At 38.8% G+C, this 115,343-nt stretch carries 104 protein-coding genes and 7 pseudogenes; 31 read left to right on the plus strand and 80 right to left on the minus strand.

Annotated elements, in window-relative coordinates:
* Positions 1-185: 185 nt before the first annotated feature.
* Both J7E77_RS16260 and J7E77_RS16265 read right to left on the minus strand, forming a co-directional pair.
* Positions 186-758: a TetR/AcrR family transcriptional regulator gene (locus tag J7E77_RS16260; RefSeq protein ID WP_214715725.1), complete on the minus strand. Its 573-nt coding sequence runs from the start codon at positions 756-758 to the stop codon at positions 186-188.
* Between the two features lie 12 nt (positions 759-770).
* Positions 771-1,478, minus strand: coding sequence for an MBL fold metallo-hydrolase (locus J7E77_RS16265; protein WP_214715726.1), 708 nt, complete (start codon positions 1,476-1,478; stop codon positions 771-773).
* 192 nt (positions 1,479-1,670) lie between these two features.
* Between J7E77_RS16265 and J7E77_RS16270 the strand changes: the two genes are divergently transcribed.
* The 4 genes from J7E77_RS16270 to J7E77_RS16285 all read left to right on the plus strand — a co-directional run bounded on the left by J7E77_RS16270 (position 1,671) and on the right by J7E77_RS16285 (position 3,614).
* Positions 1,671-1,994 carry an ArsR/SmtB family transcription factor gene (locus J7E77_RS16270; RefSeq protein WP_210427106.1) on the plus strand — a complete coding sequence of 108 codons (324 nt, stop codon included), beginning with the start codon at positions 1,671-1,673 and terminating at the stop codon, positions 1,992-1,994.
* Positions 1,978-2,433, plus strand: a complete 456-nt coding sequence (locus J7E77_RS16275) for an SRPBCC family protein (protein WP_214715727.1) — start codon at positions 1,978-1,980, stop codon at positions 2,431-2,433. Before J7E77_RS16270 ends, J7E77_RS16275 begins: the two co-directional genes overlap by 17 nt.
* A 56-nt stretch (positions 2,434-2,489) precedes the next feature.
* Positions 2,490-2,879 (plus strand): SRPBCC family protein, encoded by a 390-nt coding sequence (locus J7E77_RS16280; RefSeq protein ID WP_168242051.1) that lies wholly within the window; start codon positions 2,490-2,492, stop codon positions 2,877-2,879.
* A gap of 225 nt (positions 2,880-3,104) precedes the next feature.
* Positions 3,105-3,614 carry a DoxX family membrane protein gene (locus tag J7E77_RS16285; RefSeq protein ID WP_214715728.1) on the plus strand — a complete coding sequence of 170 codons (510 nt, stop codon included), beginning with the start codon at positions 3,105-3,107 and terminating at the stop codon, positions 3,612-3,614.
* Between the two features lie 60 nt (positions 3,615-3,674).
* Here the strand turns inward: J7E77_RS16285 and J7E77_RS16290 are convergent, their stop codons facing one another.
* From J7E77_RS16290 to J7E77_RS16315, 6 genes are all read right to left on the minus strand, one after another.
* On the minus strand, positions 3,675-3,896 hold the full coding sequence (locus J7E77_RS16290) for a hypothetical protein (RefSeq protein ID WP_214715729.1): 222 nt from the start codon (positions 3,894-3,896) through the stop codon (positions 3,675-3,677).
* A gap of 178 nt (positions 3,897-4,074) precedes the next feature.
* A complete protein-coding gene (locus tag J7E77_RS16295) occupies positions 4,075-5,271 on the minus strand; it encodes a class I SAM-dependent rRNA methyltransferase (RefSeq protein ID WP_214715730.1) in 1,197 nt (398 codons plus the stop codon).
* 560 nt (positions 5,272-5,831) lie between these two features.
* On the minus strand, positions 5,832-7,463 hold the full coding sequence (locus J7E77_RS16300; protein WP_214715731.1) for a M4 family metallopeptidase: 1,632 nt from the start codon (positions 7,461-7,463) through the stop codon (positions 5,832-5,834).
* 362 nt (positions 7,464-7,825) lie between these two features.
* Positions 7,826-8,830, minus strand: coding sequence for a DUF3231 family protein (locus tag J7E77_RS16305; RefSeq protein ID WP_214715732.1), 1,005 nt, complete (start codon positions 8,828-8,830; stop codon positions 7,826-7,828).
* A gap of 433 nt (positions 8,831-9,263) precedes the next feature.
* A complete protein-coding gene (locus tag J7E77_RS16310) occupies positions 9,264-10,508 on the minus strand; it encodes an MFS transporter (RefSeq protein ID WP_214715734.1) in 1,245 nt (414 codons plus the stop codon).
* Positions 10,509-10,792: 284 nt separating this feature from the next.
* A complete protein-coding gene (locus J7E77_RS16315; RefSeq protein ID WP_214715735.1) occupies positions 10,793-11,470 on the minus strand; it encodes an AlkZ-related protein in 678 nt (225 codons plus the stop codon).
* Between the two features lie 155 nt (positions 11,471-11,625).
* On the opposite strand from J7E77_RS16315, the gene J7E77_RS16320 reads away from it, so the two are divergent.
* Positions 11,626-12,975 (plus strand): FAD-dependent oxidoreductase, encoded by a 1,350-nt coding sequence (locus tag J7E77_RS16320; RefSeq protein WP_214715736.1) that lies wholly within the window; start codon positions 11,626-11,628, stop codon positions 12,973-12,975.
* A gap of 78 nt (positions 12,976-13,053) precedes the next feature.
* Here J7E77_RS16320 and J7E77_RS16325 read toward each other — a convergent pair whose 3' ends face one another.
* Positions 13,054-13,509 (minus strand): DUF2269 family protein, encoded by a 456-nt coding sequence (locus J7E77_RS16325; RefSeq protein WP_214715737.1) that lies wholly within the window; start codon positions 13,507-13,509, stop codon positions 13,054-13,056.
* 156 nt (positions 13,510-13,665) lie between these two features.
* On the opposite strand from J7E77_RS16325, the gene J7E77_RS16330 reads away from it, so the two are divergent.
* A complete protein-coding gene (locus tag J7E77_RS16330) occupies positions 13,666-13,893 on the plus strand; it encodes a hypothetical protein (protein WP_214715738.1) in 228 nt (75 codons plus the stop codon).
* 94 nt (positions 13,894-13,987) lie between these two features.
* Here the strand turns inward: J7E77_RS16330 and J7E77_RS16335 are convergent, their stop codons facing one another.
* The 5 genes and pseudogenes from J7E77_RS16335 to J7E77_RS16355 form a co-directional block, all read right to left on the minus strand.
* Positions 13,988-15,406, minus strand: a complete 1,419-nt coding sequence (locus J7E77_RS16335; protein ID WP_214715739.1) for a tetratricopeptide repeat protein — start codon at positions 15,404-15,406, stop codon at positions 13,988-13,990.
* A 129-nt stretch (positions 15,407-15,535) separates the two neighbouring features.
* Positions 15,536-16,075 carry an HD domain-containing protein gene (locus J7E77_RS16340; protein WP_214715741.1) on the minus strand — a complete coding sequence of 180 codons (540 nt, stop codon included), beginning with the start codon at positions 16,073-16,075 and terminating at the stop codon, positions 15,536-15,538.
* Between the two features lie 32 nt (positions 16,076-16,107).
* Positions 16,108-16,680, minus strand: a complete 573-nt coding sequence (locus tag J7E77_RS16345) for a GNAT family N-acetyltransferase (RefSeq protein ID WP_214715889.1) — start codon at positions 16,678-16,680, stop codon at positions 16,108-16,110.
* 9 nt (positions 16,681-16,689) lie between these two features.
* Positions 16,690-17,166: pseudogene (locus J7E77_RS16350) on the minus strand (GNAT family N-acetyltransferase); the annotation flags it as partial.
* A gap of 166 nt (positions 17,167-17,332) precedes the next feature.
* Entirely contained in the window at positions 17,333-18,337 is a 1,005-nt protein-coding gene (locus tag J7E77_RS16355) for a DUF3231 family protein (RefSeq protein ID WP_214715742.1), read from the minus strand.
* Positions 18,338-18,488: 151 nt separating this feature from the next.
* On the opposite strand from J7E77_RS16355, the gene J7E77_RS16360 reads away from it, so the two are divergent.
* Both J7E77_RS16360 and J7E77_RS16365 read left to right on the plus strand, forming a co-directional pair.
* Positions 18,489-18,830, plus strand: coding sequence for a DUF3889 domain-containing protein (locus J7E77_RS16360; protein WP_214715743.1), 342 nt, complete (start codon positions 18,489-18,491; stop codon positions 18,828-18,830).
* 230 nt (positions 18,831-19,060) lie between these two features.
* The gene (locus J7E77_RS16365) at positions 19,061-19,915 is read left to right on the plus strand and encodes a hypothetical protein (RefSeq protein WP_214715744.1); all 855 of its coding nucleotides are present in this window, start codon (positions 19,061-19,063) and stop codon (positions 19,913-19,915) included.
* Positions 19,916-19,970: 55 nt separating this feature from the next.
* On the opposite strand, the gene J7E77_RS16370 is transcribed toward J7E77_RS16365, so the two are convergent.
* A complete protein-coding gene (locus tag J7E77_RS16370) occupies positions 19,971-20,678 on the minus strand; it encodes an MOSC domain-containing protein (protein ID WP_214715745.1) in 708 nt (235 codons plus the stop codon).
* 253 nt (positions 20,679-20,931) lie between these two features.
* Between J7E77_RS16370 and J7E77_RS16375 the strand changes: the two genes are divergently transcribed.
* The 4 genes from J7E77_RS16375 to gnd all read left to right on the plus strand — a co-directional run bounded on the left by J7E77_RS16375 (position 20,932) and on the right by gnd (position 26,376).
* The gene (locus tag J7E77_RS16375; protein WP_214715746.1) at positions 20,932-21,657 is read left to right on the plus strand and encodes a GntR family transcriptional regulator; all 726 of its coding nucleotides are present in this window, start codon (positions 20,932-20,934) and stop codon (positions 21,655-21,657) included.
* Positions 21,657-23,198, plus strand: coding sequence for a gluconokinase (gene gntK / locus J7E77_RS16380; protein ID WP_214715747.1), 1,542 nt, complete (start codon positions 21,657-21,659; stop codon positions 23,196-23,198). The genes J7E77_RS16375 and gntK overlap by 1 nt, the downstream gene beginning before the upstream one ends.
* Before the next feature lie 87 nt (positions 23,199-23,285).
* The gene (locus J7E77_RS16385) at positions 23,286-24,632 is read left to right on the plus strand and encodes a GntP family permease (protein ID WP_214715749.1); all 1,347 of its coding nucleotides are present in this window, start codon (positions 23,286-23,288) and stop codon (positions 24,630-24,632) included.
* Positions 24,633-24,972: 340 nt separating this feature from the next.
* Positions 24,973-26,376, plus strand: coding sequence for a decarboxylating NADP(+)-dependent phosphogluconate dehydrogenase (gene gnd, locus J7E77_RS16390; protein ID WP_214715751.1), 1,404 nt, complete (start codon positions 24,973-24,975; stop codon positions 26,374-26,376).
* A 79-nt stretch (positions 26,377-26,455) separates the two neighbouring features.
* Here the strand turns inward: gnd and J7E77_RS16395 are convergent, their stop codons facing one another.
* The 8 genes from J7E77_RS16395 to hemY form a co-directional block, all read right to left on the minus strand.
* A complete protein-coding gene (locus tag J7E77_RS16395) occupies positions 26,456-27,526 on the minus strand; it encodes a sulfate/molybdate ABC transporter ATP-binding protein (RefSeq protein ID WP_214715753.1) in 1,071 nt (356 codons plus the stop codon).
* Between the two features lies 1 nt (position 27,527).
* Positions 27,528-28,415 (minus strand): sulfate ABC transporter permease subunit CysW, encoded by an 888-nt coding sequence (cysW, locus tag J7E77_RS16400; protein WP_214715755.1) that lies wholly within the window; start codon positions 28,413-28,415, stop codon positions 27,528-27,530.
* A gap of 397 nt (positions 28,416-28,812) precedes the next feature.
* On the minus strand, positions 28,813-29,646 hold the full coding sequence (cysT, locus tag J7E77_RS16405; protein WP_214715758.1) for a sulfate ABC transporter permease subunit CysT: 834 nt from the start codon (positions 29,644-29,646) through the stop codon (positions 28,813-28,815).
* 83 nt (positions 29,647-29,729) lie between these two features.
* Positions 29,730-30,800, minus strand: coding sequence for a sulfate ABC transporter substrate-binding protein (locus tag J7E77_RS16410; RefSeq protein ID WP_214715760.1), 1,071 nt, complete (start codon positions 30,798-30,800; stop codon positions 29,730-29,732).
* Between the two features lie 218 nt (positions 30,801-31,018).
* Entirely contained in the window at positions 31,019-31,177 is a 159-nt protein-coding gene (locus J7E77_RS16415; protein WP_214715761.1) for a YezD family protein, read from the minus strand.
* A 346-nt stretch (positions 31,178-31,523) separates the two neighbouring features.
* Positions 31,524-32,027 (minus strand): GNAT family N-acetyltransferase, encoded by a 504-nt coding sequence (locus J7E77_RS16420; RefSeq protein ID WP_214715762.1) that lies wholly within the window; start codon positions 32,025-32,027, stop codon positions 31,524-31,526.
* Positions 32,028-32,460: 433 nt separating this feature from the next.
* The gene (locus tag J7E77_RS16425; RefSeq protein ID WP_214715763.1) at positions 32,461-33,708 is read right to left on the minus strand and encodes a cation:dicarboxylate symporter family transporter; all 1,248 of its coding nucleotides are present in this window, start codon (positions 33,706-33,708) and stop codon (positions 32,461-32,463) included.
* A gap of 482 nt (positions 33,709-34,190) precedes the next feature.
* Entirely contained in the window at positions 34,191-35,597 is a 1,407-nt protein-coding gene (hemY, locus tag J7E77_RS16430; protein WP_214715764.1) for a protoporphyrinogen oxidase, read from the minus strand.
* Positions 35,598-35,865: 268 nt separating this feature from the next.
* Here hemY and J7E77_RS16435 point away from each other — a divergent pair, with 268 nt between their 5' ends.
* Positions 35,866-36,675, plus strand: a complete 810-nt coding sequence (locus tag J7E77_RS16435) for an alpha/beta fold hydrolase (RefSeq protein WP_214715766.1) — start codon at positions 35,866-35,868, stop codon at positions 36,673-36,675.
* A gap of 99 nt (positions 36,676-36,774) precedes the next feature.
* On the opposite strand, the gene fabF is transcribed toward J7E77_RS16435, so the two are convergent.
* The 4 genes and pseudogenes from fabF to J7E77_RS16455 form a co-directional block, all read right to left on the minus strand.
* The gene (gene fabF, locus J7E77_RS16440; protein ID WP_214715768.1) at positions 36,775-38,022 is read right to left on the minus strand and encodes a beta-ketoacyl-ACP synthase II; all 1,248 of its coding nucleotides are present in this window, start codon (positions 38,020-38,022) and stop codon (positions 36,775-36,777) included.
* A 75-nt stretch (positions 38,023-38,097) separates the two neighbouring features.
* On the minus strand, positions 38,098-38,676 hold the full coding sequence (locus J7E77_RS16445; protein WP_214715769.1) for a TetR/AcrR family transcriptional regulator: 579 nt from the start codon (positions 38,674-38,676) through the stop codon (positions 38,098-38,100).
* Positions 38,677-38,812: 136 nt separating this feature from the next.
* Positions 38,813-39,249, minus strand: a pseudogene (locus J7E77_RS16450) (DUF1801 domain-containing protein).
* 219 nt (positions 39,250-39,468) lie between these two features.
* On the minus strand, positions 39,469-39,657 hold the full coding sequence (locus J7E77_RS16455; RefSeq protein ID WP_214715770.1) for a hypothetical protein: 189 nt from the start codon (positions 39,655-39,657) through the stop codon (positions 39,469-39,471).
* Between the two features lie 155 nt (positions 39,658-39,812).
* On the opposite strand from J7E77_RS16455, the gene J7E77_RS16460 reads away from it, so the two are divergent.
* Positions 39,813-40,394 carry an HAD hydrolase-like protein gene (locus J7E77_RS16460; RefSeq protein WP_214715890.1) on the plus strand — a complete coding sequence of 194 codons (582 nt, stop codon included), beginning with the start codon at positions 39,813-39,815 and terminating at the stop codon, positions 40,392-40,394.
* A gap of 110 nt (positions 40,395-40,504) precedes the next feature.
* Positions 40,505-40,786, plus strand: a complete 282-nt coding sequence (locus J7E77_RS16465) for a YggT family protein (protein WP_088085596.1) — start codon at positions 40,505-40,507, stop codon at positions 40,784-40,786.
* Between the two features lie 40 nt (positions 40,787-40,826).
* On the opposite strand, the gene J7E77_RS16470 is transcribed toward J7E77_RS16465, so the two are convergent.
* Entirely contained in the window at positions 40,827-44,018 is a 3,192-nt protein-coding gene (locus J7E77_RS16470; protein ID WP_214715771.1) for a DEAD/DEAH box helicase, read from the minus strand.
* 167 nt (positions 44,019-44,185) lie between these two features.
* On the minus strand, positions 44,186-45,022 hold the full coding sequence (locus J7E77_RS16475) for an aldo/keto reductase (RefSeq protein ID WP_214715891.1): 837 nt from the start codon (positions 45,020-45,022) through the stop codon (positions 44,186-44,188).
* Positions 45,023-45,167: 145 nt separating this feature from the next.
* On the opposite strand from J7E77_RS16475, the gene J7E77_RS16480 reads away from it, so the two are divergent.
* Complete coding sequence (locus J7E77_RS16480; protein ID WP_214715772.1) at positions 45,168-46,184, plus strand: S66 family peptidase; 1,017 nt, start codon at positions 45,168-45,170, stop codon at positions 46,182-46,184.
* 95 nt (positions 46,185-46,279) lie between these two features.
* Positions 46,280-46,753, plus strand: a complete 474-nt coding sequence (locus J7E77_RS16485) for a divergent PAP2 family protein (RefSeq protein WP_214715774.1) — start codon at positions 46,280-46,282, stop codon at positions 46,751-46,753.
* A gap of 68 nt (positions 46,754-46,821) precedes the next feature.
* Here J7E77_RS16485 and J7E77_RS16490 read toward each other — a convergent pair whose 3' ends face one another.
* The 3 genes from J7E77_RS16490 to J7E77_RS16500 all read right to left on the minus strand — a co-directional run bounded on the left by J7E77_RS16490 (position 46,822) and on the right by J7E77_RS16500 (position 48,182).
* The gene (locus J7E77_RS16490; RefSeq protein ID WP_308160654.1) at positions 46,822-47,271 is read right to left on the minus strand and encodes a DUF2085 domain-containing protein; all 450 of its coding nucleotides are present in this window, start codon (positions 47,269-47,271) and stop codon (positions 46,822-46,824) included.
* Positions 47,156-47,407: a hypothetical protein gene (locus tag J7E77_RS16495; RefSeq protein WP_214715776.1), complete on the minus strand. Its 252-nt coding sequence runs from the start codon at positions 47,405-47,407 to the stop codon at positions 47,156-47,158. The genes J7E77_RS16490 and J7E77_RS16495 overlap by 116 nt, the downstream gene beginning before the upstream one ends.
* Positions 47,408-47,768: 361 nt before the next feature.
* Entirely contained in the window at positions 47,769-48,182 is a 414-nt protein-coding gene (locus tag J7E77_RS16500) for a hypothetical protein (protein ID WP_214715777.1), read from the minus strand.
* 147 nt (positions 48,183-48,329) lie between these two features.
* Between J7E77_RS16500 and J7E77_RS16505 the strand changes: the two are divergent.
* Positions 48,330-48,745: pseudogene (locus J7E77_RS16505) on the plus strand (GyrI-like domain-containing protein); the annotation flags it as partial.
* Positions 48,746-49,110: 365 nt separating this feature from the next.
* Here the strand turns inward: J7E77_RS16505 and J7E77_RS16510 are convergent.
* From J7E77_RS16510 to xylR, 7 genes are all read right to left on the minus strand, one after another.
* Entirely contained in the window at positions 49,111-49,638 is a 528-nt protein-coding gene (locus J7E77_RS16510) for a DUF3231 family protein (protein ID WP_214715779.1), read from the minus strand.
* Positions 49,639-49,693: 55 nt separating this feature from the next.
* Positions 49,694-50,359 carry a GMC oxidoreductase gene (locus J7E77_RS31445; protein ID WP_308160655.1) on the minus strand — a complete coding sequence of 222 codons (666 nt, stop codon included), beginning with the start codon at positions 50,357-50,359 and terminating at the stop codon, positions 49,694-49,696.
* A complete protein-coding gene (locus J7E77_RS31450) occupies positions 50,328-51,383 on the minus strand; it encodes a GMC family oxidoreductase N-terminal domain-containing protein (protein ID WP_308160656.1) in 1,056 nt (351 codons plus the stop codon). Before J7E77_RS31450 ends, J7E77_RS31445 begins: the two co-directional genes overlap by 32 nt.
* Positions 51,383-51,925, minus strand: a complete 543-nt coding sequence (locus tag J7E77_RS16520; protein ID WP_214715780.1) for a hypothetical protein — start codon at positions 51,923-51,925, stop codon at positions 51,383-51,385. The genes J7E77_RS31450 and J7E77_RS16520 overlap by 1 nt, the downstream gene beginning before the upstream one ends.
* Positions 51,926-52,735: 810 nt before the next feature.
* On the minus strand, positions 52,736-53,452 hold the full coding sequence (locus J7E77_RS16525) for a CAP domain-containing protein (protein WP_214715893.1): 717 nt from the start codon (positions 53,450-53,452) through the stop codon (positions 52,736-52,738).
* Positions 53,453-53,763: 311 nt separating this feature from the next.
* Positions 53,764-54,735, minus strand: coding sequence for a 2-hydroxyacid dehydrogenase (locus J7E77_RS16530; RefSeq protein ID WP_214715781.1), 972 nt, complete (start codon positions 54,733-54,735; stop codon positions 53,764-53,766).
* Positions 54,736-54,777: 42 nt separating this feature from the next.
* Positions 54,778-55,935, minus strand: a complete 1,158-nt coding sequence (gene xylR, locus J7E77_RS16535) for a transcriptional repressor XylR (RefSeq protein WP_214715782.1) — start codon at positions 55,933-55,935, stop codon at positions 54,778-54,780.
* Between the two features lie 242 nt (positions 55,936-56,177).
* Between xylR and xylA the strand changes: the two genes are divergently transcribed.
* The 4 genes from xylA (at position 56,178) to J7E77_RS16555 (ending at position 61,914) form a co-directional block, all read left to right on the plus strand.
* Positions 56,178-57,509: a xylose isomerase gene (gene xylA / locus J7E77_RS16540; protein ID WP_214715783.1), complete on the plus strand. Its 1,332-nt coding sequence runs from the start codon at positions 56,178-56,180 to the stop codon at positions 57,507-57,509.
* Positions 57,510-57,763: 254 nt separating this feature from the next.
* Positions 57,764-59,152 carry a D-xylose transporter XylE gene (gene xylE / locus J7E77_RS16545; RefSeq protein WP_214715894.1) on the plus strand — a complete coding sequence of 463 codons (1,389 nt, stop codon included), beginning with the start codon at positions 57,764-57,766 and terminating at the stop codon, positions 59,150-59,152.
* 182 nt (positions 59,153-59,334) lie between these two features.
* Positions 59,335-60,837, plus strand: a complete 1,503-nt coding sequence (gene xylB, locus J7E77_RS16550; protein WP_214715784.1) for a xylulokinase — start codon at positions 59,335-59,337, stop codon at positions 60,835-60,837.
* 12 nt (positions 60,838-60,849) lie between these two features.
* Entirely contained in the window at positions 60,850-61,914 is a 1,065-nt protein-coding gene (locus tag J7E77_RS16555) for an aldose epimerase family protein (protein WP_214715786.1), read from the plus strand.
* A gap of 243 nt (positions 61,915-62,157) precedes the next feature.
* On the opposite strand, the gene J7E77_RS16560 is transcribed toward J7E77_RS16555, so the two are convergent.
* The 5 genes and pseudogenes from J7E77_RS16560 to J7E77_RS16580 all read right to left on the minus strand — a co-directional run bounded on the left by J7E77_RS16560 (position 62,158) and on the right by J7E77_RS16580 (position 67,668).
* Positions 62,158-63,396, minus strand: a complete 1,239-nt coding sequence (locus J7E77_RS16560; RefSeq protein ID WP_214715788.1) for a Ger(x)C family spore germination protein — start codon at positions 63,394-63,396, stop codon at positions 62,158-62,160.
* Entirely contained in the window at positions 63,371-64,480 is a 1,110-nt protein-coding gene (locus J7E77_RS16565) for a GerAB/ArcD/ProY family transporter (RefSeq protein ID WP_214715790.1), read from the minus strand. Before J7E77_RS16565 ends, J7E77_RS16560 begins: the two co-directional genes overlap by 26 nt.
* An 8-nt stretch (positions 64,481-64,488) precedes the next feature.
* Positions 64,489-66,030, minus strand: coding sequence for a spore germination protein (locus J7E77_RS16570; protein ID WP_214715792.1), 1,542 nt, complete (start codon positions 66,028-66,030; stop codon positions 64,489-64,491).
* Between the two features lie 84 nt (positions 66,031-66,114).
* Positions 66,115-66,624, minus strand: coding sequence for a protease inhibitor I9 family protein (locus J7E77_RS16575; protein ID WP_251026619.1), 510 nt, complete (start codon positions 66,622-66,624; stop codon positions 66,115-66,117).
* Between the two features lie 140 nt (positions 66,625-66,764).
* Positions 66,765-67,668, minus strand: a pseudogene (locus J7E77_RS16580) (VanW family protein).
* 466 nt (positions 67,669-68,134) lie between these two features.
* On the opposite strand from J7E77_RS16580, the gene J7E77_RS16585 reads away from it, so the two are divergent.
* Together J7E77_RS16585 and J7E77_RS16590 are read left to right on the plus strand one after the other, a co-directional pair.
* Positions 68,135-69,046 carry an EamA family transporter gene (locus J7E77_RS16585; protein ID WP_214715793.1) on the plus strand — a complete coding sequence of 304 codons (912 nt, stop codon included), beginning with the start codon at positions 68,135-68,137 and terminating at the stop codon, positions 69,044-69,046.
* Between the two features lie 282 nt (positions 69,047-69,328).
* Entirely contained in the window at positions 69,329-70,603 is a 1,275-nt protein-coding gene (locus J7E77_RS16590) for an RNA-guided endonuclease InsQ/TnpB family protein (RefSeq protein ID WP_214715794.1), read from the plus strand.
* Positions 70,604-70,746: 143 nt separating this feature from the next.
* On the opposite strand, the gene J7E77_RS16595 is transcribed toward J7E77_RS16590, so the two are convergent.
* The 9 genes and pseudogenes from J7E77_RS16595 to J7E77_RS16635 all read right to left on the minus strand — a co-directional run bounded on the left by J7E77_RS16595 (position 70,747) and on the right by J7E77_RS16635 (position 76,928).
* Positions 70,747-71,031 carry a hypothetical protein gene (locus tag J7E77_RS16595; protein ID WP_214715795.1) on the minus strand — a complete coding sequence of 95 codons (285 nt, stop codon included), beginning with the start codon at positions 71,029-71,031 and terminating at the stop codon, positions 70,747-70,749.
* Between the two features lie 326 nt (positions 71,032-71,357).
* Positions 71,358-71,558, minus strand: coding sequence for a Fur-regulated basic protein FbpA (gene fbpA / locus J7E77_RS16600; RefSeq protein ID WP_214715796.1), 201 nt, complete (start codon positions 71,556-71,558; stop codon positions 71,358-71,360).
* 759 nt (positions 71,559-72,317) lie between these two features.
* A pseudogene (locus J7E77_RS31210) lies at positions 72,318-72,425 on the minus strand (DUF3658 domain-containing protein); the annotation flags it as partial.
* A 340-nt stretch (positions 72,426-72,765) separates the two neighbouring features.
* Positions 72,766-73,011 carry an IS200/IS605 family accessory protein TnpB-related protein gene (locus J7E77_RS16610; RefSeq protein ID WP_308160658.1) on the minus strand — a complete coding sequence of 82 codons (246 nt, stop codon included), beginning with the start codon at positions 73,009-73,011 and terminating at the stop codon, positions 72,766-72,768.
* On the minus strand, positions 72,950-73,324 hold the full coding sequence (locus tag J7E77_RS16615) for a transposase (protein ID WP_214715798.1): 375 nt from the start codon (positions 73,322-73,324) through the stop codon (positions 72,950-72,952). The genes J7E77_RS16610 and J7E77_RS16615 overlap by 62 nt, the downstream gene beginning before the upstream one ends.
* A 162-nt stretch (positions 73,325-73,486) precedes the next feature.
* A complete protein-coding gene (locus J7E77_RS16620) occupies positions 73,487-74,146 on the minus strand; it encodes a DUF2306 domain-containing protein (protein ID WP_214715800.1) in 660 nt (219 codons plus the stop codon).
* A gap of 94 nt (positions 74,147-74,240) precedes the next feature.
* Complete coding sequence (locus tag J7E77_RS16625) at positions 74,241-74,762, minus strand: hypothetical protein (RefSeq protein ID WP_214715802.1); 522 nt, start codon at positions 74,760-74,762, stop codon at positions 74,241-74,243.
* Positions 74,763-74,777: 15 nt separating this feature from the next.
* Complete coding sequence (locus tag J7E77_RS16630; protein ID WP_214715804.1) at positions 74,778-75,470, minus strand: response regulator transcription factor; 693 nt, start codon at positions 75,468-75,470, stop codon at positions 74,778-74,780.
* 12 nt (positions 75,471-75,482) lie between these two features.
* On the minus strand, positions 75,483-76,928 hold the full coding sequence (locus tag J7E77_RS16635; protein WP_214715806.1) for a sensor histidine kinase: 1,446 nt from the start codon (positions 76,926-76,928) through the stop codon (positions 75,483-75,485).
* A gap of 285 nt (positions 76,929-77,213) precedes the next feature.
* On the opposite strand from J7E77_RS16635, the gene guaC reads away from it, so the two are divergent.
* Positions 77,214-78,197 (plus strand): GMP reductase, encoded by a 984-nt coding sequence (gene guaC, locus J7E77_RS16640; RefSeq protein ID WP_214715809.1) that lies wholly within the window; start codon positions 77,214-77,216, stop codon positions 78,195-78,197.
* A 201-nt stretch (positions 78,198-78,398) separates the two neighbouring features.
* On the opposite strand, the gene J7E77_RS16645 is transcribed toward guaC, so the two are convergent.
* The 8 genes from J7E77_RS16645 to J7E77_RS16680 form a co-directional block, all read right to left on the minus strand.
* The gene (locus J7E77_RS16645) at positions 78,399-79,745 is read right to left on the minus strand and encodes an NAD-dependent malic enzyme (protein WP_214715811.1); all 1,347 of its coding nucleotides are present in this window, start codon (positions 79,743-79,745) and stop codon (positions 78,399-78,401) included.
* A gap of 370 nt (positions 79,746-80,115) precedes the next feature.
* Entirely contained in the window at positions 80,116-81,045 is a 930-nt protein-coding gene (locus J7E77_RS16650; RefSeq protein WP_214715813.1) for a response regulator, read from the minus strand.
* A gap of 5 nt (positions 81,046-81,050) precedes the next feature.
* Positions 81,051-82,364 carry a sensor histidine kinase gene (locus J7E77_RS16655; RefSeq protein WP_308160660.1) on the minus strand — a complete coding sequence of 438 codons (1,314 nt, stop codon included), beginning with the start codon at positions 82,362-82,364 and terminating at the stop codon, positions 81,051-81,053.
* Positions 82,365-82,505: 141 nt separating this feature from the next.
* Positions 82,506-83,942 carry an aspartate ammonia-lyase gene (gene aspA / locus J7E77_RS16660; protein ID WP_214715817.1) on the minus strand — a complete coding sequence of 479 codons (1,437 nt, stop codon included), beginning with the start codon at positions 83,940-83,942 and terminating at the stop codon, positions 82,506-82,508.
* A gap of 26 nt (positions 83,943-83,968) precedes the next feature.
* Positions 83,969-85,258 carry a cation:dicarboxylate symporter family transporter gene (locus J7E77_RS16665; RefSeq protein WP_214715819.1) on the minus strand — a complete coding sequence of 430 codons (1,290 nt, stop codon included), beginning with the start codon at positions 85,256-85,258 and terminating at the stop codon, positions 83,969-83,971.
* Positions 85,259-85,591: 333 nt separating this feature from the next.
* Complete coding sequence (locus tag J7E77_RS16670; RefSeq protein ID WP_214715820.1) at positions 85,592-86,101, minus strand: DMT family transporter; 510 nt, start codon at positions 86,099-86,101, stop codon at positions 85,592-85,594.
* 35 nt (positions 86,102-86,136) lie between these two features.
* On the minus strand, positions 86,137-86,832 hold the full coding sequence (locus J7E77_RS16675) for a Crp/Fnr family transcriptional regulator (RefSeq protein ID WP_214715821.1): 696 nt from the start codon (positions 86,830-86,832) through the stop codon (positions 86,137-86,139).
* Positions 86,833-86,880: 48 nt separating this feature from the next.
* A complete protein-coding gene (locus tag J7E77_RS16680; protein WP_214715822.1) occupies positions 86,881-87,306 on the minus strand; it encodes a DMT family transporter in 426 nt (141 codons plus the stop codon).
* A 275-nt stretch (positions 87,307-87,581) separates the two neighbouring features.
* On the opposite strand from J7E77_RS16680, the gene J7E77_RS16685 reads away from it, so the two are divergent.
* The 3 genes from J7E77_RS16685 (at position 87,582) to J7E77_RS16695 (ending at position 90,672) form a co-directional block, all read left to right on the plus strand.
* Entirely contained in the window at positions 87,582-88,352 is a 771-nt protein-coding gene (locus J7E77_RS16685; protein ID WP_214715823.1) for a hypothetical protein, read from the plus strand.
* Positions 88,353-88,689: 337 nt separating this feature from the next.
* Positions 88,690-89,016 carry a CBS domain-containing protein gene (locus J7E77_RS16690; protein ID WP_214715824.1) on the plus strand — a complete coding sequence of 109 codons (327 nt, stop codon included), beginning with the start codon at positions 88,690-88,692 and terminating at the stop codon, positions 89,014-89,016.
* A gap of 456 nt (positions 89,017-89,472) precedes the next feature.
* Positions 89,473-90,672, plus strand: a complete 1,200-nt coding sequence (locus J7E77_RS16695; RefSeq protein WP_214715825.1) for a CynX/NimT family MFS transporter — start codon at positions 89,473-89,475, stop codon at positions 90,670-90,672.
* Positions 90,673-90,722: 50 nt separating this feature from the next.
* Here J7E77_RS16695 and J7E77_RS16700 read toward each other — a convergent pair whose 3' ends face one another.
* The 9 genes from J7E77_RS16700 to J7E77_RS16740 form a co-directional block, all read right to left on the minus strand.
* Positions 90,723-92,024, minus strand: a complete 1,302-nt coding sequence (locus J7E77_RS16700; protein ID WP_214715827.1) for an MFS transporter — start codon at positions 92,022-92,024, stop codon at positions 90,723-90,725.
* 112 nt (positions 92,025-92,136) lie between these two features.
* On the minus strand, positions 92,137-92,928 hold the full coding sequence (locus J7E77_RS16705; protein WP_214715829.1) for a 2-keto-4-pentenoate hydratase: 792 nt from the start codon (positions 92,926-92,928) through the stop codon (positions 92,137-92,139).
* Between the two features lie 99 nt (positions 92,929-93,027).
* Entirely contained in the window at positions 93,028-93,918 is an 891-nt protein-coding gene (locus tag J7E77_RS16710; RefSeq protein ID WP_214715831.1) for an alpha/beta fold hydrolase, read from the minus strand.
* Between the two features lie 107 nt (positions 93,919-94,025).
* A complete protein-coding gene (locus tag J7E77_RS16715; RefSeq protein ID WP_214715833.1) occupies positions 94,026-95,009 on the minus strand; it encodes a DODA-type extradiol aromatic ring-opening family dioxygenase in 984 nt (327 codons plus the stop codon).
* Positions 95,010-95,025: 16 nt separating this feature from the next.
* A complete protein-coding gene (locus J7E77_RS16720; RefSeq protein ID WP_214715835.1) occupies positions 95,026-95,841 on the minus strand; it encodes an FAD synthetase family protein in 816 nt (271 codons plus the stop codon).
* A gap of 21 nt (positions 95,842-95,862) precedes the next feature.
* Entirely contained in the window at positions 95,863-96,342 is a 480-nt protein-coding gene (locus J7E77_RS16725; protein WP_168241969.1) for a flavin reductase family protein, read from the minus strand.
* Positions 96,343-96,408: 66 nt separating this feature from the next.
* Positions 96,409-97,593: an acyl-CoA dehydrogenase family protein gene (locus J7E77_RS16730; protein WP_214715838.1), complete on the minus strand. Its 1,185-nt coding sequence runs from the start codon at positions 97,591-97,593 to the stop codon at positions 96,409-96,411.
* A 273-nt stretch (positions 97,594-97,866) separates the two neighbouring features.
* Positions 97,867-99,735 carry a XylR N-terminal domain-containing protein gene (locus J7E77_RS16735; protein WP_214715839.1) on the minus strand — a complete coding sequence of 623 codons (1,869 nt, stop codon included), beginning with the start codon at positions 99,733-99,735 and terminating at the stop codon, positions 97,867-97,869.
* Between the two features lie 237 nt (positions 99,736-99,972).
* Positions 99,973-100,959, minus strand: a complete 987-nt coding sequence (locus J7E77_RS16740) for an NAD(P)-dependent alcohol dehydrogenase (RefSeq protein ID WP_214715841.1) — start codon at positions 100,957-100,959, stop codon at positions 99,973-99,975.
* A gap of 198 nt (positions 100,960-101,157) precedes the next feature.
* Between J7E77_RS16740 and J7E77_RS16745 the strand changes: the two genes are divergently transcribed.
* On the plus strand, positions 101,158-101,778 hold the full coding sequence (locus J7E77_RS16745) for a hypothetical protein (RefSeq protein ID WP_214715843.1): 621 nt from the start codon (positions 101,158-101,160) through the stop codon (positions 101,776-101,778).
* A gap of 164 nt (positions 101,779-101,942) precedes the next feature.
* On the plus strand, positions 101,943-103,313 hold the full coding sequence (locus J7E77_RS16750) for an MATE family efflux transporter (protein ID WP_214715845.1): 1,371 nt from the start codon (positions 101,943-101,945) through the stop codon (positions 103,311-103,313).
* 182 nt (positions 103,314-103,495) lie between these two features.
* On the opposite strand, the gene J7E77_RS16755 is transcribed toward J7E77_RS16750, so the two are convergent.
* A complete protein-coding gene (locus tag J7E77_RS16755) occupies positions 103,496-103,903 on the minus strand; it encodes a DUF1259 domain-containing protein (RefSeq protein WP_214715847.1) in 408 nt (135 codons plus the stop codon).
* Between the two features lie 174 nt (positions 103,904-104,077).
* Positions 104,078-104,329: pseudogene (locus J7E77_RS16760) on the minus strand (GMC family oxidoreductase); the annotation flags it as partial.
* 339 nt (positions 104,330-104,668) lie between these two features.
* Between J7E77_RS16760 and J7E77_RS16765 the strand changes: the two are divergent.
* Positions 104,669-105,102, plus strand: a pseudogene (locus J7E77_RS16765) (YfmQ family protein).
* A 476-nt stretch (positions 105,103-105,578) separates the two neighbouring features.
* On the opposite strand, the gene J7E77_RS16770 reads toward J7E77_RS16765, so the two are convergent.
* From J7E77_RS16770 to J7E77_RS16805, 8 genes are all read right to left on the minus strand, one after another.
* Entirely contained in the window at positions 105,579-107,081 is a 1,503-nt protein-coding gene (locus J7E77_RS16770; RefSeq protein WP_214715900.1) for a malate:quinone oxidoreductase, read from the minus strand.
* 494 nt (positions 107,082-107,575) lie between these two features.
* The gene (locus J7E77_RS16775) at positions 107,576-108,064 is read right to left on the minus strand and encodes a peptide ABC transporter substrate-binding protein (protein ID WP_214715849.1); all 489 of its coding nucleotides are present in this window, start codon (positions 108,062-108,064) and stop codon (positions 107,576-107,578) included.
* Between the two features lie 310 nt (positions 108,065-108,374).
* Positions 108,375-109,229: a helix-turn-helix domain-containing protein gene (locus tag J7E77_RS30650; protein ID WP_251026618.1), complete on the minus strand. Its 855-nt coding sequence runs from the start codon at positions 109,227-109,229 to the stop codon at positions 108,375-108,377.
* Between the two features lie 300 nt (positions 109,230-109,529).
* The gene (locus J7E77_RS16785; protein ID WP_214715850.1) at positions 109,530-110,486 is read right to left on the minus strand and encodes a transketolase family protein; all 957 of its coding nucleotides are present in this window, start codon (positions 110,484-110,486) and stop codon (positions 109,530-109,532) included.
* Positions 110,483-111,328, minus strand: a complete 846-nt coding sequence (locus J7E77_RS16790; protein WP_214715851.1) for a transketolase — start codon at positions 111,326-111,328, stop codon at positions 110,483-110,485. Before J7E77_RS16790 ends, J7E77_RS16785 begins: the two co-directional genes overlap by 4 nt.
* Positions 111,329-111,393: 65 nt before the next feature.
* Positions 111,394-112,770, minus strand: coding sequence for a PTS ascorbate transporter subunit IIC (locus J7E77_RS16795; protein ID WP_214715852.1), 1,377 nt, complete (start codon positions 112,768-112,770; stop codon positions 111,394-111,396).
* A 28-nt stretch (positions 112,771-112,798) separates the two neighbouring features.
* Complete coding sequence (locus J7E77_RS16800; protein ID WP_214715853.1) at positions 112,799-113,080, minus strand: PTS sugar transporter subunit IIB; 282 nt, start codon at positions 113,078-113,080, stop codon at positions 112,799-112,801.
* Positions 113,081-113,109: 29 nt separating this feature from the next.
* Positions 113,110-115,173 (minus strand): BglG family transcription antiterminator, encoded by a 2,064-nt coding sequence (locus tag J7E77_RS16805; RefSeq protein ID WP_214715854.1) that lies wholly within the window; start codon positions 115,171-115,173, stop codon positions 113,110-113,112.
* Positions 115,174-115,343: the final 170 nt, after the last annotated feature.

Consider the following 115,343-nt stretch of genomic DNA (forward strand, 5'->3'; position numbering starts at 1 on the left):
AGTTCGGGCACTGTGATCCTCTCAGAGTGACCGTGACCGATACTTTTCGATGAGTTCGGGCACTGTGGTCCTCTCAGAGTGACCGTGACCGATATTTTTCGATGAGTTCGGGCACTGTGGTCCTCTCTTAGTTACTGTCCTCGGCTTTTTTCCTCCAGCACGGGCACTACAGACCCTGCCATCTATTAATCCTCTAGCCCAATCCCCGCAAGAAATGCCTTAATAATTATCATAAGACTTTCATTCAAATCCAATGACATCTTGAATCCGCCTTTTTGCTCTAGAGCAGAAAATCCGTGTAAAATACTACGTAAGCCCCGGACAGCATGCAAAGCACGCTCTCCTTCTAAATGATATGCCTGCAAAACGCGGACGGAAAGGTCAACGATTTTTGCCCCTGCTTGCTGCACATCCACATCTTCCGGGTCAGGGGCAAGTAAGGTAGCCTCATAAATCCCTGGGTGCTTTCGGGAAAAATCCACATAGGCCTGGCTAACCGCCAGCACAGCTTCGGTGCTTGACACCCCAATTGCTGCATTTGCCATCACTTCATAAAGCTTATCGATTCCGTAAATCGCCAATTTCTTTCTTAATCCAGTGAGTCCATCAAAATGATTATATAAAGAAGGAGAACGTATCCCCAGCTTCTTTGCTAAGTTGGCCAAGGTAACTTCCTGCACACCATGTTGGTCGGCAATCTCTCCTGCAGCTTCGATAATAATAGATATTTCGAGACCGATTTTTGGTCTTGGTGACATAATAATTACTCCCTATCCTATTTTTCGTTCCAGATTTTTGATTGCATGCTCCATTGAGTTAACAGGATTTATCACGATCTCTCCGTGGCCGACTGCAAGCAATTCAGGCCGATAACTCACTAATTTCCGGGCACTGGACAAGGCGGTTTCCTTACTCCACGTACCAAAAGCCGGGAATGGAAACCAAGCTCTAATATCCCCTGCAACAGCCATTCCACCTCGTGTTTGAAAGGAATCACCTGCTATCAACGCCTTGGTCCGCAAATCTAAAAATGACATGGAACCTGGTGTATGTCCTGGCGTTTCGATCGCTGTTAACGAACCAATCAGGTCGCCTTCCTTCAATAATAGATTGGCCCGCGTTTTTAATTTTTTCGGTACACCGCCTTTAATCGGGGTTTGTGCCTCCTGAGGATCAAGTGATCGATCGCCATTCATTAGTCTGTTGTCTCGCTTCGAAATATAAACCGGTACATCTGGCAGGATTTCTTTTATTGCATCCAACGCCCCGACATGGTCTTCATGCGCATGCGTCAACACAATTTTGGTGATCGGCCTTCCAATTGATTCAGCCGCCTTCATAATGCCTTTGGCACAAAAGCCAAGCGCTGCATCAATTAACGTTAACCCGTCCTCTTCCTCCACCAAATAGCAGTTGACCGGAAAAACATTCGCCATGAATGTAACTTGATACAAGTACCCATTTTTGATCATCCTCATAGTCTCACATCCCCTTAAACTAATATCATTAGTTTCATATTAACTAATACCATTAGTTTTATCAAGTTCTTTTTTGGAAAAAATTACAATCCTCTTATGAATTCATATATTCATCTTTTTTGCCAAAAGATACTAACATGACTAGCACTTAATTAAGTTGACACTTAATTAAGTGTGCGCTAAAATAACGATATGATTGAAAAAGTCCTTCATGCATTAGCAGAACCTAGACGTCGAGATATACTCTATCTCGTTCGTGATGGAGAAATGACCTCCAGCGCGATTGCCTCACATTTTGACATTTCAGCTCCAGCAGTTTCTCAGCATCTCAAAGTTCTCGAACAATCCGGCCTAGTTATAGTTCGGAGAGACGGAACGAAACGGTACTACGGTATTAGAAGGGACGGTTTTTCTGAATTAAAGCAGTATATTGACCGTTTTTGGGATGATAGTTTACTTCGTTTGAAAGAAGCTGCCGAAGAGGAAGAAAGGAGAAAAAATGAATCAGACCAATAATGAAATCATCACAAAAGAAATATTTATTGAAGCCCGCCCAGAAACATTATTTTCGTTCTTTACTGATGCGGACAAAATGGTTCGCTGGATGGGGAGACATATCCTGCTCGAACCAAAAATCGGTGGTAAATATCGAATTGATGTGAATGGCAGCGATATTGCCATGGGCGAATATGTAGAAATTGTTCCTTATGAAAAAATCGTCATGTCTTGGGGCTGGGAAAAATCAAAGCTCGTTCCACCTGGTTCAAGTAAGGTGGAATTCAAACTGACTCCGAAAGAAAATGGCACAAATTTAGTTTTAACTCATTATGACTTGCCAGTTGAAGAAGTCCCATCGCACCAACAAGGATGGTCACATTACATGCCCCGCATTAAAGATTTTGCAGAAGGCAACGATCCAGGTGTAGATCCATGGTCCGAAATGCCCATGCATTAATTTTTATATAAAATAAATAACCTTTTCTACTGAATAATATATTGGAGGAATAAAAAATGACTAAAACAATTCATCAAGAAGTAGTTTTCAATGCCAGCCCTGGACTTATATATGAAGCACTCACAGATTCGAAACAATTCAGCGAAATGACGGGAGGTGCACCTACAGAAATCAGTCCCGAAGCTGGCGGTACTTTTTCGTGTTTTGGCGGCATGATTCTTGGAAGAAACATTGAACTTGTTCCAGGTGTGCGAATAGTACAAGCTTGGCGAGTAGCGAACTGGCCAGAGGGTGTTTACTCTATTGCTAAGTTTGAGCTAAAAGAACAAGACTCAAAAACCCTTTTGGTTTTCGACCACATAGGTTTTCCTGAGGCTGAAGGAGAACATCTTGCAGCTGGATGGGGAGCGAATTACTGGAACCCTTTAGAAAAGTATTTAGGTTAATTCACACGCAGAATGACGTTAAAAATGCTTGGAGCATTTCCAAGCATTTTTCTTATTAAATAGGAAGTAATGGAGTTCAAGACTCTGTTAATAAAATGTTCACAACTTTTTTACGAATATGTGAAATAGTGAACAATTTACCCTTATTTCAAAATAAGTTTGGTATAGTAACAATGTAGTTAACGAACAAACAAATAAAATTTAATTAACAAAGGAGTGTTTCACATGGTAGTAAGTTGGTTAAGGGAAAACAAAGTTGCCGCTGGAATTTTAACTGTTCTTCGCTTATATATGGGGTATTCTTGGATAACAGCTGGGTTCCACAAATTATCAGGCGGTTTTGATGCTTCTGGCTATCTAAAAGGGGCAATCGCTAATCCAGTGAAAGGTCCAGACGGTGCGATGGTTTATGGCTGGTATGTTGATTTCTTAAAGCATTTCGCCTTACCAAACGTTGATATTTTTAACACGATCGTCCCACTAGGTGAATTCTTAATCGGACTTGGACTTATTCTTGGATGTTTAACAACTGCCGCCATGTTCTTTGGCCTTGTGATGAACTTTTCATTTTTCTTAGCAGGAACCGTATCACATATTCCAACAGATCTTTTCTTAGGAGCAATTATTCTTTTCTCAGGCTATAATGCGGGCCGCATCGGTCTTGACCGTTGGGTTATCCCATTCATTCGCAACACAGCATTTAAAGGGAATAAAACTGTAAAACATAATGTTTAATCCAAACAAAAAGCGACGCAGTCTTGGTCATCCTACCAGATTGCGTCGCTTTTTTTAATACTAAAAACTTTTATCTTCTTTTAAACTTTCTTTGTTCATATACCAATTGGTTAACTGTGTAAGGATGGCAAACATGAAAAAGAAATTCATAGCCCAGACATTAATGAACGGAGCCAACCCGCCAAATTCAATCGTTTCAAGGCCTTTTAGCTTCATCACAATCATCGACTCGATAAAAATAAGCACAAAACCAACAACACCAGCAATAGCCGCTCTAATCATATCGCTTCCCCCCAGAAATGATTATATATATATATGTAAGTTAAGAAAGTAGCATTTTTTGACAATTTCGTGAACATCTTCCCTCTATTATATTGCAAAAATGGGATTTACAACACCCTGAAAAATAAAAAAAGGCCCTCCCCTACATTTCAATGCATGTGGGTGTCAGGCACCATTCTTATCTTATTTTTTTAATAAATACTACCTTCAAGTAGTCCCCTTCTGGAAATTCTTTGACGGTTTTGAAATCGACGGGAAGTGAAAATTCTTCCAATTGTTTGTACCGGCTGCCAGATTCTTTAAAGGCAGCATCGATAAAGCTCTTGAATTTATCCATCCCAAAAGCGCTGCTGTTTGTGGATGCAACAATGGTTCCGTTGTCCGCAGTTATGGCAATCGCTTCGATTAGAAGATTCTTGTAGTCCTTTTCCGCACTAAAGACAAATTTCTTTGACCGGGCAAAGCTCGGCGGATCAAGGATGACCATATCAAACTTCAACTGTTTCTTGACTGCATATTTAAAGTACTTGAATACATCCTCAACAATAATTGCTTGTGTTTCATGGTCCACACCATTTACACTAAACTGCTCAATCGTTTTACTCTTACTCCGATTTGCCAGGTCTACACTTGTTGTTTTCGTTGCTCCTCCTAGAGCTGCAAACACGGAAAAAGCCCCCGTATAAGAGAAAGTATTTAAAACTGTCTTACCGTTTGCATACACATCTCGGATTGTGCGCCTTACATCCCGTTGGTCTAAAAACACCCCGACCATGGCGCTTTCATTTAAATATATTGCAAAGTTGACGCCATTTTCTTTGACAATAAGCGGGAACTGACCTCTTTCACCTGCGACAAAGTCATCTTCCTCGATGTATTGCCCTTTTTCATCAAAACGCTTTTTCTGATAAATCCCCTGGAATTCAACCAGTTCCTTTAAAGCTTGAATGATATAGTCTCGAAAATGATAGATACCCTTGCTGTACCAAGTTAATAAATAATAGCCAGCAAAGTAATCAATCGTCAAACCACCGATTCCATCGCCTTCACCATTAAACACTCGAAACGCGGTAGTTTCTGAACTTTGATAAAATGATTCTCTTTCCTTAATCGCTTCTTTTAGCATTTTCTCAAAAAAACGTTGATCAAAAGAGTCATTTTCTTTTCTGCTCAACACCCAGCCAAGACCCTTATTTTGTTTACCATAATAGCCTTTGGCAATAAATATATTTCTATCATCGACCAATTTAACAATGGACCCCTCTTCTACGAGGTCGTTCACATTTATAATGGCTTCCTTAGAAATAAGTGGATAGCCGCTTTTAAATTTATTTACAAACTTTGTTTTCACCTTAAGACTGACTTCTTTATTCATCGTGTCATCCCATCTGTTTTTTATCCTATAAAAATATTTTAGACAATATCTTGCCTTACAAATCAACTGGAGAGCAATAACGTTATCATAACATTAATTCTGCTTGTTCTAAAACAAAACCCGCCACTAATCCAGTAGCAGTTGTGATCATTATTCTTTTAATCCTTAAATGGGCGCAGGCCTTTATAAAATACACTGGTCTGTTGAAATCTTCACAACTTCCACACAACTTCACTATAAGTTCTACATATCTTTTTCTTATGATTATAAACAAGTTAATATGGAAATGGTTCAAACAACTCATTTCTTAAAACTTCCCATAATTTTGATTGGTGCTGACACCAATCTATTTTTTTTTGCCCTTTGGCCCATCTTCACAACTTCCACACAAGTTCCACCTAAGTTATGATAAAGGTAACTTAATTAGGAAATGGTTCGAAGAGCTCATTTCTTAAAACTTCCCATTTTGGATTGGTGCCTGACACCAATCTATTTTTTTTGCCCATAATAATGTCAGCCATCACATTATGTGACGGCTGACATTGGAAATAGTTAATGGCCTAGTTTACTCCCACTTGTGTCCAAGCAGTTTTAACGGCATTGTACTGTGTGCTGCTTGAGCCATACAAATCAGCTGCAGCTGCAAGAAGAGCCGCGCGTGCGTCGCTAAAATCACTTTGTGGAGCTAAATAAACTGTGAGTGCTCGATAGTAGATTTTTTCAGCAACAGCTGTACCCAGACTTGAAATCGTTAAATAGGCTGCTTTATTGGGAATCCCGCTGTTCGTGTGAACTCCTCCATTATCCGAAGTAGTATTCACGTAGCCGCTCATATTCTCCGGTTGTCCATAAAGACCAGGGTTTGAAAGACTGCGAAGAGCATCGCCAGCTTTATTCGGCGTGTACACATCCTCACCCATTAAGTAATCCCCTTTATCAAGGAATACTCCGAACGTATCAGAAATGGACTCATTTAATGCACCTGACTGATACTGATACTCTAACCCAGCTGTTCTTTCTGTTACTGCATGTGTTAATTCATGGGCTACGACATCAAGCGCACCCGACAATGAACGGAAGGTAATTCCATCCCCATCTCCATATACCATTTGCGAACCATTCCAGAACGCATTGTTGTAATTCCTGCCATAGTGGACGGTTGAGCGAAGAGTCGCTCCATTATTATCAAAACTGTTTCTATTAAACGTATTTTTATAATAATCATAGACGACACCCGCATAGTAGTGGGCATCTACATCGGCTCGCTGTGACGTTGCGTTAAAATTATTGTCAGGGTCAACAGAATAATTTCCAGGTAACCGGGATCTATTTACCGCCGTTCTTGTTTCTATGACACCCGTCATTGGCTTAGTAATATCATATAGATAGTAAGTACCGCTCGAATAGTAGGTGTTAAGAGTTTTTGTATCCCCTAGAACACCGACCCCAGTGCCATCAGCCACTGCATTATAGGAATTTATAATGTTACCATTAACGGCATCCACATAGACCACCCAGTTTGCAGGATATGGCTGAATAAATTGCAGATTTGTTTTGTAAGCCAGATTAAATTCATTACCATTTTTATAAACAACTAGTTCCGCCTTTTCAACGGTATCTTCTATTTTTTTGCCAGTAGGACCTGCTTCAGCATTCGTGATGGTTTCCTCTTTGGTTACTTTTATAGATTTCCAAGACTGCTCAAGGGCAGTTTCCTTGGATAGTTGTGCTTTCAGGGCCCCTTTGAAATAAGAAGATGCTTCTGGGAACACATCACCATTGACTGCTGTAACGATTCCATTTTTATCGGTATGGACCTTAAACTTCGCCCCATCCACTGGAATCCCCTGAATCGATTGAATAAAATTATAGTGAGTGCTGCCTAGCCCGTCCGTCTCAACATCGAGTAATGTTAAATCTTTAGCTGTATCTAACTGATAAAGTGCCTTATTTTCTTTTAAAAATTGCTTAATCCCATCTATGTCTTTATAAACTTTGGTCGATAGTTTCCCATGGACAAAAGATGGTACCGTTTGTCCTTTCTTCCAGTTGACCTTTGCATCCTTACCAAACTGCGACGCGTCTTTCTTAACCGTAACATTGTAAGGAATTGTCTCCGCCGCAGCAGTAATCGGTAGTACAGACCCCATCGTTAATCCCAAAGCTAGTACAAGTGAAGTTCTCTTTTTCATCTCCAACCGCCTCCTAATGATCTTTCTGTACGAATTTTCAAAATAATCATAACACGATGAATCTTTTAGGATAATTGGGAAAAAGTGTGGGACATGGTGTCAGGCACCAGCGAAAATACCATCTATTCTATTAAAAATCCAACGCTAAGTTCATTTTTGCGTTGGGAAAATTTATTCGATTATTTTTTGGAGGAATAAACGGGTGAAATCCTGATGGTCCAAAAGTTTCAATTTTTTATTAATAACTTCATAGGATCAAAAGGTAATTCATATGCAGTTTAAGTAAATAAGAAAAAAACCGACATTTAAAAAATGACGGTTTTCGAAAAAATAGTTGAATATAGTAACTTAAACTTAATCTCCTAGCCCTGAATGATTTTATCCCGATCATCTGCTTGAGGAGGTTCCTCCATCCACCCATGCTTGATCATAATCTTCGCTCCTGCTTCCGCATACAGAGAGATTTCCGGAATCAAAGCCGCATACTTTAGCGCAATATCCCTTCTTGGACTTGCAGCGATGGCCATCCCGTAATTTCCAATCCCTGCTGCAATCATTGATGAAATATTAAACATAATTAATTTATCTGAAAAAACAGGGACGGTTGAGTCGGTAACAGCTGAATCCCGACTCATTGGAGCGGGAAGATCCTCTTTTATTAAAATCTCACTAAATTGATTTGCATGTTGTTGCGCAATTTGCATTCCTCTTACCAAAAATTCTTTCACTTCTTGATCCTGTGCAATCTGTGCATACCCTGTTATTAGTGCCTTTCCAATCATATTTGTTTGGATATTTAAAAACAAATGCGTGACTTCTACAGAAGTAATCGGCCTCTTATGTCCGAAAAAGCCAGCTAAAAAATGATCCCTTTTCACAAAATCAACCTTGTCAGGTGTAGAAATGTAGGGAGGTCTGATATATGTACCTTGTTCCAACATGAGATCCCTTGTCAGATCCTGCAACTTAACCGCAGAATTTAATATACGTTTATGAAAATCGACGATATCTGCCTGTGTCACCAATCCTAATGCTGCACTACTTGCAGCCAGTGCAAGAATAGACATATTGCGAAAAAACATTAAAACAAAAGTGTCTGAAAATAGTTTTGGGGCTTTTGGATTTATATCTTGATCCGTAAAGCCAATCGGGACAGGGAAATTCTCCTTTTTAAACAGTTCCTGCATAATCGTTATGTTGCCCTTAGCTACATCCAGTGTAAATTCAATGATGGGACGTACTTCCTCGTCTTCCACCTTCTCTATAAAATAACTGGACACACAAACCGCAAGTGTGTCACTCAAATATTGGCTCCATAATGTTGACATTTCGGCAGCCGTTAATCGAATTTTTATTTTATCTTCCATAGAATCTCCTCAGTTCTTTCATATAAATTCGGATTATAAATACCATTTGGTATTAGAATCCACAATAAGAGAACATTTATTATACATATACAGGATTTAACAGAATTTTTATCCCTCTTTCCTTCAATTGCGGTTTCTTAAACTATTAACGATCCAACACTTTAATGATGTGGAAAATTTACTTCGGGAAACAATGGGTAAAGATCTTCGCCTTTCAGGTTTTTTTTTGCAAATGCAAATGGAGACTTATTAATTAGCACGAATACAAATTCAAAAAATGTCAATGTAAGCGATCAACCTTATTTTCAGCAAGCTATCAAGACTAAAAAATCGTAGGCTTCCACTACTTTTTTTTTGTGGCAGAAAGAAGCAGATGGCACTGGCGATTTTTTGCATAAAAAAGCTGCTCTAAAAAACAGAGCAGCTTTAAAACTTATACTTCCTCACTCTTTTTCAATATACTAACCGAACGCTTGAAGAGTGGAATGAGGATAATTACACCCACTATAAAGAGTAGGGCTGACGCTTCGTACATCGCGACAAGCGAAGTTGTTTTCTTCAGCCATCCGCTCGCACTCATGGTAATGACCATGGTCCCCATAAACATCGGGTTTAAAATGCCATTGACTCGACCAATAAAAGCTTCATCTGTATTTTTCAAAATCATCGTATTAATTCCAATGTGAATACAGGGCATAAACAAGCCGCTAATAAATTGCGCGGTCAATGTCAGCCATAACTGCTCTGAAAGCCCCATTACAAAAAATCCAATAGCACTTGCGCTCATTCCAATTGCAAGCAAGATTTGCGGAGGAGTCTTTTTCGCTAACCCCATCGTGAGACCTCCACCTAAAATCATCCCTGCTCCAAACGCTGCCATCAACCATTGCAGCATCTCTTTAGGTAAACCAAGTTGTTCCGTAATGAGGAAAACGGAAAGTGGCTGCGTTAGCCCCAGTCCTAAACCTGCTGCTGCAAAACAGCCACCCAGCAAAGTCAGTGCCCGGCTGTTCCAAACATAACGGAAGCCTTCCTTCATTTCCTCCATAAGTGTGGTTTTTACAGCATTTTCTTCGCTTTCCCGGTCAGGAGGAAGCATAAATAGAATCGCTGCCGATAGCATAAAGGCAATACCCATAATGGCAATCGCTGCACTAATGCCGTAATGCTGGTAAACAAACGTACCGATAATCGGCCCTAAAATCATAAACAAAGCAAACACCGTTTGGTACATCGACATACCCGTTTGAATAAGTTCTTCCTTTACATGAAGCTTGAACAGTTTCATTCCAGAAGGCTGTGAAAACTGTGAAAGAATCGATGATACAAGTGTGGCGAAGAAAATAACTTTCCAGCCCCCAAATACTAGTGTTAATAATACAATAAAGATAGACAGCGCGCTGAGGAAGTCACACCATATCATTGTCCGTTTCGGACGCCATCTGTCAGCAAAGGTGCCACCAATAAAGGAAAATAGAAAAATAGGCGCGAATTCTGCAACAGAAATAAGCGATACCGCAACCGGATCTTCATTTGTCTGCTCAATAACAAATAACAATATGGAGTAGTTACGTACCCAAATACCAATTTGTAAAAATAATGTCGAGAGTAAGATGGTGCGTATCACTCGATTTCTAAATAAGTCCCCCATGGTAATGTTTGATTTTGTTTCTTCCATAAAAAAACCTCCTTATCCATTTATCTGGACAGGAGGTACTTTACAACAAAAGGGCACAGTACACCAAGTACCTTAAACTCCCTTTTGTCTATAAAAGCCCGCACTAACCCTATCCAGAAATATGTTCGTATGATGATCCGAATTTTTTCTTTTAATAGGTTTAGTGAATCATTGGCTTTATGGTCACCCTTTCGAATATCGTAGTTTACATACTACTTTATTCTACTCTAAGAATCAAGAGCGAAATTTGTCATAATATGTATATCAATGAAATTCACCTAAACCTAAAGCTTAAAAATCTTTACTAATGCTTTCATAGACTCGGGACTGCATAACTGCGCAAAATGGTTTTTCAGCTCATGTTTTGCTTCGTCCATTTCTATTTTTCTTTGATCCACGTGGTTATTTTTTGACCAAAAGGCAAGTGTTTCGAAGGATGTACTGCTCCAGCCGTTTTTCTCGCCCGAAACGTTCGTTTTCTCCTTTGTCCCTGAAACAACAATATCCATAGACCCCTGTAATTCCAACAATGCGTTATCAAACGCCTTTTTCTTTTCTTTGTCTTTCATACCTGCTTTGGCTCTTAATACTCTTGTGTCTATGCCTTCTTCCTCACTAATCAAAGTAAATAATTCTAAGGCTTCTCTAGAAACAAGACCGTCATTGTAACGTTTAGCCACTGAATACTGTGACCCCAATATCGCACTTACTAATGGGAGGAACTCACGGGAGATTAAAACTGATTTCTTCTTAACAAACTTTCCGTAGGCTGCCACACCATCAACAGGGAACTGCGCCCTCCATAACCATGGGTCAAATTCTGAACCCGAATACCAATGTTCTTTGGATGTAATGCTATCAAGCGAAGGATAGTGAGGAATTAGCGGCGACAATGGAAGAAAACCAACTTCCTTAACGACCTTGACTGCTTCCTCATATGTACTAATTTTATAATCTATCAAACACACCAATCTCCCTCTAATCCGATTTTCTCTTTAATTCCCTATTAGTTTAGGTAAATCCTACACATTCTAAACTCATAGGAACCATAAAAAAATGATATAATACTAACCATTAATTATATCGTGCAAATAGTATTATCGGAGGTTTGCTAGGAATGTCAACAACAAATAGGTTTTTAGGAGAAAAAGCACTGGTTATCGGCGGAAGCATTGCCGGTTTGCTCGCAGCGCGGATTTTGTCCGATTTCTTCAAAGAAGTGTTAATTTTAGAGAAGGACCATATGAATGAAAAGGATTTTACTAGAACCGGAGTGCCACAAGGGGCACATGGTCACGCCCTTTTGAAAAGTGGCGAGGAGATATTAAATGACCTTTTTCCAGGGATTGTGGATGAACTTATCGCAGATGGATCAGTAAAATCTGATTTTGCGAGTGAACTGGCCTGGAATCATCATGGATGCTGGAAGGTGAAATATCAAGCCGGCATGTCAATTATCCAGCAAAGCAGACCATTCCTTGAATGGCATATCCATCGCAGACTAGAGATGATTCCGAATATAAACTTTTTATATGGTGCTAAAGTGAAAAAGTTACTGATCAGTAGTGAATCTACCAGTATCGTAGGAGTAGAGATTCAAAATGATGGAGAAGCAGCCATTTCACTTAAGGCTGATTTGGTTGTTGACGCTACAGGTGCTAGGTCAAGTTTATCTAATTGGCTCAGACAATTAGGTTTCGATGCCCCCCAAAAAACCGAAGTAAAAGTCAACCTTTTCTATGCCAGCCGAATCTACAGCTCCCTTTCCTCCATAAATAATGACTGGGGGAGTTTGTTGGTTTATCCCAATCCTCCAAAACAAACCCATGGAGGAGGGATTTTCCCGATTGAAAATCAGCGGTGGATGGTGACTTTACTTGGGTATGGAGTGGAATCGCCACCAAGTACAGAAGAGGAATTCATTAAGTATGCCAAAAGTCTTGAACAAGCCGATGTATATGAGGCAATTAAAAATGGAACACCTGATACGGATGTCAGCGTTTACCGCTTCCCTGCATTACGACGTTTTCATTATGATAAGTTACAACGGTTCCCAAATGGACTAATTGTTATCGGGGATGCCTTTTGCCGTATTGATCCTGTATTTGGTCAGGGAATGAGCATTGCTGCACTTGAGGCGATTGCTCTGAAAAAGGAACTTCAAAAAGCGTTACATAAAAATAAACTTACGCAAATATCGAATAATGCTCATCGAAGCTTCAGTAAAATCATAGATGTCCCATGGTTAATCGCTTTAACTGAAGACTTTCGCTTCACCCATACCGACGGTGCAAAACCGTTTGGACTGCCATTACTGAAGTGGTATGTAAAACGAGTGATTTTAGCCTGTGAAAGCAATCAAAATGTATATGGAAAGCTTATCAATGTACTTCAACTGAAAGCCCATCCGATTAGCTTATTCTCACCTTCCACGTTAAAAGCAGTCCTATTCCAAGTTAAGCGGTAAACTTAAAAGACATGATAAATTAAAAGGTGTCAGGCACCGTTCGTGGACATTTGTCTACGAGTGGTGCCTGACACCTTTTTAGAATGGCTTGAAAATCATCAGGGCGATGATGATGAGAAAGATCACATTTTCAAGGTTTTCAAATCGAAAAAGAACTTTTGATAAACTCCAATATTCTTCGGGAATTTCTTCTCCTTTGTGCGACGCTAAAAGGGCTTTAACTGGTTTTGACCTAGGTGATAAAACGAGAGGTCCAATTGCTAGCGCAGCCAAAAAGAGAAAGAGACTGGTTACATACCATCCCATCCGAAACAGGCTCGGATTAATGAACCCCATGCTCAACCCTGTGATTAATAAAAGCGTGCCGCCGACCATTACAAATATATGTAACTTATGTCTAATCCTATATGAATGTCTTAATTCGGTCATGTTCTTCCCAGATTTGACCACTGTCGTTAATATGAAACCTGGACCCATCCCCAAGATGGCTGAAAAAATATGTATACATACAAGGATTTTATAGAAAGTAATCAATTGCTGCCAACCTCCATTCGCTCCCATCCCCATTTTATCATATTCTTATTTAATATATTAAAGTGAAATATAGTAGTTTTTGTAGCTACCATTGAATAAACATATTTTTAAAGTTAACCCTATTTACATACAATAAAGATACAAAGGAGCATAACCGTGAAACCTTATGAAATATTTAATATGATTATTGATGAGGAAGCTTATGACCAAGAAGAAGTGACAGCTGATTTTACATACGAAGACCAAGATTATAGTATTACCTTTAAAAAAGAGGACTTTGAAGTTGTTAATGCCTGGGTTTTTAAGAATGGGACATCCCTGCCTGCGAATTTATCCGAGAATATTATCGAACTGATAAGAGAGGATGTTAAAAACAGAATTTAGTTTTTATGATTAAAGGTATAGTAACCACGAAAGGTCATCAGAAGTCTACTCTGATGACCTTAGTTTATGCTACTAGTTAAGCGGATGATGGGGGTCATCCAGTTTCTTGATTACTTTTTAATTGAGCGAAAATTTTTTGATAGGCTGAAGCCTCTTTTACCATCCCTTTAGATTGATACATTTTACTGATTTTTCGTACGGGAGAAGGATTTTGCGGCTGCAGCTCCATTTCCCAGAAGAAGCAATCGATTGCTTGATCGAATTGTTTAAACTCCGCATAATAATCACCCAATTCCATCATCCGATCGGGATCCTCTAATAAATTTACCATTTCACTAATTTTTCTAATCACATCTAAATCTGGGATTACCTTTTGAATAGGGATAAGTTTTTCATGAACAGTTTTAAGATCATGCTCCTTAAGAAGGATTTCAGCAAATTTAAAGACCATTTCTTCAAATTGTTTCGTCTTCTCTTCGTGGGAAAGATGCTGCAATAACATAATGAATTGATCAAAATGTGCAATCACAAATATTGGGTCGGAATGCTCCCAGATTAAAAGAAGAATGGCATCGTAGGAGGCGGGCATGTCATCGATAAAATCTAATATGCATAAGGCAGCTTTCTCATAATTACCATCTTTAAGCATTTTTTTGATAATAGATTTTGAATCATGCAGCACATGAAACGGATTGATGTTGAGTTGAGCCAATATCAGCATCCATTCTTCCATCGTCACATAACGTAACGCAATACTCGTATACTTTTCAATCAATTTAGTCTCTTTGTATTTCCCTGTATTTTCCAACCACAACAATAACTCAACTAAATCGTCTTGTTTACTCACTATTTCTTCTAATAAAATTCGTTCATCTGGATTGGTTCGATTTTTGAAGCAATGTAATTCAACATATAGAGGGTCCTTCATTTGGATTACAGGTAAACTCGAGGAATGGTAAAAATGGTTGTTTGAACTAAATTCGAGAGAGGACAAACGATCTTGTGCAGATTTTAATGTCGGTTCAAACTCACATAACATTTGAATGATTTGAAAGGATTTCATAAATTTCCCGCTTCTTCTAAAGTGGAAGAACACTTTGTCGATAATCTTAATAAGCTGTTCTTTTTGAAAAAACGAGTCAAGTGTTGTCAGAATGTAGACCATTTCCTGAAGTGAATAATGGATTTGCAACTGAGAAAATAGGTTATTTTTATTCGGAATAGTGATGTTTACGTGGGGAATTAATACACTTAAGAGCGGATGCGGGGATTCAATAATGATACCTTCATGAAATGCCTTATCTATAAATGTTCCTTCTTCAATCTGATCAAGCTTCTCCCCATATATAAGGGCATTTTTATAATAAATAAGATAATATCTTTCCTGGTCAGCAGTCATAACCTCAATTACTTTGCTTCGTGCAAATACGGCTGTCCTTATAGCATTTCCTTTTACCATATGTTTTTTATCTTTAATGGAAATTTCGGTTGGCAACATTTCTTTCTTATTCATATCACTTTTGCCCCCTATCATAATATACACATATTAAAATCATTTACTCTCGTGACTTTATTATAACATAATTGAAAAAAAGAGTTCCTTTACCAAGGTCCTCTCCTTCCGATTCGAGTCTTATCGACATTATTTTTTAAAAAGCAGATTTACTTCAACGTCTAATTCCTTTAGTAATGGGAACGATGACATGTGACCGAGACTGTCAACAATATTTGTGTAGTACCACGCTTGCAGTTCTTTGCCGGCGTTAAAAATGTTCCACACAGCATCCCCCAGCTGATCATAATCCTTTACTATGGAGCGAATGTTATGTAATTTATCCGCACAGGCAACGACACGAATTTCCTCTGATGCTGTCTTTAAAAACTCAATAGTATGTTCCTTCCGCTCCTTCCAGGGGAGTGATTTATTGGGTTCAGAACATCCTTCCACAATCCTAGCAATTCTTGGTCCAAATTCCCGCTCAATGTCTTTCAAAGTAAGTTCTGTATCTTCAACCGTATCATGCAAAATTGCCGCTGCGATGATGTCATCATCGTACCCTGCTTTCATTAACATCATTCCGACGGTAACTGGGTGCGTGATATAAGGGATGTCGGTATTCTTTCTGCATTGGTTTCGATGACTTTTACTCGCTATCTGCAGCGCTTTTTCAACTATATTCATTTCTAGGACCTTCCTTTTCACGTTAATTAATATTAGTCATTCGGATTAATAATCGCCAAAACTTGATGGTCTTCCCATTTTCCGTTGATCTTTACATTTTTCAAAGCGATTCCTTCTTTATGAAATCCGGATTTCTCTAACACTCGAATGGAACCAATATTATGAGGCATGACACCGGCTTCTATCCGGTGTAATTTCAATTCATTGAATGCATATTTCACTAGCAGTTTAGCCGCTTCAGTTGTGTAGCCCTTCCCATTGTGCTTTTCATCTAAAAAATAACCGATGAACGCACTTTGAAGCGAGCCTCTTAGTACTTGAAATAGATTAATAGTACCAATTAAGAGACCATCATTTTTAAAAATTCCAAACGTATATGTCTGATCATTTTTACTATCTTCTTCATATATATTTATTCGGTTCAATTGAGATTGGACCGTATAAAAATCGTCATTTCGTTCCATCGAAAACTTTTCGAAAAAACTACGGTTAACAGTTTGCAATGTAAGGAGTGCTTGTGCATCTTCTGTGGAAAATGGTCTAATATAGATGCTTTCACCTTTAAGGCTCGAATCTTCCTTCCCCAATTTCAAATGCAGAACCATATGTTCATCATTATAATGAATACCGTTCACTTTAAGGGCATTTTCTTCAAATCCATACACTTTAAAACCTAATTGGGTATAAAGATTTTTCGCCTTTTCATTGCTTGCCATCACTGATAAATTAATTTTTTCAATCTCTTCCATCGTTTTAGCTTTATTGATCGCCTCTACCATTAATGCCTTACCTACGCCTTGTCCTTGTTTCTTGGGCGTGACATACATCGCAAAAATATTTGCTCGATGCCGTATTTTCTCGGCACTTTCTTGAAGTAAGGTGACTACTCCGATTAGTTCATCATCATCAAATGCACCAAACGTAAAGTTTCCTTCTGTGGTAAAGTTACGGGCAACTTGCTCAATGGGATTTTCTCTTTTTATGGCATCCTCATAACTTGTTAAAAATGCCTCTGGATTTTGCTTGAGTGCTTCTAGTCTTAACTTCCAATACCTCTCTGCATCAGATGTATCTAATAATTTAATTTTCAAAATGATCCCCCCTTTAATCCATTTTGTGTTTCTCTTTTTACCTAAAATTTTCCCACAACAGATTGCTACTCTTATTAATTCTATGAATATAATTCCATTCCTGTTTATTGCTCGGAAAACGTAAAAAGCCGAGATATCATCTACATCTTGGCTTTTAGGCCCTTAATTATTTTTCTTTGGCAATTTCTGTTCTATTAGGGGCAAGTGGCGGTTGCTCCAACCACTTATTTTGTTCCATTATGTTAAACCATTTTTTGGTTACGTACAAATTTTTCAGAATAATGGTTTCATACGCTGCAACGAGGTCTGATCTCATGGAAGATGCCAAACCTGTCCCATGATAGGCTTGCGCAACTTGTGACAAGAAACCTATATGATACATCATTAACTTATCGGAAAAAGGAGACATTGTTGAAGTGGTCACTTCCGTTTCCATGGAACGAGGAACTGGTAAATGCTCTGCCTGCAGGATTTTTGAAAAGGTTGCGATATGCTGCTCAGCCACGTTTTGCGACTTTGTCATAAACTTCCTTACTTCTGTTGATTGAGCAACCTGACTAAATCCAATACAAAGGGCTTTACTCATCATACTTTTCTTTAGGTTTAAAAAAATACTGATGATTTCAATGGATGCTAAACTTCTCCCTTTTCCAAAAAATCCATCGATGAAATCATTGCTGGAGATAAACTCAGGGTTCACGGAAGGATAAATATAAGGGTCGCGCTGGAAATGCCCTTTCTCGAGCAATAGCTCAACGGTTTGGTGGTACATCCTACTTCCATCATTTAAACATGAATCGAAAAAATGGCGTAAATCTGCTCTGACAGAAACACATAAGGATGTTGAATGACCTATAAGCCCATGCAGGGTCATGATATGTAAGTAATTTAAGCAAAATATATCAGTAAATAATCTCTTTGCACCTTTATTGATATCATATACAGTAAATCCAATCGGAACCGGAAAGCCCTCACTCTCTAAAAAAGCAGCGGCTTGTTTCTTTTGTCCTCCGAAGGTCTGAATGGCATCCTCAAAAATGGCCTTTATTGATTGATCATCAATAATGGAGACCATATATCTATTTACCACGTCAGTCATAGTTCCATTTATATATTGTCCCCAAAGTGAACCTATTTCGGAAGCTGTGAGTCTTAAATTTCCCTTATCCATATTTTCGCCACCTCAATTGTATTATTTACCAATGAGCGAGGGTTATGAATTATTTTGTGTTTAAGGTTAATAATTACAGTGATTTACAAAAACCTACATAAGTTATTGCTCGAAATGAAATGATATAAGCAAAAACAAAGAGGGTAATTACGTGAAAAAGATCCTGATTAGTTTATATATAAGCTTACTTTTCATCTCGGTAAGTGTACATCCACTGACCCCCATTCATGAAGTAAGTGCACAACACAAACCGATTCCCTCCTATGCCAAGTGGGGTACATTAGCACTAAAGAAAACTCATGAAAAATATCCGCATGCAAAAATAATTGATTATCTCCACATTGGAAGAACGAGTGGACCACAAACCTCCACCGAAAGGTTCAAGCTTTGGTTAAAAGAAAACAATAGGGAATTCGGCGTTTTCATCACAATTGAATTTAACAAGCAGACCGAAAAGGTCCTTAAAGTAACTTTTGAGGAGACAGCAAGGTAATTCCTTTTGAAGGTTGATTTAAAACGCCTAGTAAGACAGGATTCTATAGGAATTTGGATATTGTTGGCTATGACCTGATTGATAAAAAATAAGAACATTGTTAAAAACCAAGTAAACCACTAAGAAAAGTTTCTACTTAGTGGTTTTGTTTATAAATAGTAAGCCCTAGTGCATAATTTCCATTCTTAGGAACAAACTATATTAATCCAGTTACTATCGGAGTGAATAATATGCATAATTCATATTGGTATTATGCTTTACTGGTTCTCAGCACTAGTTTATTTTGTTTTATACTATTCAAAAAAAGAAATACGCAAACTCTATTCCTATTATTAACCATGATTGGTATAGGATTTATTATTGAGACCATCATCTTTAATTTCTTAGCATGCTATAAATACAACCCTAATTTTATCCAGCATAATACATTTTATGACAACAATTTGGGGGCATTTGTCTCAAATGCCTTTTCTTTACCCATAGTTGCCACCTTAATAGCAACCTTTCATTTAGGCTGGATTTGGATGTTCTTCTTTTCAGGTGTATTTGTCGGGATTGAATGGTTATTTTTAAAGCTCCATATCTATTCCCATAATTGGTGGAGGTTAGGATATACTGGGTTTGGACTCCCCTTTTATTTTGCGATGTCGAAAGTTTATTATAAATGGATTAAACCACCTTCAAAAGGGCTCAAGCATAATTGGATGCTTTATTTAATTATTGGCTCCATATCTTGCAGTGCCCATATACTTCCGATCATCTTCTTCTCGAATCGAATATACACTCCTGGGTGGTTTGAAAATTCTGGACGGGATTCGATTGCCTTAGCAGCTATTTTCTATTTATGTGATAGTCTGTTTTATTGTCTAATGAGTACCCTTAAATGGAAAATAAAGTGGGGCAAATATATCTTAGCAGGATTACTTATGTATGCGGTGAACCAAGTTCTGATCGAATTTGGGATCCTTCATAGTTTGGTATGGTGGGACCAGCCGTACTATGTGGGTCTATCTTTATTACTTACCCTTATTACGGGGATTGTTAATAAAAGATTGTATAGGGTCCCCTATAAAGAGCAAGCATAAAAAAGCTGTAAATTTATATATTACAGCTTTTTTGAAAAGGAAGGACAATTAGCAATTAATCATTTGGTCCAAACACCCTATTTCTGATATCCGGTGTTTCCCTCATTTCTATTCGTTTCTCTAGCGTGGTTCTCATCCCTGGTGCAAGCAATTCACATTGGGAAAGTTCACGCATTTCCTCGATATTTTGTTTCTTAGCATGGATAATTTGATTGCACTTTTGAATGGTCCATTGTGGATATGGTCGGTCAACCAAAGTAAACGTCTGCCCATCTTCAACAAACCCCTCTGTTAACACTCGAAAGTACCAGCCGGTTCTGCCCGTATTTTGTAATAATAGCGCCAAGTTTTTAACTTTAAAACGGCGGGCTGGTTTCCAGCAGGGCTGCCTTGGCTGTGATACCTGTAGAACAGCCCCGCCAATCTGGAAAGTATCACCAATAGAAATCTCCTCCTCGTTTATTTGTTCCATGACGAGGTTCTCCCCCATTGCGCCGGATGTTATCTCAGATATCCCTAGTTCCTTTTGCCAATGGGTGTAATTTTCAAATCCATAAGCAAATACAGCTTTTTCCGGCCCGCCATGATGTTCCAAATCCCATTGTCCATCACCGTTTAAACCCGTTTTCCCGACCCAGACAGGTCCTTCAACCAACTCTTTAAAAATGGCGCTTGTCCATTCTCGATCCATAGGATTCTTTGCCTCTTTATTTCCGACCGTTTTTGGTAAACCTACAAAAACTTGTTTTAGAAAAATACTCATCTTAATTTCCTCCTAAAAAAACTGCCAATATTTTCAACATATGTATTCATTCATGCATCAGTAATATGGCCTCTTCATCAAGTCTTCTATATTTAATGGGCCTTTCTTAGATTATTTTAATTAAATTCGCTAAGAATAATGAATACACCTTCCTGCGTTGTCATGACTTTATTAAAAAAAGCGCTTGCATTTTTTGATATGTATCTTATAATACTTGTATACAAGTATACTCGTATAACAAGAAGGTGAATCAATGACAGAATCAAAGGAATTCTTATATCCCGCAAAATGGCTTTTAAAAGCTTCTGCTGGTGAACGTGTCACCTGTGAGCTAAGAATGCGAATAATTTCAGGCCTTATTGAAAGCGGTACCACCCTATCAGAAAATAAATTAGCTGCCGACTTTGATGTAAGCCGTTCCCCTATTCGGGAAGCATTAAAAACTCTTGCATCAGAAAATTTGATCCGTTTAGAAAGAATGGGTGCCGTCGTAATTGGTTTTACCATTAAAGAAATAGTAGAAATTTATGAAGTCCGATTACTGATAGAAACGTTTGTATATGAACGGCTTGTGAAATTAGACACCAAAGAGTTAGTTAAGGAACTGAGTAAAATACTCGAGATGATGAAAATTGCCATCAAATATCATGATGCCGATGAGTTTTCATATCAAGATGTCTTATTCCATGAAACAATTATTCGAGCGATTAATCATTCCTACATCATGATGATCTGGAATAATGCAAAACCTGTAATGGAAGCTTTCATCCTATTGTCGATGCGGGCCCGCTTCGAGGAAAAATACGATGACTTTCCACGTATTGTGGACAATCATCAACTTTATATTGATGCGATCGATGCGAAAAATAGAGACCTGATGATTCTCTCTTTGCATCAAAACTTTGATGATGTTGCAGGAAAAGTAGAAGACCTTTGGAGGTCTCAACTAATGCTTTACAAAGGAGTTGTACAGGAATAATGACAAGCTATATGTTAGGGTTAGACATCGGTACAACAAGCACAAAAGCTGTTTTATTTACTGAAAAAGGCGAAGTCATCCAACAAGAGAATATCGGTTACCCACTCTATACTCCTGATATTTCGACAGCCGAACAAGATCCAGAAGAAATCTTTATGGCAGTGGTACAAACCATTTCGAGGATCATGAAAAATCATCCCCAAAAAGAGATTTCATTCATCTCATTTAGCAGTGCGATGCATAGCCTCATTGCCATGGATGAAAATGACCAACCGCTGACACCTTGTATTACTTGGGCAGATAATCGCAGTGAGGCCTGGGCACATAAAATAAAAAATGAATTAAATGGGCATGAAGTCTATAGACGAACAGGAACGCCTATTCACCCGATGTCGCCATTAAGCAAAATCACGTGGATTGTGAATGAACGTCCCGAGATAGCCGAAAAAGCAAAAAAATATATCGGAATAAAGGAATATATATTTAAAAAGTTCTTTGACCAGTATGTTGTCGATTATTCTCTTGCTTCTGCCATGTGCATGATGAATCTCAAAGAATTAGATTGGGATAAGGAAGCAATAGAGATCGCTGGTATATCACGTGAGCAATTATCTAAGCTCGTGCCAACCACCGAAATTTTTACAAACTGTAATCCAGAATTAGCAAAACAAATGGGCATTGATCCTCTAACTCCCTTTGTAATTGGTGCAAGTGATGGCGCCCTTTCCAATCTTGGTGTAAATGCGATTCGAAAAGGTGAGATTGCCGTAACCATTGGAACAAGCGGGGCAATTCGTACCATCATTGACCAGCCGCAAACCGATGAGAAAGGAAGAATCTTTTGCTACGCATTAACGGAAAAACATTGGGTTATCGGCGGGCCAGTAAACAATGGCGGGATGGTCTTTCGCTGGATTAAGGATGAGTTTGCAGCTTCAGAGGTAGAAACCGCGAAAAGACTAGGAATTGATCCATATGAAGTATTAACCAAAATTGCAGAAGGTGTAAAACCGGGGTCCGATGGATTGTTATTCCATCCATATCTTGCTGGTGAACGTGCTCCCTTATGGAATCCAGACGTGCGTGGATCCTTTTTCGGCTTAACGATGGCACATAAGAAGGAACATATGATTCGATCTGCGCTCGAAGGTGTTATTTACAATTTATACACCGTATTTTTAGCATTAGTTGAATGTATGGAGGGACCAGTGACTCGAATCCAAGCAACTGGTGGCTTCGCAAGGTCAGAAGTTTGGCGTCAAATGATGTCTGATATTTTTGACTTGGATGTAGTCGTTCCAGAAAGCTACGAAAGTTCTTGTCTCGGTGCTTGTATCTTAGGCCTATATGCTACTGGGAAAATCGAATCCTTTGAAGTCGTTTCTGAAATGATTGGCAGTACCTATAAACATACACCTAAAGAAGAGGCTGCAAGAGAGTATAGACAATTATTGCCGATCTTTATTAATTTATCGAGAGTATTAGAAGAAGATTATACACGAATTGCCAAATATCAACGAAGTATAATTAGAAAAGCATAAGTCCCAGTTTAGCGGCTGCCACTAGCCGCTTGGCTGTTTACTTGCATATTGTTTTTAAATCATCATTAATTTTTGGGAGGAATTATTATGCCATTGGTCATTGTAGCAATTGGAATTATCGCATTACTTATTTTAATCATGGGCTTAAAATTAAACACTTTTGTCTCACTCATCATAGTCTCGTTCGGTGTTGCTTTAGCACTTGGAATGAAACTAGACGATGTCGTCACAACCATTGAAGCTGGTTTAGGTGGAACACTTGGTCATTTAGCTTTAATCTTTGGACTTGGTGCAATGCTAGGTAAGTTAATCGCGGATTCTGGTGGCGCACAACGGATTGCGATGACCCTCGTCGATAAATTTGGAGAAAAAAATATTCAGTGGGCTGTAGTCGTATCTTCGTTCATCATTGGAATTGCTTTATTCTTTGAAGTAGGACTAGTTTTATTGATTCCAATCGTATTTGCCATTTCAAGACAATTAAATGTTTCTATTTTATATCTAGGTATTCCAATGGCAACAGCTTTATCGGTAACACACGGTTTCTTACCGCCACACCCAGGGCCAACTGTCATCGCAGGTGAATATGGTGCAAATCTTGGTGAAGTATTACTATATGGTTTTATTATTTCGATTCCAACTGCTATTATTGCCGGACCTATATTTACAAAGTTTGCCAAAAAAATCGTACCTGCTTCATTCACAAGAACTGGTAATATTGCCTCTCTAGGTGAACAAAAAACATTTAAACTTGAAGACACACCAGGGTTTGGTATCAGTGTATTTACCGCAATGCTTCCTGTTATTTTAATGTCAATTGCTACAATTATTACTTTGCTTCAAAAAACAATGGGCTTTGAAGATAATACCGGACTCGCCATTATCCGCTTTATTGGCGGTGCCTCTACTGCGATGGTCATCTCTTTATTATTTGCTATCTATACAATGGGCTTGGCAAGAAAAATTCCAATCAGAGATGTAATGGATTCTTGTACATCAGCCATTAATGCTATTGGTATGATGCTCCTAATCATCGGCGGCGGCGGTGCTTTCAAACAAGTATTAATTAATGGCGGTGTAGGTGACTACGTAGCTGAATTATTCAAAGGTACTTCCATATCACCGATATTACTTGCGTGGATTATCGCGGCAATTTTACGAATTGCCTTAGGATCTGCCACTGTTGCAGCATTAACAACTGCTGGTTTAGTAATCCCAATGTTGGGTCAAACAGATGTTAACCTTGCATTAGTCGTCCTTGCTACTGGAGCGGGTAGCTTAATTTTATCTCACGTTAACGATGCCGGTTTCTGGATGTTCAAAGAGTATTTTGGTTTAAGCATGAAAGAAACATTCGCAACATGGACATTACTTGAGACAATTATTTCCGTTTGTGGATTAGGATTTATTCTTTTACTAAGTTTATTCGTTTAATAATCGTGACCAGCAGCAGAAGCTTTATTCATTATCTGCTGCTTGGTTATCTAAAGGGCAGGGTCCCCCCTCTTATACTTAGAATTCACTAAGTATTAAAGCGGCGGATTTACTGCCTTTTATTTTTATGGCTATGTTAAAGCTTATTGTTGATTTTGGCACCCTGTTGATTGGAGTGGAAGGCGCTACGCTCCTGCGGGAGGACGGGGCAGGGGAGACCCCGCAGGAGCGCAGCGACGAGGAGGCTCCCCGAACCGCCCGCGGAAAGCGAAGCGCCTGGAACGGAAATCAACAGGCAAGTTTAACATAGCCATTTTTATAAAAAGGAGAAGGAAGTTAAATGGACAATACAATTGGAGTTATTGGTTTAGGTGTAATGGGCAGCAACATCGCCTTAAATATGGCGAACAAAGGTGAAAAAGTAGCTGTCTATAATTACACGAGAGATTTAACAGATAAACTTATACATAGAATTGAAAATCAATCGATCGACCCGTACTATGACGTGCAAAGTTTTGTTCAGTCCTTAGAAACCCCAAGAAAGATCTTTCTTATGGTCACAGCTGGTGCCGCGATAGATTCTGTGATTTCTTCATTAGTACCTTTTCTTGAGCAAGGTGATATGATCATGGACGGCGGCAACTCCCATTACGAAGATACAGCCCGAAGATATGATGAATTGAAGACTAAAGGAATTGATTATTTAGGGATTGGTATTTCTGGTGGTGAAGTAGGCGCATTAAATGGCCCGTCAATCATGCCTGGCGGAGATAAAGAAGCTTATGAAAAGGTTGCTCCCATTCTTACAAAAATAGCAGCCCAAGTCGATGGGACCCCATGTTGCACATATATTGGTCCAAAAGGTGCAGGGCATTTTGTGAAAATGGTCCATAATGGAATTGAATATGCTGATATGCAATTGATTGCTGAAGCCTATACCTTTTTAAGGGATAGGTTACAGTTATCTGTGAATGAAATTGCTGATATCTTTGGAACATGGAATCAGGGTGAACTGAAAAGTTACCTAATCGAAATCACGGCAGAAATTTTAAAGAAAAAAGATGAAAAAACAGATTTACCACTGATCGATGTCATCCTTGATAAAGTAGGGCAAAAAGGCACAGGTAAATGGACAAGCATGCAAGCGATAGATAACGGTATCCCCCTATCAATCATTACCGAGTCATTGTTCGCCCGGTATGTATCTTCATTAAAAGAGGAACGGGTCATAGCAGAAGATATATTAGCAGGCCCAGGAATGGACCAGCAGGCTTTAGATAAGAATTTATGGATTGAGTACGTTAGACAAGCATTATATATGGGGAAAGTTTGCGCCTATGCCCAGGGTTTTACACAATATAAAATGGCATCTGATCTCTATGACTGGAATTTACCATTAGAAGAGATTGCACTTATTTTCCGGGGCGGCTGTATTATTCGGGCCGAGTTTTTAAACGTAATCAGTGAAGCCTATCAGAGTCAAGTAAATCTGAAGAATTTATTAATCGCACCATTTTTCGCTGAAAAAACAAAAGAGTATCAATCAGGACTAAGGAAAATGGTATGCGAGGGTATAAATTCCGGTATCGCCTTTCCATGTTTAAGTACTTCCCTTTCTTATTTCGATAGTTACCGAAACGGCCGTTCAAATGCCAGCCTTTTACAGGCACAACGGGATTATTTCGGTGCCCATACGTATGAGCGAACTGATATGGAAGGAGTCTTTCATACGGACTGGAACTAATAGATAGAGGTATGCCTACTCCTTTCCAAACCATTAAAGGCCTATGCTCGATTTGAGTATAGGCCTTTGGTTTTCTTATTTAAATGGAATAATCAGCAGGAATAAAAACCTTTAATTGTTTTGGTTTTACAAACACTTCTTCCCCTGACTTTAGATTAAGGCTTCGAAATTGCTCCTTTCTTAATTCCACTTCTAGGTACTCGCCATTATCTTTTCGAATCAGTTCAAGTTGGACGGTGGCGCCGACTAAATGAATATAATTAATTTTTGCAGCAACTGAATCCAGGCTAGCCTCTCTTTCGATACTTATATCATGCGGTCGAACGTAACCGACTGCCTCGGTATTCTCTGTTGCGGAGAATTCGGGTGCATCGACTTCAAAATTACCGTGTTGTAATTTCCCTTTATGGAGGCGCCCTTTAAACAAATTAACATTTCCTAAAAAGTGATAAACAAAAGGACTGTTTGGATTTTCATATACTTCCTCTGGCGTGCCGATTTGCTCAATCTTCCCTTCATTCATCACGACAACTCGGTCGGCAACATCCAGCGCTTCCTCTTGGTCGTGCGTCACAAAAATGCTCGTAATCTGGTAGTCATCATGGAGCTTTCTTAGCCATCTGCGAAGATCTTTGCGGACTTTGGCATCTAACGCACCAAATGGTTCATCTAACAAGAGAACCTTGGGCTCAACAGCCAGTGCTCTCGCTAATGCCACCCGCTGCCGCTGGCCGCCTGACAAATGGGAAGGATACCGTTCAGCAAAGGCTTCTAATTTTACTAGCTTTAGTAATTCCATGACCTTTTCTTTTATTTCGGTTTTGGAAGGACGCGTTTTCCTTGGCCGGACTTTTAATCCATAGGCCACATTTTCAAAAACAGTCATATGACGAAACAAGGCATAATGCTGGAAAACAAATCCTACTTTCCGCTCCTTTGTACTGATATGGGTCATGTCTTCTTCTCCGAACAAAATGGCTCCCTGATTCGCACCTTCTAAGCCTGCGATGATTCTTAGAAGTGATGTTTTCCCAGAACCAGACGGACCAAGAAGAGCGACGAGCTCCCCTGTTTGAATATCAAGATTAATTTGATCGAGGGCTTGAAAGTTCCCAAATGATTTTGAGATATTTTGAATTTGAATGCTCATCTTAGTGAACTCCTTCTCCAGGTTCAAATGATTTTTTTGCTTTCCATTCAATGACATTTTTTACAATCAAGGTTATGATGGAAAAAAATGACATTAAGGAAGCAACCGCAAATGCCGCGGAAAATTGATATTCATTGTATAAAATTTCAATATGGAGCGGCATTGTATTCGTCATTCCTCGGATATGTCCTGAAACGACCGAAACAGCTCCAAACTCCCCAATTGCTCGAGCACTACAGAGAATAATCCCATATAATAGTCCCCATTTAATATTCGGCAGAGTTACCAAAAGGAATGTCTTCCAACCGCTCGCCCCCAGTGTCAAGGATGCTTCCTCATCGGCCGTCCCCTGAGTTTGCATCAATGGAATGAGTTCCCGGGCGACAAAGGGCAATGTCACTAAAAGTGTTGCCAGGGCGATTCCGGGTACTGCGAAAATAATTTTGATATTATGGTCGATTAACCATTGTCCAAATAAGCCATGCGCACTAAATAATAGAACAAATACCAATCCCGCGATGACTGGGGAGATGGCAAATGGCAGATCAATAATCGTAATCAGTAGACTTTTTCCCTTAAAATTGAACTTGGTTACGACCCAGGCGGCAGCCACGCCAAAGATGGCATTAAGTGGCACGGTAATCAAGGTAATGATCAAAGTTAACTTGATTGCAGATAATGCATCTGGATTGCTAACGGCCTCTAGGAAAACGGCTATACCCTTATCAAAGGCTTTTATAAAAATGGCAACCAATGGTAGCACCAAAAACAAACCTAAAAATGCTAATGCGAGTGTGATTAGTAACCAGCGTACGAGTCCCGGTTCTGAATTGCGGGTTGTAGTTTGAAGCGGTGTACTGGAATATTGGATTGGAACATTTCCGGCCATAGGTACCTCCTTCTGGACTTAAATTTATATCCTCTTTTTAGACGAGTCCGTAATGGTTCTTTGTTAGAATATTGTTGCTAATTTTGATTTCGCTGATATATGGCTTAGATTCGCTGATAAAACCTCATTTTCGCTGATATATGGCTTAGATTCGCTGATAAAAGGTAATATTCCGCTGATAAATTTTATAAACTCGTTGATAAGGTGTAATTTTATACTAAGTTAGACTTGAACGTCGTTAAAAACTAACAATTTTACGCAAACAGCGGATCATTCACTTGGATACAAAAGTTTATTTGCGGAAATACCTAGTTTATTTGCGCATCTAGCCGGTTTATTTGCGGATTGAACCATTTTATTTACGTATCGCAAAATCACCCTCTAAAACTATTAAAAGCTATATAAATTTCCGATTCGTCCACCACTGCAATACGTTAATAATAAGTAGAATCGTGAAGGAAAAAATCAACATAACAGCTGCTATCGCCGTAGCACCAGCGTAATCATATTGTTCTAACTTGGTCATGATTAGCAGCGGAGTAATTTCTGTCTTCATCGGCATATTCCCTGCAATAAAGACGACCGAGCCATATTCCCCCAGCGCCCGGGCAAAGGCAAGCGCGAACCCCGTTAGAGCAGCTGGCAGGATTTCTGGAAAAATTACTTTTACAAACGTTTGCGAACGGTTTGCACCTAAACTAGCCGACGCTTCTTCCATTTCTTTTTCTAAGCTTTGCAGGACGGGCTGAACGGTGCGAACCACAAAGGGCAGCCCAATAAATGTTAATGCTAGTGTAATCCCGAGCGGAGTAAACGCCACCTTAAAACTTAAAAACTGCCCAACCCAGCCATTTTCCGTATACAAAGTCGTTAAGGCAATCCCGGCAATCGCTGTTGGTAAGGCAAAAGGCAAATCAACTAGCCCATCAATAATTCTTTTACCAAAAAACTGATAACGTACCAGCACCCATGCGATTAGTACGCCAAAAATAACATTAATAAATGCTGCGAAAAAGGCTGCACCGAAACTCAGTTTATAGGAGGCAACTACCCTCGGGTCAGAAATCGTCCCCCAAATTTTCGACCACTCTACGGTCATAGAATGAATAAATATCATGGATAATGGCAGAATGACAAGGATGCTTATATAAAACATCGTAAATCCGAGCGAAAGGCCGAATCCCGGCAGCACACTATTTCTTTTCACTTTTAAACTTGCTAAACGAGCCATGAGGTTGACCCCTTCCGGATAAGATACATGTAGGGCATCCCCATCACACCTGATGAAGGACACCCGTCTAACTGAACTACTTACTATGGCTGGTAAATCTGATCAAACGTCCCGCCATCATTGAAGTGTGTCTCCTGTGCTTTTTTCCATCCTCCAAAATCTTTGTCAATTGTTACTAAATAAATTTTTGGAAAGACATCTGCATACTTGTCAAGAATCGCTTGATTACGGGGGCGATAATAATTCTTTGCGATAATTTCCTGTCCTACATCACTGTATAAATAATTTAAATAAGCCTCAGCAACTTCTTTAGTTCCCTTTTTCTCGACGTTCTTATCCACCACAGCAACTGGCGGTTCGGCAAGAATACTTATGGATGGGACGACAATCTCAAACTTGTCTTTTCCTAATTCATTAAGTGTTAAGAAAGCCTCGTTCTCCCAGGCAATCAAGACATCACCAATGCCTCGTTCAACGAATGTAGTAGTTGCTCCGCGGGCACCAGAATCTAATACTTCAACATTTTTATATAGTTGGCTCATAAACTTTTTAATTTTCGTTTCATCCCCATTAAATTTATCTTTTGCGTACGCCCATGCTGCTAAGTAATTCCAACGGGCACCACCGGATGTCTTTGGATTTGGAGTTATGACCGAAGTTCCCTTTTTCGTTAAATCGTCCCAATCTTTAATCCCTTTTGGATTCCCCTTTTTAACTAGAAACACAATCGTTGACGTATACGGAGTCGAGTTATCCTTAAGGTTCTTTTGCCAATCCTTCGAAAGTAAGCCGCCTAAGTTTGCAATCTCATCGATATCATATGCCAATGCCAGCGTAACAACATCTGCCTCAAGACCATCGATGACAGCACGTCCTTGCTTCCCTGAACCACCATGTGACTGTTGAATAGTTACCTTCTGACCTTTTTCCTTTTCCCAATACTTAGCGAATTCTCCGTTAAACTCTTCATAAAGTTCTCGGGTTGGGTCATATGAAACATTTAATAATTGGACAGGTTCTTTTGTTTTCGCGGCCTCTTGTTTGGTCCCCCTATCTTTTTTCTCAGTGCTTTGATTACTAGGCTGACTGCTGCACCCTGTCAGAATAAGAGCGATAAGAATAAGCACGGTTGTGAATTTGTAAGCTAGTTTCATTTGTGATTTCCTCCTTTTTTTTAAACAAAAAAGGCTACCTATTTTTAGGACTATCGCTTAAAGGTCGGTTGTCTGCTTTTCGGAGTTAAGATAAGTCCGGTGAGCAACAATCATCTCTCGCATAGTCTAGAAAATAAGTAGCCTTCAGTAGACTGATCGGCTATTTTTTTAAAATAAATCCAATAATAAGTGTGGTCACTTTTTGCAAATCATCTTTGTTATTTAGATGTTCTCTTATTTTGTGCAAATCGTGTTTTCTCTGTCTTATCAATTTGAGTGATCGTACCGTCATGAACGGTTATGACCACAGAACCATACTCCATCCCCTTTAGTGTCGTTAGAATATAGTTTGCTTTTGCTTGATCCACAATTGCCATATTTTCATCCTCCCTTAAACTGCTAATATCACATAGGAATACTTGGTTTTATAGTCTAAAAAAAGACCCTTTGATTCTATTCATCTACATAAACCTGAAAAAATACAAAATGACTGACAACAATGTGGACTCCACTTACTAATCGGATAGATCATAATTAGTCCCCCTTCGAATAAAAAAAGACTTATACCCCTAAATAAGAGTATAAGCCTTTGGTTTTCCAATCAGCTTAATATTAAATTAATTGTTTTCTTTGAATTATTTACATTTTATTCTGACTTTTCCTACCTGTCAAGTGGGTTTTATAAAATAATTTCTAGTACCAGCTTTCCAAAACAATAAAGTACTATTCAAAAGTAAGTCGATACGCTTTCACTATGATGCCGTCATCCGCAGGTTCAAAATCGAATTGCGGTAACCTTTCAAAACCAAGGCGGCCGTATAGTCCCATCGCACTTTTCATAAAATCTGCGGTATGCAGGCCGATTGAATGACAGCCTTGCACTTTCGCTCGTCGAATACATTCTGAAATCAGTGCTTTTGCCACCCCATTGCCTCGAGCTTGCGGTGTCACTGCGAGCATTCGTATTTCAGGATAATCCAACTCATCTACCAATCCTTCGTAGGCATCGGTTTTTGCAGGAAACAAGGCAACACTGCCTACTATTTTCCCATCAATTTCAGCAACAATTCGTTCCACATCCTCCTGCGCATCAGCATCCGACGAGATTGAATGTTTAAGAGCCTTCCAATGATCTTCAGGAATGTTTTGGGCATGTTCTTCATATGAGTTTACTCTTTGTTCTCGAATGAATGATAATTCATCCGCTGCAGCATTACGAATAATCATTTTACCACCTGCTTCTAGTCAGTTTTTCTCAGTGTATTAAAAACTTTTCAACCTTATTACTTAAAACTTGTCGACCATGTTGAGAAGTAAGCCCAGAGAGGTCGGGACCCTTCGGCAAGATATTATATCCCTTCTGATCATCACTAGCGATATGGTTCGACAGATGATAATGCCGTTTAATTGCATCGAATTCTGTCGTATCTCCAAAACCGGGGGTTTGAAATAAATCTCGTAAATAGCCCCATAAATTTGGAAAATCAATTTTCTCGTTTATATACAAATCAAAATATGAGTATTTCTATCGGTTTTATCCATTTTAGTATGTAAAACTTTTATAAGTCAATAATATTACCTGACTTTATTTAAGATTCAGAATCATTAACCCGATGAAAAGGACATCTCCCATTTTAGAAGATGTCCTGTTTTCCCTATTTTAAGCTACCTTACGTTCTTGATAATTTTTAAGCTCATGGCCTTCCCATTTGGTAATAACAATTGCAGCCAAAGAGTTTCCGACAATGTTTACACAAGTACGAGCCATATCAAGAATACGGTCAATTCCGGCAATAAATGCTAGTCCTTCTACAGGAATACCTACGCTGCCCAAAGTGGCTAGTAGAACAACAAACGATACACCTGGTACCCCGGCAATTCCTTTAGATGTTAACATCAATACAAGAACTAATGTAATTTGATGTCCAATACTCATATGAATTCCATACATTTGCGCAATAAACAGAGCGGCAATCGCTTGGTAAAGCGTGGAGCCATCTAGATTAAAGGAATATCCTGTTGGAATCACGAAAGATGTAATCGACTTAGGACAGCCCAATTTCTCCATTTTTTCCATAATTTTTGGAAGAACGGTTTCTGAACTTGCTGTCGTGTAACCTAAAATTAATTCGTCTTTTAAATATTTAATGAGGTGGATAATATTGAATCCTGCAATTTTTGCTACTAATCCAAGGATGACAAGAATGAAGAAAAACATGGATCCGTATACAACCAGGACTAGTTTTCCCAGTGGAATTAATGAGGTAATTCCAAATTTCGAAACAGTAACACCAATTAATGCAAACACACCGAATGGCGCGAGCTTCATGATTTGGTTTGTGACATAGAACATCGCATCGGCCGTTCCTCGGAAGAAATTGATAATTGGTATCCCTTTCTCTCCAATCGCTGCCACACCAAGTCCAAACATAACAGAGAAGAAAATAATTGGTAACATTTCTCCGTTAGCTAATGATTGAATGATGTTCGTCGGAACAATATTTACAACGGTGTCAATCATAGAATGAGACTCAGTTTTTTCGGCTGTACTTACATAGCTGTTAATATCCGTTTTGGTAAGTTTCGATTTATCAACGCCATCTCCTGGCTGAAACACGTTCGCAGCAAGAAGTCCAACAATGATCGCAATCGTGGTAATGATTTCAAAATAAAGCAGGGTTTTCCCGCCCAGTTTTCCTAAAGACTTCATATCACCAACGCCAGCAACACCAACAATAAGGCTGGAGATAACAATTGGGACAACAATCATCTTAATTAAGCGAATAAATATATCGCCAATTGGCTGAAGGTAGCTTGCCACATGTGGATTACCGTAAAAAACCGCACCGACAATAATACCGAGTGTTAGACCAATGAAAATCTGCCATGCTAAACTAATCTTCTTCATTTGTATTTCCCCTTTTTTATAATATTAAAAGTTGATTACATAGAGGTATCAACTAAGAAGTACAATCTTTCAAATTTTTTTATAAAATGATAATTTCTCTCTACTAAACAATCTATCTTTATTTTAATGATAATTCTTCTATTAAACAACCTATATTTAAGTGGGAATTACTCTCATTTATGATATTGATATAATAAAAACCATAGATACCAAGGCTTCGCGCCTATTAATTGATTAGTTATTACATTCAGAAAATCCGCCATCAAATTGACATATTTACCATTTTTACATTCGAATCAGTTAAAAAGTTGGTAACAATGCTTACACAAAAAGTCATTAGAAGTTATTCTAAAAACGCCAAATGAGAGCGGTATGCTCCTCCTCTCATTTGGCATTTTATTGGAAAATATCCCATTAAACGATATTGATTCCAGTCAAAAAAAATAGAGCAGGAATTTCGAATCCCTACTCCATCTTATTGACTATCTCAAAAACTCGAGTACCTTTTTAACCGCAGCTTCGCCTTGGTCGATACAGTCTGGAATACCAACACCTTCATAGGAACCTCCAGCTAGAAATACTCCGGGTAATTCCTTAATCAGTGATTCCTTCACACTCTTCATCCGTTCAATATGACCAACATTGTATTGCGGCATCGCCTTTTTCCATCTTGTGATGATATGGAACAATGGTTTATCGGTTATGTTCATGGTTTTATTTAAATCCCGTAATGCAATATTAATAATCTCTTCATCTGATAAATCAACGGCCGCTTGATCATTTGGTTTTCCAACATAACAGCGTAATAAGGCCATATCCTTTGGTGTCGTACCAGGCCATTTTTTATGCGTCCATGTGCAGGCAGTTATTCTAAAGTCACTGTTTCTCGACACTAAAAAGCCTGTCCCCTCGATGTCCTGTTTAATTGCCGACTTTGGAAATGCCATGGCAACGTTGGCCACAGAATAGGATGGCATATCATCAAACGTGTGCATGAACGGATAATCAGAAAGCATTTTTTGTGCATGGAAATGTTCTGTCGCAATGACCACGCTGTCCGCCTGTTCAACCGTTCCATTGGCGAAGGTAATCGAATAGTGGTTTTGATCTCTCACAATTTTTTCAACAGGGACTCCTTTGCTAACAGCTCCCTCATCCATCCGCTTGACGACTTCGTCAATTAACGATTCCAAACCGGTTGATAAGGAGAGAAACATTCCTTTTTTTGAAGGTTCTTTTTTCGCTGTTTTAGGTGGGGCTGGCATCGTTTTTTTTAAGCCAAGCACAAGGCTTCGATGTTTTTGCTCCATATGATAGAACATCGGAAACAATGACATTAAGCTTAAGCGGTCGATATCGCCTGCATAAATTCCTGACAGTAGAGGGTCGATTAAGTTATCCACTATTTCATCCCCAAGCCTTCTTCTGAAAAACTCACCGAGGGATTGATCTGCCTTTTCCTTTCCTTTTGGTAAAATAAAATCACCTGCTGCCCGTAGTTTTCCTAGTGGGGAAAAGAGTCCTGAGAGCGCAAATGGTGTAACCTGGGTTGGGATCCCCATGAATGCTCCCTCAGGCATCGAATGGATCCTTCCTCTAACGTATATATAAGATTTCCCGGCTGTATTCGCGACCACTTTGTCTTCTAAGCCGACTTCTTTAATTAATTTAAGCGCACTGGCTTTTCGAGCCAGAATGGAATCGGGACCTTTTTCAATCATAAAGCCATCCCTCTTCACCGTGTGAATCACACCGCCAAATCGGTCACAAGCTTCATATAGCTTGACTACAAGCGGCAGTGCTCTATCCTTGATCTCCTTTTGCAGGTAGAATGCTGTTGCTAAACCTGTGATTCCTCCACCTATTATGACGACCTTCTTTTTCTCCATTTCAGAAACCAGCTCCAGATAATTATTTTTAGAAAAAAATTCTATGCTGTATGAAAGTTAGTTTGCTCACAATTTCACATATCTATATTTTTATTAAGGAGAGTGCGATCCATTCTCCTACATTTATCATTTTAAACTATTAAATAAAATAAAAAGTAGAAATTTACAACTTGTACCAAAATGTTCACGAATGTATTAGCCTAGCTATCCATGAATAGCTTATTGATAAAAGGACTTTTCCATACCTTTTTCAAAGGAGGGATAAAAAATGGGATATTATGTTAAAGTTGCTCCTGAAGTGAATATATATGTTGAAGATGTAAATCGTAAAAGTAGTAAAACCATCCTCTTTGTTCATGGCTGGCCAGCCAATCATAAATTATTTGAATATCAGTTTAATGTCCTTCCTGCGATGGGATATCGGTGTATTGGGATCGATCTAAGGGGATTTGGCAAGTCAGATAAACCTTGGGAAGGGTACTCGTACAATAGACTTGCTGATGATATTCGGGAAATTGTTAAAGCACTTCGTTTACAGAGTTTCACGCTTGCAGGTCATTCTGTCGGTGGAGCGATTGTTATCAGGTATATGGAACGCCATAAGGGCTTTGGGGTATCGAAATTAGCCCTTTTTGGTGCGGCTGCCCCTAGTTTTATAAAGCGGCCAGGCTTTCCTTTTGGATTAGAGGCGAAGGATGTCAATTTACTACTGGGGCAGATATATAACGATCGGCCGAAAATGCTCTCTGATTTCACGAACATGTTCTTCCATCAGGCGCTCACAAAACATTTCTCAGACTGGTTCTTTCAATTAGGACTTGAAGCAGCAGGGCATTCCACTGCAGGCCTACTAAACTCCTTAAGAGATGAAACCTTATTTACAGATATCAAGAGAATTCAGGTGCCTGCATTGATTCTTCATGGTCAACATGATCAAATTTGTTTGCCACCGCTGGCTTCCATCTTGCATCAGGGAATTATCAACTCTAAGCTTGTTTGGTTTGAACACAGTGGTCATGGTTTGTTCTGGGAAGAGCAAAAGAAGTTTACGAATGAATTGGCAAATTTCATTGGGTAAAGTGATATTCTTATGTACGATTTCCCTACTGGATGTTCATCTTCACAACAAAAAAACAAGCGCTTTCCACGCCAATAAGTGGGAAGCGCTTGTTTATATCTATTTAATTAAACCTTCCGTAAATTTTTTAAATACTAAGACGGCATTGTGTCCACCAAACCCAAAGCCGTTGGAGATAGCATAGTTTACTTCTGTTTGAATTGAATGGTTCGGCACATAATCCAGATCACATTCTTCATCTGGATTTTCATAATTAATAGTTGGTGGGATTGTATCTTCCAAAATGCTTTTCAGAGTGATGATTGCCTCTACTCCTCCTGCTGCTCCAAATAAGTGACCTGTCATCGATTTAGTAGAGCTTACCTTCAATTGATAGGCATGGTCTTTAAATACCTCTTTTATTGCCTTTGTTTCTGATTTGTCCCCTTCAGGAGTGCTTGTTCCATGGGCATTGATATAATTGACTAATGTTGGCGGGATCTCTGCCATTTTCAAGGCAAGTCTCATCGCCCTTTCTGCCCCCTGATAAGCAGGGGATGTAATATGGTGAGCATCGGTTGTGGATCCGTAGCCAATGATTTCACCTAAAATAGCTGCCCCCCTTTTTTGGGCATGCTCATAATCTTCAAGCAATAAGATTCCTGCTCCCTCCGACATGACAAAGCCATCTCGTTCTTTGTCAAATGGTCTACTTGCTTTTTCAGGTGAATCATTATTGGTGGACATTGCTTTCATCCTTGAGAAACCAGCATAGGCCAGAGGATTAATCGTTGCTTCTGCTCCTCCGGCAAGGATTGCATCGGAATAGCCATGCCGTATATTCAAGAATGCTTCCCCAATTGCCTGGTTTCCGGTCGCACATGCTGACACAGGTGAAAAACTTGCACCTTTAAAACCTGTTTTAATGGAGACGATACCAGCAGCCATATTGCTAATCATCATAGGCACCATAAAGGGAGAGACTCTTCTAGGACCTTTTTCTAAAAAGAGTTGATGATTTTCTAATACTGTATTTAACCCGCCAATCCCCGAACCTATGAAAACCCCCATTCGCTCTAAGTCAGTCAATTGTGGATCTAGTTTCGCTTGATCCACAGCTTGTTTTGCTGCAGCATAGGCATATTGAACAAATAAATCATATTTACCTAATTCTTTTTTATCTAAATATTTTTCAGGATAAAAGTCTTGAATGACACCGCCAATTTTTGTATTGATATCTTCAAAGCCATTATGATCTATTTTTTTTATACCAGATTTTCCAGCCTTAATATGATTCCAAAACGTTTCAACATCATTTCCTAATGGAGAGACGACACCATACCCTGTTATTACTACTCTGCGTGCCATAGAAAAAACCTCCTTCTTAATATTTTAAAAAACCAAACGGTCTGTTTTATTTTAAAAAAATATATTAATAAACCATTAGAAAAGGTTTGATTTTATCTGTAAAATGACCATTTCTAAATATTCGTCATCCTTGTACAAACGACTTAGAGCTAAAGCACCCTCCAATGAGGATAAAATGAATACAGCCATTTGATCAGAGTCTACAGCTTTGTTTATTTCATTTTGATTCTTTCCATGTTGGATAATCCCTTTGATGAGTTTAATTAAGCCAAAGAATCCTTCTTTTATTAAATCTTCGAATTCAACTTTTGAATCATCTGCTTCAATTGCGGCATTCATTAAAGGACATCCACCCATGATGAACTCATCCTGAATCAGTGTTTTAAAAACAGATATAAAAGCATTGAATTGTTCAATTGCAGTACTCTTTGATGTGACTGCTTCGATATAATTATTTTTCAATGTATTTAGAGCATAAGAAAATGACGCTTTAGCTAGGTCATCTTTATTTTCAAAATGATTATAAATTCCACCTTTTTTTAGCCCAGTAGCCGCCATAATTTCAGAGATAGACGTGGATTTATACCCATTTTTATTAAATAATGATGAAGATTGCTCGATAATATAATTTTTTGTTCGTTCTCCTTTATTCATATTATACTCACCTCCACCAAAAAGAACAATCGGTCTTTTTTATTTAACACCAATCATATGATTTTTGTCAAATAATGTACAAATGGTCTTCTCGATTCACTGGGACATTTTTCAGTGGCTTCAGCTGCAGACCAACTTACTCGCTGCTGTTCGAATACGGATATTTTTTTTGCAAAAATTGGACCGATTGGGTAATTAATTCTTCTAATACATCGATATCAATATCGGCTACCTTATTAATATACACGCACCCTTTTCCAGTCGTATGTTTCCCAAAGTCCTTAAGCAATTCCTCACGCTTTGTTTCTCCCGTGCAAAATACAAACTAATTTTTGCCTTTCGAGGTGAAAAGCCCACCAAAGGGGCATCCCCCTCATGACCGGATGTATATTTATAATGATAGGAACCGAAACCAATAATACTTGGTCCCCACATCTTTGCCTCAAAACCTGTGGTTTCAGTAAATATATCTATTAATTTATACGCATCCTCGCGTTTTTTTGGGTTCTCTACATTCTCAATAAACTCAATTACACTGTTATCAGTTTCTTTTGTTTTTTGTTGATAGCTCATTTTTTCACTCCTATTCTTTATATTTGATGATAAATGTTTTCAAATGCATTATTAGTAAAAAAACAAATTACAGACTCCTGTATTAATTTATACTCTTTTAATCGTGACCGTCTCCTTTGGAAATTGCCGTCAAAGGTAACAATTAATGATAAGTACGAATTAAACAGTTGGGCTTTTTACAAAAAGTAATAAATATCCCATAAAAAAAGGAGAGTAACATTACTCTCCTTCTTCTACAACCACTTTATAACCGTTTTGTTGCGGGCCGTCCTCATATACTTCCCTTGTAACTATGTAATAATTTTCTCCAGTTTGGTCTGTAATGACCATTTCACTTGGACTCTTGTCCACTGATGCTGCTTCTAAGCTAAAATACGGTAACCCCAGTACTGAATTATCAAATGACATTGTTATCCCCCATTTCTATCTTTTAACATGTACATTACTCATGAAAAGTATAACAAATTTCAGACATCAATGTGACCTGATCGTTTCTTTTTTATATAATCTTATGGTACTCTCATTAAAGATAAAATCAAACGTTTCTGAAAAGAGGGATTATTATTAACGTATTATGGGATTTCGACGGGACCCTTTTTGATACCTATCCAGCCCTTGTCTCTGGATTCATCAACTTAAGCCAACAAGACCTTGATCGCGATGAGGTGCTAAGGTGGCTAAAAATTGATTCCAAAACGGCCTTTAAACATTATGGAATAGATGAGAAGCAGAGACTTGAGTATCAAACCTTACATAACTATTATTCAAAGACGGAAAGCAAGCCATTTGAGTACTTAGCGGAAGCCTTATCTTCTGTTGATCACAATATTATTGTTACGCATCGCGATAAGGAATCGACCATCTTTCTGCTTAAAAAATATCATTTAGACAAATACTTTAAAGAGATTGTTTCTGTTGAGGAACAAGGTTTTACAAGAAAACCCCACAGCTCCTCCTACGAATATGTTCTAAAAAGTCACCATATTGATTTGGTCGTCGGTGACCGTGACTTAGATTTAATTCCCGCTCGAGAATTAAATATTAAAACGTGTGCATTTCAAAATCGAAACATTGAAGCTGATTTTCATATCGACAGCTATGCCGATTTTGTCGCAGAAGTTCTTAACCCTCTTCAACAGAAATAGGTTGGAAGTTCCTTATTAATATTTTGAAACTTTATTGGACCTCAATCGTATATGTATACATAAGTTAGGTTTGTACGATTAAAAAATTATTATAGAATGGAAGATCTATATTGGGCTCGAATATTTTACTGATTGGACAGTATGCTTTTGAGATTTATTATTGGTTAATCTTAATATCTATTTTCAGTTCCTGGTTTCCTCAGTTTCAAGCAACAAAGATTGGTATCTGGATTGCCAAGCTTGTCGAACCATATTTAGGATTATTCAGAAGGTTTATCCCCCCTCTTGGTCCGATTGACTTTTCACCGATCATCGCATTATTTGCCTTTAGATTTATCAGGCAATTTGCTTTAGAAGGTCTCCGTCAATCATTGAATGTCATCGGGGCATAAAAGCTATTAAAAAAAGGAGTTGCGCTGCAGCTCCTTTTTTCTATATCATCAATATCTCCCTGATATCCTCTTCAGTAAGAGTTGACATGACTTTCTCATCAGAATCGATTATTTCTTCTATGAGATGTCGCTTTTTATCTTGCAGTTCATTCATTTTTTCCTCGATTGTCCCTCGGGCAACCAGCTTGATTACCTGGACGATATTTTTCTGACCCATCCTGTGGGCACGATCGGCTGCTTGTTCCTCGACAGCCGGGTTCCACCACGTGTCATATAAAATGACGGTATCCGCACTCATCAAATTAAGACCTGTTCCTCCTGCTTTCAAAGAAATGAGGAACAAATCCCGTTCACCGCGATTAAAGCGCTCGCAGATTTCGACTCGTTCTTCAGATGGAGTCTGTCCATCCAGGTAAAAATAAGGCAATCCTTTCGCAGTTAACGCTCGGCCGATAAGATCAAGCATTTTCGTAAACTGTGAAAAAATTAATACTCTTCTTCCAGAAAGCTTGGATTCGTCAACAATCTGCAAGAGTTGTTCGAATTTCGCTGAATTCCCTTGATACCCATCGACAAACAAGACTGGATGACAGCAAATCTGCCGCAAACGAGTCAAACCCGCTAGGATTTTGATTCTATTTTTTCGAATCGTGTCCTTGTCCAGATGCTTTAATGTGTCATGCCTAAGTTTCGCCAAGTAGGCTGCATACAGCTTTTTTTGTTCTGGGAGCAGTTCTACAGACTCCAGCGACTCCATTTTTTCAGGAAGTTCGGCAAGGACATCCTCCTTCAACCTGCGCAGTAAAAAAGGACGGATTCTCCGTGCAATGTTTTTCCTTGAAAGCTTACTATATTCCTTTAGCCCAAGGAACAGTTCAGGAAAGACAACATGAAAAATTGACCACAGCTCTTCCACGGAATTTTCCACGGGTGTCCCCGTAAGTGCAAAGCGATGATTGGCCTGTAACATCTTTGCTGCACGGGCTGTTTGCGTCAACGGATTTTTAAAGGCTTGCGCTTCATCAAAAAACACCGTATGAAAGGATTGCTTCTCAAACCAACTGATCTCGCGGCGCAGTAACGGGTAGGAGATGATCATTACATCGACATCCTTCCCTTCCTTCAGAAGCTTGGTTCGCTCAGCTTTTGTTCCATCAATGACAGCGGCCTTAACCTGGGGAGCAAATTTCCTGATTTCACTTAGCCAGTTATACGTCAAGGATGACGGACAAACAACGAGGGCTGGCTGGTTATTTTTACGGATATCGGACTGAACTGACATAATAAAAGCGATGCTTTGAATCGTTTTTCCAAGTCCCATATCATCGGCCAGTATCCCGCCGAAGCCGTAGTATGCCAGAGTCTTCATCCATTTAAACCCATGCTTTTGATAATCTTTAAGGATGGGCTCTAAACTCGTTGGCACCTCAAACTCCAACCGGCCTGGATTGTGAAGGTGATCAAGGAACTGCCGAAAGGATTCCTCTAACTTAAACGCATGACTAACCTCAACCGTATCAAGAAGTTGAAGACTCTGCTCAATTGGTAAATCCAAACCACTGGCGAGATCCTTATTCTTGGCTAGTGGTGAGTAAAGAAAACGCTGAATTTCATCGAATTCTCTCGTCTGAAGCGAGAGCAGCGACCCATTAGGCATACGATAATATTTCCGTTTTTCCTCTAGTGCTGACAATACCTCACGTATTTGTCTTTCAGGAATGCCGTCCATTTCAAATTTAAATTCAAGCCAATTGGTTCGTTCTTTTTTGATCCTCACCCTAACCTGCGGGCGAAAATTCCCTCTAGAAATCCGATTTCTTACAGCCGTAGTCGCATAAATTCGGACCAGCTTTTGGAGCTTTGGAATGACATAGGTCAGAAAGTCATACTCCAGTTCTTCATTATGAAGAAAATATCCACCATCTGTCTTGGCAAACGAGCTATCCTCAAAGAGCTGGAGGATTTCATCTTCCTTTTCTACATCACGGATTACTAAAGAGCCAGATGGGAGATCTCTACTTTCCAATGGATTAATGATCCAATTTTCGTAATGAAATTCGAGTCCAGCTAGCAAGCGGTTTTTGACACGATCCAAGTAGAGTTTGGCCACGAGTGGTGTATTCATCAATTGCTTCGTGATCGTTTCTGCAATCGTAACCTGCCCTAGTTTTTTTAACCCTGGCGCAACCTTTTCCAGAAAAAAGCGGATTTGCTCTTGCGGAATGGGAATTTGATTGGTTCCTGAGGCATCCAACATCTTTTTCAGATCCGATAGGCGTTTATAGTCCTGATCTTCTAGTTGTTTTACTTTCCCTTCGTATAAAACGGAATGATAGGCACTTAAGAAAATCATCCGATGCAAGTTTTTAACCTTCAGTTGATAACCGTTTCCTTCCGCTTTTGTAAAATCAAACTGTAATGGCAGCGATTCGGCTGATAAGTGCAGACCTTGAAAGGTATGTCCCTCAGATTTCACCTTCACATAGGGAATTTTTATGAGGAACGGAAGCAGCCGTTCCCAAGAGGATGATGGAATGAACAGCATCTGATGTTGATTGGTGTCAGGCACCACATCCACATAAACCTTTTCATCCCGTAGTACTTGGATGAGCTGCTCCAAAATGGCATTGGTTTCTTTTTGAAAGCAATGGAGATTTGGATCGTATTGGAATGAGCTCGAAAGTGAGTAAGTCTTTCCCGTACTTACCCGCTCCAAAAACATTCGGATATTTTCCACCTCAGTTGACGCGACGGTCATTTCGATAGCGAATAGGTATCTTCCTTTGCCAACCTCCATGGGTTTACAGGTAAACTCGATATCAAGCACATTTCTTTTCTCAAAATGGAGTTGATGACCGCTTGAGCGGACAGGCTGATCCGTAAAAAGTGTCAGTAACCCTTCCGTCAGATCCTGATTAGTGGAATTGGAAACCATCGGGATGGTTCCTTTCTGTTGGTGCTCGTAAACTGCCAATAAAACGGCCGCAATATGCTGACAATCCTTTGTAAACGAGGCAAGCTTTGGGCAGCTGCATTCCGTTAAAATATCATCGTTGCCACTCGCTTCGATTGTCACATGGAAGTCTTCCTCACCTGTTACCGTAGCTTGACAACGGTCAGGTCGATATTGTTCAAATGTGACTTTATTCGTTTGATAAAAATAATCTCCTCGTTTGAAGGAGACAGTGCCACACATTTCTTTGATGAGTTTTTGATTTAATGGGATGTTCACGTGTCCTGCTCCTTCCTGAGTTTCTGCACCAATTAAGATATAGAACATTATAGCATACGTACTATTTTTTATAATTTACTTCAACATAGTAGTAGGAAGGAATGATAAGATGGTTGAAGTAAAAAAAGCGTCTGCTATTCATTTCTGAATGGCAGACGCTTGAAATATTAAAAGCCTACGCTCATCGTATCCGGATGGGACCCAGCACGGCTATCTTGATTCAATCCATCAATTTTGTCCATATCCTCAGTGGATAATTCGAAATCAAAAATATCCGCATTTTCAATAATGCGATGTTCTTTGATTGATTTTGGAATCGTAACCACTCCATGCTGTAAATCCCAGCGCAAGATGACTTGAGCAACAGATTTATTATATTTATGCGCAAGATCTTCTAGAACCGGTTCACTAAGAAGCTTCCCTTGTTTTAAAGGCGACCATGCTTCCAGTTGAATTCCTTCATTTTTACAATAGGCAAGAAGCTCTTTTTGGGTTAAGTGCGGATGGAACTCCACCTGATTTACCATCGGTTTAATCTCTGCAGAACTGATTAAATCTTCTAAATGGTGAACTTGGAAGTTACTTACGCCAATCGCACGCACACGCCCCTCTTTGTAAAGTTTTTCAAACGCCTTCCATGTTTCTTTATATTTTTCTTTACCTGGCCAGTGAATTAAATAAAGATCTAAGTAATCAAGTCCAAGTTTAGTAAGACTTGTTTCAAATGCCTTTAACGTTGATTCATATCCCTGTTCGGAATTCCAAAGCTTTGTCGTAATAAACAAATCCTCACGGGGAACGCCAGAACCCTTAATCGCCTGGCCTACACCTTCTTCATTCCCATAAATAGCGGCTGTATCAATGCTTATGTATCCGTTTTTGATAGCAGCTTTTACAGACTGAATAACCTCTTCCCCTTCGGTTACTTTAAAAACGCCTAATCCCACCCATGGCATCTTTACTCCATTGCTTAATGTTGTCGTATCTTTCAAATTTGTCGGCATCATTTATTCCTCCTTTAATTTGGTCGTTGTTATAATAATCACATAATTATTGAAAAAATTCCATTCTAAGGAATTGCTTTATTAATATGTAGCAACGTGTCGTTCATTTTGGTAAAATCATGTAAAAACGTTTGGAGGGATCCTCATGATTACCTATCCGCATTTAAAAAAAGGAGCAACCATCGGAGTAACCGCACCCTCTTCAGGGGTGCCGCCACAATTACATGAAATACTTAAACTTGCATGCAGCCGAATGGAACAACGAGGATTCAAGGTAAACTGTGGGGAAACAGCTTGGACTCAAAACAAGGCAAAATCAGCCCCAGCTCTAAAAAGTGCGGCTGAATTTAATACCATGATGTGTGACAATGAAATTGACATCCTTATTCCGCCGTGGGGCGGCGAATTATTGATCGAGACTCTCAAACATATTGACTTTGAAAATATAAAAAATAAGTGGGTATTAGGATACTCAGATATTAGTGGATTATTACTAGCCATTACCTTAAAGACAGGTATTGCTACGGCGCACGGGACAAATATTGTAGATTTACGTGGGGAATTTATGGATGAAACGACAGCCATGTGGCAGTCGGTCTTGTCGACAAACAAAGGAGAATCTGTGATTCAACCTTCCTCTGAAAAGTATCAAAAGGAATGGCAGCATACCAATCCTTCTCCCTGTGTTTTTCATTTAACCGAACAAACCGCTTGGAATACTGTCGGGAACCGACCGGTTAGGATACAAGGTCGATTACTTGGCGGATGTATAGACATTATCAGACATCTTATTGGGACGCCCTTCGGTGATGTAGAAAAGTTTAGAAAACAACATATCAACGGTGAGCCCGTCATTTGGTATCTTGAGAATTGTGGAATGAATACGGCTGATTTGCGAAGATCATTGGTTCAAATGAGGTTAGCTGGGTGGTTTGAAAACTGTTCAGGATTGATGTTTGGCCGGAGTGATGCTAATAGGTCTGTGGAAAACTATACGGTGGAGGATGTCTATCAAGACCTTGCCGCTGAGCTTGATATCCCAATTATTTATGATATTGACTGCGGGCACCTCCCACCACAAATCACCTTCATCAATGGTGCTTATGGTGAGGTGGAAGTCTCTGAAAGGAAAGGAACCGTCTTACAATTTTTCCGGCCTTAATTTATTTGTGCCGAAAAAGCAGGGCTCTTAAGTCAAGTTTAGCCCAATCAAAAGTAAGCCATATTCTAAGGAAAAACTCAAATTAGGAGGATTACATGTTTTTATCCTATCCCATTTTAGCCGCCCTTTTAGGAATGTTTATTGCCCAATTTGTAAAAATTCCGATACACTATTTTGCTTCAGGAGAATTAAGATGGAACTTGATGTTTAGCACTGGCGGAATGCCTAGTTCTCATACAGCTACAATTATTTCATTAACTACTGCTATCGGTTTAACTTCAGGACTCCATTCTAATGAATTTGCGATTTCTGTGATCGTTTCACTAATTGTCATGCATGATGCTACCGGGGTTCGAAGACATGCAGGCTATCATGCAGAGGTTTTAAATACATTGTTAGTTGATTTCAATCTTTTAATTGATACCTTAAAAAACCCGAAGTTAAAGAAAACAGAGTCTAGAGAAAAGCTGAAAGAATTATTAGGTCATCAACCGGCAGAAGTATTTTTTGGATTGATCACAGGAATCATTGTTGGTGTGCTAACCTATCAGTTCTATCCGTTTAACTAGTCGTTTTGGAGTGTGCTCTAGGTTAAATTTGGCTGTTGCCATGACAGCCAAATTTTGCCGCTACTCTATCAACCTACAAGCATGGAAATTATATAATCACTGCCGCTTACGATAAGAACGCTTTGCCCCAATCCACTCATTATACCAGTGATAACCCTCAAGACATTATTACTCATCCTATATTTCCTTTTCTGTGTCCAACCATCAAGAACCATCGGGACATTTAAAAGGAGTCCGAGCCATAATGACAAATGTATACCCGCAATCAGCAAAAACGGGAAAAATAAATAGCCTAGCAAGATACCCGTACATCTTGCACATAAGGGGAGAGTATACCCCTTAATCGTAATACTCCGAGACTTCATCCGATGACAAGGAATGATATCTAGCAATCTCATTTTATTAATTACAATCCGGTCCACAATCACAATCCGGCCCACAATCCCCATCAAAGTCCGGAATACAATCACAGTCTGGAGTCCAATCGTATTTCTTTTTTCGATGTTTCTTTTTTCCATAATAAATCAAAATAAACAGCAACAGTAGTATTCCGGCACCAATAGCAATGGCCCCGACTGTTACTGTACCTTTTACCAATAAAGTGGTACCCACGACAAAACAAATAATCATCGCCGTTAATAATAGAAAAAACATCCCCATCACCTTTGTCATTTGGACTTAACTTTTATCATTTAATCTATTCCTGACTCCTTATCCATCCACTCAACTTTATAGAATTCTATCATTCTATTTCGCCTTTGAAGAGGGTCTTTCCTTCTTCCATTTAACTTGGTATTGCAAATGAGAAAAACCGCCAAAGACTGGTGTAAGCTTGAAGGTTTTTTGATGTTTAAGCTTCGATGGGTCCTAATGACCCTGTTTCAACTTTTCCAAAAATGGTTCTTTTTTCTTTATTAATTCACTTGCGAATCCCCAAACTAAAAATAAAATCGTAATCGATGTAGCTATTTTACTAAAAAAGTCAGGCCTCATTTCTTGCTATAAATTATTGAGTTCATTGATTTCTTTCTTTTAAAATATCCTGAATGATTTCCATATGGAATGCAGCCCATGCCTTTTCTCGAAAATGAAGGATGACACTTAAAGTTAAAATCATTAAATATGCAACCCCAAATATCGCCCAAAGTATGCTTCCATCTTTGAAAAGGAAGTCCATTAATGGTTTGGAAAATAGAAACAAGAGCCATGGGACAGAAGAAACAAAAATCGGTATAATCCCAGATCCATTCTTTTCCTTGATCATTCGATAATTAATTAATTGCAACATGCTGCTATCAAGTGATTGATACAGTCTTTGAACCTCTTCAATTTCTATGTATTCCCTCATATGTTTGGTGGATTCACCGTTGTTTATGGCTTTGTTAAGCCGAAGGTAAACTTTATGCGCATCGCCTCGAAATGAAAACATATCTTCTTACCTTCCCTATTTTTTATATTATTTTTCGCGACTGACAGGATAGTATGTAAAAAATAGAGAAATGAATTATTTTTGCTTGTAACAAATTAGTTGTTAAAAAGACTTATAATTACAAATAGATGTAAGGAGGATGATTTTATGAATTACAAAATTATTGAAAGAGACAGTTTCCAAGTTATCGGAATCAAGCGGGAGTTATCATGTGTAAATGGTGAAAACTTAATTGAGATCCCCAAAATGTGGGCTGATGTTCATGCAGATGGAACCAACGATTTATTATTCCAATTGAATAATGGGGAAATTAATGGGGTGCTTGGAGTATGTGTCGATAAACGAGACACGCAGCAGCAATTAATGGATTACTGGATTGCAACGGAACATAACGGTGACACGCCAGAAGGTTTATTGAATCTCGTGATTCCAGCTTCAAAGTGGGGCGTATTTGAAGTTTACGGCCCAATGCCGAGGCAATCCAGAAAGTATGGAAACAAATATACTCTGAATGGTTTCCGTCAAGTCATTACAAGCATGCAGGCACACCTGATTTAGAAGTCTATTCCGCCGGAGATCCTTGGGGCCCTGATTACTACTCAGAAATCTGGATTCCATTAAAATAACAATTTTTTATTGTTAATCTTTTAACTAAACGTTTGGTTTTTCCAAGCAACGTCTATCAAGGGGTTCAGCGTTTTAATCAAACGTTTGGTTAGTTTTTTAGGTCGAATACCTCTATTAAAATTAATGAACGATTAGCATCTAGTTCATATTTTATTAATAATATAGCGTTAAAGTACATATTAGAGCGGATGGCATGTGTGGCCATCATGGTATTTGGCGTAGGCGGAGCCGATACTCAGGAAGAGCATCAGATCATAATGAAGCCTTTCTAAAAAACTAACTGATTGTTATAAGCAGTAACCTATGCTTTATAATAAGGCGGAATTCGCAGCCACTCATGCCGATCCAAATAATGTTTTACCGTTAAGCCAGCAGTAGTCTTCTTCAAAATAATTTTTGAAAAAATTAAACCAACATCTGCCCGAATAGATTCAGTAAGTCCTTTAGCAGCATAATTAACCCCCATAGCAAGATTATAGGACATTAAATTAGCCATTTCTTCATCATCTAATTTAGCACCCTCGGGTATACTCTTAAAATCTCCCACGGGTTTTTCCGGTGTCGATTGAGGAAAGGGAACCCCTTCTTTCATGAGAAACTCTTTAAGCTCGTCTCTAATCGGGATATGTACGGTTTCTCTTACATCCTTTAAAATTTGTTTTAATTCCGGATCTTGGGCAAGATTGTAACCGATTTCCTCATTACGCATTGTTGTTTCAGTGCCTAAAAGAAAAAACCATAGATTGGAAACCTCCATTACATTTAATGGTCTTTTCTCGCCGTCCATAAATGGTTCAAATACATCTTGAATTAATTCCAATAATTTCATGTTTTGAAGATCCCACCAAACTTTGATTTGTATGATGGTAGGATTTCCAATCATACTAATTAAAATACTTATTAAATAGTTTTTCTGCTGTACGGGTAGCTAATGCCTGTGTCGTAAGGGTAGGATTGACTCCGCCTAAACTATTAAAATGGACGCTGTTGTCAGCGATATATAACCGTTTCACTTGAAATGACTCGCAATTCTGATCAACGACGAAGCCGATTCGCATCGTACTTTCCAAGTGAATCATCATTCCTGCCGGCCAATTTGACCATATAATTTTTTTTGCCCCCGCTTTTCGTAACAAGTCTGCTCCTATTTTAACCAGCTCACTTCGTTTCCCGCTAGATTGTTGGGCAGGCTGATACGTCACAACAGGGACAGGTCCATTTTCATCACTAATTACCGGATCGAGAGTAATTCCATTTCGCTGATCTACTTTATCATCGGTACTTACTAAAACATTTAAGGTTCTACGGTAGGCGTCCATTGATTCTTTTAAATCATAACCGAAAAGACGCCCCTTGATATCCCAAGGATCGTCCATTCTAGGCGAGTGTAGGAAAGAGTATCCAGACTCACTCACCCCATAAAAAGAAGCTGTTAATCCCGGACTCATCCCAACCGACTGCAGTGCCCCAAGTCCGGGATAGTCGATCCTTGCTCCGCATGTATTTCCCACAAAGGGATTAATATCTGAAGTTCCCAATATAGGAATCAAATATACCGGATAACCAATCCATATAATGATTAACCAATCCTCTTCCTACCCATGGATTGTCAGGCAGTCCTGAATTTAACCAAAGTCTTGGGGTTTCAATGCATCCGGACGCCATCACAACGATTTCTGCCCTTAGATCCTCCTGCTCCCCCGTCCAGGTGTCCCTTATTTTTACTCCAACCGCATGCAGCCCTTTAGCAACGTTATTTTCTGTTAATATTTTTATAGCAAAGGCATTGGGTCTTATACAGACATTTCCTGTCTTTAAAGCAAGCGGAACATAACTGACATTAGTAGATCGTTTTGCAATTTTATCCACAGATGGGCCATGCGGACAACCGTTAATACAATGTCCCGAAAGAGTACAGCCTTCCATCCAGGATAGTTGCTCTACGGAGAGGTTTGGATTTGTGATGTTATCATTGGGAGGCAAAATGGCATTAGGCTGCGGCCTATATCCTGGAACGGTCACATCCAGTGTAGGAATCAAGTTCCACCCAGCATTTTTCGCACCATAATAAAATAAATCCTCCTTTGCCGTAGTAGCCGCAAAGTTCACCGGTAATGTCGCTTCAACCTTTTCATAATAGGGAATAAGTTCCCGATAAGATAGGGGCCAGACATTATCTATTGCGGCTGGATATGCTCGGGGGCAATTAGCCGTATAAGTCTGGGTGGTCCCTCCAACACCGGAGCATTGCCAAATAATGCCCTTCTGGTTAGCATTCCGAAACCATTGGGGGCGACTGCGATCCGCCGGGCCCCACCGATATCTTCCTGAAACTAAATCATTCATATTCATTTCATACTTGTTCAACAATTGTTTATATAGCATTATATCCAAATCAGCTGGTGTCGAACTGGATTCGGCTCCGGGCTGTGCATTTGGATGGGGCCACTTTTTGTTCCCGTACCAGGGGCCTGCTTCTAAAACCAAAACCTTTAATCCCATTTCCCCGAGCTCTTTTGCTATTACGGCTCCGCCGCCGCCTGCACCAATTACAATCACGTCCTGATTGGCCATTAGTCATCCACCTTCTTGTGTTGAATGGTTGCTAAGAATCCGCGAAAATCACGATATCCAAAAGACGGACCAGGGTAAAGAGTATGGAACCATCCATATGGAAAATATTCCACTCTTCTGGACTTAGGAGACAATAGTCGTGTTGTTCCGTAAGCTGTCCATTCCGAATAATGCCCAAACATAGGGAGTTCATTTAGGACATCCATCATATTTCGAACAAGTCCCGGATTATTTTTGTAAGGAATAGGCAAGTTTTCAAGATTAATTCCAAGCCGTTCTATCAGGGTAATAGCCCTTAACCTGTCGATCGGCGCAAGTGCTGAGAATGCACCGCCGCCAGGAAATGTATTTACATTAAGAGGATAAAGAATCTCCCCCGTCTGGATTAATTGAGCAGCACCCACGTCCAGCAATTCAGCAGTAGCTTTCGACATCGAACTACTCTCTGCAAAATTTAGTTGCGCTTTTACCGGGAGTGCAATCGAATGATCCAATATCCAAATGACATATTCATACACATGTAATTCCAGTGCCCCGGCCACTTGAAACGTTCCTAACGAATCTTTATATCTAAAATGGGGTGGAATGATAGCTTGAACTAGTGACTGGAAAGTGGATCGAATATAACGATTTATGGTTCGCTCACTTTCACTCGGTTCCGTTATTTTCCACCCCCTCTTAAAAGATTGAAGAATGATTACTAACCCTTCCTAATAATATTTATGTATTGGTTTTTCTATGTCAGGAAGTTTAACTATAGGTATGAACAACCCATCCAAATCAATACTTTCATGTGAAAATGGGGAGAACTTAACCGAGATAGCAAAAATGTACGCTGATGTTCATACCTCTATTAAAATTAATGAACGATTAACATCTAGTTCATATTTTATTAATAATTTAGCGTTATAGTACATATTAGAGGGGATAGCACGCGTGGCTATCATGGTATTTGGCGTAGGTGGAGCCGGTACCTTAGGAAGAGCACTAGTTAAACAGTAGCTCCCTTAAATATGTAAATCTTTTACTCACTTGTTTGATACATATGAAAACCCAACAGGAGTGCACCTCTTTAAGAAGGAGGTGTACTGTTTTTTATTGCCTGTTTCCATAATTAACGTTGGTATAACTCATTAAAAATGATATTTTATGTAAAATTACACTTACGTATTTGTATATTTTTGATTATTTAACGACTTTTCGCTTCAATGGGCGAATTTTTGAGTTCAATGGGCGAATTTTAGGTTTCAATGAGCGAATCCAGCTTGGGGTATCACTTGGATCGCTGCAGGTGGTGGTAACCAAAATAAATACTGCAAAAAGCTCGGGGACATATTGTCCTCAAGCTTTCATTATTTACCGATAAATTCCTGTGTCCAGTAATTACCTTGTGATACATAACCAACACCGATATAGTTGTAATTCGGGCTAAGGATATTCTTACGGTGACCTTCACTATTCATCCAAGCCTTGACTACTTCTTCAGGAGTTCGCTGTCCCATCGCAATGTTTTCACCTGCATATCGGTAGGTGATGTCGTATTTTTTCATCATATCAAACGGTGAACCGTATGTCGGGCTAGTATGGCTGAAGTAACCATTTGCAGACATATCACGGGATTTTTCATGGGCCATTTTGCTAAGTGTTACATCCACTTTAAGTGCTGGTAAACCATTTTTTGCCCGTTCTTGATTGGTTAGATCAACTACTTTTTGTTCATAAGCACTTAACGAACTTGTAGTTGGTGTTGAACTTGGTGGTGTCGCAGTTACCGGTTGTTGCTGCACAGGTTGTGGTGTCGCAGTTTGAGCAGGCTCCTGTGTTGGTACGGTTTGATTTGGTTGAGCCTGAACAGGCTGCTTTACTGTATTTTGTGAAAATGTAAATCCTAAACTAGCAAGATATTTTTCGACTACACTATTAATCTCATCCATATTTGACCCTTGGAATACATATACCTTTTCTTGCAGGGAAGGGCTAGTAGTGGCAGCATGGGCTTTATTTAATACCGGATTTGGCATCATTAACGCTGCCGCAGCTGCTACAGTTAGAATTGCTTTTTTCTTCATCATCGTTTCTTCCTCCTGTTTTGACAATTTGCCGATCTTTCGCAAATTCATCGTAACATATGGTTTTCGTCATATTTAAGGAAGGATTTTACAGGAATAAAATACAATTGGTTCTTTCGATAGCTTCAAATCTAATAATCTACTGATACTCCAAGTCTCTCGAGTCCATTATAAAAATTGAATTTTCTTCTTATCATTAACTAGATATCGGAAAAATTACCAATAATTATATAGTGAAATAGAGTTGACAACTCTTTAAACAACCACCTTTTTTAACAAATATTTCAGACAAGTATCGTATTTTACATTTATTATTTATGGCTAATCACTGGGGTAATTGCTTCATTACCAGTTAATACACTCACCATATTATCGGCAGCTAAATGAGCCATACTCATTCTTGTTTTCACACTGGCACTTCCAATGTGAGGCAGTGTAACCACATTCGGCAGGGATAATAATGGATGATCAATTGGAACTGGCTCCTGTTCGAACACATCCAGCCCAGCAGCCCAAATTCCCCCATTCTTCAATGATTGAAATAAAGCATCCTCATCGACAAGACCACCTCTAGCCGTATTGATCAAGATGGCATTTCTTTTCATTAGGGACAATTCTTCTTTTCCAATTAGGTGGTGTACCTCGGCGCTATAAGGCAGCAGAAGGCAGACAAAATCAGATTGCTGCAACAAATCCTTCATTTCCCTGTAGTGAATCCCCAGCTTTTCTTCTTTTTCCGACTTCCGTGTCCGGTTATAATAGAGAACATTCATATCAAAGCCCTTTGCCCGCTTGACGAGTGCTTCTCCAATTCTTCCTAATCCAATAATCCCTAAGGTTGCACCATAAATATCTTGTCCAGTCATCTGCATAAGGGACCATGCTCCCCATTCACCACTGCGCAGTAAATCAGATGACTCCACGACTCTACGTGCTGTCGCCATTAATAGCCCAAACGTTAAATCAGCCGTCGTTTCGGTTAACACACCAGGGGTGTTGGTTACGACGATTCCTTTCCTAGCAGCACCCAGGATATCGATATTATTATAGCCTACCGCTATGTTACTAATGACCTTTAACTGTTTGGCTTTACTTAGGACCTCTTCATCTATCTTTTCTGTTAGAAGACAGATAAGCCCATCCACATCTTCTATTTCTTTCAGTAAAACATCCCTTGGAACAGGGACATGTTCCTCGTGCCACATTCTCACCTGAAAATGATTTGAAAGTTTATCGATCATATCATCGGGGAGCTTTCTTGTAATATATACTGTTCTTTTCAAATCGTCCTCCACCTTTCCACCTGGCGAAATAGCCATACAATTTTACGATGTAAACTTTTCTAAGAAATGTTCAATAGCAATCGAGGATGTCCCTAATGCGGGAGCATTTTTTCCTAAGGAAGACAATAATAACTCATGACTGTTATTAAGTTTGTCATTACTTCTTGATAAAATAGAATTTCGAATCGAATTCAAAACCATAGGCAGAGCTTCAACAATGTCGTTTCGGATAATGACCGCTTGCGGATTAAATGTATTTAAGATACTTGTTAATCCAATCCCAAGGTAGAAGCCGAAATTTTGTAATGCCATTAATATATCCGGATCATTTTGGTTTGCTAGATTAATTAGTTCCTGATAGGAAGTGATGGTATCGTTATTCTGAAAAGTATGTAGTAATGCTTTTTCAGAGGCGTATAATTCCCAGCACCCTCGGTTTCCACAACTGCATTTAAGACCATTAAAATCGATAGTTAGATGGCCCATTTCTCCGGCAAACCCATTAACCCCTCGATATAAATCATTATTAATAACAATTCCGATCCCGATTCCAGTACCCACGCTAACGTAGATTATGTTTTCATAATTTTTAGCTGCCCCAAATACTTTTTCTCCATATGCACCTGCATTGGCTTCATTTTCAATAAAAACTGGTACCTGAAATTCCTGCTCAATGAGCGATTTTAAGTCAAGTTCATAATTCCATTGGATATTTGGAGTGAAAATAACCTTTTGCTCGGTATTGACAAGGCCTGGTACACATAAACCAATGCCGATTAACCCGTAAGGAGAATCTGGGATTTGATTAGTAAGGTCTTTAATCATCGAAAATAAAACATCCTTGTTCGTATCAAGCGAAGGTTTCTCTAGATGGTGATATTGATCTAGGACAATATTTCCTTTTAGGTCCGTTAAAATACCATTTATAGAATCAACACCTATATCGATTCCGATTGAATATCCGGCATTTTTATTAAAAACTAACATGACAGGCTTTCTCCCGCCGCTTGATTGCCCTTGTCCAATTTCAAAAATAAGGTTCTTTTCAATTAACGTATTTACTTGGGAAGAAACAGTGGATTTATTTAATCCGGTTATTTCAGATAATCTTGCCCTTGAAATCGGCGAGTTGGAAACGATTTCATTTAACAGTACCTTTTGATTCATTTTCTTCACTAACATTTGATCTGCAATAATCACAAGCTTACACCCCGTTTGTATAATGTATAAATTAAGTCTCGTTGATAATCGGTCGTTTTATTCCATTATAAATCAACAATTTACGAAAATATACAAAAAATCTTAAAAAAACTATTGATTAAAGCGCTTTAATTTTATAAGATGTAATCAAGTTAGTTTATCCAAACAACAAACTAACATGAATATACATCTAATGAAGCTACATAGTTTTGAATTTCATTTTATTTCAGGAGGGAAAAAACATGACTCAAACACAGACGAATACTTATTTTGGAAGCGTAAACAAGGTGGCATATGAAGGAAAGGATTCTAAAAATCCATTAGCATTCAGGTATTACAACCCTGAGGAAGTCATTGACGGAAAAAAAATGAAAGACATTTTACGTTTTTCAGTGGCTTACTGGCATACCTTTACTGCAGATGGATCCGATCCATTTGGCGCCGCTACAATGGAAAGACCTTGGAACCACTTCACTGGAATGGATTTGGCTAAAGCTAGAGTAGAAGCTTCCTTTGAACTTTTTGAAAAGCTTGGTGTCCCATTTTTTGCTTTCCATGATCGTGATGTTGCGCCTGAAGGCAGAACATTAAGCGAAACAAATAAAAATTTAGATATCATTGTCGAAATGATTAAAGATTACATGAAAACAAGTAACACAAAACTATTATGGAACACAGCTAATATGTTTACAAATCCTCGCTTCGTCCATGGTGCAGCTACTTCTTGCAATGCTGATGTATTTGCCTATGCAGCAGCACAAGTGAAAAAAGGTTTAGAAACAGCCAAACTGCTTGACGCAGAAAACTATGTATTCTGGGGCGGCCGTGAAGGTTATGAAACATTATTAAATACCGACTTAAAACTTGAACTGGATAACTTAGCAAGATTTATGCATATGGCCGTTGATTATGCGAAGGAAATCGGCTATACAGGTCAATTCCTAATTGAGCCAAAACCAAAAGAGCCTACCACCCACCAATATGATACTGATGCAGCGACTACGATTGCCTTCTTAAGACAATACGGGTTAGAAGATTACTTTAAATTAAACCTGGAAGCAAACCATGCTACACTTGCTGGACATACATTCGAACATGAATTGCGTGTGGCAAGAACAAGCGGCCTTCTTGGTTCCGTTGATGCAAACCAAGGAAATCCTTTACTTGGCTGGGATACCGATGAATTCCCAACCGATTTATATTCTACAACCCTGGCAATGTATGAAATTCTACAAAACGGTGGTCTTGGCCGCGGCGGCTTAAACTTTGATGCCAAGGTAAGAAGAACTTCCTTTGAAGCAGAGGATCTAGTACATGCGCATGTAGCTGGAATGGATGCCTTTGCACGAGGTTTGAAAGTAGCTCATAAATTAATCGAGGATCGCGTTTTTGAAAATGTAATTGCGGACCGTTACAGCAGCTATACGAATGGAATTGGCCTCGATATTGTTCAAGGCAGAGCTAACTTCCACACACTTGAGACATATGCGCTAAACAATGACACGATTAAAAATGTATCTGGTAAAACCGAGCGCTTGAAAGCTTTGTTAAACCAATACCTATTAGAAGTCTAAAATGTGTAGTCCCTAATGCTTGTTAATAGACCCTTCAACTAAAGAAATCCCAAAGTGGTTGCGGGTCTATTTTTTGAGAAATATTTTAACAGAAGCAATTCCCTAGTTTTCCATTCCATAATAAAAGGAGGATAAAGACGGATTTTAGGATATGACTTTTTATCATTCTTCAGCAACTTGATAGCGCTTTTATGAACAATATACATAAAGAATGGTAGAATCTTAATTACCTAAAAATGTCTTTAAACATAACGATGGAGCAAAAAAAGAACTCGCTTTATCTTTTTGGAATTACGCTGGTTGCTGCCATTGGCGGCTTGCTTTTCGGATATGATACAGCCGTTATTTCTGGTGCGGAGGAATCATTACAAATCTATCTAATCGATAGCCTGCATTTAGGAGCATTCATTCATGGGGCGACCATTTCAAGTGCACTGATTGGTTGTATTATTGGCGGTTTCATTTCAGGTGTTTTTGCCTCGAGGTTTGGGCGGAAGAATTCTCTCATTATTGCTTCGATCTTCTTCCTTGTATCCTCCCTAGGGGCTGCCTATCCTGAGTTTCTATTTTTCGAAAAAGGAGAACCAACGATCGGTTTGTTAATCGCCTTTAACCTTTATCGGATTTTAGGGGGGATTGGTGTTGGTTTGGCTTCAGCCGTTTGCCCGATGTATATTGGCGAAGTGGCTCCTGCGAATGTGCGCGGCCGTTTAGTATCCTTTAACCAGTTTATGATTATTCTGGGGATGCTCGTTGCTTATTTCGTTAACTTTTCGATTTCAAGCGGAGAAAGTCAAGCATGGGTAAATGATATTGGCTGGAGATACATGTTCGCATCGTGTGGTGTACCAGCATTATTGTTTGGGTTATTCTTACTGATGGTACCTGAAACACCTCGTTATTTATCTTTGAAAAATCAAGATGATAAAGCACTTGCAATTCTTGCAAAAATTAATGGTTCTACCGCGGCAAAATCAATTTTGCAACAGATCAAACAAACGGTAGATGCTTCTTCTGAAAAACTATTTACTTACGGAAAAGCTGTTATCGTGATTGGAATCTTGCTTTCTGTGTTTCAACAGTTTGTAGGAATTAATGTTGCCCTGTATTACGCACCACGGATTTTTGAAAGCATGGGAGCAGGAAAAGATGCTTCGATGTTACAGACAACAGTTATGGGCTTAATCAACGTTGTTTTTACCCTTGTAGCGATTATGACTGTTGATAAATGGGGCCGTAAACCATTATTAATCATAGGTTCTGTTGGAATGGCGATCGGGATGTTTGGTGTTTCTAGTTTGGCCTATTTCGATGTCATCGGAGTGAGTACTTTAATTTTCATTATCGTTTATACTGCTTCCTTTATGATGTCTTGGGGTCCAATTTGCTGGGTATTGATTTCTGAAATCTTTCCGAATAATATACGTGGGCGCGCTGTTGCGATTGCGGTCGCGGCGCAATGGGCAGCGAACTATCTTATTTCCTCTACGTATCCAATGATGATGGAATATAGTGGCGCTGTAACCTATGGTTTTTACGGATTAATGAGTGTTCTTTCTGCCATTTTTGTTTGGAAGTTTGTACCTGAAACCAAAGGCAAGACATTGGAGGAAATGGAAGGAACTTGGAAAAAAACCGCATGATAACTGTCTCCAATAAGGGCTTTTGGAGACAGTTTTAATGTAAAGTCTGGTGTTTTGTCTCCAATGGAGGCTGTTAAAGACAGTTTTGGTTAAATTCCGGTAATTTTGTCCTCAAGAGGATTTTTTCAATCATCAAAGTAAGTTTACTAATATACAACTCTATAAAAAGTGAGGAGATCAATATGAAATATGTAATTGGGGTAGATTTAGGGACAAGCTCTGTGAAAGTTCTTCTCGTTGACCAAGAAGGCACCGTCAATTATTCGGTTTCAAAAGACTATCCGTTAATCCAGCAGCAGCCAGGATATAGTGAACAAAATCCCGAAGATTGGGTAGAACAAACAATTGCAGCATTACAGCAGTTAGTAACTGAATCAAACATAAAGCCCGACGATATTGAGGGTCTTAGTTTTTCCGGACAAATGCATGGGTTAGTCTTACTGGACGAAAAGCATCAAGTAATCAGAAACGCCATTTTATGGAACGACACTAGAACCACCCCGCAATGCAAGAAAATTGATCAGCAATTAGGCGGTAAACTGCTTGAAGTTACAAAAAACCCTGCTCTAGAAGGCTTTACCTTACCAAAGATTCTTTGGGTAAAAGAGAATGAATCCGAAAACCTAGAAAAAACAAACGTATTTTTACTTCCAAAAGATTACCTCCGCTATCGTTTAACAGGAAAAATACATATGGATTACTCAGATGCTGCAGGTACGCTGATGTTAGACGTTGTCAACAAATCATGGAGTGCCGATATTCTTCGCACATTTGAAATCTCTGCTGCCATATGTCCTCCATTAGTGGAAACTGAAGACTTCGTCGGAACGATCTTGCCAGAGATTGCGGAGCTCACTGGTTTATCTTCATCGACTAAGGTGTTCGCAGGTGGAGCAGACAATGCTTGTGGTGCGATTGGAGCAGGTATTTTATCCGAAGGAACGGCCCTTTGCAGTATCGGAACATCAGGTGTGTTCCTTTCATATGAGAACGATAAAAACAAAAATTACGGCGGTAAAGTTCATCTTTTCAATCATGGACAAAAAGACTCCTACTATACCATGGGTGTCACGCTTGCAGCTGGCTATAGTTTGACATGGTTTAAGGAAACCTTTGCCAAGGATCAATCCTTTGACAGTCTATTAGATGAAGCTGCCGGTTCGACCATCGGTGCAAATGGTCTAGTCTTTACTCCTTTCTTAGTAGGTGAACGCACACCCTATGCGGATGCAAAAATAAGAGGAACATTTACTGGAATTGACGGCTCCCACAACAAAGGTGACTTTACTCGAGCGGTCATTGAAGGGATTGTTTTCTCGATTAATGAGAGTGTCGAAATCTTCCGCAATTATGGTAAAACCATTGATACTGTTATTTCTATAGGCGGCGGTGCGAAGAGTGAATTATGGCTGCAAATACAAGCTGATATCTTTAACGCAAGAGTCGTGAAGCTACAAAACGAACAAGGCCCAGGTATGGGGGCAGCGATGATTGCGGCAGCTGGATTGAATTGGTTCACCTCTCTTCAAGAATGTGCAGAGGTCTTCATTAAAGCCGATAAGGTATATGAACCAAAACCAGAAAACGTTCAGCGCTATAAGGAATTCTATCAAGTGTACAAAGATATATATCCGCATACTGTTGCGATTAATCATCAATTATTTGTTCTTCGAAAAGGGAATTAAAGAGGGATTATGATGAAGCTAACTGAAACTGTTTTTGGTACATTGCATGGAAGAAAGGTAAAATCTTATACCATTACAAATGCGAATAGAATGGAATTAACCTGTATTGACTATGGATGTATTATTACGGAAATTAATGTTCCAGATAGTCAAGGGAATTTAGAGAATGTTGTGTTAGGTTTTGACACTTTGCAAGAGTATATCGATCACTCCCCTTATTTCGGTTGTGTGATTGGCAGGAATGCCGGCCGGATGAAAAATGCGTCCTTCGAAATAGATGGAGAGTGCTATAACTTGTCCAAAAATGATGGAGAAAACAATCTTCATGGCGGACCGAATGGTTTTCATAACGTTATTTGGGATTCTAGAATTGAAAACAAAGAAAATGAAATCAATATTATTTTTTCCTATACAAGCCCAGATATGGATGAAGGCTTTCCTGGCAATCTACACGTTACCGTCACTTATACCTTCAATGAAGATAATGAGTTATTGATTACCTATCAGGCTGTTTCTGATAAAAAAACAATCGTCAATTTAACCAATCATTCTTATTTTAATTTAAGCGGTAATTTAAAAAGAACTATTCTTGATCATGAGTTAAAGTTAAAAAGCGATGCATTCTTAGAACTAAATGCCTCTCTTCTTCCATCTGGCAAGGTTATCCCTGTGGATGGGACAGTATTTGATTTTAGAGAAGGTCAAAAGGTAGCTCAAGGAATTGAATCTCACCATCCGCAAACGGATATAGTTGGTGGCGGGTTTGACCACCCCTTCCTCCTTAGTGCTCAGAATCATAAGCAAATCAGTTTATATGATCGGGAAAGCGGACGGAAACTAGAAATTGAGACAGATGAGCCCGCTGTTGTCTTTTATACTGGCAATATGTTAGGGAATGATTTTTCGATCAGAGGAAAACAAGCGGAAAAGCATTTAGGCTTATGTCTTGAAACACAGAAACCACCTGGTGACCACAATTTCCCTTCCTTAATAGTAGAAAAAGATCAAGTTTACACATCCAAGACAAAATACATTTTTCATTGTATAGGAAATTATAAAATTATTAATGGTGAATAACTTGAAATAGTTCCCTGAATCCAGCTCCAGCTCCAACCGCCAATTAAAATGCGGACAGTGCCTGACACTGTTCACATTTTATAATATCGAGAAGAATGGCAGGATGATCATACAAATGGTGAGGAAAAAAACAGCCACTGCACTCATCTTTTGTTTTCCCTTCCATAAGGAGACTGCAAACCCAATAGTGTATATAGTAATACTAAAAAGACTAACGTAAATAAATAGGCCCATCCTTATTCCCTACCTTTTCGTTGGTTTTGCTTGTTTCCCATAATCAATAATTTCAATACTCGGGTGCACCCTTATGTCCGCATTTAGGTACGATTTTCGCCAATTGAATTTTTTAAATTCCTGAATGGTTCCAAAATACCTTCGAGAATACATGGATAAGGTATATGGTGCACCTTTTAATTTAGTTTGGGATTTTTTAAATAACCTTTCATTTACTTTTTTGAAATGATTAGCTATTTGTTTTTTGATTATTTGCTGATTTTTTTTCTCTGCATAGTTGGTCATTGATGGGTTTGACATAATTTCAATCTTTAATGGTATCGTTATATCAATCTTTAGCCTAGCACCCTTCACGTTCATTTTTACTTTATTACTTTTTATTTTTAAGACTCTAGCTGCGAATTGCTTATGATTATTCAAAAAAGGATCTGGTATATCCATCAATATATCTTTGATGTCCGTTGTATCATCAAGAATATTAACTGTGCGTGTTTCTTGACCGTTTAATTTCCCTATCATCACTCCATTCCTGAAGACTGCGGACCCAATAAATTGTGTATCATCAAGTTCCCCTGATGCATCCACTTGTCCTGCCATGTATTCATCTTCACTTTTTATTTTAGGATTCTTTGCCCTTTCGGCTGTTGTGTACATCCCCAAAAAGTGGTCAGTCTCTCTTTCCAATGTGGTAAAAAAGCGGAATAGAGTAGAATCTGGAATGAAACCATTTTCAATCCCGTGATCGACCATGAATTGAAAGTACTTATGTGGCCTTGTTTCCATTTTTGGACGATTATTTACAAAATACTCACTTGCCTTTTCTTTCGATACTGCTAAATAACTACTCAAGCGAATCTCTTTATCTTTTACGACGTCGTAAAAGATTGTAATAAAATTTTTGTCTTTTGCAAATTCCTCGGAAACCACAATAATCTTTAATAGTTCATAACTAATATTACGGGAGATGATGGCATTGCCTGTCGCTTTTGCCGCAATGAAATCATTGGCATCAAACGAGACAATTTCTCGCGGCTTTTCTGTTGAACCGCCGCCCCCTTGCATAGTCCCTACTTCGGGATTGGCAAGTAACATGGTGACTTTGATTTTTCCGTCTTGTTTGGAGTGATCTAATCCTAGTCCGATCACATAGGCTTTATCTTCAAGTTCCTGACGATCCCAACAGCCTGTTAATGTGCTAACAATGACTAGAAGCAATAATAATTTACATACTGTTCCTGTTTTTTGCATGTTTAAATTCTCCTTTTACCAATGCGACCAACCATAAAATGATTGGAATGGTGATAAACGCAGGTCCAGAAGCATATGAAATAATCGGTTTAATACCAAGACTGACATCAATAGGTGATTCCGGAATGGATCCAACCAATAAATAAAGCGTCGCAAGTGATGGAATCAGGAATTCAAAGTCTTTAATTTTAAATAGATGACCAAACATAAGGGCATTGATGTACAAAAATGCTGTGAAACGAATAAATGCCGCCAGTAACCATATGACGAAAAAGATGATTTCGATATTCGGAATAAAAGTTCCCAGTGAAATAAAACGAATGGCTGTGTGGAATGGATAACCAATTCCTTGTAAGGCTGTATCAAACAAACAGATGTAAACCATAATAGCGACACTCAATTGGAAGCTGACATAAACTAAGGCAATCCATGTTCCTTTTCGAAATTCTTTGCTTGATTTGATGTAAGGTATAATCATGGCAAACAGAAAAAGTTCAGAAAAAAGGGATAGATTAAGTGTGCCTTGCTTCAGAATTTCTAGTTTTCCAGGACCCCAAATAGGGAAAAGGGGTTGCATACTGCTTTCTTGAGTACTTAAAAATAAGGCAAGATACAAGGAAATGACTGCATAAAAAATGATAAGATAGGCAACCGAACCGATATGCTGAATTCCTTTTTTCGCCCCATAGGTACAAACGGCCATTAACAGGGCATAGATAATTACATTAGGTGTTGTTGGAAAATAAAACGTCTTAATGATATTTGTATATGTTCTTGAATCGAACGAAATCGCAAATGAGTTGATGACAAATATCAGAAGGCAAACAAAAAACCCAATATATCGTCCGAGTAATTTTTGAATAACCGAAAACAGATTTTTGTCTTGAAACAATGACATAGTCTTTATTAATAAAAAGAGCGGGATAAAAGCGATTCCAGCTGTTATGATTGGGATCATCCATGCTGCGTTTTGGACCTGATTATACAGTTTAGCAGGTGTGTCTTCACTTGCTTTCGAACCCACCATTAAAATAGCGATGGACACATATTCACGAATACCAAGTTTTCCAGGTTGCTGCTTCATATGATTTTTTATCCCTTTCTTTGTTTGACCATATCCTTTGGTTTTACATACCCTGGGCGAAACCTTTCTTTAAAGGGAACATGACGGATAAGTAAGTCCTTTGACGAGGAGGAATGTGGCGTCATGGGTGCAAAGTAAGGAGTGCCAAATGAGTTTAATGAAACTAAATAAAAGAGTCCAAGGATAAATAAAGAAGCGGCTCCATAAATACCGAGAAAGCCAGCTGCAAAGATAAACAAAAAGCGAGTGATCCGGATAGCAAAATTCATGCTCACATCACTGATAATAAAAGAGCTTAAGCCACTTAAGGCAATAACTATGATTACAATTGGACTAATAATATTGGCTTGAACAGCGGCTTGGCCTAAAATTAATGCACCTACAATCCCAATCGTTGGGCCAATTGGGGATGGCACCCGTAATCCGGCTTCTCGAATAAGTTCAAAAGCAATTTCCATCATTAAGATTTCAATAATAGATGGAAAAGGGACTCGTTCCCTAGTTCCAGCAATGGCCATTAATAAATCAGGCGGGATCATCCCTACATGATAATTTGTAATCGCAATATAAATAGGAGAGGCAAAAACGGCGACAAATAACGCTTGAAATCGCAAAATCCTGATAAAGTTACCATATGGTGTACGTAGGTAATGATCTTCAGGTGAATGGAACAATGCCCAAAAGGTACAAGGCAGTACAAGACAGCTTGGTGAATTTGACATTAACAAAATAACGTGACCTTCTTCAATGAATGAAGCTGCCCGGTCAGGTCGTTCCGTATATAATATCGTTGGAAATAAGGACCTCGGTCGTTCCTCTATGTATTGCTCTAAAATACTTAAATCGAGAATCCTATCGGTATCGAGCGAAGATAACTTATCTTTTATGGTTTGAAGTAGTTCATCATTTGCCAGGTCCTTTTGATAGACAAGAAATACATCGTTTCTTGATCGCTTTGTAATTATCTTAGTTTCCACGATAAGATTTTCATTTTTAATCTTTTTACGGATTAAGGCAATATTGTCAACTACCTTTTCGTTAAAAGCTTCTTTTGCTCCTTTTACAATCACTTCATTATCTGATTTTTCAATGGAACGTCCTCGAGTTTTCGTGGTTTCAAATAGGTAGCATTGAGAATCGCCTTCCACAAAGAGTGCTGTGATTCCACCACAAATGAATTCAGTAATTTCTTCAATATTGGTGGACGTCTTTGCCATTGGGTATGAAACAATATCTGGAATCTTTACTGAAGGTTGCTCGTTTCCCAATAATTTTTCCAATATGCTTTCTTTAATATGCTCTAAGTCGACCATTGTACTGATGAAAATGATAAAGGCACGGCGATTTAGGGCACGGATGGTAAACTCGCGAACTTTGATATCCGTATTTTTAGGAAAGCTGAAAATGGACTTAAATGTCGCTAAATTTTGATCAAAATGGCTGCTGATATCTTGTTTTTTTAAATCAATCTCCTGTGAATTGGACTTTTCCTGAAATTGTGGTTCCGTATTAAATGTCTTGAATAGTGACTTTAAGACCTTTTTTCTCATTATAAAACCACCCCCAATTTTTATTTAGTTTTCCAGTTTTAGGGGTCTTTATGTACGAATGGCAGGAACAACCTTACTTTGTTTTCACAGTTGTTCAGAAGGTAAAATAGGAGGGTCTAGTTTGATTTTTCGATTTAGAGATATTTTTGAAATGACAGAAGAGAATTCTGCCAACCTTTTGATTTCATTTGCGGGTAATTCCATAGAAACACCGTTAAAGGCAGTTGTATATTTGTGTCTTACGGTATAGGGTACTTGGTGGTTATCTAATAACTCGTGAAGTTCCTTTTGAAACGTTTGATGACTTTCTTCTACCTGCTCCTTCGCTTCCTCTATTGTTAATGCAATCCCCTTTGCTTCCGCTTCAATAACAGCTACTTTCGCTGGTTTTGTTTTAAATTCAATGATAATCGAAGTGGTTTGTTTGCTTGAGAGGTCAATGGCAGGATCTACATGAACTGAAGGGGTCATCGTTTCTTCCATCACCTTTCCTTTATCTAAAGTAAAATTATTCTCAAAACTACTTGCCTGACATTCACTCATAATAGTCAGGACGGCAACTGCCAAAATGGCTCCACTATAACACTTCATCATAATCTTTGCGTCTCCTTTTTAAACTGAAAGGAATTTTACCCTATAGTATTCACCCACCCTGTCGCAAAAAATAACTGCCTATCACTCAGATCAAGAGACAGGCAGCTTTCGTTTAATAATATTTATATTACCCCGTAACCTTACTTGGGTAGGTGATTTTGATCATAAGGAAGGTGTGGCACTTTTTTAGGAGTATAGTTAATGACATCTGAAGAATATATCTCGATGGTTAACTTGTTTCCTTCTGTTTTTGATTGTATTAGAATTGGTTGATTGTATTTATTTTTAAAAACAAAATCTGGTCCATTCCAACTTACGGTGGCATCCCGCCCAGGTGGAATGTATGTTACCTTTCTGCTGTGTGAGGAACGCTGAGTAACTTCTAATCCGGCATTATCTACTGCATTAAATAGGGTAGATGATACCTGACAGATTCCACCGCCAATATCTTTTGCTAATTCTCCTCTTAGGATCACTGGTGCAGGCAAGTATCCTTTTCCTGCTGTTCTTTTTCCAACAACTTTATTAAAGGAAAATATTTCACCTGGGAAAAGAACAAAATTGTTAATAGCCTCTGTTGCAAGATAAATGTTATTGGTTCGTCCTTTGTTAGACGTGTTGAAGGATGTTACATATTTTCCGATTTTTTCATTTTGAATATTTCCAAGTAATTCACTGTCAACTCTAGGATAAATGGCAAAGTAAGGGGACCTCTATTTTAGATGAACCATTGTTAAAATAATAAGAAAAAACTTTTTCTGTGAACCTCTGACGATATAAGCGGTAACCAACATGTTCGGGTATAATTTTTCCGGACTCATCTTTCATTGCATTTTTAGGCATTTTAGAAACATGTTTGTCAATTTGATCCATACATTTTTTTAACTTTTCTGTATTAATAATAGGAACTCCAGGTAAGTTCATCGATAAATCAGTACAATTAACAACCGATAAAGGGTGCCCGTTGTTAGTGATTAATAAACTGTCTGGCATATTCACTTGTTGAGATAAAAATAATAGCCCAAATAACCATGTAAAATTCATTTCCAGGATGCCTCCTTTCATTTAATATGAATTGAAACCATCCATTTCATACAATTTACGTTATTCAAGTTTATAACAAAGTAAGGTATGATTTTAAGGTGCTCCTGCTGCAACAGCAGTTGAACGATCAGTCATTTGGTATTTAAGTGAAAACCTCGAATTAAGCGTTGCCAAAAAAGGGCAAACTCCCACTACTACACCGTAATGGAAGTCTGATCCCATCTGGTTTTTTTGGTTATTTCCACTTCAGCAAGAAATAACAAAATAGAGCGGTTCAATAAGGACACTCTATTTTGGGAGAAATTTTCATTGACATTCATTTTCATTTGTTTTAAAGTAACAAAGTCAAATTAAATAACAAAATTCATTTGTTTGTGGACTTTTCTAGAGATATCTCTATTTTCGCCACACAGCTTTCATATGAGAGCTGTGTGGCTTTTTTTATGGAATGAAAGGAGTAGGAAAAATGAAAACTTGGCAATATACACTAATTGTTTTTTTAGGGGGCTGCTGTTACGGAGTATTATCGACCTTTGTAAAGCTTGCTTACTCGGCTGGTTTTACCGTGACACAGGTAACAGGAAGTCAATACTTACTTGGGACCTTGCTAATCTGGGGGGTCGCTCTTTTTTCGAAAAAGAAAAAACTTTCTCTACCTCAAATAGGTAAATTACTTTTATCAGGAATTCCAGTTGGTTTAACAGGTGTATTTTATTATCAGTCACTGCAAACCCTGGATGCTTCACTTGCGATCATCTTTTTATTTCAATTTGTATGGATTGGCTCTTTAATTGAGTGGATGGTTTATAAAAAAATACCAAGTAACGGGAAAATGGTTTCGATTGGTATTTTAATCATTGGCTCCATTTTAGCAGCCGGCATTATTACAGAAGGCGGCGTTCAAATATCATGGCAGGGGACAGTTTGGGGTCTACTTTCCGCTTTAACGTATACCGCTCTCATCTTTCTTAGCGGCTCCGTGGAAAAAGATACACCACCCGTGCAGAAAAGTGCTCTACTTTCCACTGGCGGTTTGATCACTGTTTTTTTATTTTTCACGCCAACGGATTTATTCCATTTACCAGTTTTAATGGGAGTAGCACCGTATGGAGTGTTCCTTGGGCTATTTGGCGTAGCCTTGCCACCACTCTTATTTTCTATTGGAATGAAGTATATCGGCCCAGGACTTGGAACGATATTAACAGCCTCAGAACTTCCGGTTGCTGTTATCTTGTCATCGCTCGTCTTAGCCGAAAACGTAAGTTTGTCACAATGGCTCGGAGTGGCCCTTATTTTAGGCGGTATTGTGGCGGGCAATGTTAAAATGCCCACAACTAAAGTGGAATCAGTCTCATTAGAAAGTGAATCTTTGACATAAGATGCCGAGTGGGAATCCCCACCCGAAAAATTCATAATAAAACTTACGAAGAAACAGGATGATAAGTAAACTATTTCCATGGCAAAAATCAGTTAAGTTTTAACTTTTACTATTACTATATTTATGAAATGAGGAAAGCACTTTTATCAAATAGTGGCGTAAAACCCCTTTCTTCAGAAATGGGGATATACGCCATATTTTTTCTTTTTACTATCAATTACTATTCCATAGTAGTATAATGAGCATATAGAACAAGTGTTCTGATAGGAGGTGAAAAAATAAATGGAGCCCCATAAAAAGAACATGAAAGAACAGAAGAAAAAAGAATCGAAAGGAGATATTGTCATTCGGAAATTTCCGCTCCGCTTAACCGACGAGGAGAGAAGATTAGTCGATACTTTACGTAAGGAAGCAGCAAATCTGTGGAATGACTGCTTAGATCTCCATTGGTGGCTATATGATGCCTATCAGGTTTGGACAAGTGCATCTGAAAAAAAGCAATGGTACAATGCCACCACCCATAAAATACACTCGCAAACGATTCAATCGATCATTGAGTTACATGAAGAAACATGCAAAAGAACAAGGGAGTTACGGGCAAAAGGTGAGAAACAGTGGCGGTACCCTTGGAAATACAAAAAGTTCTTTTCAGTTAAATATAAAAAAACTGCGATTACATTGTCCGGTAAAAAGCTCAGGTTTAGCAATGGAAAACAACAATCCCCCTTAGTGATCCCTCAACCGAAGCACATTGATTTCCATACGATAAAAAGTGCCGAAATCGTTTGGCACAAAAATCACTACTGGATGCATATAGCAGTGGAAGTACCAAAACAAAAGCAGGTTCAAGGTAAAAAGGAAGCAGGCTGCGATTTAGGGCTCATCCATGCGGCCGTCTTAAGTAACGGAAAAATCCACCTCATTGTAACAGGAAGAGAACTTCGCTCGTTACAGCGCTACAGAAACAAAAAGTTGAAAGAGTTTCAGAAGCTGATTAGCCAGAAGAAGCCAGGTTCGAATAAAAGGCATAAACTCATTTTGCGTAAACGCCGTTTTTTAGAAAAACTAGAACGGAGAATGGAGTATCTATTGCATTCTATTTCGAAAATGGTAACGAATTGGTGTGTGGAAAACCAAATTAAAACACTCTATATAGGAACACCGGATGGCGTTCAAAAGAATACGAAAAAGGAAAGGAAAACCCGTAAAGAAATTCGTCAACAATTGTCCAATTGGAGTTTTGGGCAATTAATCGGAAAAATAAAATACAAACTAAAACTTCGAGGAGTCAAAGTCCAACTTGTGGAAGAGTCCTATACTTCCGGCACGTGCCCGTCATGTGGAGAATTCCGCAAACAAAGGAATCGAAACTTCGACTGTCATTGTGGCGCGGAAGGACATCGGGATGTAATAGGCGCCATGAATATTTTGGACAAGTCTATCAATAAACAGCTAACGAAAAATCGGGAACTACCTAAAATTGAAGATACAAAGTATCGCCGAGTCCTTTTAGCTCCCATTGTCTCGCACAATGAGGCTCAAAGGGCAGTGGCGTAGTGCCTATGATTGGGCTGCGGTATGTAGTTTTTACTACATGTCGTAATGAACTGGAGAAGTAGTAAGACCTGGAAGTCCCGGCCGAAAGGCGGCTTTGATGAAGGTTTAAAAAAGAATCCCCTGGATTTATCCATGGGGAGAAGTCAATCTTCCATTCTCTTGATCATGTGCTGAATCAAGTCAATATTGTTATCAATGAAGTTCAATCTTTCTCGGGCAGTAGTGGACCATTCTGAACTATGATTCATAGATGCGGTAATATGCCGATAGCTAAATGTATATCTCGAATAAAGTTCAGAAATCACAAAGCTTATTCTGAGTTTGGTTTTCTCCTTTTTTGCTATACTTTCAAGGTCATCATTTAACCAAATAGGAGCATTCTCAATCGCTTTATTTACTAAATTTAATTCATAATCTTCGTTTATCATCGGTGTATCTCCTTTTAAAAATAGGTTTATAAAGTTCTAAATTATTCTAACAAATCACGCACTTTCATTTCAATGGCTAGTGACTACCTATCGTTAGCACATTTCGTATGTTTGAATTCAGTATCTGCGTGTGATACAACCGTATCCTTAGAAGGTATACGTTTAAGTTTCCTTTGGTGCCTGCAAATATGCAGAGATTATTGAAAAACTAGGCTGGTGGAATGCTTAGCAAATAACTGGCTTAGTTTCACAAACAAACAAGATTTACAAATTTTATTAAAAGTAAGTAAATAGGCGAACAGTGAATGTCACTGTTCGCCCTAAGTTTATATTTTATTTTTCCATTGAATCGAGCCTGTATCACTATGAGGATGACAATTCGACTTTAATCTTTTGTATTCATTTTCTAACTCTGTTAAAGGTAACTTCAAAAGCAGTTCTTCACTATCAAAGATTTTAAAGGTAAGCAGAATGTTAATTAATGTTTTCCTTCTTTGTTCCACAGCATTTCGAAGTATATTTTCCATGAAATCCTCTCCTTTATTTGCTTTAGAGAAAAGTTTACTTAGCAATCCAATCATTCAAATTAAAATCTTTTTACCAAATGATTTTTCCACTTTCGTGAGTTCCAGTTTTCATCCATTTTGCATTCTTGCCATTCTGTTCACAATCGCTGTCTATAAAAATACTTTTTCTCGTAAAAAATGTTGTTATAACTCAAGGAGACTCATATTTTGTGTAAAATTACACTCTGTTTGGTTGAAATTTATCTCGCCTTCAATTCAATGGGCGAATTTTTGAGTTTTATGAGCGAATTTTGAGCATTAATGAGCGAATTATTGACTTCAATGGGCGAATTTTGAGCCTTAATGGGCGAATTTTAAAAAAACAATCTTTTAGAAATAAGCGATAAAAATAGAAATATTAACGATTTTTTACCTGGTTATAATTAGGATGCCATTGAAGCCAATACTTATCCAAACACAATTGACTCTCTAATCGTCTCAATCTTTAATTTAGATAAAAAAAGAGACTTCTCATGGGTGCGAGAAGTCTCTATCCGAATAGTCGACTAGTGTTTGAATTTTTATAAACAAAAAGAAGACACTTGAATTTGTGTCTCCAGTTGACTGGCTAACTATGTTTATTTTATTAACAAGTGCAAATGCATTTCGATTCATCGCTTTTAATTCCGATAATACTTATCTGATTACTTAATATGATATTAACATCCTTGGATTTACCCTGTCAATCAATAATTGGAAAATTTACAATTTTTTTCAGGTCTATTTTTCTCGTAATTTTACACTGTAGTGCCGCATCGATCTAGGTATCCCTTTTAATTCAAGGAATCCACTATAAATTAAATGCCGGATTCGATATTCTAAATGCGTATCCCCATAGCTGAAGCTAGGGGTTTCGAAAGAATAGGCTTTAAAGCCGCATTGTCTTTACAAGGGCTACCACAAGTCCCTCTACTACATCAGGCCTGGGCCTTCAGCTTTGCCTTTCTTTTCTTCATGATGATTATTTTTCGTGGGGATTGGAGGAACTGTTTTCTTTCCAGTCCTTCGAAGACATCCTTGGTATGTTTACGGACAATATTAAAAGCTCCATTCACATCGGCATGGATCAAAATCTTAGAACCTTTGATTTTGTAAAAAGCTCGACTGCTTCTATACCCGCTAAAATTAGTTTGGTGCTCTTCCCCGTAAGTTGGAATCGGGTCATGATTCAAGAAACTAGATTTAGAGGTATAGCTTTCTCTCCGACAATGACTTGAATTCCATGTCGTTCTGCTTTGTATCGAATCATTCCTATGAAAGTGGCATATGGGATTTGTATGAAGGTTTGTTTTGTAGTCTTTTGCATATCAACCTCCATCTTCCAACCCTCATTTTTACCTATGATGATTGTATCAATGGTTCTTTCTTGAGCAATCTCGACCACTTTTGCACTGGCCATATGTAAAAAATCCATGACTCGATTGTTTCTTTTTCGGTCTAATGGAAATTAATCTTGTCGTGTGAAACTTCCCTTCCTTTGGTCCTTTTCCATTTCGAAGGATACTCATGTATTTGGCTCTTAATTTGTTATAGTATTGATTGATCGATTTTAACCATTTGCCCTTGATAAGCAGAGGCTTTAGCCCCGTGTTATCGATGATAGTTGCCAGGTTATCTACTCCTAAATCAATACCCATTACTCGTTTCGGCTCAAATACCCACTCATTTAATTGTTTTTCGGATCGTTTGATCTCCTTTTCCTGTTCACTTTTAAAAACAACTTCCATTACATACCGCCCGTAGGACGGGACAATCCGCACTTGTTGTAGTTTACCATCAGGGGACCAGCCCCCTTTAAATATATTTCAATCAACCTTCTAAAAATCCCTCTTTCTCGATTATTTACACTCTATCAACATTCTAATCAAACAATTTATTAGTTTTAGGTGTCAGGCACCATGTGAATTTTTCACATGGTGCCTGACACCTTTACGAAGGATTCCCCACTCAACGACAATGAAATTAGCTATTAGCCCTACCCATATATTTACATTTAAAACTTCCTCGACCATCTTCTCTCTCCCATCAGGAAGGGAGAAGCCATTTAACGTGTAATAGGTTAGCAGCAAAACTGGCACCACTATTCGGCCGCTTACTGCTACTAACGTGACACCAAAACTTCGAATCATCCATTTGTGATGATCTGCAAATTGTTTTCTTATTGCGGTTTGATATCCTTTCCAGCTGGTAAATAGCCAGATGAGCGATAAGACTAGAAACGAAGTGGCTTTCGCGAAATTTTCAATATAAGAAACATATACTAGTCCAAGCACTCCGCTAATTAATACACTGCCTACATACGCTCTTCCGAGATAGCGATGGACTTTTGGTTTTTTGATTCGAAAATGTTCTAAGAATTGAAAAAAACCGGATAGTAACGCCACACATGCCGTTACAATATGAGCAACTAACAAAGGAAATTGCATGCCAGCCGATGTGATAGATACTCGGCTATTGGCGGGATTTAGTGTTAAATAAGGAACCACAAAAGGAATGATGACTCCTAATGAGATAATAAATAAAATCCACCAACTTTTTTTAGGTTTCACTACTTACACACTCCAGACTATTCAACCGAATCTCTTCTGCTGTTCCCTTTTTTCTTTCCTAATTTCTTAATCATGTCTCTTCTCCCCTTCATCTTCAAGCAAGGTTCGATGCTTTTTTCTGTTTTCGCTGTCCCCATGGTTTAAAAACTGAAATCACGAACATCGCACCAAGCGAAATAATCTGAAGGATAATTCCGATCCATAGCTGCCACTTGTTTACTGTGGACGATGGATCCATAAGAGCGTTTAGCCCTCCACTAGTTGTCAACGTTACCGCTTTTAGCGTTAAGGTATACATTGCGAAAGGACCCAATAGAATCGAGAGGACCGTCAAACCTTCTTTGACGATAATCCAGTAAAATTTGAACAATCCCCACTGCGTCAGCACAGATAGTAATATTCCCGTTACCACCGTGCCAATCGTGGATGCACGAACCGATGTCTGGGCTAGCATATGCATACTTATATAACACGCCTTGAGCACACCAGCATCGTTCGTGTTAGCCGCGGTTATACTCAAAATTAAAAAAACAATGGCCACCCCGAACATGATCGCTGCAAATAATAAATGTAAGATGATCAGCCATCTTCTCTGGGTAAGATTCAATTTCCTCATACCATTCACCCCTTGTTATACATTAAACCGATACCCGACACCCCAAATCGTCTCAATATATTGAGGATTGGATGGGTTCGTTTCAATTTTTTCACGTAATTTGCTAATAAAAACTGTTACCGTGGCGTTGTCTCCCATGGAATCCAGTCCCCAGATTTTTTCAAACAACTCATCTTTTCTGAACACACGGTTCGGATGTATGGCTAAAAATAGTAATAGGTCAAACTCTTTCGAGGTAAACGGGATTTCCGTTTCATTCACGAACACTTTTCGAGATAACTTATCCATACGAATTCCTCTGATTTGAATTTCGTCTTTTTGTCTCCCCAAGTTATCAGTCATTAACCGGTCATAACGGGCAAGATGCGCTTTGACCCGTGCGATCAGCTCGCCGACACTAAAGGGCTTGGTCATATAATCATCTGCACCGAGGCCGAGGCCGCGTATTTTATCGATTTCTTCCTTTTTGGCGGAAACCATTAAAATTGGGATGTTTTTCGCTTGTCGAACGTGCCTGCAGATTTCAAATCCATCTGTATTGGGAAGCATAAGGTCGAGAATGATCAAATCATATTCCTCTTCCAAGGCCTTTTTTAGACCTAAATCCCCGCTTGTAGCAAGCTCCACTTCAAAGCCGCTTGCTTCTAAATAATCTTTTTCCACTTCCACAATGACCTGATCGTCCTCGATAATCAAAATTCGTTTCACTCGTGCTCACCCTCATGATTGTATCTTTGGCAACGTAAAATACATGCTGGTCCCTTCCCCTAATTGACTTTCGGCCCAAACGTTTCCTCCTTGCCCTTCCACCATTTGTTTGACAATGGCAAGACCGAGTCCTGAGCCTCCTGTATCTGTATTCCTCGATGGATCTACCCGGTAAAATCGATTGAAAATATGGAGAAGTTCTGCGCTGTCAATTCCAGGACCGTTATCGCGAATGTGTACCGTTGCTTTTGCCTTGTCGTCGAACAATTCCACCTTAATTTCCTTTTGTTGCTTGTTCATATATTTTAAGCTGTTGTCGATTATATTCATCATTACCCTGCTCAGCTTTTCATGGTCTCCCATAACGAGAACCGGTCTGTCGCTGACGGAAGAGAACGTAATCTTAATATCCTCCATTCGCGGGTCGAGACGTAATTCTTCGATAAAATTCCGCAAATACCCTTGAATGTCCATTGGCTCCACATGAAATGGCAGTCGTTTTAGATCAAGCTTAGAATACAACATCAATTCGTCAATCAAATGATCCATATCTTCTGCCTTTTTCGCAATCATATTCATATATTTATTTCTTTTCGGAACTGTATCCGCGATACCATCTTGAATGCCTTGAACGCAAGCTTTAATTCCGGTAATCGGTGTTTTTAGGTCATGTGAAATATTAGAAATGAGTTCTTTCCGGTTCTCTTCATACTGTAATTGAAGGTCAATAGACTCGAGCAAGCGTGCACGCATTTCTTCAAATGAAGCCCCCAATTCTCCGATTTCATCTTTGCGTTCCAACTTCACCTCGTAATCCAGATTCCCTTTTTTAATTTGATCCGCAGCATGTTTTAAAGTATACAAAGGTTTGATAAAACTGCGGGAAACTAAAATGGTAAGAACACCATTGGTTAGTCCAATGACCAGAAGTAGTGACAAAACCAGCATCGGGAAAAACTTTTTTGCTTCCATGAAAAAAGGATATATATCAGAAAGTATATATACCGTACCGGAAACGCGATTGCTAAAGGTGATATTGTACTTTTCCACAGTAAAACGACTTTTTCCCCAACGATTTTGAGACTGACTTGTTTGCAGCTCCTGAACCTCAGTTTTTAGGTCAAGACTGTTCACGAAAGGGGAATTGTAACTAACTTGATTATTCTTCATTACCACGAGTCCTGAATGGAATCGATTCAATTGTTCGTCCGTGCTTTTCAGGAACTCGTTGTCGTTGAAGCGATCAGGGTCTGTTTTTGTCATAAACTTCACGCCTGCAATCAGGTCTCGGCGTTGATTGGCCATTTCCCAAAAGGCTGGCATCCCCTTACCATCCCCGGTTCCTGCCATATCCTTATAAAAAGCTAAAACAAGCGTAGTTGCAATTAAGGCAAACAACACGATAGGAATAAAGGTCATGGCCATATAGGATAACAGTAGTCTCGTCTTAATCGACATGAGCAAATCTCCTTAAATCTGTTTTTTCTCGAACAGAATGAACCCAGATACATCTCCAAACTAGGCTAGCCAACGCTTTCTGTTATTTATCATAACCGGGAATTATAAATCCCTTCTAAACCAATCCTAAAAAAAGTATAAAAATTATTTGAACAGTGTAGTTGATTCCAAAAAGGACTATCATTGAATTAGCTCTATGTATAAGACCAATTGAAACCGATAACCCTATCTTTGCATTGAGTGAACATTTAAGCTAATTACTGTTTGTTTTTAAGGAGGCAAATCATGGAAAATGTATTTGATTATGAGGATATCCAATTGATTCCGGCAAAAAGTGTCGTAAATAGCCGCTCTGAGTGTGATACCACAGTATCCTTAGGCGGGCATACATTTAAGCTGCCAGTGGTGACAGCAAATATGCAGACGATTATCGACGAAAAGATCGCGATTTACTTAGCGGAAAATGGTTACTTTTATATCATGCATCGTTTTGAACCAGGTAAGCGATTATCTTTTATTAAAGATATGAAATCACGTGGGTTAATGGCATCTATCAGTGTTGGAGTTAAAGAGGAGGAGTACCAATTTATCCAACAATTAGCGGAGGAACAGATTTCACCCGAATTCATAACCATTGATATCGCACATGGTCATTCCAATGCGGTTATTAAAATGATTCAGCATATTAAGAAGTACATACCTAACAGCTTTGTGATTGCAGGAAATGTTGGAACTCCAGAAGCAGTCAGAGAATTAGAGCATGCCGGTGCGGATGCGACGAAAGTTGGGATCGGACCTGGGAAGGTATGTATCACTAAGATTAAGACTGGATTTGGGACAGGCGGCTGGCAATTAGCTGCACTGCGTTGGTGTGCAAAGGCAGCAAGTAAGCCGATTATTGCCGACGGAGGGATCCGCACGCATGGTGATATCGCCAAGTCGATTCGTTTCGGGGCAACCATGGTGATGATTGGCTCCTTATTTGCTGGGCATGAAGAATCCCCAGGTGAAACGATCGAGAAAGATGGTAAGTGTTATAAAGAATACTTTGGTTCTGCCTCGGAATTTCAAAAAGGGGAAAAGAAAAATGTAGAAGGCAAAAAAATGTTTGTTGAGTACAAAGGCTCTTTAAAAGAAACTTTGATAGAAATGGAGCAAGACCTTCAATCCTCTATTTCTTACGCAGGAGGAAATAAGTTAGCAGCCATCCGTAATGTAGATTATGTGGTTGTTAAGAATTCAATCTTTAATGGGGATAAGGTCTATTAAAGGGTTTGAAGAATTTTGTATAAACTATTAGTGGTTAAAATGGAAAAGGGACGCCAAAAGCGTCCTTCATCTGTTGTTAAACAATTTCATTGAATTACGAAAAATAGCTCACTTCCCAATGAACCCTTTGGGCAATGCTGAATAGCTTCCGCTTAGCAAGTGAATTTTGATGATATTGAACTAGTTTTGATCGACTTCCTCTTATCCTGAAAAGCTAGTAAATTCTGCTTTCCTATTAGATTGAACAGCCGCTCTTTCAACCGCTTCGGTCACCATTTTATGAACATGTAAATCTAAAGGATGCGGAACCAAATCTCCAAGTTTAGTACATGCTGCGATCGCTTCAGCGGCAGCGACTAGCATAGGATGGGTGATTTTACTAGCTTGCGCGTTTAAAGCTCCTCGAAAAATACCAGGAAATCCAAGAACATTGTTAACAGAGCGGCCATCTGCCGCATATGCAGCTCCCGCCTGCAGGGCTAATTCCGGTTCGATTTCCGGTTTGGGGTTTGATAATGCTAAAATCACCTGCCCTGGGCGTACCCATTGCTGTTGAATCAGTCCAGGAACACCTGTAGTGGCGATAACGATATCACAGTTCCTCATTAATAGTTCAATGCTATCAACGGGATGACCGCCATAGTTCTCTAACCTCGCCTTCGCATCCGGAGATAAATCTGCTCCAAATACAGCCTTTACTCCGTATGCCATAAGCATTCGAGAAATCGCCAACCCTGCTGCTCCAAGGCCAATCTGGCCAACTTGTGCATTTTTCAAGTCAATACCGGCACTTCTACACGCTGATATCGTGGCAGCCAGGGTAACGACAGCCGTTCCATGCTGATCATCATGCATTACCGGAATATCCAGCTCCTTCTTAAGTCGTTCTTCGACCTCGAAACAGTGTGGAGACCCTATATCTTCGAGTAAAATACCACTATAACCCGGAGCAATATTTTTCACTGTCCGTACAATCTCATCCGGGTCTTTCGTATTAAGAAGAATCGGAATCCCATTAATACCGGCTAATTGGTCGAAGAGAACAGCCTTCCCCTCCATAACTGGCATTCCGGCAACAGGGCCGATGTCTCCCAGGCCAAGAATCGCGGTTCCGTCAGTAACGATCGCTACCGAATTACCAATACTCGTATAAATTTTTGCTTTATCCGGTTCTGCCTCGATAATTCGGCAAACATCGGCCACACCTGGTGTATAAACTCTTCTTAAATCAGCTAATGTTTGAAGATTCACTTTACTTTTCATATGAATTTTCCCTCCTTCATGTGCATGAAGGACTTCATCTGAAACAGCATGAAGATGAATTCCCCCGTCTAACCGGGAGAGAGCGTCTGCCAATTCTTCTATCTGCTCCTCATGATCGACCTGAACAGTAATATTACGTATTGTGTAATTTGGACCTACCTTTACCGTTTCTATTTCCCCTATATCTCCACCTGCAAGACCAATTGTCGTTGCTACTTTCCCGAGATTACCGGGGAAGGAAGGTGTTTCTACCATCAATGTTCGAATAATTTGTTTGCTAATCATATCTAATTCCTCCAAAACTACTTGTCTATGAATGGGCAAGGGAAGAAGTGACTCCCATTTTCCTCTTTGATCGTTAACATTTTATACAATTTCTTTTGACCATTTAAATAAATGATTCCCTATTCGTAATATAAGAGTTGATATACATAGAACGACAAAACACTACAAAAACTAACAAAGGTAATTTATACCCATTACTGAATATTTGATATATTATAAATTTAACTGGAAATCACTCTACATATGACAGGTAAGCAGGAGGGAGAGGTAACCTTTATTTGTTAATAATTTAAAGTTCCAATTTGGGGTGCCTTCATCTATAGCCAGAAGCACATAAAAAAGAAAAAAAGGCCATTTTAGAGTTCTGCAATTAATCCTCTTGAATGAGCCTCTTCGATTCGAAATAAAGAACTTGAATAAATTTTTTCGTATTAATTCGTGTACTGGAAGCAGTAGCTTTAGGATTCTTTTGTAATTCTGTCATCTTCTTGCGTACAATCGTAAAATCAAAAAACTTAGAAGCATAATTTTCGAACTTAGCGTTGGAGAAATCTGATAAACCGAGCGAAGCTAAATGATTTAACGATTGGTAAATCGTTCTTCGTACCCGTTGTTCAGAGGCTTTTACTTCCCGCTGGATATCAATTTGTGCCGCGGGCGTCCCAAGCTTTCTTAAAGTAATTTGCACAAAAATCTCTTTAAGCGGAGGAAATTGTTCGAACGTATGATGTTGTTCATATTGATCTAAATATTGGAGGATATCCAGTAAATCTTTGCTGCCGTTTTCACCTAAGATACCTAATTCAGATAAGAGAAACTCTCCAGCCGTTACAATACTAGTTTTCTTCAATACATTTGCCGTTTCCTGTTTTGGCTGCTGTAAATTAAACACGGTATTTAATGATTTTTGAATCTCTGAAATCGACTTTTCTAACTGGATTCGCTCCATTACTTTTCGAATAACGCTTAACACTTCAATGCGATTAATTGGTTTTGAAATATAGTACTCAACACCAAGGGAATAGGCTTCACCTATTAATTCTTTTGATTCCACTTGTGAAATCATAATAATTTTACCTAAGAATTCCCCTTTTAAGCGGCGAATGGTTTCAAGTCCATCACAAACAGGCATTAACAAATCGATAAATAGAATATCCACATACTTAAGGATCATTAAGTTTTTTTCGAGCATGAAGCCATCTTCGGCTTCTCCGATAATATCTCCCAGATCCTCATCCTCGATTATTTGTGCCAGCATGGAACGATGCACCTCATCATCATCAACGATATAAAAATTCATAAAGTTTACCCTCTTTCAACTAGGCTATATAACGGAATTTTTATGGTAAAAAGTGCTCCCGAATTTTCTACAGTATTTTGGAGATCAACACATCCCCCAAGTTCTTCGGTAATTTCTTGTACATAGGAAAGACCAATACCTGTTGATGGCGTGCCTGCCTGATCAAATTTTAAAGTATACCCTGGTTTAAAAATCAAGCTTTTATACTTTTCGGGAACTCCGGGACCATTATCCTCTACTTGAAACCATACAAACTGATTTACCAGCTTTAAATAAATAGCTATTGTTCCTTTCTCCTTAATAGCTTCTACCGCATTTGCCACTAAATTATTGATCAACGATAAAACGAGATATGCATGATATTCCGGATGTTCACCATTAATTTTATAGCGAAATTCAATCTTCTTTCCTAATGAGCTTGCGTATTTTTCATTTGTTCTAATAATGATCAGGACAAGTTCATGTATATCCATGTAATCTGAAAACTTTTCATCTTCAATCAACTTGAATAGTCCTGCAAAAATCCGTTGATTGTCTTTTTTTATATCATGTACTTCTCCAGCAATCCGTAAAGCCCTTTTGCTAAATTCCTCCAAGGAAATTCCTGTTTGTTTCATATGATTATTTAAGTCCCGATATAAATCGTACGATGTGATTGTAGTATTTTCCGCGTTTTGCAATACTTTTTTTAGCTGAACGGATTCCACATACAAATTGGATAACAACATTAATAAATACTGATTCTTTTGACGAATTTGCCTCTCTCTTATTTTCCCTTCATATAACTTCATCATACTAAAGAAGGAAAGCACAAAAAAGCTTCGGAAAATGGCTATGATAAAGATCTGGACTAGTTTTGACAAAGTCAAATAGTCTCCAACAGCCACATGCCGAAACATCAGTTCCGTTAAACTGGCTATGATTTCAATGGTAATGCCTAATACTCCTATAATCCAAGGACGGTTGTGGAACTGATTTATTTTTAATAAGTAAAACAGGAACACGAACGCAAAATAATAAAGGGAGGAAGGATAGCGTGTTTGTACGGAAGCGAACAAATCGAAATGATCCTGTGTAAGCCAGTCCAATCCTACCCGAAAGGAAAAAATAGACAGCGCTGTGCCAATACCTAGTAAAATAGGTGAAATGCCCCGCAAAAATAATAGTGAAAAGAATATAATGGGCGTACCCAGACTAACACGGAAGGTATCATGAAAAGGATAAAATTTTAGCTCTCCCGCTAACGGAACAGCAACTATAACAAAAATGAAAGTATATAAATTCCTCTCAAACAATTGATTGATTTTCAAACGATTCACTTCCTAAGATTTTAAACAGATATAAACATAAATAACGAATCCAACACAGGCAAATACCACCTATATTGAATTCGTTATGAGGTTTAGAAAAGTATACAATGGTGAAAAACAAAAGACAACTTCGTTGTTAAAAGATAAAGTTTATCCTCTGTCCAAAAGCGATGCTCCGGAAATGCCTGGGTTTGTCATTTCGTAAGGGTTTAAAATCAGATCAAGCTCTTCCTCTGTCAATACATCATATTGCAAGCATAATTCACGTACTGGTTTACCCGTTAAAATTGCCTCTCTTGCAATACGCGCTGCTACTTCATATCCAATATGGGGATTAACAGCCGTAATGACTCCCACACTTTTTTGAACATATTCTTTTAACTGTTCCGTATTTGCTTCAATCCCTGCCAGGCAGTAATCCGTAAACGTACGGAATGCATTGTTCATGATGCTGATTGATTCAAGCAAGTTAAAGACAAGCACAGGTTCCATTACATTTAATTCAAGCTGTCCTGCTTCGGAAGCCAGGCAAATGGTATGATCATTGCCAATAACTTGAAAGGCAACCTGGTTGATCAGCTCCGCCATGACCGGGTTCACCTTCCCCGGCATAATAGATGAACCAGGCTGACGGGCTGGTAAGGTGATTTCCCCAAGTCCTGCACGGGGACCTGATGCCATTAACCTTAAATCATTGGCGATTTTGGACATGTTCATCATACATACTTTCAGTGCGGCCGATACCTCCGTGTAAGCATCCGTATTTTGAGTGGCATCGACAAGATGTTCAGCCCCAAAAAGCGGCAATTCGGAAATAGCGGCTATGTGCTTAACCACATTTTCGATATAACGGGGATCTGCATTTAAACCTGTACCCACTGCCGTTGCCCCCATATTGATTTCATATAAATGCTGACGTGATTGCTGGATCCGTTTTATATCGCGCTCTAGGACACGGCTGTAGGCTTCAAACTCCTGGCCAAGACGGATTGGAACGGCATCCTGAAGATGGGTTCGTCCCATTTTAATTACATGATCAAATTGCTGCGCTTTCTGTTTAAAAACGGCCAGCATTTGATGCATCTTATCCAATAGCTTTTCCATTAACTGAAGTGTAGCAATATGGATCGCGGTCGGAAACGCATCATTTGTAGATTGAGACATATTCACATGACTATTCGGACTCACATGCTTGTACTCGCCTTTTTCTTTCCCAAGTAATTCAAGTGCACGGTTAGCAATGATTTCATTCATGTTCATATTCATCGATGTTCCTGCGCCACCTTGAATGGGGTCCACGATAAAGTGTTCATGCCACTTACCTTCTATAATTTCATCTGCTGCCTGTACAATGACCTTGCCGATTCCATCATATAAACGTGTTGTATCCATATTGGCTAAAGCAGCCGCTTTTTTGACAATAGCCAATGCTTTAACTAACTGCTCATGAACACGATAGCCAGTAATCGGGAAATTTTCAACTGCCCTTAGTGTTTGTATGCCGTAATAAGCATCTGCCGGGATTTCTTTTGATCCTAAAAAGTCCTTTTCTATTCGTACTTGAGTACTTTCCTTGGAAGCTAACATGATATTCCCTCCTATGCTCAATAAAATTATGCTACATTTGACTCTTTAGACTCTTTAGACTCTTTAAAGGAGTCCACATATTGATTTGCTTTTTCTTGGTCAAATTGTCCTTCCCATTTTGACATCACGATTGTCGCCAATGAATTTCCCAGTACGTTAACTGCCGTCCTAATCATATCCAAAATACGATCAATACCTGCAATGAAAGCAACGCCTTCTAAAGGAAGTCCCATTGTACCAAGTGTGGTTAAAATGACCACAAACGACGCACCAGGAACACCAGCCATTCCTTTTGATGTAAGCATTAACACAAGCAGCAACGTAATTTGCTGCATGATGGATAAATGAATTCCATACATTTGTGCTACGAAAAGTGAAGCAAGAGCCTGATAGATGGATGAGCCATCCAGGTTAAAGGTATAGCCAGTCGGGATGACAAAGGAAGTGATTGATTTTGGGCAGCCAAACTTCTCCATCTTATCCATAATTCTTGGTAAAACGGCTTCAGAGCTTGCGGTTGTAAACGCCAGAATCAACTCATCTTTAAGTACCTTCATGAGAAGAAAAATGCTTGTCCCAGAGATTTTCGCAATAACACCAAGAACAACGAGGACAAAAAATACCATTGTTACGTAAACAGCCAGCACCAGTTTTCCCAAAGGAAGTAACGAGGCAGCGCCAAATTTTGCAACGTTCACCCCAATGAGTGCAAATACTCCAACAGGAGCAAATTTCATAATAAGATTCGTTACCCAAAACATTGCTTCTAATATACCTTCAAAAAATGTCAGAACAGGCTTTCCTTTTTCTCCTATTGCTGCAATTCCCAATCCTAAGAAAACAATAAAGAAAATAATTGGAAGTAAATCACCTTTAGTGATAGATTCAAATACGTTTGTCGGAACAAGATGTACAATCGTATCTGCTACACTCGGAGCTCCAGTCGTTTCCATTGTTTCTTCATACTTTGAAATGTCATTTGCCTTAAGACTGCTTGTATCTACACCAGCCCCCGGCTGAAATAGATTTGCCGCCAATAATCCAATCGCAATAGCTAAAGTTGTAACGCTTTCAAAATAAAGAAGAGTTTTTCCGCCTAACTTTCCTAATTTTTTGATGTCGCCCACACCGGCAATTGATACGATTAATGCAGCGATGACAATTGGCACTACTATCATCTTAATCAGATGGATAAAAATGTCCCCCATAGGACCTAAAATGGCTATCGCTGTCTCGTTACCGTAAAAAATGACACCAACGATAATCCCGAGTATAAGAGCAATAAATATTTGTGTAGCCAACCCAAATCTTTTCATAGAAAAACTCCCCCTTATTTGTGTAAGCATGTTTTGTATCTTAATCAGAACACTTTGCAGGCTCTGTTTTTTACTTTATTAGCAAACCTACTTGATTACACAAAAAACTACAAAAAGTCTAAAATAAAAAAATATTTTTTTAATAATTAATATTTTCTTGCTTTTTTTGGAGATGGTATGATCAAACAAAATAAGCCGTTCCTGTACAGGAACGGCTTATTTTGGGCATTTCGCAAATGGAATTGATCTATCTGCAAGTTGGACCACCTTATCCACAAGTTCATTCTTTCTTTGGTTTGTTTCAAACGTTTGTTTAGTTGTACCCCTCTTTAACTACTTTTGAAGTTCAGATATTTTATTCCCTTTCGCAAAAGGCCAAGTGAGTTTTGGTACCTTATGACCCTCACCGCTGCCGCCAAATTTAAATACGACAATCCCGCCGACAATAACCAGCACACCGACCAACTGATTGAAAGTAAACGGAACCTTATTCAGACCTAGCCAGCCTAATGTGTCCCCTAATAGAGCAACCACGAGCTGTGATGTCAGTGCGATAGCGATGGCATAGGTTGGTCCCAGCCGCTTGATCCCTTGAACGAGACAAACAACCACTCCCACTCCGATCAGACCGCTGAACCAGTACCAAGTCTGCATATTTTGTAAGTGAAATAACTTTCCCCCTTCAAAGAGGAGCCCAAACGTCAATGAAGCAAAGAATCCCATCCCTAATACTAAGGTAGTCGTTGCCCAAGATCCCGCCCGTTCATTAACTTTACTGTTAAAAATATTTTGCAAAGCTACCAGCGAACCGGCAATAATCGCAAACAATAATCCTAGAATCATCCGATTTCTCTCCCTTGTGTTGATATTTTTTAAGGCTATTCGTAAATATTACCCCCGGCGAGATCCCTTAATCCATTCCTGTCCTTAACTAAAATGGAACCTCGATTACGCTCAATTAGACCATCTTCACAAAATTGTGTGATGACCCGATTTAAATGACGATAGCTCGTGCCAATTAAATTGGCGGCATCCTTGATACTGATGCTAAGTTGGTTTTTATTAAGTGAATCGGATTCATCAAAGGATACAGACAATAGGTAACTAGCCAAGCGCACCTCTACGGGATACATGATATTAAAGCTCATCGAATGGTTTTTCAGTTGGAACTTCCTCGTAATAATATCCAATAAAAATTGCAGGAGCGGTGCATGGTCACTTCCATATTTCTTTAACCAACGATGGTGAATACCAATCATCCAAACAGGCGATACCGCCTCAACTGTGTTAATAATGTCAATGCCCCGTACATACTCAATATCGCCGATCACTTCAAGCGGTTTCTTAAAAGAAAGAATGAGTGTATTACCTTCTGGCGAGCTGGTGTAGATTTTAACCTTCCCTTTTACTAGTACATACAAATACTGTGATGCTTCACCCTGGGAACAAATGAGCTCGCCTTGCTCAAAGCTGTACAGCGACAAATGGGGAATTAATGATTCATGAAAGATCGATTCTAGTTGATATGTCTGGATATACGCGTCCAATTGCTCCTGATCATTCAGTTCTTTCACTCTTTTTCACCCTCCGCCTTTCACCTTCTACATTCCAAAAGACACTTATTAAGACCTTAGTATCACCACACCAACGATCATCATCCCAATGCCGATAAACTGTGGCAGCTTCATCTTCTGCTTTTCCAGACCAAACCATCCGTAACTGTCTATGATAAATGTCAGCGTAAGCTGTGCTATCAGGATCGCCGAAATACTAAGGGTCACACCGATTCTCTGAATAGAGGTGACATTACTGAAAATAACAATCGCTGCAAAGGCGCCCCCAATCAAATATAATGGCTTCACTTGTTTGAAGCCTTGCCCTTTTCCGTCTCGAACGAACATGAAGATAATGAGAGCCATTATAAAACCAGTGAACTGGGTAATAGTTGCTGCTTGCCACGTGCCAATGTCTTCACTAATCCGTGTATTGGCAATCCCTTGTAGGGTAATAAATGCCCCGCCTAATAATGCAAAGATAATCCCCTTCATTGTTTTCTCCCCTAATTTAGATTTCTCTACTATATTAAAGGCTATTTCCAAGTAGTTTGAATAGGACATATGTCCTCAACTCATAATAGAATGTGTTATTTTCATTTTTTAATTAATGTACCCTTTTGTAAGCCGTAGAAAAAAGTGTATCTGGTAAACTAATTTAATAGTGGTACACTTGAGGGAACGTTCTATTAAAAAAGGAGCTTAGAAATTACTACTTATATCTAAATAATTTTATAATAATTAAAAAATATTTTTGAGGTGAATAAACATTGGATTTTCATTCAAATTCGAACCAACAATTAGAAAAAGTTGATGATGAAGAATATAAAGAAAGAGATTACGCTACTAGACAAAAAACAGAAGAGGAACCGGAAGAAAGAGGATTTAAACAATGGATTATGGGATGGAAAAAGAAAAAAGTAGATGAAGATGAAGATGGCGAAGCGAGAGTAGATTCACCATCCAGATCCAGATCCTCAAATAAGAAAAAGAAAGGGAGGATGATCTCATTAAAACTAGTCTTTAAGATATTTGTAGTAGCAGCTGTTTGTTACAACTTCAATTTCATTTGGAATTTTATGAAAGATCCTATTGGTAATTTTACGTTTTATCATACATTATTTGTACTAGGAATATGTGCAGGTATTAATTTAATTGCCGTTTGGATTCTGTTTTATAAAAGTTCGTTTATGAGATTTTATCTTTCCTTATTAGCAATTTTAGGAGCGTTTGGGTATTACTTTTACGTTAATTACACTAATCACTCCTTTATGGGGAATAATATCAAAACTTCGTTGCTTGTTATGATATCAGTTTTCATCGTCATTAATCCTAAAGTAAATTATTATCTGAAAAGCATCGTACTTCTGTTGATACCTAGTATAGGTATATATTTAAGTGGTAATAAATTCGCACTAGTATGGGCTTTATTGTTGAGTGCGGGATTTGTACTATTATTTAGAGTGTCTAAATCAAGAGGAAAATCAAAATCAAATAAAAAGGAAAGTCGCGCAAGAAGAAACCAAAAGCAATCCGCATAATATTTATTATTGGTAATTAGAAAATGCTGGTTATGGCAGTATATTTATTGAATGAAAATAAGCCGAAAATGTACAAGTGGTGAATAAAAACTTGTATTTTTTCGGCTTATAAAAATTTAAAAATGGAAGAAAACCATTGTTAGCTTAATTAGAAACTAACCATAGCAAATATGAGCTTCATCAAGTAAATCCAGTGGCAATTATTAAAAAAATGATTTATCTAATTCCTTATTTGAAATAACCCGAAATCAAAATGTAAATATTCTGTCACTGTAATACAGTTGATGTTAGGCATTTGAAAGTATAAACTTTATTTACTATTTGAGGAGTGATTAAAGTGAAAACAGTAACTGTGGATAAGCTAACATTCAAGAAAAATTTATCGATGATTGAGCAATTTGCAATTAAAGATTTCCTGTTTAAATGGGTTGGTCGACCAACAGAAGGATTGGATGATTTTCTACCACTTGAGTACACAGAAAATGTCTTTGCCAAGATGGAGGCAAAACAGGTAACTGCTTTACTCATTAACGGGGATAAACATTTCAGATATGCCACAATAACAGAAGACAATCAAATGGTAATAGGAGTTTTAGATTCGAATGAAGAGTTACATCATAGAGTCATTTCTCTGGATGAGGTTTTAATAGGCAAGAACTTGTAAGGTGCTTACCGCTAAACTTTTATCTAGCTTTCTTCTCGGTTAATGACTTGAATTCCATGTCGTTCTGCTTTGTATCGAATCATTTCTATGAAAGTGGCATATTTGTATGAAGGCTTGTTTAGTGGTCTTTTGCATATCAACCTCCATCTTCCAACCCTCATTTTTTCCATTGATGATTGTATCAATGGTTCTTTCTTGAGCAATCTCCACCACTTTTGCACTAGCCTTATGTAAAAAATCCATGACTCGATTGTTTCTTTTTCGGTCTAATGAAATTAATCTTGTCGTGTGAAACTTCCCTTCCTTCCTTTCTTCTTTTCTTCCTTTTTAGCACAGATTGTAAAATTGGGGCCCTTCTTCTGAAAAATATGGAAGTAGCTCTGTTACATTTAACTCCTTCTCTGTTCACTATGATATACTTTAAAAAGTTTGTTTTAAGAGTGGGAGGTTCTATTAGTGGAGTTACTAAAATCATATACTCAAACAAAATCGACCTATGTATTTTGGCTCGTTACGGGGATTATACTAGTAGCATTTAATTTGCGCCCCGCCATCACATCATTAGGGCCGTTAGTTGGAATGATTCAGGAAGATGTAGGACTAGCACATTGGAGTACAGGTTTATTAATGAGTTTGCCATTACTTGTTTTTTCCATCATGTCACCCATCGTACCAAAGCTCGCCAATCGATTAACAAATGAGGTGACTTTGCTTATAGGTTTGTTCACTCTATTAATCGGTATAGGTCTAAGATCCATCCCAATGACGTTTTTCCTTTTTAAGGGGACTCTTTTTATTGGAGTGGGTATAGCCGTTGGCAATGTTCTTTTACCAGCCATCGCAAAGGACAAATTCCCACAGCACTTCGGTCTTATGACAAGTGTTTATTCTACCTCAATGGGATTGTTTGCCTCATTAGCATCAGGAGTTAGTGTTCCTTTAGCAGACGGCATGCACCTTGGCTGGCAGGGAGCTTTAATTGTTTGGTGTATTCCGATCGTGCTAGCTATCTTGGTGTGGGCCTTTCTTTTCAAATATAATCATGGAAGTCAAACAGATATAAAAAGGCTTAGTTCTAAATCTAATCAAATCTGGCGTTCACCACTTGCGTGGCAAATCGCCATTTTTATGGGGTTTCAGTCTTTTTTATTTTATGTAACGATTTCTTGGTTACCAGAAATCCTGCATAGTCAAGGAATGAGTATGGAGAAAGCAGGATGGCTGCTTTCAATCACCCAAATAGTCGGACTACCCTTCAGTTTCTTCATCCCTGTCATTGCAGGACGTTTTCAATCACAAAAATGGATCGCATTCCTGTTAAGCCTATGCTCAATTATTGGTTATGGAGGTTTACTGTTGGGCTCATCCTATCCCATTTTAATTGCTAGCATTATTTTCATTGGGATGGCTTTGGGAGGAATCTTTCCATTATCTCTAACCTATATTGGACTTCGCACCAAGAATGCCAGCCAGGCTGCAGAGTTATCTGGAATGGCACAATCAACTGGATATATCCTTGCAGCAGCGGGCCCCTTTTTTATTGGATATTTATTTGATCAGACCCATTTATGGACAGTTCCACTTAGTGCACTCATCCTTATTTCTTTAGTCGTTATGGTATTTGGGATGTTAGCGGGTCGCAATCGATTCGTATAAAAAGCGAACAGTGCCAGGCACTGTTCGCTTTTTGTGCATTTTACTATATTTCACATGACATTTGATGTATTTGCATTTGATAGGTCGGAATTTTCAATCTTTTTAGGACGGACGGCCAGCCAAACTAGTCCACCGAAAACAAGAAGGATTAGCCCGCATAACTGGAACGCATACTGGAATCCAACGGCTGGACTTGCTGAGTGTTCAATGAAATAACCTGTTACATAGGGTCCAACAATCCCACCCAATGAAGTAATCGCCATAAACCACCCTTGAATTTTACCTTGATGTTTAGGTGCAACCAAATCTACTAGAATCGCTGGTCCCATAACCAAGGTAATACATCCAAATGTTAACCCAAGTGATAATAATACAATGGCAAGAAGATTAGAGCTAACCATTGCTCCGAAAAAGTAGCTGACTGCTCCAGCTAACATTACTGGTCCAAGGACAAAAATCCGTCCCTTTACCATACTTTTCGTCTTATGATAAAGTCGGTCAGAAAGGGTTGAAAAGGTAATTTGCGAAAGAGTAATCATAATCCAAGGCAATGCGACGACAATTTTTAACGTACCTTCGCTGAGGTGGCGGACATTTTCCAAATAATTGGGAAGCCAGTTCAGCCCAATCGTAAAGGACCAATAAGTGGCAAAACCACATAAGGCAACGAAGATGAAATTTTTTGAAAACAAGGCAGAGGTGAATTTTGTTTCGTTTTGGATAGTGGATAACTGGGCACTGCCTTTTGCTACAACCAACTCAGTATCTGTAACCGCTTTCTCTTTTGCGATCCATAACCACACGATAATCCAAATAAAGCCTACTACTCCAGTTGAGATAAACGCCGAGCGCCATCCATAACTCATGATGAGATGCATTAAGACCGGCGCTGAAATGGCGACACCAAGCGGTCCGCCCACTGAAACCAAGGTTAATCCAATCCCCAATTTTTCCTTTGGAAGATACTTTGAGGCAGCTGTCATCGCTAAAGCGTAGGAAGGTCCTTCCCCAGCCCCTAATATGATTCTTGTTACCAATAAATAAGTAAAGCTGCTGACAAAGATCGTTGAGAATTGAACGATGGACCAAATTGCGACCATACCAGCAATGACTTTTTTCGCTCCAAATTTATCCGCAAGACTGCCGCCTAAAACAGCTGAAAGCGAATATAGTAAGAAGAAAGCACTCCCGACAACTCCCCATTGCTCTGGCGATAATCCTAATTCCTTGATAATTGATACTGAGGCAAACCCAATAATCGCCTTATCTGCATTACTAATGACCGTTAATAAAAATAACAGGAAGATGATCACCCATGTTTTTTTTGATACTGCACTTTTCTTTTGCTCCATATAAGGACCTCCTTGAAATTTCTCCCTTTTTCCCTCGTTCGTTTTCATAGAATGATACCAGTTTGACTTCAAGTCCTTTCCACCCCATCAATGAAAAAGTCCTTTTAGGTCATTACTTAAATGTAACTTCCACCTTACCAATATGTGAAAATCCAGCAGTGAACCGATCCCCTTTTTCGGCCACTACTGCTGCAGATAATGCCCCTGATAAAATCACTTCTCCTGCTTTCAAAACAACCTGGTATTCGGATAACTTATTTGCCAGCCAGGCCACACATTTGGCAGGATGGCCTAGTACATCTGAACCATATCCTGTATTGATCAGTACACCATTTTTAAACAAATTCATTTCAATCGATGGTAAGTCAATATCCGTTAACGAGAATCGCTCCTCACCAATAACAAACAATCCGCTTGATGCATTATCGGCAATCGTGTCTGCTAAGGTAATCTTCCAGTCGGTTATCCGGCTGTCGACGATTTCTAAGGCTGGGGCTATATACTCTGTCGCATCTAGGACATCCTCAATAGTTACAGATGGACCTTTCAAATCCTTGCTGAGAACAAAGGCAATCTCGCCTTCTACCTTTGGCTGGAACATGGCATCTAAGCTGATGATCCCGTTATTACTTACTTCCATAGAATCCAATAGATGGCCGTAATCTGGTTGATCCACACCTAACAGCTGCTGCATGGCAACAGAGGTTAGCCCAATTTTTTTCCCAACAATACGCTGTCCATCTCCAACCTTCTCATTAATTGCGAGAAGTTGGACTTGATACGCCTCATCAACGGATAATTCTTGATACAAATCAGTAAGTGGTGTAATGGATTGCTTAGCAGCTTCTGCCTGCTGCAAAAGCTCATATACATGTTGAACACGATGAATGACTTGATTGCTCATAGTAAAAACTCCTTTTGTAAAAAAATAAAGCACTATTTCATAGATTCAAAAACTGTTAACCTATGAATCAATCAATAGCGCTCTCAAAGTGTCGTCTTATTATTTTGTTACCAAGGATGCGTCGTTTTGATTAGCAGCTTCTTTTCCATTTTTCAATAAGAAGTCTATTAATACAGTGTTAAACTCTTCAGGTTTCTCCCACTGCGGCCAGTGTCCGGCATCTTTGATGACAACCAACTCACTATTTGGAATCATATCCTGAATCGGTTTGGCTTCTTCAACGGTTGAAGTTGGATCATGGTCTGTCCATGCTAACAATGTCGGAACATTGATTTTACCGCACCATGATGGATCCCAGCTGTACAGCTTTCTAACTTCAATATCCTGCAGGCAGACGATATGATGAACGGCCTCTTGGTAAGATGGCTGTGTATAGATTTTGTAACGAGATTCAATTAGTTCATCGTTTACTTGGCTCTTATCATACATTAACCACTGAAGTCTTGTTTTTACATTTTCATAGTTGGCTTCAAGAACCGCTTTTAACGTGGAGTCCTTCAGCTTTTGCATAACTTCAGGTTTGTTATTAACGTTGCCTGGCGTGTTTAACACCATTGCTTTCACATACTCTGGATGTTCAGCTGCAAACCAGGCAGCGACCCAGCCACCTAATGATTCACCTGAAAGATATACCTTTGATAACCCTAATGCTTGAATAACACCCAATAAATGCTCGCTATAATAATCAATTCCGTATGGGCGATCTGGTTTAGCGGTATAGCCATGTCCAACCATATCGATGCAAATCACACGGAAATGTTCACTTAACCCTCGAATGTTTCGGGCATAAGCCTCAATATGGCCACCCGTACCATGAAGCAAAATCAAGGGCTCTCCTGTTCCAGCTTCTAGTACTCTCGTTTTAATATCGCTTGCATTAACATAATAGAGTTTATATTCCAAATCAGCTAAGTCTGTCCAGATTGTCATTTAAATCTCCCCTTTTTAAAAATAATAGTTACATAGTGGTGTTCTACCTTTTCCATCACTGATGTTGTTGAACCTTTCAATTTCGAGAGTGGTTCCCGCTGCTAACCTTAAATGCTTACTTTGTCTTCAGATGCTTGTTCAGGATGATTTTGGTCAACCGGCTGACTAAACTGAACAATCGCCATACCCGTTACCCATTCCGGAATTGGCTCATAGCATGCGACACTTGCATCAAAGCTTTGCAGTACACCAAGCAGGACCAGCCAGTTGTGAATTTCCTGACCGCCATTACCTAAATGCTCCTCAATATAATCCGCACTCCAGTTTCTTAATGCAGTAAATTCCTTCTCGGTAATCAATCGTAAAAATTCACGGTCCATTTGTTCATTAACGGGCCCTGATTTAATTCGTGTGACATTTGTTTCCCGTAACTTTAAATATTCATCAAGCTGGTCTATTTCCTGACGGCCATTTTTTAAGACTTGTATCAAGGATTGGTCTTCTGGTTTTTCACTCTCAATCTTTGGAATCGGCACCCAGTGAGATAAACCACCCGAAGCGACAATCGCAACCTTAAGATCTTTATCCCATGACTCAATCGCTTTACGAATCACTTCGCCGACTTGGAAACAGCGGTCCATCGTTGGCAGCGGCGGCGCCGACGTATTCACAGCTATTGGAACCACTGGAATTTTTAAATCTGGATTTAAGAAGTAAATTCCTTGTGTATGGCCATGATCGACTTTCATTTTTAACGTAAAGGCAAAATCAACATTGCTTTCTAAACCGGTGTGAAGGATATGCTTCGCTAAGTCTTCTTGCACAGGGATATGGTATTTCGGCAGCTGCCAGTCTCCCCAGCCTTCACATTCGCCTATCCCAATGGTAAATGCAGGCATTTGGTCGTAGAAATAACTATTGAAATGATCATCCGATATCAATACAATCACGTCTGCTCCTGAATCTTCGATTACCTTTTTCATTTCAGACGCAGTTTGGAGGAAGTGCTGTCCTTTATCTCCGCCTCCCGCTTCATTTGTCATGATCATCGGACTATGCGACATTGCGACGCCTGCAATAATTTTAGCCATTTGATCCTCTCCTTTTTTAAGATATCCTTAATTTCCTAGACTCAGCTATTTCTTTATGCCAAATAATGGATAGTTTCCCCTTTAAAAATAAAGGCATAACATCGATACATTTGAGCGTTGTACCATCATTCATTACTGCTACTTTTGTTTGAAAAGAACCTCTTTCATTTTTTATGGTAACCTTATAGCTTCCTGGACCTGGAAGAGTATAATAGGGGTAAAGTGTGAATGATATTTCATCCCATTCGCATGGAGTTTCATAGAATCGACCGAGTAAATCGTGCAGTTCTGCAACCTTCCCGTTTAACAGCCGATCACGAATACAGGTGGAACTTATTTTCTCGCCCCGGAGCTCTACCTTTGCTACCTTGGTGACATCAATTCGTCCGCCTGAGTCCTGTTTTAACCGTTCCAAATTACCCGCACCACGAGAGCCATATGAAAAATCAAATCCTGCGACTGCATGAACGACACCAAGACCATTCAAGTATTGCGTAACAAACTGTTCTGGTGATAATCCGGCAAACTCTTTATCAAATTCAACAATATAAAACGTATCGACTCCCAGGTTCCGAAGCTTCGCCTCTTTTTCCGCAAGCGGCATTAAATAATGGACGTGAATTTTCCCATTGGAGATAACGGTTTTCGGATGTGGGAAGAAACTCATGACAGCTAAAGGCACTTGTTTTTCGCCTGCCTTTTGATAAGCGGTATTGATGACTGCACAATGTCCATGATGGAGACCGTCGAAACAACCAAGGGCCATCACATTTGGCCTCGCCTTTTCCTGCCATTCTGCCAAATTACTCCGGTTTACATGAATTGTTTCCATAACAGTCTCCTCTCATCATCCTTAGATTGTCACAGGCAATACTTCTACTAATGAACGGTACTTTCCATTATAAAAAATCAGTGGTTCTGCATCTTCAAGGTGAATATCCGTTACTTTGCCAATAAACAAGGTGTGGTCCCCTTCAACATGTTCAGCTGATACTTCACATGCAACTTGTGCAACGGCACCAGATAATACCGGCTTTCCATCAAGGCGGTCAAAGACCACTTCCTTGTGCTCCTTCAATTGTCCAGCGAAAATCATCGAAAGCTCTTGCTGGTCAGCGGCTAAGATATTCACAGTGAAAATCTTGCTTTCTTTTATTTTGTTTAAGATTTTTGCCTTTTCTCCGATAGAAATAACGATAAGTTTTGGGTCAAGCGACACAGACATGAACGCATTCGCTGTCATTCCGTGAACGTCTCCCTCTACTTCTGTTGCAATAACGGTTACCCCTGTGGCAAACTTACCCATTGCACTGCGAAACTGACGATCATCCATTTTAAAAATCCTCCTCTGATAAAAATTTCTATAAAGCTTGTTATCTATGATTCGTACCCTTCGAATTTAACCTCTAACTCCACTGTTAAAACCAAATAACTCCTGACCATATGCAGCAACCGCATCTTCGTATAAAGAAGTTTTATGTGTGGCAACGGCGATGATATCCCTTAAGAACAATTCCATTGGTCCGCCTTTATAAAGAGCGCCTCCGCCAAGAGTTAACAGAGATCTTACGGCAATATCCGTGCAAATCTTAATCGCTTTTGTGCGAATCGCAAAGAATTCAGATGGAGGAGTCATACAGCCATCTGTTTCATAGTTTTCAAGCAGATTAATATATTTTTCTAGCAAAGCTTCCGCCACGTGGAAATCTGTTGTCATTTCGGCTAATACCCGCTGACTTCTTGGTGACTCACTTTCCCTTACTCCATCCATTAAGCGCACACGTTTTTCAGTAAGCACTTTAAATTCCTTAAGTATCCGTTCTGCCCCGCCCAGGGCCATGTAACCGAATCCCAAATAGAAGGAAGGAAAGAATGGGACATGATAAAAAGGATAGTCTGTGTCATATTCTTCTAGCGGTGGTCTTCTTGTAAGCTCTGCTTGATCTAAACGTAAAATCCGCTCCATTGGGACATACACTTGATCGGCAATAATTTGGTTACTGCCTGATCCTCTTAAGCCAAATGTATCCCAGTTATGGACCACTTCCACCTCGGATGTTTTTAGCATTGGCAAACAATATACAGGTTGTTCGCTGTCAGGGAACTGAATCATAACCCCAACACCAACCCAATCACTATAATTGACACCACTGACAAAACTCCACTTGCCACTGATACGATAACCATCGCCATCCCGTTCTGCTTTTCCTAATGCAGCAAAGATATCGCAAATTAATCCGCCCTGATGAATGATTTCGTCTGCACCCTTTTCAGGAAGAAAAGCTGGAAGCATATTATGAAGCGGATAAAGATAGGTAAGCCAAGCTGCTGAAATATTGTAATTCGCCACCTTACGAACGACCTTAGCAAACGTTTTCAAATCTGCCTGTGGTCCGCCATATTTTTTTGGAAGCATCATCCGTGAAATTTGCGTTTCTTTGATGAGGTTCACCACATTTTGTGATATAGTCGCATTTTTCTCTGCTTCTAATGCTTCTTGCTCTGCCAATTTTCCGATTCGTTCCGCTCCGGCTAGTAAATCTTTAACTGTGACATCTTCCCCTTTTAATACAAAACTTGCCATCGTTCTACACCCCTTCTGTTTGATTGGTTGAGAAAAATAATAGGTTATGGACTAACGTCCGTTGGTCAATTTAGCTGGCATCGCTTACATTTGAAATCGAACTAGGTTTTTACTATTTCAACCTTGTAAATAAAGTTTATATAATTTGGAATTTTCATACTAGGGCAAAAAATGTCTATGTTTTTTAATTTACTAGACAAATTTTGTTCATCACAGAGAAATCAACGGTGGAAAAAGGCAGAAGAAAAACCACCCGGCTTAATCCGGATGGCTCTAATCTAATGTGAGTTCCCCTATGGCAATCAACGATTTTATAATCAGTAGTAATTGATGCATTTCATCTGAATCGCGAAGGTCTTTTTCTAAAAAGCTTTCGATCCGGCTGATCCTATGCCGGAGCCCGCTCATCGATAAAGACAAATCACTCATCGTTTGCTCAAGCTTCCCCCCATTCAACAAAAAACTATACAAAGTTTTTAGAAGTTCGAGGATTTTTGGATCTGTCATGTTATATAGAGGTCCTAATTCTTGCTCTGCAATTAGTTTAATCCCACTGATATTTTTCGCGTTAATCAGTACTCCTACGATTCCTAATGATTGAAACGGGACGATATGCTTCTTGACTGCTAATCGTAAAGCAATGGTTGCTTCCTCGTAACATCTGGATGCTTGGCAAATATCATCCTCTAAATGGCTGATACCGCATTTAAAATGACCTTGTGGATATTTTTTTAACATATAATCGAGGTATTCTTTTATCACATCATAGATCGCTTTCTTTTGAATGGTTTCATTGGTAATCAATAACACCATGTTGCCATCCCGGTGTCCAACCAAGATATTATGCTTTTTCTCATTGAAATAATGAAAGGTCGTTTCAAAAATCTGTTCCTGCAGAAGAAACTCATCTTCAATCGAACTTTGGATTTTTTTATATTCCACTACCGATAGATAATATTTCTGCTCAAGATCTACACCAGTATATTTCCCACGATTGATGATCTCATTTGTAGACAGCCTGCCCTCTACTATTTGTTCAAGAAAATTTCCCTTCATTCTCTCAAACGTTTCTACTTTTGTTTTCTCATTTAAGAGAATGAGTGATGCCGCATTGGCAAATCGGTCTAAAAACAAATAATCCTCTTCGTGATGATGATTTTTCAATTCATCATAAAGCAAGCTACAATAACCGATTACTTCTTTTTGTAAAAGGATTGGGGTGATGAGACGTTCCTGAATCGAAGTTTGGATCACTTTTTTTCTAAAAGGTAAAAGTGACTTCGTGCTTAATCGATTTTCTTGAAGATAACTTTCCATATCCTCTCGATAATCCAAATATTTTTCCTTCGATAGCCCTGAATAGGTAATCGTTCGATGTAACGTATCTTCAACGATAATGGGAATTTGCATCATTTTATATACCATATCAGCTAGGGTTTGCAAATCACTGCCATTAATAATCTCTTCGGTTAATTTGTTTTGAAAATTGGCCAAGCGAGTGACGACATTTTTTTGATCCAATAATTGGTCATAGGTTAACTCAAGTTCTTTTACAATCGGTGTTTCATTATAATAATCGAGTTCATGCTCATCTTGCAGTTCCTTTTCCCATTCCTTTTTGGGCTTCATCACCCATCGGCACTCCGAATCGCCCTTCCCCACACAAGTGATTTCTCTCGACAGAAGTGATTCTCCAAATATCGTTGTCATATAACCGCTCGCAAATCCGCTCAATGTGTGACAAACCGGACCATTAGATACTCCGAGATGCTTTATATGCTCCTCAGCCTCATAAGAATCAATCCATGTTCCGGATGAAAAGAAATAATGAATCCGGCTTTGTTCATCTAACTCATAAGAGCAATCATGTTTAATCCCTCTTATATGCCCATTTTGAATGTGGAGAATCGGCCCATGTTTGATGAGATTTTCTAGTGAGGATTCGGTATGCACCACTTCATTGGCAATTTTAACACCCATTTCCCAGCCATAATGAAATAAAAATCCCTTTATCCTCTTAATGCCAATATTCTTTGCCAGTTGCTGCCTGAGAATCCCGAAAACGGATGCAGATGTAACAATCTTACGGTCACCTGCAACTACCTCGTGGCTATAACTCTCCTCCGAAACTTTGACGTTCATGCTAACACATCCTGTTTTCATGATAGATAGCATACGTCCTTCTAGTTGAAAACAAATCTTTTCGTATGCCTTAAATTTCAGTTACTTTAATCATAAGGCTTTTCAAATAGACCATCAATCAAAATCCACCATTTTTCCACGAAGAGCACCTTAACCTAGAGGATCTTCTCCAAATCGTTCCCATAGATTTGAAAAAATAACCTCAACAAAATCTTTGATAGTATAGTCCTTCATATATTAGGATTTGTTATTAGGTTCCACAGTTATGACGACATTTCCCTTTTTGTGTCCTTTTTCGACATATCTATGAGCCTTAACGATTTCTTCGAACGCATAGGATCTATCAATGACCACTTTTAACTTCCCCGTCTCTACAAGTTCTTTAAGAAAATCTAGAGCTTCTGAAGTTTCAGGTGAGTTTTGACTCAATATTAGTTTTTTGCTGCTTGTCAATTTAGTCCATAGCATTCGAACACCTGGTAACGGTACTGTGACATTTATATAGGTTCCGTCCTCCTTTAGCGATTTCATACAATCCGAAAACGAGCTCTTGTCAACCGCTTCAAAGATCACATCATAAGTCTCGCCTTTACTCGAAAAATCTTCTGCAGTGTAATCAATTACCTGATCCGCTCCTAAAGATTTTACCAATTCTATATTCGTGGTACTGCATACCCCTGTAACATTTGCTCCGAGATATTTGGCAATCTGAACTGCATAACTTCCTACACTTCCTGAAGCACCGTAAACTAGAACCCTTTGACCGCTCTGAATGTTAGCTTTTCTAAGAAAATACAATGCGGTGCGTGCTCCAATCGGAATGGCAGCGGCTTCCTCATATGTTATATTGGAGGGCTTAATAGATACTGGTCCATCTTCAGGCAGACACTTATACTCGGCATAAGCACCAAAACCCAATAGAGAAGCAGCAAAAACCTGATCACCTTCCTGAAACCTTTTGACATCTTTCCCTACTGACTCAATTTCCCCAGCTAACTCCATCCCCAATGTAGTTTTTTTTGGTTGTCTAAAACCAAGTGTTATTCGGGCAGGCAGCCAAAAAGCGGGAGGAACTGTAAAACTCTTTGCCCGAATATCTGCTACCGTTACGGTTGTCGCTTTTACTTTTATCAGGATTTCATTTTCCTTAGGAGAAGGTTTTTCTACCTCTTTCAGTTGAAGAACGTCGGGGGGGCCGTATTTTGTGTACTCAATTGCGCGCATTTATTCTCCTCCAATTCGTTATAATCATTAATATCTACGAAGGTCTACGAACTAATAGAACGAGGATTCACTCCTTAGATCGCACGGCTTTTCGTATTTTATCAGGAAAAATATGTTAATATTATTCTACTAAGCATAATCAATTAAAGGAAGCAGGTTCTTTAATCTGAGCTGGCTATTTTATAGGAGGAGATATAAATGAAAAAAATGATTAGTGTGCTATCTATCCTTGTTTTAAGTTTTTTACTTTCTAATGTCATTGCTGAGGCAAAAACACGAACAGGCGGGACGAGGGGGACGAGTCCTAGCTATACCAAACCGTCTACGTCTACTCCGAAGACTTCGCCGTCAAAACCGAGCTCAAGCAGTACAACAAACACAACGACAAAACCGACAACTTATTCCTCACTTAGAACAAAATATCCAAAATCTACACGTTATTTTTCTGGCGATGTGTTATCAACAACGCTTGTTTTTGGAACGATTTTATTAATGTTAAACGATGGAAACGATGTTGAACCTACATATGCGGATGAAGAAGGGAACGTTTATACGCTTGCAGATTTAGAAGAGATGGATGTCCAAATACCAGAAGATGAACCAGTAGAAGATGATTTATATTCTGAAACGGTTAGTTTTGATGAAAATGAATCGGACACGGAAGTGCCTGAAGAAATAGAAACAGCATCTTCTTACGAAAATTTTGAAAACGAAACATACTACGAAGAAGAAAATCACTCATTTAATTGGCTCTGGCTTATCCTCCCTGTAACTGTCGTAGTGATTGCATTATCTTTTTTACGGAGAACTAAAAAATAAAAAACGCTAAATGGGCGTTTTTTTTGTACATCTATTAGGGGGGTGGAATGGCAAAATGGTGATGAATGTCCCTATGTCCAACCGGAATTACTTTTTTATTTCAATTTAGAGTATATGTAGTTAAAATAGGTTTTATATGATTTTGAGTAAAGAAGGAGAATAAATTGACTTTAGAGAACAATAAGTACCAGGATCAATCATTGTTTAGTATCACGTGGCCTCTATTTATCGAAATAACGCTTCATATGAGTATGGGAATTGTTGCTACGTTAATTTTAAGCGGATATTCAGACAACGCTGTTGCAGGAGTTGGAGTAGCCAATCAGATTCTTAATATTTTTATTTTAGTATTTAACATCACAGCCATCGGAGCGACTATCCTTATCGGTCAAAATTTAGGAGCAAACCGATTGGACCGGGCGCGACGCCTTGCAAGATCTTCCTTTGGAGTGAATTTCTGGTTTGGAGTTGTGATGACCATTATTGTGGTTGCTTTTGGCGGTTTGTTTTTAAAATTTTACGGACTTAGCGGTGAAGTTTACGATTTTGCTTACACCTTCCTTACCATCATAGGTCTATCTCTTTTCCTTGAAGCCATTTCTTTAGCTTTAAGTGCTGTTTTGCGCAGCTACGGACATACAAAAGAAACCATGGTCGTTACGGTCATCATGAATGTGATTAGTATGATCGGTTCCTTTATTGCCATTAAAGGATGGTTCGGCCTTCCTGTAACAGGTGTTGCTGGGGTGGCCTATTCCATATTTGTTGCCCGGATTTTTATTATTGTAGCACTGTTTTACTTTGTTTATAAACAACTAGCTTTAAAGTTTCATATAAAAGATATTTTTAAAATTAATAAAACCGATGTAAAGGAGCTTCTGTCCATCGGGATTCCATCCGCTGGAGAAAACCTTTCCTATCAATTTTCTCAAGTGGTGATTACAAGCTTTGTCGCACTTACCGGTGATGCAGCATTAGCCGCACGGGTGTATATTTTAAATATATCGATGATTTGCTTCCTGTTTACAGTTGCAATTGCCCAAGGGACACAACTTTTGATTGCCCGCTATATCGGAGCTAAGCAATACGACAGAGCCCTGAAGAGGGGTCTTAAGACATTAAAAATTGCAGTCATTGTTTCAGCTGCGGTTTCTCTTGCTGTTGCTTTAATTGGTAAGCCCATCTTAACTATATTTACAACCGATACTAGCATTATTGCTATAGCTCTTCCAGTATTGTGGGCGATTGTATTTATTGAACCTGGCCGTGCCATGAATATCGTTCTTATGGGTTCTTTAAAATCAGTAGGTGATGTACGGTTCCCAGTTGTCATCGGTGTGATCTGCATGTGGGGCATTGCCGTAGTATTTAGTTACTTTTTCGGAATTACACTTGGTTTAGGACTACTAGGAGTTTGGCTGGCCCAAGGACTTGATGAATGTATCCGAGGATTTTTCGCCTTGAACCGGTGGGTCTCCAAACCTTGGTTAAAGAAAAAAATTGCCGAACAGAAAGTATCGCCAAGCGTGTCTTAGATTACTAGCTTACTTCGCTAACATTGCTGCCAAAATGGCGGCTTTTTTTTTGTACGAACGGACCAGATTTACAAAAAGTGTTTACTAATGATGCTTGTAGGCAACTAACTATTGCTATCATACGAAACGAAAAAAAAGCACTATATAAGACGATGATTGCCTTAAAAAGTGCCGTGTTAAAATTAGCCTCTTAAAACTCTAAAGGCTTCCCTTACTTTTCTTGCAAATTGCAGTGGTGGTTCAACTGATTCAAAGTGCATGTACATTGCTCTAGGTTCTTCAAACAACCAGTGATTATGAACAGCCGTAACGATAATATCCCGTTTTCGAAGTTCCGTTAATAAGGGGTTAATTTCTTCTTGTAAAAGAACGGTTTCACCTAAATTTAACGCATTCCCTTTTCTATCTAAATTTTCAAAAGAAAAAAATTGAGGATTAACTAGTGGAGAATTTGTTTCGCGTCCAAGAATTCTAAAGTTAATATTACGAAACTTTTGCACTAAACAAACTCCATTTTCATCTAGGCTTCCACTCCCACCAAGTATCCTAGCAAATTCTTGACATAGGTCTCTTCTCTCGTCCCAACTCATCATGTAATCTCCTTTGTTATAGTTATTTTACTAAAAGGATTTCCCTTTGCTATTACACTATGATTTACTTTTTAATTTTGAGTGGACAAGAGTTTAATGACAGTTATTTTTTTCTGCTTTCTTACGGAATCATTATTTTATACGCCAAACGGTTTAGGGTATTCTGAAATCTGTTTAATTCCATTTTTCCTGCATTAATTGTTTTGCAATGGTATATCCAATTAGGAATGCTGATGCAGATGTGTTGCCATCAACCGTAAAGGGAATAATCTGTGCATCGGCAACAATTAGATTATTGACTCCATGTACTCTTCCAAAACGATCAACTACGCCAGCTTTATTAAATGGTGCCATTCGTAGTGAACTTTGTTGATGGTGATTATGACCGAAGTTTTCTTTAATGAAATTTTCAAGCTTTTCATCATGCGCATGGCTCCAGTAAAGCTTGCCCTAAAAAATGCAGTTGAGGAACTGCAGGTCCAGTCCCCACAACAATATAGTCAAATATATTTTTTGACCGGCTTTCATTGCATTCCCCTTTTTTTCAGTTTAATTATCTTATGAAAAAACACCGGGGGAGTAGTGGGTGAAGATACACTTATTCACTCTTCCTATTTGTTATTTTAGATTATATGATAAGAGAAGTTCTGAAAGTGGATGGTATATTTTCAATCGAATTGGATGGTTAATAATTGATCTAGTTGAGATATTATTAAATTATTAAAAACTAATAACAAATTAAAGCTTTAACGGAGATGATGGAAAATGACCTGGGCTGTAATTTCGATAATTCTTTTAAGTATTGTTAAAATATTAATGACTTGTCTTCCAACTGGTCCTGTGGAATGGCTTATAAGGAAATTTGAAATTCATTCTAAACTTAGTGAACCGAATGTCACCGTAACAATTGGCGGAAAACTCTTAGAAGGTATAGACAAAATTCAAGTTATTCATTCCTTTAACGAAGCAACATTTTTAAAGCAGCATTATATATTTCCAGGGACCGATATTTGCATCCAGAGAACAGTGAGACTCCAATAGTTATTGATACGAAAAGAGGCATAAAAGATGTTAGGTTATTTGTTTTTAGCTACAACGATCGCATTGATGTAGTAAAACAGTACAAGAAGAAAGTAGTTGCGTATAGCCTCCTTTCAGATCATCTCCAAAAAAGTTCTTTAGCCGTACAGGGGATTTAGTTTAATAGATCAGAAGAAAGTCGGTTTCAACTATTTGTGAAAAGTCGTACTTAAACTATCGGAGTGCGATTGTTGACTAGAAAACACCTATACCTATCCTCAGCTTTTCTAGAAATTGAATAATAATTTTACTCTGATATGAAAATGAACACGGGAGCCTTGTGCCTGTGTTCATTTTTGTTGGTCAAGACCCTTTTTTCTCTAACTCTCCTTCACCATTTATATAAAAATATAGAAAAATAAAAAGAACCCTGATGAGCGTTATCAGGGTCTCTTGAAAAGTATTTAATCAACCGTTTGGTTAGTTTTTCAGCCCATGTATACCAGGGGTTGTCCGATTTAATTAACCGTTTAGTTAGTTTTTTCTCCACTCTTTTTATGATCATGCAAAGCTTTGACTTACAATCTTATAAATTCTCTTAAAAACGATTGAGTGAATCTATTCACTAGCAACCTTGGATTCTACATCCAAGGGTCTAACTAAAGACCAACTCTTTTTCGCTTAGACCAAGCGTCTTTGCTGTTGATGTATGAATTTCGTGCAGAAGCTCGGGGTTTTCCATTAGCGACATGCCATAAGAAGGAATCATTTCTTTGATTTTCGGTTCCAACCTATTCATATGTTGCGGGAAGCATTTTTTGATTACTTCAAGCATAACGTGCACGGCAGTAGAAGCACCCGGAGAAGCGCCTAGTAGTGCTGCGATCGAGCCATCAGCAGCAGTAATCACTTCCGTACCAAATTGAAGCGTTCCTTTGCCGCCAGCTTCAGTATCCTTGATAACTTGCACACGTTGGCCTGCTACTACTAAATCCCAATCCTCGCTTTTGGCGTTCGGGACAAACTCACGTAACTCCTCCATGCGTTGTTCTTTCGATAACATAACTTGCTGAATCAAGTATTTTGTCAATGACATCTCTTTTACGCCTGCCGCCAGCATAGTTAAGATATTATCTGGATTTACAGAAGTTACTAAATCAAACATTGAACCAGTTTTTAAGAACTTTGGTGAAAAGCCGGCAAATGGTCCAAATAGCAACGATTTTTTATTGTCGATAAATCTTGTGTCAAGATGCGGAACAGACATTGGCGGAGCACCAACCTTAGCTTTGCCGTATATTTTTGCATGATTCTGCTCTACAACATTCGGATTATTGCACACCATAAATATTCCGCTTACCGGGAATCCTCCAATATGTTTTCCTTCAGGAATACCGGATTTTTGCAGTAAATGCAGACTTCCTCCCCCGCCTCCAATAAAGACGAATTTTGCCGTATGGCGTTCGACCGTACCGCTATCGAGATTCTGCACTTTCAATTCCCACAAGCCGTCGCTCGTACGTTTAATATTATTAACACTATGTTTGTAGTTTATATTGACATTTTTACTCTCTAAGTGATCAAACAACATCCGTGTTAGGGCACCAAAGTTGACATCCGTTCCAGCGTCCATTTTAGTTGCCGCTATCGGTTCATTCACTTTACGGCCTTCCATGATAAGCGGAATCCATTCCGTCAGTTTATCATGGTCATCCGAAAATTCCATCCCTTGAAATAGAGGATTGTTTGACATAGCTTCAAAACGTTTCTTTAAAAACGTAACATTTTGTTCCCCTTGTACTAAACTCATATGAGGCAGTTGTCTGATAAAATCCTGTGGATTATTCATCAGCTTGCTGTTTACAAGATAAGACCAAAACTGCATGGAAACCTGAAACTGTTCATTAATTTTTATTGCTTTACTAATATCTAAAGATCCATCAGGTTTTTCGACTGTGTAGTTAAGTTCACATAGTGCCGCATGCCCCGTACCCGCATTATTCCACTCGTTAGAGCTTTCCTCTCCTGCGTTAGCGAGCTTCTCAAACACAGAAATTTCACATTCCGGTACTAATTCTTTTAAGAGTGTCCCTAAAGTCGCACTCATGATTCCGGCGCCAATTAAAATGACGTCTGTTTTAGTTTCTATGTTGTTCATTTTCATCAACCTTCCCCTAAAATTTGGCTAGACGTCACACTAACCTAAGCGCGACCTAGTCACACACCTTTTCTATCTTAATTATAACCATTTATAGTGTAAAAATGTTGTTTATAGATTTATATACTTATATTATATGATAATTTCAAATTATTTAAAAGCCGGTAAAAAGTGAGAATCCTTTTATGAGTCCTAGGAACACACGTAACCAAAATAGACCAAAGTTGCAATGGTCTACTTTTTGTATTAGTCATTAAATTTTTTTTAGTAGCTGGATTGGATGAAAGATGTTTTTTCCTTTTAATATCAAAAGTAACTAGTATTCTCATTAATAGTTCTAATAGGGGAGAGGAAATCGTAGAATTGAGGAAAAGGACAAGGGAGGGGCTTTGTTGGAAGTCCTAGTTCACAAGAAACCTAATGGGTCCTATACACATCTGTTGAATTTAGTTCCTCCCCCCATATATACCAAATTAATTCGTACACTTCAATAATTAGCTTATCCAGGTCTCCTTCGACTCTTTCATTTGCCAATTACCATCTTTGTAGTGGACAGTACCTTCTACACCAATTGCACCTAATCCTGACCTATATTTAGAACCTTCAAAGAAAACATTGTTATTTAGTTTAAAATCCATTTTCTCTAGTCTAAGGAGTACACCATCCAAAGTCATTTTATCTGCATTGTAGTATCCTTTTTCTTTCAGTTCATCAAAAGTGGCATCCATTACATCAACTTTATATTTATCTTTGAAAAAGTTCATAATTTCTTTTTTATCCTTTTTACTTAATCCATCGTCGAAATTGCTCATATCAATAGCAATAAATTTCATTTCACTACTCAATGCCTCGTCTTTTTCCATGATTGCGTCCAACGCAACGCTGTATATTTCTCCTAAATGTTCCTCCGGTTTTACTCCAAGGTTACAAGCAGTGAGAAAGAGCGATATGATCATTAGAATGGAAGCAAATTTAATTTTCAATTTTATGCCCCCCTTTCATTAACTAATACTAGGGCTTTTTTGGATTTGGAGTTCCTTTTTAAAGAAACTTCTAAAACCTACAAATGATAACTCATGATGATAAGTTCCCCTTTGTTCCCCATCGTTCACCTTCATCAATAAATCCACATTTTTTATATAAGTCTTGTGCGACAGTATTTTGAAGTATCAATAGGTTTAATTATTGATTGGTCTTCTCCTTTAATAAATGAAGCTTTCATTTCCGTATTAAATGATAAGTGCACTAGGGCATCCCGCTGATTTGAATTTCCATATTGATTTATAGATTGTGCTAATGAGTATATAAAATTTCAGGGTTAAGACAATCCTCCATCTCAGTAGGGGTAAATAATCCTGTTGGGTTTAATCTTTGTAGCTCAATATTTTGCTTTCTATCGTATTGCATTCTTGCTATTCTTACTTTATCTCTTACTTCACAAGGCATATTGATGGTTTTTAGGACATCATCTGTATCTATTAAACAAAGCACTTTACTATTTAATGCTTTAATTTCACCTTTTTCTCCAAAAGGAGCAAAAAGATATTGATACAATTTTACAACATTTCCACATCCACCAACTGCAAATATTTTTAAATTATTTATATCCTTTAGGTAATACTCTAAATAAAGTTTATCATCGCTGCCTTCACATATTATCCAATTCGTACCATCAGCCCTCATTGAACTTAATATTGAAGAAGTAAGCTCAAAGTAACTTTTTATAATTATATCCTCTGGTAAAGAGCCTCTCTTTTCAAAATAATTATTTAAATCATAAGAGTTTATTTTAATTCTCTTACCCTCTTTACGTTCAATATATTGAACATTTCCTGTGTCTGTTACCGGAAGCGAACCATACCAATGGGTCGTTAATAATAATTGATTTTCGTTTGAGAGTTTTTGGAGTCTTTCAAATTGACTAAACGACTTGGAAATATGTAAAGAATTTTCCGGTTCATCACCTTCCAGTAACTTAATTCTTGCTTCCTGTCTCTCGATAATTTCTGCTTGAGAAAGTTCTCGTTTTAAAGGCCTGCCGGTGTCTGTTTTCCGTGCATCTGAGAGTCCAATTAACCCATCTTTTTCATAAGCTTTTTTCCACCTATATGCAGATTGTTCAATCCGCTTCATGCCTAAAATGTTCATATCAAAGCCATTCTCCTCAAAGATTTGCCTAGGGAGTTTACCAGCCAGTTATTCATCCATCAATCTATTTTTAAATACATCTGTATATGTAATAGTTAAACTGCTTACACGTTGTACATTTGGGTTTTTTTGAAGTATTTTTATTTCTCTAGTTGAAAAAATTATTTTGCTCATAGTCGTTCCCCTAATCCTCATATTCATAAGACTTAAGTATATAAAAAAGTACCTATAGATGGAACACTCTTTTTCAAGTGTCCTATCTATAGGTACCATATTATTTTATCGGCACCCTTTTTCTTTTTATAGTAATTCTTTGGCGGCTGCTGCTATGTCTTTCTGGGTTAGTTTGTAGAATTCTTTTAGGTATTCGAGTTTGCCGACTTGGCCGAATTGTTCTTTTACTCCAATGCGTCTCATTTTGGTTGGGCAGTGTTCGCTTAGGACTTCGGCTACTGCGCTGCCTAGCCCGCCAATGACGTTGTGGTTTTCGGCGGTTACGACTGCTTTTGTTTTCGACGCATACTTGACAATTAAGTCTTTATCAATAGGTTTAATCGAGAACATATCAATGACAGTAGCTTCGATTCCATCCTCGTAAAGCAAATCTGCCGCTTTTAAGGATTCCGCTACCATAATGCCGCTTGAGATAATGGTAACGTCGGCGCCTTCACGGAGAACCTTTCCTTTACCATCTTGAAAAACTTCATTCTCATCGTAAAGCTTAGTTGCATTTTTGCGGATCGTACGGATGTAATGGATACCGTACTCTTTTTCAATTTTTCGAAGCAAGTAACGAAGCATGGTGGAATCACTCACTTCATACACCGTAGCATTAGGAAGGAGGCGAACAAGACCAAGATCTTCGAAGGCCATATGGGTGCCGCCGTTATGCTCGGCTGTTACACCCGCATCAGATCCCAAAATCTTAATGTTGGTTTTCGCATAGACGCCTGAAACGAAAAGCTGGTCAAAGGTCCTTCTTGTAGCGAACTGACCGAAGGTATGGACGTAAGGAATCTTCCCTGTCAGCGATAGACCTGCAGCCACTCCCATCATATTGGCTTCCATAATCCCGCTGTTAATAATTTGCGTTGGAATCTGCTTAACAATTTTATTTGTAGAGATAGCACTCATTAAATCAGCCTCTAATGCGATCACATTGGGATTGCCCTTCGCCAATTCAACCAACGTATTTGCATACATTTGCCGCATTTCCACTTTTTCTAGTTCATAGCTTTTGGATGGTGTTTCAATCATACTGACACAACCTTTCCAAGTTTGTTTTCCAATTCTGCAATTGCACGCTTAATGGCAGCTTCATCCTCTTCACTAGGACGGATATGATGGTTATCAGCCTTTTCTTCTAAATAGGGAACCCCTTGCCCTTTAACGGTATCCAAAATAATTGCAATCGGCTTCTCTGACTGACGTTTTCCCTCTTCAATCGCTTCATATATTTGTTCTAAGGAACGACCGTCGACTTGCAGTGTGTAAAAACCAAACGCTTTAAACTTCTCCACAAAGTCAAGTGGGTCAATAATATCCTTCGTTGGACCGTCTAGCTGCTTTTTATTGTCATCAATAAATACAAAGAGATGATTCAGCTTATGGTGTGCCGCGAATTGCGCTGCCTCCCAGCACTGCCCTTCGTTCAATTCTCCATCACCGACGATACAATACGTATAATTATCCTTATTTGATAGTTTATGAGACAGAGCGACACCAACAGCCGCGGAGATTCCCTGCCCTAAGGATCCCGTTGTCATATCCACACCAGGTGTTAAATTCTTATCGGGATGAGAAGGAAGGGTGGTTCCGTTTTGATTTAAAGTATAGAGAACTTCTTCAGGAAAGTAGCCTTTTGCCGCTAACGTCGCATAAAGACCAGGCCCGCCATGACCTTTTGATAGAATGAAGTAATCACGATTCTCCCATTTTGGATCTTGTGGATTCACCTTCATCACTTCACCATATAAAACCGCCAATACTTCAATAATTGATAAGCTGCCGCCGTAATGCCCAAAACCGAGATGATACAATTCTTTTAATGTCTTAAGCCGAATCTCATCACGAAACGCATCTACTTTTTGCAAATCCATTTTCTTTCCTCCTTTTTTTACTCAAAAGTTGGGGGTGATTCAGTTTGTGAAACACCCCCAATGTCCTATGCTCCTACTTGTTGTGAATCAGCTGTAGTTTTATTTTTTTTGAAAAAACCATATACAACTGTCAAGACGACAAGACCAACAACGGTAACACTAACACCTGTTGCACCAAGGGAATTTGCAATATTTCCAAGAAGAATTCCGGAAGCTGCAAAGTCCGCATCAGAGAATGTTGTACTTGCAAAACCAAGATCGCCAAGTACTGGCATTAAGAATACAGGAAGGAAGGTAATCAACAAACCATTGGCAAACGATCCAATCGTCGCACCGCGAACACCGCCTGTTGCATTACCAAATACTCCAGCCGTTGCACCTGTGAAGAAATGTGGAACAACACCAGGTAAGATAATCACTGCTCCTGCAAACCCAAGGATGGCCATTCCGACGATACCGCCAAGGAAGCTGCAGAAGAACCCGATTAAAACTGCATTTGGTGCATATGGGAATACAATTGGACAGTCAAGAGCCGGCTTAGAGTTTGGAACTAGTTTAGTAGAAATCCCTTTAAAGGCCGGAACAATTTCAGCTAACACAAGTCGAACACCTGAAAGGATAACGAAAACCCCTGCTGCAAACGTAACACCTTGAATAATAGAGAAAACAATATAATGAGTGCCGCCACTTAATTCTTTTTCAACATAAGATGGGCCTGCAAAAAGAGCAATAATCACATAAAGGATGACCATCGTTAATGAAATCGTTACAGAACTATCACGCAAAAATCCTAGACCTTTAGGAAACTTAATATCTTCTGTAGAACGTGATCCCTTACCAACTACTTTCCCGACAAGAGCAGACAATACATAACCTAAGCTTGAAAAGTGGCCAAAACCTACGTTGTCGTTACCCGTAATTTTTCTCATAAACGGCTGACAAATTGCAGGGAAAACAGCCATGATTAAACCTAAAGCAAGGGAACCAACAATAATCAGTGGTACTCCTTTTAAACCAGAAACAACTAAGATAACTGCAAGCATACATGCCATGTATAAAGTATGATGACCCGTTAAGAAAATATATTTTAATCTAGTAAAACGAGCAATTAAGATATTCGCTAACATCCCAAAGAACATGATAAAAGCTGTAGCACTGCCATACTTGGTTAATGCCATCGCAACAATCGCCTCGTTATTTGGTACAACCCCGTTTACGTTAAAAGCTTCTTCAAACATTTTTCCGAAGGGTTCAAGCGATCCAACGATAATTCCAGCACCTGCAGAAATAACGAGAAAGCCTAAGAACGTTTTCGTTGTTCCCTTCACAATATCACTTGCCGGCTTTTTCAAAATAACAAGACCAACTAGTGATATTAACGCAACTAGAACAGCTGGCGTACTCAAAATATCCATCAATAATTTAAGAATTCTTTCGCCCATAGTATTACCTCCTCATAGTTTCCAGTTATTAAAGCAATCCTTTTTGTTGAAGCACGTCCTTCAATTTACTGCGAAGACCGTCCATATCGATAATGCTCTCAATCACGACAACCTCTCCTAAATGACCCATCCCTTCTGCAATATCCTTTGCTGCGATAAAAAGATCAGCTGAATCCGGAGTCGCAGAGCTAAGGTCAGAATGCTCGACTTCAATTCCGCTAACGCCTAACTCACCAAGGATTTGTTGCACATTCATCTCCAACATAAAGCTGCTTCCTAAACCTGAACCACAAACGGCTAATATTTTCATTTGAAATTCCCCCTATAATAAATTAAAAATTAAACCACTACTGAATAACGCTCAAATAATTCAAGAATAATTTCTGTTGTCTCTAGTTCTTTTAAAAGCCCAACATTATTGTTCTCACTGAGAAGCTTCGTTAATTGAGATAACGCCTTAAGGTGTGTTGTATTATCGATGGCCGCAATACAAAATATTAAGCGGACAGGATACTTTTCATCATTTAAAAAATAGACCGGCTCATCGAGCTTTAAAAAGCTCATCCCTACTTGATTAACTCCTGATTCAGGTCGTGCATGTGGAATGGCGACTTCTGGACCAATGACAACATATGGACCTAACGTCTTGATATTGGTAATCATCGCATCGATGTAGGATGACTCAATAGCCCCTGACTCTAGCAGCGGATTGGCTGCTACTTTTACAGCCTGCTCCCAATTAGAAAGCTGTCCAACAATTTGAATCGTATTCTCTTTCAGTAAATCGCTTAACACTGGTTGATTCCCCCTCTGAATATCTACCTTTTTGTGAAAGGTTAGTTGATTTAAAGCATGGGTTAAGCCTTTTTCATCATAAACATTGGCATAGCGCTGAATCGTTTGAATCAACTCTTTTGTCGAGGTGTCATGGTATTGAATCCCAAAAAGATGATGATACACTTCATTGACCAAGCTGTTCTTTTCCGTTGGTGTCATAATCGGCTTTACATAAAAGCATGGCAGCTTCGACTCGAGCTCTACCGTTGAAAAAAGAAGATCATATTGATCCACATTCTCCCTCTGATATCCTTGCAAGGACAATGTTTTTTCGACGATGATTTCGGAAAAAAGCGATTCCAACAGGTGTTTTACCATCAAGGATGAGCTAATCCCACTTGGACAAACGACAATCGCTCGTTTCTTTTTCGGTACGACCTGCTTCGGCTTTTCCAGCAATGCTCCAAAATGAATCGTGATAAAACCAATTTCTTCTTCTGGAATTCTGATACTTAATAGTGATCCAATCGGCTGAAGCAATTCTTTGACAATCGTATAGAGCACATGATGTTCTCGCTGGATTTGGTCGAGCAACGGATTCGTAATCGGAATCCGATATTTCATTCGAAAATAAGCTGGCTTAAAATGCTGATACAAGGTGTTGATGACATCGTTCTTTTTTTCGAAAGCAATCGCTGCTTTATTTTCAAAATCAAAGACAAGCTGTTCACATAATTTAAAAAGTAAGTCCCAGTCTCCGTCATGAACGAAGCGGTTCCCTAAAGACAGACCCAGCAATTGGGTGGTGAAATAACCTAGCTCATTTTCATCTTCCTCAAACTGAAGCGAATGAAATAATGATTTTGCCACCTGCCACATATGTTCTTTTTTCAATAATTCGATTTCATCATGATGAAACCTAACAAACTTTCTTTCTCGTTGACGATAATAGTAGAAAACGAGAAAATACGTAAATTGGTGTAATCGTTCCTCGACAAAATGAAGATCGAACAGCTTTTCCATTTCCGTAAGCGTATGTTGAATCGTATTCAATGGGATTTGTTCCGTTCGATCACTTACTAAATGATTGATCAGTTCTTTATAATACGGAATGCGTATCAACTCAGCTAAATGGTGCTGGACAAGTACCCGCTTATCTGACTCTGCACCTGATAGATGGTAGCCCTTTTGCCTGGAGTAGCGTATTTCAACCAGGAAGGACAGGTTCCTTTCATTTGCCTTTTTCACGTCTGATATAACTGTGTTCTTACTTACCTGTAACAGCTGGGTTAAATGGACCGATGAAATCGGCTCTTGCCTGATAAAAAGGTAAAGGTAGATGAAGATCAAACGTTCCTCTTCTGTTAAAATAAAATCGCGTTCCTTCTCTTCTATTTGTTGTTTTCGAAAAAAGTCGACTACCTCTTCCGGCATGACAATATAGTGATGTCCCCTGTAAGGAATCGCTGGAAGTGCTCGCTCTTTCAACCAATGATTGACTTTCTCCAAATCATAGGAAATCTGCCGCTTGGTTAATTGAGTTTGATCCATGACCTGATTCATGGTGGTATTCTTCACTTTTAAAAGATGTTTCAGTAAAAGTGCGGGACGTTTATCAATCATCATCGGGTCTCTACCTCCTGAAATAATCATATAATAAAACGCTTTCAAGCTGTTGGGTGATTGGGAATAATTACTGTTTGAATAATCTGACAAAATTGTTCTCATCTCCCAATCAGACAAATCATTGTCTCATGATGGACAATTGTGAATATATTCACTATAGTAGTTTTAAA

The sequence above is a fragment of the Bacillus sp. ISL-77 genome (assembly GCF_018613105.1).

Bases quoted from the DNA above. Each gene is read 5' to 3' on its own strand.
- J7E77_RS16755 (WP_214715847.1), bottom strand. From the start codon at position 103,903: ATGAGTTGGGACGAGAGAAGAGACCTATGTCAAGAATTTGCTAGGATA.
- J7E77_RS16425 (WP_214715763.1), bottom strand. From the start codon at position 33,708: ATGAAGAAGATTAGTTTAGCATGGCAGATTTTCATTGGTCTAACACTC.
- J7E77_RS16495 (WP_214715776.1), bottom strand. From the start codon at position 47,407: ATGTTTTTTCTATTATTAACGGCGATGATTATTTGTTTTGTCGTGGGT.
- J7E77_RS16435 (WP_214715766.1), top strand. From the start codon at position 35,866: ATGGGATATTATGTTAAAGTTGCTCCTGAAGTGAATATATATGTTGAA.
- J7E77_RS16710 (WP_214715831.1), bottom strand. From the start codon at position 93,918: ATGACAATCTGGACAGACTTAGCTGATTTGGAATATAAACTCTATTAT.
- J7E77_RS16665 (WP_214715819.1), bottom strand. From the start codon at position 85,258: ATGAAAAGATTTGGGTTGGCTACACAAATATTTATTGCTCTTATACTC.
- J7E77_RS16610 (WP_308160658.1), bottom strand. From the start codon at position 73,011: ATGGATTTTTTACATATGGCCAGTGCAAAAGTGGTCGAGATTGCTCAA.
- gnd (WP_214715751.1), top strand. From the start codon at position 24,973: ATGGACAATACAATTGGAGTTATTGGTTTAGGTGTAATGGGCAGCAAC.
- J7E77_RS16785 (WP_214715850.1), bottom strand. From the start codon at position 110,486: ATGATTGAAACACCATCCAAAAGCTATGAACTAGAAAAAGTGGAAATG.
- J7E77_RS16475 (WP_214715891.1), bottom strand. From the start codon at position 45,022: ATGCCGACAAATTTGAAAGATACGACAACATTAAGCAATGGAGTAAAG.
- J7E77_RS16395 (WP_214715753.1), bottom strand. From the start codon at position 27,526: ATGAGCATTCAAATTCAAAATATCTCAAAATCATTTGGGAACTTTCAA.
- xylB (WP_214715784.1), top strand. From the start codon at position 59,335: ATGAAATATGTAATTGGGGTAGATTTAGGGACAAGCTCTGTGAAAGTT.
- J7E77_RS16335 (WP_214715739.1), bottom strand. From the start codon at position 15,406: ATGAATAAGAAAGAAATGTTGCCAACCGAAATTTCCATTAAAGATAAA.
- J7E77_RS16385 (WP_214715749.1), top strand. From the start codon at position 23,286: ATGCCATTGGTCATTGTAGCAATTGGAATTATCGCATTACTTATTTTA.
- J7E77_RS16555 (WP_214715786.1), top strand. From the start codon at position 60,850: ATGAAGCTAACTGAAACTGTTTTTGGTACATTGCATGGAAGAAAGGTA.
- J7E77_RS16455 (WP_214715770.1), bottom strand. From the start codon at position 39,657: ATGTCATTTGATAATTCAGTACTGGGGTTACCGTATTTTAGCTTAGAA.
- J7E77_RS16410 (WP_214715760.1), bottom strand. From the start codon at position 30,800: ATGAAACTAGCTTACAAATTCACAACCGTGCTTATTCTTATCGCTCTT.
- J7E77_RS16305 (WP_214715732.1), bottom strand. From the start codon at position 8,830: ATGGAAGATAAAATAAAAATTCGATTAACGGCTGCCGAAATGTCAACA.
- xylE (WP_214715894.1), top strand. From the start codon at position 57,764: ATGGAGCAAAAAAAGAACTCGCTTTATCTTTTTGGAATTACGCTGGTT.
- J7E77_RS16320 (WP_214715736.1), top strand. From the start codon at position 11,626: ATGTCAACAACAAATAGGTTTTTAGGAGAAAAAGCACTGGTTATCGGC.
- J7E77_RS16375 (WP_214715746.1), top strand. From the start codon at position 20,932: ATGACAGAATCAAAGGAATTCTTATATCCCGCAAAATGGCTTTTAAAA.
- J7E77_RS16270 (WP_210427106.1), top strand. From the start codon at position 1,671: ATGATTGAAAAAGTCCTTCATGCATTAGCAGAACCTAGACGTCGAGAT.
- J7E77_RS16680 (WP_214715822.1), bottom strand. From the start codon at position 87,306: ATGAAGGGGATTATCTTTGCATTATTAGGCGGGGCATTTATTACCCTA.
- J7E77_RS16575 (WP_251026619.1), bottom strand. From the start codon at position 66,624: ATGATGAAGTGTTATAGTGGAGCCATTTTGGCAGTTGCCGTCCTGACT.
- aspA (WP_214715817.1), bottom strand. From the start codon at position 83,942: ATGTTAGCTTCCAAGGAAAGTACTCAAGTACGAATAGAAAAGGACTTT.
- J7E77_RS16300 (WP_214715731.1), bottom strand. From the start codon at position 7,463: ATGAAAAAGAGAACTTCACTTGTACTAGCTTTGGGATTAACGATGGGG.
- J7E77_RS16310 (WP_214715734.1), bottom strand. From the start codon at position 10,508: ATGGAAGAAACAAAATCAAACATTACCATGGGGGACTTATTTAGAAAT.
- J7E77_RS16370 (WP_214715745.1), bottom strand. From the start codon at position 20,678: ATGAGTATTTTTCTAAAACAAGTTTTTGTAGGTTTACCAAAAACGGTC.
- J7E77_RS16635 (WP_214715806.1), bottom strand. From the start codon at position 76,928: ATGTCGATTAAGACGAGACTACTGTTATCCTATATGGCCATGACCTTT.
- J7E77_RS16725 (WP_168241969.1), bottom strand. From the start codon at position 96,342: ATGGATGATCGTCAGTTTCGCAGTGCAATGGGTAAGTTTGCCACAGGG.
- J7E77_RS16290 (WP_214715729.1), bottom strand. From the start codon at position 3,896: ATGATTAGAGCGGCTATTGCTGGTGTTGTTGGTTTTGTGCTTATTTTT.
- J7E77_RS16735 (WP_214715839.1), bottom strand. From the start codon at position 99,735: ATGAACGTCAAAGTTTCGGAGGAGAGTTATAGCCACGAGGTAGTTGCA.
- J7E77_RS16480 (WP_214715772.1), top strand. From the start codon at position 45,168: ATGATTACCTATCCGCATTTAAAAAAAGGAGCAACCATCGGAGTAACC.
- J7E77_RS16740 (WP_214715841.1), bottom strand. From the start codon at position 100,959: ATGCGCGCAATTGAGTACACAAAATACGGCCCCCCCGACGTTCTTCAA.
- J7E77_RS16485 (WP_214715774.1), top strand. From the start codon at position 46,280: ATGTTTTTATCCTATCCCATTTTAGCCGCCCTTTTAGGAATGTTTATT.
- J7E77_RS16585 (WP_214715793.1), top strand. From the start codon at position 68,135: ATGAAAACTTGGCAATATACACTAATTGTTTTTTTAGGGGGCTGCTGT.
- J7E77_RS16560 (WP_214715788.1), bottom strand. From the start codon at position 63,396: ATGCAAAAAACAGGAACAGTATGTAAATTATTATTGCTTCTAGTCATT.
- J7E77_RS16770 (WP_214715900.1), bottom strand. From the start codon at position 107,081: ATGAACAACATAGAAACTAAAACAGACGTCATTTTAATTGGCGCCGGA.
- J7E77_RS16645 (WP_214715811.1), bottom strand. From the start codon at position 79,745: ATGATTAGCAAACAAATTATTCGAACATTGATGGTAGAAACACCTTCC.
- fabF (WP_214715768.1), bottom strand. From the start codon at position 38,022: ATGGCACGCAGAGTAGTAATAACAGGGTATGGTGTCGTCTCTCCATTA.
- J7E77_RS16715 (WP_214715833.1), bottom strand. From the start codon at position 95,009: ATGGCTAAAATTATTGCAGGCGTCGCAATGTCGCATAGTCCGATGATC.
- J7E77_RS16260 (WP_214715725.1), bottom strand. From the start codon at position 758: ATGTCACCAAGACCAAAAATCGGTCTCGAAATATCTATTATTATCGAA.
- hemY (WP_214715764.1), bottom strand. From the start codon at position 35,597: ATGGAGAAAAAGAAGGTCGTCATAATAGGTGGAGGAATCACAGGTTTA.
- J7E77_RS16705 (WP_214715829.1), bottom strand. From the start codon at position 92,928: ATGAGCAATCAAGTCATTCATCGTGTTCAACATGTATATGAGCTTTTG.
- J7E77_RS16525 (WP_214715893.1), bottom strand. From the start codon at position 53,452: ATGAAGAAAAAAGCAATTCTAACTGTAGCAGCTGCGGCAGCGTTAATG.
- J7E77_RS16420 (WP_214715762.1), bottom strand. From the start codon at position 32,027: ATGATTATTCGTAATGCTGCAGCGGATGAATTATCATTCATTCGAGAA.
- J7E77_RS16345 (WP_214715889.1), bottom strand. From the start codon at position 16,680: ATGGTTCTGCATTTGAAATTGGGGAAGGAAGATTCGAGCCTTAAAGGT.
- fbpA (WP_214715796.1), bottom strand. From the start codon at position 71,558: ATGGAAAATATACTTCGAAATGCTGTGGAACAAAGAAGGAAAACATTA.
- J7E77_RS16365 (WP_214715744.1), top strand. From the start codon at position 19,061: ATGCATAATTCATATTGGTATTATGCTTTACTGGTTCTCAGCACTAGT.
- J7E77_RS16650 (WP_214715813.1), bottom strand. From the start codon at position 81,045: ATGAATTTTTATATCGTTGATGATGATGAGGTGCATCGTTCCATGCTG.
- J7E77_RS16800 (WP_214715853.1), bottom strand. From the start codon at position 113,080: ATGAAAATATTAGCCGTTTGTGGTTCAGGTTTAGGAAGCAGCTTTATG.
- J7E77_RS16720 (WP_214715835.1), bottom strand. From the start codon at position 95,841: ATGGAAACAATTCATGTAAACCGGAGTAATTTGGCAGAATGGCAGGAA.
- J7E77_RS16280 (WP_168242051.1), top strand. From the start codon at position 2,490: ATGACTAAAACAATTCATCAAGAAGTAGTTTTCAATGCCAGCCCTGGA.
- J7E77_RS16790 (WP_214715851.1), bottom strand. From the start codon at position 111,328: ATGGATTTGCAAAAAGTAGATGCGTTTCGTGATGAGATTCGGCTTAAG.
- J7E77_RS31450 (WP_308160656.1), bottom strand. From the start codon at position 51,383: ATGGCCAATCAGGACGTGATTGTAATTGGTGCAGGCGGCGGCGGAGCC.
- J7E77_RS16355 (WP_214715742.1), bottom strand. From the start codon at position 18,337: ATGGATAAGGGAAATTTAAGACTCACAGCTTCCGAAATAGGTTCACTT.
- J7E77_RS16590 (WP_214715794.1), top strand. From the start codon at position 69,329: ATGGAGCCCCATAAAAAGAACATGAAAGAACAGAAGAAAAAAGAATCG.
- J7E77_RS16795 (WP_214715852.1), bottom strand. From the start codon at position 112,770: ATGGGCGAAAGAATTCTTAAATTATTGATGGATATTTTGAGTACGCCA.
- J7E77_RS16490 (WP_308160654.1), bottom strand. From the start codon at position 47,271: ATGGAAAAAAGAAACATCGAAAAAAGAAATACGATTGGACTCCAGACT.
- cysT (WP_214715758.1), bottom strand. From the start codon at position 29,646: ATGGCTCGTTTAGCAAGTTTAAAAGTGAAAAGAAATAGTGTGCTGCCG.
- J7E77_RS16730 (WP_214715838.1), bottom strand. From the start codon at position 97,593: ATGGCAAGTTTTGTATTAAAAGGGGAAGATGTCACAGTTAAAGATTTA.
- J7E77_RS16625 (WP_214715802.1), bottom strand. From the start codon at position 74,762: ATGAGGAAATTGAATCTTACCCAGAGAAGATGGCTGATCATCTTACAT.
- J7E77_RS16615 (WP_214715798.1), bottom strand. From the start codon at position 73,324: ATGGAAGTTGTTTTTAAAAGTGAACAGGAAAAGGAGATCAAACGATCC.
- J7E77_RS16670 (WP_214715820.1), bottom strand. From the start codon at position 86,101: ATGATTCTAGGATTATTGTTTGCGATTATTGCCGGTTCGCTGGTAGCT.
- J7E77_RS16595 (WP_214715795.1), bottom strand. From the start codon at position 71,031: ATGATAAACGAAGATTATGAATTAAATTTAGTAAATAAAGCGATTGAG.
- guaC (WP_214715809.1), top strand. From the start codon at position 77,214: ATGGAAAATGTATTTGATTATGAGGATATCCAATTGATTCCGGCAAAA.
- J7E77_RS16570 (WP_214715792.1), bottom strand. From the start codon at position 66,030: ATGAGAAAAAAGGTCTTAAAGTCACTATTCAAGACATTTAATACGGAA.
- xylA (WP_214715783.1), top strand. From the start codon at position 56,178: ATGACTCAAACACAGACGAATACTTATTTTGGAAGCGTAAACAAGGTG.
- J7E77_RS16805 (WP_214715854.1), bottom strand. From the start codon at position 115,173: ATGATGATTGATAAACGTCCCGCACTTTTACTGAAACATCTTTTAAAA.
- J7E77_RS16415 (WP_214715761.1), bottom strand. From the start codon at position 31,177: ATGGCAATTGTGGATCAAGCAAAAGCAAACTATATTCTAACGACACTA.
- cysW (WP_214715755.1), bottom strand. From the start codon at position 28,415: ATGGCCGGAAATGTTCCAATCCAATATTCCAGTACACCGCTTCAAACT.
- J7E77_RS16445 (WP_214715769.1), bottom strand. From the start codon at position 38,676: ATGAATAAAGGAGAACGAACAAAAAATTATATTATCGAGCAATCTTCA.
- J7E77_RS16340 (WP_214715741.1), bottom strand. From the start codon at position 16,075: ATGAATATAGTTGAAAAAGCGCTGCAGATAGCGAGTAAAAGTCATCGA.
- gntK (WP_214715747.1), top strand. From the start codon at position 21,657: ATGACAAGCTATATGTTAGGGTTAGACATCGGTACAACAAGCACAAAA.
- J7E77_RS16565 (WP_214715790.1), bottom strand. From the start codon at position 64,480: ATGAAGCAGCAACCTGGAAAACTTGGTATTCGTGAATATGTGTCCATC.
- J7E77_RS16285 (WP_214715728.1), top strand. From the start codon at position 3,105: ATGGTAGTAAGTTGGTTAAGGGAAAACAAAGTTGCCGCTGGAATTTTA.
- J7E77_RS16295 (WP_214715730.1), bottom strand. From the start codon at position 5,271: ATGAATAAAGAAGTCAGTCTTAAGGTGAAAACAAAGTTTGTAAATAAA.
- J7E77_RS16275 (WP_214715727.1), top strand. From the start codon at position 1,978: ATGAATCAGACCAATAATGAAATCATCACAAAAGAAATATTTATTGAA.
- J7E77_RS30650 (WP_251026618.1), bottom strand. From the start codon at position 109,229: ATGAACATTTTAGGCATGAAGCGGATTGAACAATCTGCATATAGGTGG.
- J7E77_RS16700 (WP_214715827.1), bottom strand. From the start codon at position 92,024: ATGGAGCAAAAGAAAAGTGCAGTATCAAAAAAAACATGGGTGATCATC.
- J7E77_RS16265 (WP_214715726.1), bottom strand. From the start codon at position 1,478: ATGAGGATGATCAAAAATGGGTACTTGTATCAAGTTACATTCATGGCG.
- J7E77_RS16500 (WP_214715777.1), bottom strand. From the start codon at position 48,182: ATGTTTTCATTTCGAGGCGATGCGCATAAAGTTTACCTTCGGCTTAAC.
- J7E77_RS16745 (WP_214715843.1), top strand. From the start codon at position 101,158: ATGAAAAAAATGATTAGTGTGCTATCTATCCTTGTTTTAAGTTTTTTA.
- J7E77_RS16510 (WP_214715779.1), bottom strand. From the start codon at position 49,638: ATGAAATTATTGGAATTAATTCAAGATGTATTTGAACCATTTATGGAC.